This is a genomic window from Streptomyces prunicolor NBRC 13075, from assembly GCF_000367365.1.
GTDB classification, from domain to species: Bacteria; Actinomycetota; Actinomycetes; order Streptomycetales; family Streptomycetaceae; genus Streptomyces; species Streptomyces prunicolor.
Window position 1 is genome coordinate 54,683 of sequence record NZ_BARF01000099.1, and the last position, 93,328, is coordinate 148,010.

Consider the following 93,328-nt stretch of genomic DNA (forward strand, 5'->3'; position numbering starts at 1 on the left):
AGCACCGTCCTGACGCCGACCAGAGCGGACCAAGCGGCCCCACACCTACGGGAGTTCGTACGCCAGCTGCACACCATCACCGGCCGCGAGGCGCACCTCACGCTCGTGTGCCACTCGTACGGCACGGTCGTCTGCGGCCGGGCCGCCCCCGGTCTGGCCGTGTCCGGCATCACCCTGATCGGCAGCCCCGGTACGGGAGTTGACTCCGCCGCCGGCCTGCACACCCCGGCCCGCGTCTGGGCGGCACGCGGCGCCGACGACTGGGTCGGCGGTGTCCCGCACGTCAGCGCGGACCTGTTCGGCACGACCGTCGGCTTCGGCACCGACCCGGTGTCCCCGGCGTTCGGCGCCCAGGTCTTCGCGGCCGGCGACGTCGGCCACAGCGACTACTTCGCCCCGGGCACGGCCTCCCTGGCCAACCTCGCCCGGATCGTCCTGGGCGAGACCTCGGAGGTGACCCATGCGTGAGCAGACCCTGAGCCACACGACGGACGGGACACGGCGGATACAGCGGATGCGGCGGATACGGAGGATGCGGCAGACACGGCGGATACGGCTCGACACTGATCGCATACGGCGCGGCGCCGCCCGTGTCGACGCCGGCACCCCGCCCGGCCGGGACCGTGCCGTGGACGCCCTGCGCGCCTTCGCGATCCTCGGTGTCGTTCTGGGCCACTGGCTGGTGACGGCGCTGGTCGCGGACAGCGGCACGCTGCACACGGCGAGCCCGTTGCAGGACATGCCGTGGCTGGCGCCCATCTCCTGGGTGTTCCAGACGCTGGCGGTGTTCTTCCTGGTGGGCGGGCATGTGGCGACCCGTGGTTACGCCTCCGCGCGGGCCCGGGGCGCAACGTACCGTCAATGGCTGACCGGCCGACTGTCCCGGCTGTTCCGGCCTGCGGCAGCCGTCCTCACCCTGTGGACGGTGACGGCCGTCGCGCTGCTCCTGTCCGGCACGGACTTCGAAACGGTCCGCACCCTGGTCAAGCTGGCGCTGTCGCCGCTGTGGTTCCTGGTCGTGTTCGCGGGGCTGACGGCGGCCACTCCGTTCCTGACCCGGCTGAACCCGCTGTGGCCGCTGGCCGTCGTACTGCACGTGGACCTGATCCGTTTCGGGCTGGGCGGCCCGTCCTGGCTCGGCTGGGTGAACGTGGCGGCCGGCTGGCTGGTGCCGTACACCCTGGGCGCGGCATGGACCCGGGGGGAGTTGGACCGTGCCCGAGCGGGCTGGGTCCTGCTGGCGGGCGGTGCGGCGGCGACGGCGGCGCTCGTCCTCTGGGCGGGCTACCCGGCGTCGATGGTCGGCGTCCCCGGCGGCACGATCTCCAACCTGGACCCGCCGACCCTGGCCGCCGTCACCTTCGGCCTGGCCCAGTGCGGCCTGGCCCTGCTCCTCCGTGACCGCCTGCGCCGCACGATGCGCCGCCCGCTCGCCTGGTCGGCGGTGGCCCTGGTCAACCTCTCCGCGATGACGATCTTCCTCTGGCACCAGACAGCCCTGATGGCCACCACGGCCACGACCATCCCCGCGGGCCACCTGCTCGGCCTGCACACCCGCCCCGACGAGCTGACGTGGGTCGCGGCCCGAGTGGCCTGGCTCCCGGTGTTCGCACTCGCCCTGACGATCTGTTGGACGGCGTTCAGGACGTACGAACAGGATCCGCGCCCGCGCACGGTCCGTACCGGCATCCGTACTCGCGCCCGCGCCCGCACCCGCATCCGAGCGAAGACCCCTCACCGTGCCTAGGGTTGACCGGATGAACGCAGCCGCCGACGGTGCCGAGCCCTCGCGCACCGCACCCACTCTGTTCCCGGGACACCGCTGGCTGCGTCACGTCACGTACGTCCTCGTCTCCCTCGCCGCCCTCGGCCTCTCCCTGGCCGGCATGGACGAGACGATGAGCGCGTACGAACTGGGCGCGCTCCAGGGTCTGTTGGCGGGCTTCGGGCAGGGCGTCGCCCTGGTCCTCGCCCTGCGTCGGCCCGTTCCCGCCTGGGCGCTGTCCCTCACCGCGACGGCTGTCACCGCGCTGGCCGCACGTGCGGCCATGGATCCCCGCGCCGCCCTGCCCGACGGCTCGTCCCCGGGCCCGGACTGGCCCTGGAGCACCACCGAAATCATCGTCCAGGCCGTCGTACTCCTCCTCCTGGCGCTGCGCGTACCCACTCGCAGAGCCCTCGCCGCGCTGGCCGCGACCGCGCTGACGACGTTCGTCATCCAGGGGGTGCTCGGCGCCCAGAGCTACTCCTCGACGGGCACGGTCGCGGTCGCCGTCTGCGCGGTGGCCGTCCTCGTCGGCACCGCCCTGCGCGGTCGCAGTGAGGCCCGTACCCAACTCGTGGAGCAGGTGACGATCACGGCGGAGGAGCGCAACCGCCGCACCCTCCTGGAGGAGCGCAGCCGTATCGCGCGCGAACTGCACGACGTGGTCGCCCACCACATGTCGGTGATCTCCATCCAGGCCCAGGTCGCGCCCCTCCTGGTCGAGAACCCGTCGGAGGAACTCAAGGAGAACCTCGACGGCATCCGGCAGAACGCCCTCGAAGCCCTCGCCGAACTGCGCCGGGTCCTCGGCGTGCTCCGCTCGGCGAACCCGGAGTATCCCGACGACCCGTACGCCGTGGGCGGCGCCGGCACCGGTGCCGCCCCCGACGCCCCGCAGCCCACCCTGGACCGCCTGGACGCCCTCCTCGAGAACACCAGGGCCGCCGGTCTCGACGTACGCAGCGAGGTCAGGGGCGAGGCGCGGGCGCTGGCACCCGGCGTGGAGCTGTCGGCGTACCGGATCATCCAGGAGGCGCTCAGCAACGCGCTGCGGCACGCGCCCGGTTCCACGGTCGTCGTCGAGGTCACCCACGCCCCCGAGGGGCTGGAGCTGACGGTCACCAACTCCCGCCCGCAGCAGGCCGCCCCGCCCTCGCCGGGCGCCGGGCACGGCCTGCTCGGGATGCGGGAGCGCGCGATGATGCTCGGCGGACACCTGACCGCGGGGAGAACGTTCCAGGGCGGCTTCACGGTCGTCGCGTTCCTGCCGAGGGACGGCGTCGCGCTCCCCGACGAACCCGTTGACCCCGACGAACTCGCCGCCCCCGAAATCATCTTCCCGACAGGAGACGAGAAACCATGACGAGCGGCACCAGCGGCACCACCGGCGCCATCCGCGTACTCATCGCCGACGACCAGCAGATGGTCCGGCAGGGCTTCACCGTGCTGCTCAACGCCCAGCCCGGCATAGAAGTGGTCGGCCAGGCGGTCGACGGCCTGGACGCGGTGGCCAAGGTCGCCGAACTCGCCCCGGACGTCGTCCTCATGGACATCCGCATGCCCGAACTCGGCGGCATCGAGGCCACCCGCCGCATCACCGTCGCGACCCCGCAGATCAAGGTGCTGGTGCTCACCACCTTCGACCTCGACGAGTACGTCTACGAGGCGCTGCGGGCGGGCGCCTCCGGCTTCCTCCTCAAGGACGCGTCCGCCGATCAACTGGCCGAGGCGGTACGGGTGGTGGCGGCCGGCGACGCGCTGCTCGCGCCCGGTGTCACCCGGCGTCTGATCGCCGAGTTCTCTCGGCTGAACGGGACACCGCGCACCCCGCTCAAGTCACGCGTCGGCGACCTCACCGAGCGCGAGACGGAGGTCCTCGCGCTGATCGCGCAGGGCCTGTCGAACGCGGAGATCGCCGAGCATCTGATCGTCGCCGAGCAGACCGTGAAGACCCATGTGGGCCGCATCCTGGTGAAGTTGGGGCTGCGGGACCGCACGCAGGCGGCGGTGTTCGCCTACGAGTCGGGGCTGGTCCGGCCGGGCGGCGGCCGCTGAAGCCACGGCGACCACGGGAGCCACGGCGCCCACGGGAGCCACCCGTGCCCGTGAAACCAGGCCGTCAGGCATACCCGTAGTACTTGAGACGGACGGACCAGGACCCTTCTCACAGGTGACGACGGCTACCCGCCCCGCCGCCTACCGTTTTGAATGTGACCGAGACGACCCACACGCAGATGACGCCGCAGGACAGCGCGTTCGAGGCCTATCAGCCGCGCAGCCCGGAATTCCGGGCTGCCGTGGACGCCCTGCGCGGGATGCGGCAGGACCTGTTCCACGACGCCTTCGCCTACCGCCCGCTGCCCCGATCCACCGCCGACGGCCGGCTGACCCGGCGCCTGAAGGGGCGGGCGCGGGAGTACGCGGCCTGGAGCCCGCACGCCCTGATCACCGCGGCCGGCCTGCTCGCGATGTTCATCGCGACGAACGACGAGGCCCGCGGCGCGGGCAGCAACATGATCCTCGGCCTGCTCGCCCTGGCGCCGGTGCTGCTGACCATGGTGCGGCCGGTCGGCGCGTTCTGGCTGTCCATGGCCGCGACCCCGATCGCCACCGCCCTGGCGACCGAGTTCGACGACGAGTGGCCGTGGCGGAACGGCAGCTTCATCTGCCACCTGGCCGTGCTCACGATCGTGGCGATACGCACCCGACCGCGCACGGCCGCCTGGATGTGGGCGCTGACGGCGTTCTACGGCATCGGCGCCACCATCGTCGCCGGCGGCCACACCTTCGGCTCGGACACCGCGCAGATGCTGTTCCTCTCCGCCCTGGTCCTGTTCGGCGTCACGGTCCGCCACATACGCCACGACGCCGAGCAGGAGGTGACCGCCCAGCAGACGGTCACCGCGCACGAGCGGTCAAGGCGCACGCTGCTGGAGGAGCGCACGACGATCGCCCGCGAGCTGCACGACGTGGTCGCCCACCACATGTCGGTGGTCGCCATCCAGGCGGAGGCCGCGCCCTACCGCGTGGAGAACCCGCCGCCGGAGCTGGAGCGCGCGTTCGTCACGATCCGGGAGAACGCGGTGGCGGCCCTGACCGAGCTGCGCCGCGTCCTGGGCGTGGTGCGCGCGGAGGACTACGAGGCGCCCGACGCCCCGCAGCCCACCCTCGCCGACATGGACGCGCTGCTCGCCAATGTGCGCGACGCCGGCCTGAGCGTCGACAAGGCGGTGACGGGGGCGGTGCGTGAACTCCCGCAGGGCGTCGAGCTGTCGGCGTACCGGATAGTGCAGGAGGCGTTGAGCAACACCCTGCGGCACGCGCCCGGTGCGAGTGCCCGGGTGGAGATCGGTTACGTGCTGGGCGGGCTGGGCCTGCGGATAGTCAACGGCCCGATGCCCGAGCCGAGCCTGGTCAAGCCCTCGCCCGGCGCCGGGCACGGCATCACCGGGATGCGCGAGCGGGTGTCCATGCTGAACGGCGAGATGACGACGGCCCCGGCGGACGGTGGCGGCTACGAGGTGACGGTGTTCCTGCCGGTGCCGATGCCGAGTGCGAGCGAACCGGTCCCGAGCGCGAGCGAACCGGCGCCGGGTGCGAGGGAAGGTGACGTATGACGATCCGCGTGCTGATCGCGGACGACCAGATGATGGTGCGCGAGGGCTTCTCGGTCCTGTTGGGCGCGATGCCGGACATCGAGGTCGTCGGCGAGGCGGTGAACGGACGCGACGCGGTCGAGCGGGTGCGTGAACTGGCCCCGGACGTCGTCCTGATGGACATCCGCATGCCGGAGATGAACGGTATCGAGGCGACCCGGGAGATCGTCGCCGCGGACGGCGCGGCGAAGGTGCTGGTGCTCACCACGTTCGACCTCGACGAGTACGTGTACCAGGCGCTGCGGGCGGGCGCCTCCGGCTTCCTCCTCAAGGACGCCTCGGCACGTCAACTGGCCGACGGGGTAAGGGTGGTGGCGGCCGGCGAGGCGCTGCTGGCGCCCTCCGTCACCAAGCGGCTGATCACGGAGTTCTCGAAGCTGTCCGAGACACCCCGCCTGATGCCGGCCGCGCAGCAGGGGTCGTACGGGGATCTGACCGAGCGGGAGACGGAGGTGCTGGTCCTCATCGCGCAGGGCTTGTCGAACGGGGAGATCGCCGAGCGGCTGGTGGTCGCCGAGTCGACGATCAAGACCCATGTCAGCCGGGTCCTGGTGAAGTTGGGGCTGCGGGACCGTACGCAGGCGGCGGTGTTCGCGTACGAGGCGAGGCTGGTGAGACCGGGGTAGGGACAGGTTCCTCGCAGTCCGGGCGGGCTCTGAGGGGACGTTGATCAGCGGCGGAGGGTTCCGTTCGAGAGTGGTGGACAGCAACAGGGGTAACCGCTCCCCGCCGGCCGCCTGCGCGAGGGTGGCCGCCGAGTAGCACGCGCGGCCATGGTCCGGTACGACGGCCCGCCGCACGCGGCACGCAGTTCCCGCAGCTGATGCGCGAGCCGCTGCACGGCTCCGGCCTCGGGGTCCACAGGCTGCTCGGGACGTCCCATCGCACCACCAATCGCCCGTACCTGGCAGGGCCGCCATGATGCAAACATCAAGAAGTGAGGAGTGGGCCGGGACCGGGGCGCAGGCCCCGCGATATTCACCACAAGTCCACAGGCGGTACGGCCACGGGCCGGGGCACCCCTGGTCAGCAGCCCGTCCAGCGCTTGGCGTCCGTCGATGGCACCTGCTGACGACCTCGCCTTCGCCCCCTGGGACCCGGCGTTCGTGTCCGACCCGTACCCCGCCAACACCGCACTGCGCGACCACCGCCTCTGCCGCACGTATCAACACCGCTTCACCCACGAGGACTTCGGCCGTACGGCATCGCCGCCCGAGCACGAGCCCTTCCGCATCCTCAACGGCGTTCACCTCGCGCACGGTTGAGCAACGGAAGCCGAGGTGAAGACGGCCGCCCTTCCGCATGCCGACAACCTCCGCCGACAGCAGGGGCTTACGGCGTCGTGGCCCGGTACGCCGACCACAACTCCTCGGCGGTCACACACTGGCCGCTGTCCACGGCGCAGGTGGCACAGCCGCTCGCGTGGTCGATGTACGCCCGGTACGCGGTCTGTGTTCGGATGAACACGGCGTTGCCGGCGACACGTTGGAGGTGGCCGGCGCCGCCGGTGCCGTCTCTCCACTGCGACTCGGTCGTGCTCACGGCTGCCTCCGCCGGTGGGGGCCGGCGTGCCGGCGGAGTTCCACGTTGCAGTCCGAGACCTTCGAGTAGTCCCCGGCCGCCGCAGCCGCGGCCCGCTGCTCCGCGAGCGCACCGCACACCTTGCAGCGCGGGCTCGGGTCCGGCCACTCGGCGGGCAGGGGAAGGTCGACGGGCGGGCTCATCGTCGTCGTGCTCATCGTGGTGCCTCCGTGGGGGCTCGGTAGCCGCCGGGGCCGAACGCGGCGGCGAGGGCCGCGGGATCGGTGAGCAGGCCGGATCCGTCGGGGCGGTTCAGCCATAAGCGGCCCTCCACTCCCCATCCGGTGGGCGGGCAGTCCAGCGTGCATCCGGTGGGCTGGACGGTGATCTGCCGTACGTCGGCCAGTTCCTCGGCGGCGGCCGGTGCGACGAGCCACCAGGCCGTGTCCGTCTCGACGTCGGCGAGGACCGGGCCGCGGTGTTCGCCGCGGATCCGGTTGAGGGCGCGCATCGTGGGGAGGAGCCGCGTCTCGGCCGCAAGCCAGTGGGTGCCGGTGGCGATCGGGGCCAGGGCTTCCTTGTTCCACGTCATGCGGACGAGGGTCGGGTGCGCGGAGCAATCGGCGAGCCATGAGTCCCCGGCCTCGTACACCTCCGCGAACCGCATCGTCGGGTGGGCCATGTCGAGCACCGTAGGCAGCACGATTGCGTACTCGCGCGTCGATTGTGCGGGATTGCGCACGTGGTCACGCGGGGTGCGTCGGGTTGCTCACGTGAGGTCGGAGAAGCGCGCCCGGGCCCGGTCGATCAGCCGGTGCGCCTGGTGGTCGAAGATGGCCGACTCGTGCATCAGCTCCCACGTCCTGCGGCACAGCGCGACGTCCTCGGCGGAGTCGAGCGACAACTCGGCGCTCCATGTGTCGGCGACAACGAGCTGTTCGTCGATGATCCAGAACCCGTGCTTCGGGGAGAACGGCGTGCGCGCCCCCAGCGGGATGACGCCGAGGGTGACGGTGTCGAGACCGATGAACCCGCTCAGCCGGTGCAGTTGCACGGCCATGGCCTCGGGGGCGCACCGTGCGACGTGCAGGGCGGCTTCCCAGATCAGCGCGTGGAAGTGGTGGCCCGGCTCGTAGATGGTTTCCTGGCGCTTCATACGGGCCCGTACGCCTTCGTCGATGTCGCGGGGCGTACCGAGCCGGTTGGACACGTCGGTGAGGACGCCGCGGGCGTAGTCGGGGGTCTGGAAGATGCCGGGGATGATGCCGGACTCGAAGATGCGGATCGTCTGGGCCTGCGCCTCTTGGACGCGATGGCCTTCCTGCACGGCGCGGTGGCCGGCCGAGAGCTGTCGGCGCCAACTGCGGTACGAGGTCTGGAGGTTGCGCACGCTGCGCCGCAACTCGTCTGCGACGTGGGCCGTTCAGCGCCTTGGGCCCACGTCTCGGCGTCAGCCTCGGTCGCGGTCTGCTTGCCGTTCTCCAGGCGGGAGACCTTGGAGCGCTGCCAGCCGAGGCGTCCGGCGAAGTCCTTGCCGTTCAGCCCGGTCTCGGTGCGCAGCTCACGCAGCCGCGCGCCGAGCGCCTCACGGGCCTGCTGGTAGTCGGTGCTCACCCACTCGAAGTTACCTGCGCGAGGAAGTCCTCGCGCCTGATCGCGAAGTGCCAGGCGGCATCCCGGATCTGACAGAACTGCACGACGCGCGTGGGGTCTTCGACGAGTTCGGCACCGAGGTACTCGTCCGTCCCGTCGAAGTGGAGGACGAGCGCGCGGCGGGCGTCGAACAGCCAGAAGTCGACCGTCGGCAGGCCGGCCTTGTCGGCGTCCGTGCGCCACAGGTTGCGGATGTCCTCGCCAGCTTTGTTGCTGCCGGCCGCGGTGGCGAGCAGGAAGAGCTGTTCCCTGGTCGGCGGGTGGTCGACGATCCGGACGCGCTCGAACCTCTTGCCCTGCACGGTCTGCGCGCGAACGATGGCGTACCAGGGGCGATGCGAGTCGTCGGGTACCTCCTCGGTCTCGAGGTAGCGGCGGTACTTCTCGCCGGCACGGTCGGAGGCGTAGCCGCGGCGGGTCTCCAGCCGCCAGGCGGTGTGCTCGAACTTCTCGAAGTAGCTGCCGAACGTGCTGTCGTCGATGAACTCCGGCACGCGTTCTACTCCTTGGGGGCGAAGCGAGTGAGCAGTTCGCGCGGGATCCGTACGAACGACTCGCCGTCGAGGACGTTCTGCAACTGCGCCACGTCCTCCGCATCGGTCACGGTGTAGCCCTGCACGACGATGTCTCTCGAGACGGTCATTCATGAGATGGCCCTCCGTGTCCACGTGGCCGATCTCGGGACCTCGCGGGCTCAACTCCGCTTCATCCTGGACAGAATCGAAGAGGGCTGTGCCAGCGTGCGGGTCGTCCCCTTCGGCAGGGAAGGTTTCGCCGGTGCCGGAGCTTCGCTGATGTACCTGGGGGGTTCGGTGCCCCGGTTGGACACGGGGCTGCGTGACTCGCCGACCGGCGTTGAGTTCTGCGATGCGGAGGCGCAGTTGAGGCAGCTTCGGACGTTGTTCCATAAGGTTGAGGAAGTGTCGCTGGACACCTCGGCGTCTCGGGACTTCATCCACCAGCTGGCTAAGGAACTGTAATCAACTGGCGTAAGTCGACGTACTCCAGCGGCGGCGAGGGCGACACCTGCGTCGAGATAGCGGAACTCCCCACCCGCACAGCCGTCCGCGACTCCAAGTCGCCCACCCGTGCCACCCTCTCCTTCCCCACCCCCGCCTTCACCGCCCTCGTCGAGCACATCAAGGGCGGTCGGCACCGTGATCGTTTCTGCGGTGAATCGACCCCGCCGGTCGGGTGAACGACCGTCCCCGTGGCTGTCGTTGAGGCCTGTGGTCCCGCTACATCAGACGCATGATCAAGCACCTGGAGCGCGCCCTGACCGCGCTCGCGCTGACCGCTCTGCCCCTTCTGGCCGGCACTTCGCCCGTTGCGGCCGAGGGGGTCCCGCAGTACTTCCAGATCACCACGCACCTGAACGGCAAGTGCCTCGCCACCAACGGCGACAACGTCGAGGTCCAGCGGTGCAACGACGGCACCGGCAACCAGCTCTGGTACTGGAGGAACGGAAAGGTACTGGTCAACGGCGCCGAGCAGCACTGTCTCGACGTCAAGAACGGCGAGGTGAACGCGGCGGCCCAGGCGGTCGGCGACTGCCACGGCCTGGCCAACCAGCGCTGGTACAAGGACGGCGACCGGCTGCGCACCGAGGTCAACAACCAGTGTCTGAGCATCCAGAACAACGGTGACCAGAGCGAGCACGCGGGGATCAACGTCCGTAACTGCGGCTCGAACACCTGGCAGTGGTGGCGGGTGCCCAACCCGTCCTGAGCGGAGCCCGCACCACGACGAACGATCCACGGGGGCGCCGGTCCCCGTGGGTCCCGCAGCCTCCTGGGTCACCGGGATCACCGAGGTAGCCCCTGGTCAGACCGGGTGCTGCCGGGCTAGCGTCCGTGCATGGCAGCCTTTGACCCCTGGGACCCCGCGTTCGTCGACGACCCGTACCCCGCCTACGCCGAACTGCGCGACCGGGGCCGGGTCACCTACTACGAGCCGACGGACCAGTGGCTGGTCCCCCGCCACGCGGACGTCTCGGCGCTCCTGCGCGACCGCCGCCTCGGCCGCACCTACCAACACCGCTTCACCCACGAGGACTTCGGCCGTACGGCGCCGCCGCCCGAGCACGAGCCCTTCCACACCCTCAACGACCACGGCATGCTCGACCTGGAGCCCCCGGACCACACCCGCATCCGGCGCCTGGTCTCGAAGGCGTTCACCCCGCGCACGGTCGAGCAACTCAAGCCCTACGTCAGCCAGTTGGCGGCAGAACTGGTGGACGCTCTGGTGGCGAAGGGCGGCGGCGATCTACTGACGGACGTGGCCGAACCGCTCCCCGTCGCAGTCATCGCCGAGATGCTCGGCATCCCGGAGTCGGATCGCGCCCCGCTGCGCCCCTGGTCGGCGGACATCTGCGGGATGTACGAACTCAGCCCGTCCGAGGACACGGCGGCGAAGGCGGTCCGCGCGTCGAACGAATTCTCCTCGTATCTACGCGAGTTGATCGCGGCCCGCCGCAAGAACCCGGGCGACGACCTCATCTCCGGCATGATCGCGGCCCACGACGAGGACGACGACCGCCTCACCGAACAGGAGCTGATCTCCACCGCCGTACTCCTGCTGAACGCGGGCCACGAGGCGACGGTGAACTCCACGGTGAATGGTTGGTGGGCGCTGTTCCGCAACCCGGAGCAGTTGGCGGCCCTGCGCGCGGACCACTCCCTCATCCCCTCCGCCGTCGAGGAGTTGATGCGCTACGACACCCCGCTCCAGCTCTTCGAGCGGTGGGTGCTGGACGAGATCGAGATCGACGGTACGACGATCCCGCGCGGCGCGGAGATCGCGATGCTGTTCGGCGCGGCCAACCACGACCCGGCGGTCTTCACCGACCCCGAGCGCCTGGACCTCACCCGCGCGGACAACCCGCACATCAGCTTCAGCGCGGGCATCCACTACTGCATCGGCGCACCCCTGGCCCGTATCGAACTCGCCGCTTCCATGGGGGCGTTGCTGGAGCGCGCCCCGACGCTGCGCCTGGCGGCGGAGCCGGAACGCAAGCCGAACTTCGTGATCCGGGGGCTGGAGGGGCTGAGTGTCGAGGTGGGGTAACAGCCCTTCGTAGCCCACGAGTTGGATCTACGTGCTGTCTGAGTTGGGCCTACGTCGCCGACCCGCCCCGGGGTCCCCGGACCTGCCGGCCGCCCGTGCGGGTCGGGCCGGCGGCGGGTGCCTTCCGCAACCGCTCGACGTGCTGCTGCTGGATGTCGCGGGAGAAGGTCAGATAGTCGATGACCAGTTCCAGCTGCTCGGGGGTGTAGCGGTCGAAGACCTTCCGGCCGGCGTCTTCGAGGAACGGCCCGATCAGGCCGAAGGCGCACTGGGTCGCCTCCGGGGTGACCCGGATCAGGGTCTTGCGCCGGTCGTCGGGGTGCGGCGTGCGGGTGAGATAGGCGAGCTTCTCCAGCCGGTCGAGCATCGTGGTGACGCTCCCGGTGGTCAGGCCCAGCTGTCGGCTCAGTTCACGCGGGGTGATCTCCTCGACCGCGAAAAGGATCTCCAGGCAGCGCAGATCGGTCTCGTTGACCCCCATGAGCCGGGCCAGCTCGCGGTCGAAGTCGTCGACGGCGCTCTGGTAGGCCTGCACGGCCGCGCCCAGCCGCGCTTCGACCGCCCCTGAGGTCGCCCCCGAGACCGACTCCGCCCCCGAGACCGACCCCGAGGCGGCGTCCGAGCCCGCGTCCGACTCCGTTCCGCTTGACATTCGAGATATCTCCCTGCATCGTAACTATCGGTTATTAGCTTGAAAGCCAAGATGTATGAAAGTCAAGCAGAACTGACCGACCCGAGGAGTCCACGCCATGTCGTCCAGCACGACCAACCCCATGAACGTAGCCGCTGACGACGGCAGCGGGCCGGTGCCCTATCCCAAACGGTGGGCGGCGGCGTTCGTGATGATCCTCGCCGCGCTGCTGGACATGATCGACGGATCGATCGTGAACACCGCGCTGCCCTCCATCGGTAAGGGCCTCAAGGCGACCCCGGCCGATCTCCAGTGGACCGTGTCCGCGTACATGCTCGGCTTCGCCGCCACGCTGATCATCGCCGGGCACCTGGGCGACCGCTACGGCCGCAAGAAGCTGTTCCTGCTCGGCGTCACCGCGTTCGCGCTGACGAGCCTGGCCAGCGCGCTGGCGACCTCGGCCGGGGTGCTCGTCGCCTCGCGCGGACTCCAGGGCGTGGCCGCGGCCGTGATCATGCCGCAGATCCTCGCCTCGTTCCGCACGATGTTCGACGGCGAGGAACGCGGCAAGGCCTTCGCCCTGTACGGCGCGATCGCCGGCATCTCCACCGCCGTGGGCGTGCTGCTCGGCGGCGTACTGACCGACTGGGACCTTTTCGGCTGGGGCTGGCGCACGATCTTCGTCATCAACCTCCCGCTGGCCGCCCTGGTCCTCGTCCTCGGCGCCAAGTGGATCCCGGCCTCCAAGGACCACGCCTTCACGGGCCGCATAGACCTGCCCGGCAACCTGGTCCTGGCCGCGGGCCTGGTCGCGATCGTGCTCCCGCTGGTCCAGGGCCGTTCCAACGGTTGGCCGCTGTGGGGCTGGCTCTGCCTGGCGGCGGGCGTGGCGGCGATCGCCTTGCTGACGCTCTCGGAGAAGCGCCGGGGCATCGAACACCCGCTCCTCCCCACGGACTTGTTCAAGAAGCCCGCCTTCAGCGCCGGCCTGCTGGTCCAACTCCTCTTCTACGGCGGCATGTCCGGCTTCTTCCTGGTCTTCACCATCTGGCTGCAGTCCGGCCAGGGCTACACCCCCACGCAGGCCGGTCTGCTGATGGTCGCCTTCAGCGCGGGCTCGATCCTGTCCGCCCCCGCCGTCGACCCGCTGGTCGCCAAGTTCGGCCGCAGCGTGCTGATCCTGGGCGCCCTGGTGATGGCGGGCGGCCTGTTCTGGGTCCGGCACGTGGCGCAGGACTCCGCCCAACTGCACACCGGCGCCTGGCCGTTGGTGCCGGGACTGTTCCTGGCCGGCGTCGGCCTGATCTTCCTGATCATCCCGCTGGTCAACACGATCCTGAGCACCGTGCCGAGCGACCTCGCGGGCGGCGCCTCCGGAATCCTCTCCACCGCCCAGCAGTTCGGCGGAGCGCTCGGAGTCGCCGTCATCGGCAACGCCTTCTTCTCCCCCGCGGACAAGGGCCTCACCGACGCCATCACGCACGCGGGGCCCTGGGCGATCGGCGCGTACGTGCTGTGCGCGGTCCTGTGCCTGGCCCTGCCCCGCAAGGCAGTTGGCAACCAGGCCGAGGCCGCCGCCTGACCTCTACCTCAACAACCACCTCAACAACCACCTCGACGACCACTTCAACAGGCCACTGCCCTACGGCAGTTGTGCCCCATCCCGTCCCGTCCTGCACGAACGAACGAAAGAGACCCCCATGTCCGAGAAGACCACCCCCACCGAGATCCTCACCCCCACCGAGAAGCTCACCCTCCAGACCGCGGCCCACGGCGTCGTCTCCCTGATGGCGGCGGCCGACCCCGGCCTGATCTCCTCCACCCGCTCCGGAATGGCCGGCGGCAAGGCGCTGTCGTCGGCGACCGGCCTGGTCGGTCACGTCCTCGCCGAGAAGCTCAAGGGCCTTGATCTGGACGGCAGTTCCACCGCTGATCTGGCCGACCACACCTTCACCGCGCTGACCGCCTCGATGACCCTCCTCAAGACCAAGGCACCCGCCGAGGCCGAGAACTTCCACGCCACCATCACCACGATCATGGAGGCCGCCTCCCGCGCTCACAAGGGCGGCGCCGGGCCCGCCGAGACCGCCATGATCCGGAAGATCACTGCTGCTCTCGACAACGCCTGATCACCTGCGCTGTCATGCCATGCCCCGCCCCGCCCTGCCCCACACGTCAGTCGCGGGTCGCGCCCTCGGGCCAGAGGATCTGCACGGGTACGTCGTGCTCCCGCGCATAGGTGACGACGTCGGCGGTGCCGCCGTAGCCGCGGGCGGGGCTGCCGTCCCAGACGGCGAGGAGTACGTCGACCCGGTCCACGAGGAGTTCGCTGCCCGCCATGTGGGCGTCGGGGCCGGAGGCGTCGAGTCCCGTGCGGTGGGCCTCCGTGGCTCGGCGGAGGAGGTCGTCGTAGGTGGAGTGGTGCCAGGCGGGCAGGTCGGCGCGGTACCTCGCGGCAGGCAGGACGACTTCGAGCCGCCCGCCGTGGTCGAGGACGGCCCGGGCGAACCAGGTATCCGGACCGTCGGCGATACAACTGACGCCCACCAGACCCGCGTTGCCGGGTTCGGTGCCGGTGCCGGTGCCGGTGCCGTACGCCGTGACCGCCTCCTCGATGAGCGCGCGCACCGTCCGCTCCACCTCGCCGGACAAGCCGCGGTGTCCGGTGATCCCGACTCTCATGGGGCGGTGACTCCTGCTGTGTGAGGGGGAGTTCGGGAGCTTCGGACGATCGCGATCTCCGCCGTGTCGCGGACGCCGACCGCGCGCAACGCGTCGATGAAGACCTCCGCGAGCCAGGCCGCGGCGTCCGGGGTCCACTCGGGCAGCGCGCACGAGAAGGCCGTACGGTCACGCGCTCCGGCTCGGTGTTCGACATGTTCTACGTGTTCCGCGCGGAGCTGTCCGTGGCCGCGCTGGACGACCAGTTCGCGCAGGTCGAACCGAGTGTCCGGCGCGAGCCGCATCGGCACCCGCACCGTCAGCCCCGTGAAGTCCAACTCGCCCACACGGCCCAGGGATTCGACCATGACCCGGGTCAACGGCAGCACAGGCAGGTGTTGTTCGCGCAGGTCGGTCGCGGGATACACGGTCAGCCAGGCGAGTTGCCGTACCCGGCCGTCCTGCGACCAGTCCCCGCCGGCGTCCGCATGCCCCCAGCGCTGCCCGCCGAGTTCGGCACCGGCGCTGAAACGGGTGGAACTCCAGCCGTAGGCGGCGGCCCGTTTGACCGCCGGCCCGAACAGGTCCGCGTCCAGGTCGTGGTCCGCGCCGACCTGCCCGATCCAGGCGTGTTCGCGCGGCACGCCGTAGACCTCGGCGGTCATCGTGAGGTCGACGGGGTCCTCCGTGCTCGTGTCCAACGCCGTTTCCTCTCGGCTCAGTTGGGCGCCGCCCGAGAGTGCTATCCGGCGCGCTGCACCAGGGCCCAGATGCCGAGCGACACCAGGACCCCACCCAACACCGCCAGCGGCAACTCGGCGTACAGGACACTCCAGTCGGGGCTCGCCTCGAAGCGCTGGAAGCGGGCCCGGACGTCGTACGACCACACCGCCAGCCCAACTCCCGCGCCGAGTACGGCGGTCAGACATCCTCCGGCGGCCTGCGCGCGTTGTCCCATGCCCGGGACGGACGCGTGCGGTGCGCCGAAGGTTCCCGGTCGAAGTCCCCGTCGAATTCCCGGTCGGGTTCTCGATCGTGTTTCCGGTCGTGTTCTCGGTCAGGTGGTGAGGTCGCGGCGGCGTAGAGCCGTCAGGCCTACGGCGACCAGGGTGGCGGCGATCGCCGTGAGGACGATCACGGGGCCCCACGCCATGTCTCCGCCCGGGAGCTTCGGCAGGTGGCCGAAGGGGGAGACATTCAGGACCGCCTGCGGGAGGTTCAGCGCGGGGCCGATCCAGCCGAGTGCGAGGGCCAGTCCGGCCGTTGCCCAGGATGCCGGGGACAGGCGCGGGGAGATTCCGTGGAGCAGGACCGCGAGCGCGCCCAGGGACCAGATCGCCGGGAGTTGGACCAGGGTGGCGGCCAGGATCGGGCCCGGTTCGGCGCCGTAGCCCAGGGTCAGGCCGAGGCCGCTCAGCAGCATGATGACGACCGCGCCGACGAAGGCGATCGTCAGGTGGCCGGCGGCCCAGCGCAGCCGGCCGACCGCGTTCGCGAGGATCGGTTCGGCGCGCTGGCCGGTCTCCTCGCTGTGCAGCCGTAGGACCGACGAGACCGCGTACAGCGCGGCGAGCATGCCGAACATGCCGACCATCGTGGCCAGGAACGCGTCCTCGATGCCCGACTGGCCGCCCATCCGCTCGATGACCTCGCGGGTCTTGGCGTTGTCCCCGACCAGGTCCGCCGCGCCCTTCGTGATGCCGCCGAAGGCGACCCCGGCCGCGAAGAAGCCCAGGCCCCAGCCCAGTACGCTGCCCCGCTGGAGCCGCCAGGCCAGTGCGCCCGCCGTGCCGAGGCGGCCCTGGGCCGGGCCGGGGCGGGCTGCGAAGAAGCTCATTCCCACGTCTCGGCGGCCCGCCAACTCGTAGGCGACTACGCCCTGTACGAGGGTCGCGGCGGCGAACAGGGTCAGTACCCACCACCGTTCCGCCGCGAACGGGCGCAGGTTCTCCAGCCAGCCGATCGGGGAGATCCAAGTCGCGGGGGAGGAGCCATCGTTGGTGGTCGAGTCTCCTACGGCGCGGAGGACGAAGGCCGCGCCCAGCAGTCCACCGGTCAGGCCCTTCGCCAGCCGCCCGCTGTCCGTGAACTGCGCGACGATCGCCGCCAGCGTCGCGAACACCATGCCGACTCCGCCGATGCCGAGCCCGAGGGCCAGCGCTCCCGCCGATCCCTGGCCGGCCATACCTCCCGCGATCAGCAGCGCCAGCGCGGAGTTGGCGACCAGCGCCGTCAACAGCGCCGCCGTCAGTGGCGCCCGGCGGCCGACCATCGCCGAGGAGACGAGTTCCTGGCGGCCGCTCTCCTCCTCGTCACGGGTGTGCCGTACGACGACGACCAGGCTCATGATCCCGGCGAGGATCGCGGCGTAGCCGCCGATGCGCCAGGCGGTGAGGCCGCCGAGGGAGTCGTTGAACACCGGGCCGTAGGTCGCGCGCAGCGAGCTGTTGGTGAGCATCTGGCGGGCGATGTCGGCGCGTTCGGCCGGGGTGGAGTACACGCTCTTCAGGGAGCCGGGGAGGGAGAGGACCAGCAGGCCGGTCACCGCCACCCAGGCCGGGACCACCACGCGGTCGCGGCGCAGGTTGAACCGCAACAGGGCGCCGGTGCCCGCCAGTTGGCGCGAGCCGCTGACACCGGTGCGTGCGGGGAACGCGGCGGCCGTCATGCCGTCTCCTGGTAGTGGCGGAGGAACAGCTCCTCCAGCGTCGGCGGCTTCGAGGTCAGGGAGCGCACGCCGGACTCGCTCAACGACCGCAGCACGGCGTTCAGTTGGTCGGCCTCTACCTGGAGGCGGACGCGGTGGCCTTGGCTGTTCTGAATTTGCTGGATGGCGAGGTCGTGCACGCCGGGGATGGACGCCAACCCGTTGGGCGCGCCGGTGAGTTCGGCCGTCACGCTGGTGCGGGTGAGGTGGCGCAGGTCGGACAGCGAACCGCTCTCCACCGTGCGGCCCTTGCGGATGATGCTCACCCGGTCGCACAACTCCTCCACCTCGCTGAGGATGTGGGAGGAGAGCAGGATCGTACGACCCCGGTCGCGCTCCTCCTCCACGCAGCGCTGGAAGACCTCCTCCATCAGGGGGTCGAGGCCCGAGGTCGGTTCGTCGAGGATCAGGAGGTCCACGTCCGAGGCGAACGCGGCGACGAGGGCCACCTTCTGGCGGTTGCCCTTGGAGTACGTGCGGCCCTTTTTGGTGGGGTCGAGTTCGAAGCGGTCGATCAGTTCGGTGCGCCGGGACTTGTCCAGTCCGCCGCGCAACTTGCCGTAGAGATCGATGACTTCGCCCCCGGAGAGGTTGCGCCACAGCGTCACGTCGCCGGGGACGTAGGCGACCCGGCGGTGCAGTTCGACGGCGTCGGTCCAGGGGTCGCGGCCCAGGAGCTGGGCCGCGCCCGAGTCCGCGTGGAGGAGGCCGAGCAGGACGCGGATCGTCGTGGACTTGCCGGAGCCGTTGGGGCCGAGGAAGCCGTGCACTTCGCCGGCCTCGACGTCCAGGTCGAGACCCGCGAGGGCTTGCGTCTTGCCGAACGACTTGTGCAGTCCGGAGACGGTGATTGCCTTCGTCATGGAGCCGAACGTACGCTTCTTTCAGAAATTTGTGAAGTTAAGGAAGCGTGTGAAGCGCGGGTAGGGTGGGTCCATGACGGATACATCTGGTGCGACGGACACCTCTGGTGGGCGGGACGCGGAGTCCGTGTCGAAGTTCGTCGAGTCCTTCGCGGCGCAGCTCGTCGAGGCGGGGATGCAGCGGATGCCGGCGCGGATCTTCGCGGCGCTGCTCTCCTCCGACGAGGGGGCGATGACCTCCGTCGAGCTGGGGGAGCAGCTGCGGATCAGCCCGGCGGCGGTGTCCGGTGGGGTGCGGTATCTGGCGCAGCAGCACATGGTGTCTCGCGAGCGTGAACCCGGTTCACGGCGCGAGCGGTACCGGGTTCAGGGCAACCAGTGGTACGAGGCGCTCACCAACCGCGAGGCCGTTCTCAAGCGGTGGGAGTCGGCGTTGGGCGAGGGGGTCACGAGTCTCGGCGCGGATACGCCGGCGGGGCGCCGTATGGCCGAGACGCTGGCGTTCTTCGAGTTCGTCGACGGGGAGATCGCGGCGATGATGGAGCGGTGGCGGGTTCACCGGGAAACACGCTTCGGTGGAGCCCCCTAAGGGGCGCGGAGCCGCACATCGATACAGCCCCGCGCCCCTGAAAGCAGGGAACCTCAGCGCTCCTTGGTTTCTTCGAGGACCGTTCGCCCCAGCAAGGCGTAACGCTCAGGCGCCCGGCGCTTCAGGTACTGGGCGTAGCCGATGCCCGTTGCCGCGACCAGCAGTACCAGCCACGGGGTCGCCTTCAGGACCAGGGAGTTGGACTCGGAGCCCGCCGCCACGCTCATGTTTGAGACCAGCAGCACGACGACCGCCAGCATCGCGATGCCTCCGAGGAGCGGAGCGGTGAACGTGCGGAACCAGTGCCGGCTCTCGGGGTGGTGGCTGCGGAAGTAGGCCAGGACCGCGAACGAGCACACCGCCTGCACCACGAGGATCGCCATCGTGCCGAGGATGGCGAGCAGGACGTAGAGCGCGTTGGCCGGGTCCTTGCTCGTGGCCCAGAACGCGAGGATCAGGACGGCGCTCACCACGGTCTGCACGAAGCCCGCGATGTGCGGGGAGCCGTGTTTGGCGTGGGTGCGGCCGACGGTGTTCTTGAGGGAGGGGAGGACGCCCTCGCGGCCCAGCGCGTACATGTAACGGCTGGCGCAGTTGTGGAAGGCCATGCCGCAGGCGAGCGAGCCGCTGATCATCAGCCACTGCATGAGGTCGACCGCCCAGTGGCCGACGTAGTGCTCGGTGGGGTTGAAGAAGAGGGCGAGCGGGTTCGCCGACGAGGCGACCTTGACGGCCTCGCTCTCGCCGTTGCCGATGATGGCCATCCAGGAGACGAAGACGTAGAAGACGCCGACGCCGAGGACCGAGATCATCGTCGCCTTGGGGATGATCTTCTTGGGGTCGCGGGACTCCTCGCCGTACATGGCCGTGGACTCGAAGCCGACCCATGACCAGAAGGCGAAGAAGAGACCGAGACCGGCGCTCGTCCCCTTGAACGCGTTGACCGGGTTGACCGGGCCGAAGGTGAAGCCGTGCGGGCCGCCGCCGTGCAGGGCGACCGAGATCGCCATCGCGGCGAGGACGGTCACCTCGGTGCCGAGGAGTACGACGAGCAGCTTCTCGGCGACCGAGACGCCGAACCACGTACCCGTCGCGTTGACCGCGAGCATGACGATCGCGAAGACCCACCACGGAACGTCAAGTCCCGTCTGGTCCTTGAAGGTTCCGGTGGCGAAGGTCGAGAAGATGCCGATGAGGGCCGGCTCGAACACCATGTACGCGAACGTGGCGAGCATCCCGGACGCGAGTCCGACGGTGCGGCCGAGGCCGTAGGAGATGAAGCCGTAGAAGGCGCCCGTCGAGGTGATGTGCTTCGCCATCGAGGTGAAGCCGACGGAAAAGATTGCCAGGACGACCATTGCGACGAGGTAGCTCGCCGGGGCGCCTATGCCGTTGCCGGACGAGACCATGAAGGGCACGTTGCCGGTCATCGCGGTGATCGGGGCGGCGGTCGCGACGGCCATGAAGACCACGCCCAGCAGGCCGATGGCGTTGGGCTTGAGCCGGTGAACGGCGCCGTCCTCGCTTGCTTTCGCCGCCGGGGCGACTGACTCGTCCACTGCCATCGGGATGGTTCCTCTCACGCTGCTCGGGTGGTGCACTGGACCGGAACTCTGTATGTCCAATGAGTCGTGAAAGGGTTGCGGGACGTTAAATGTTTGTCAACCAGACCTTTAGAAATCTGAGGAAATCTGGGGGCAACACGCGCCTCGTACGGTCGCCGACATGAGTACGTACACCTCCACCCTCGGCGGCCACCGCTACCGCTTCGGCTCCCTCGCGCGCCTGCTCGCCGCCGCGAGTCCGGAGCGTTCCGGTGACCGGCTGGCGGGGCTGGCCGCGTCGTCCGCCCAGGAGCGGGTGGCGGCGCGCTGGGCGCTGGCGGACGTACCGCTGACCGCGTTCCTCGCCGAGCCGGTGATCCCGTACGAGACCGATGACGTGACCCGGCTGATTCTCGACACGCACGACGCGGGTGCGTTCGCGGCGGTGGCCGGTATGACGGTGGGCGGGTTCCGGGAGTGGCTGCTGGCGGCGGATGCCGGTGAACTGGCCGCCGTAGCGCCCGGGTTGACGCCGGAGATGGTCGCGGCGGTGTCGAAGCTCATGGGCAACGCCGACCTGGTCGCAGTCGCGCGGAAGGTGCGGGTGGTGACCGCCTTCCGCTCGACGATCGGTCTGCCGGGGCGCCTGGCCACCCGCCTCCAGCCGAACCACCCCACCGACGACCCGGCCGGAGTCGCCGCGGCCCTGCTCGACGGACTGCTTCTCGGCTCCGGCGACGCGGTGATCGGCATCAACCCGGCGACGGACAGCCCGAAGGCGGTACGCGACCTGCTGGAACTGCTGGACGGAGTGATCCAGCGGTACGCCATCCCCACCCAGTCCTGCGTCCTGTCCCACGTCACGACGAGCATGGACCTGATGGAACGTGGGGCGCCGGTGGACCTGGTCTTCCAGTCCATCGCGGGTACGCAGGCGGCGAACGCGTCCTTCGGCGTCACGCTGGGGCTGCTCGACGAGGCGTACGAGGCGGCGAAGGCGCTGGGCCGGGGCACGGTCGGCTCGAACGTCATGTACTTCGAGACGGGCCAGGGCAGCGCACTGTCGGCGGACGCGCACCACGGCGTCGACCAGCAGACGGTGGAGGCACGGGCGTACGCGGTGGCCCGCCGCTACGACCCGCTCCTCGTGAACACGGTGGTGGGCTTCATCGGCCCGGAGTACCTCTACGACGGCCGCCAGATCCTCCGCGCGGCCCTGGAGGACCACTTCTGCGGCAAGGTGCTGGGCCTCCCGATGGGCCTGGACATCTGCTACACCAACCACGCCGACGCGGACGACGACGACATCGCCACGATGCTCACCATGCTCGGCGTGGCCGGCGCGTCCTTCGTGATCTGCACCCCGGGCGGCGACGACATCATGCTCAACTACCAATCCGCCTCGTACCACGACGCGTTGTACCTCCGCGAGGTCCTCGGGCTGCGCCCGGCACCGGAGTTCGAGGCCTGGCTCGGCTCGATCGGCCTGCTGGGCGAGGGCGGCGAGATCAGGGACGTGTCCGGTACGACCCACCCGTTGACGGCGATCGGAAGGGAACTGGCGGCATGACGACCAGTCAAGTGGCTTCGGTGGACCGGGACTTGTGGCCGTCCCTGCGCCGACACACCCAGGCGAGGATCGGCCTGGGCAGGGCGGGCACCGGCCTCCCCACCCACCACCGCCTGGAGTTGCAGGCGGCGCACGCGGCGGCGAAGGACGCGGTCCACTCCCCGTTCGAACCGGACGTGGTCGCGGAGGCGCTGCGCGGAGAACCGACCGTACGGGTCCGCAGCGCGGCCCCCGACCGCCTCACCTACCTCCAACGCCCTGACCTGGGCCGCCGGTTGGACCCGGCCGACCGTGCACACCTCCCGGTGGGGGAGTGGGACGTGGTCTTCGTCGTGGCCGACGGCCTCTCCAGCCGCGCGGTCCACGAGCACGGCGCGGCGATGGTCCGAGCGACGACGGCACTCCTGCCGACAGCGTGGCGGGTGGCCCCGGTGGTGTTGGCGGAGCAGGCGCGGGTTGCCCTGGGTGACGACGTCGCCTCGGCGATGGGCGCGACGATGGTCGTGGTCTTCGTCGGGGAGCGGCCCGGTATGTCGGCGGCGGATTCGTTGGGGGCGTATCTGACGTACCGGCCGATGCCGGGAGTGACCACGGACGCAGACCGGAACTGCCTCAGCAACATACGGCCGCCATTGGGCCTGACCTACGAGACGGCGGCGGCGAAGCTGGCCGGGTTGATGGGCAGGGCCAGTGAGTTGGAGATCACGGGGGTGGGGTTGAAGGATGAATCCGATCACATGGAAGTAAGTGAGCGACTACTCTAAGTCGCTGCTGTGGTGAGGGAGGTTCTTCATGTCCGGAGGCTTCCAGGGCTTGTTGGACGACGGTGATGAACTGCAGGTGCCTCCGGGCTACCGGGTCGAGATCATCAGGGGGAATATCGTTCTGTCACCCTGGCCGCCCGGCTACTACGCCGGGGTGATGGACCGGGTGTGCGAGCAGTTGGGTCCTCGCCTGCCCGAAGGGCACATCGCCTGTTCGGGACCACTGTTGTACGTCTTCCCGAGCGCGGAGCGCGCTTATGAACCGGACATTTACGTCGTGCACCGTCGAACGCTTCGGACGACGAGCAACCGTCTGGACGGCGCGGCGCTCGCCTTCGTCGCAGAGCTGACTCTCCCCTCCACCAGGGACATTGACCTCATTGACAAGGTCGAGACCTACGGCAAGGCGGGTGTCCCGGTCTACCTCCTCCTCGACATGCAGGAGGAGCAGGCCACCGTCTACTCGACTCCCTCCGCCAAAGGCTACGAGTCACGCTGCACGAGGGCGTTCGGCGAAGACCTCCCGGTCCCCGCCCCCTTCAACTGCACCCTCGACACGACAGGCTTCCAAGCCCCTACTTCACCGGCAACGTAAGCCCCCAAGCCCCCTCCCGCACAACCCACGTCCGCGTCCGCACCGGTCCGCTCACCACCGCATCCGCCCGGTACCGAAAATCCGCCCCGGACACGGTGACCGTCCGCCCCCGCGCGTACAGGGGCGAAGCCTCCGCCCCCACCGACACCGGCCGCACCTCCACCTCGGCGAACCCCGAGGCCCCGGGCGTCACGGAGATCCCCTCCACGGGCTGATCCAGATCCACCAGCGTCACCCCGTCCACCTCGACCCGCAGCCGCGCCGGAGCGAGCCGGGTCACACCGGCAAGCGGCTCCCGCGAAGGCCGCACCGGCACCAGCGTCCGTACCAGCGACTGACACGTCCGCAGCCACGACGCGGGCACGGAACCAGAACCGGAACCGAAGCCGGACCCGGACCCGGACCCGGACGAGGACGACGCCGTCACCGCATCCTCCTGATCCACCGGCGGAGCTCCCCGCATCGGAGGCAGCGACGGAATCCGCAAGGCCCCCAACACCACCCCGTCGCTGTCGTCCACCAGAAGATCCATCCGCCGTACGACCCCGTCGAGCACCGCCCGCGCAGCCGCCACCGCCCCCGTAGGCACCCCCAGCGCCCCCGCCAGGGACAGCCCACCCCCCACCGGCACCATCGACAGCGCACATCCGGCCAGCTCGCGCTGCCGGTGCAACAGGGACACCGCACGCATCAGCGCCCGGTCGTCGCCGACCAGCACCGGCCGGCGGGAGCCCCGCCGGGCCAGTACCCGGGCGAATTCCTCGGGCCCCTCCGGCAGGCACACCTTTGTCGCCGCACCCGCGCTGAGCACGTCTTTCGCGATGCGGACGGACTCCGCGTCGGTGCGTCGGGCGGCCGGATCGATGACGATCAGCAGCTGATCTGAAGTCGCGAAAGTCGCCACCTCGGCCATGCCTCGCTTCCTCGGGTAGCATCTTTGTGCAAGAGCCCCTTGCGCTATTGCGCCAGGGGCTTCGTCTATTCCGGGGCATCCGGTCCGACGGGTTGCGGCCGACGAGGGTCGCTGGCGTACGAGGCACACGCTGTGTCGCGTACGTCTCTGACCTTGGACATGCCCCGCCCGGAAGGGGTGTACGCGCGTGCCCGCACTTGTGCTGCTCGGTGCTCAGTGGGGTGACGAAGGCAAGGGAAAGGCGACGGACCTGCTAGGTGGGTCCGTCGACTATGTGGTGCGCTACCAGGGCGGCAACAACGCCGGCCACACGGTAGTCGTGGGCGATCAGAAGTACGCCCTTCACCTGCTCCCTTCCGGGATCCTCACACCGGAGTGCACTCCGGTCATCGGTAACGGTGTCGTCATCGACCCGTCGGTCCTGTTCTCCGAGCTGAACGGGCTGAACGAGCGCGGCGTCGACACGTCCAAGCTCCTGATCAGCGGCAACGCTCACATCATCACGCCTTACAACGTGACGGTGGACAAGGTGACCGAGCGCTTCCTCGGAACGCGGAAGATCGGCACCACCGGCCGCGGTATCGGCCCGACCTACGCGGACAAGATCAACCGCGTCGGCATCCGGGTCCAGGACCTCTACGACGAGTCGATCCTGACCCAGAAGGTCGAGGCGGCCCTCGACGTCAAGAACCAGATGCTCACCAAGCTCTACAACCGCCGCGCGATCGCGATCGAGCAGGTGGTGGAGGAGCTGCTGTCCTACGCGGACCGCCTCAAGCCGTACGTCGCCGACACCGTCCTCCTCCTCAACAAGGCGCTGGACGACGACAAGGTGGTCCTCTTCGAGGGCGGGCAGGGCACCCTCCTGGACATCGACCACGGCACGTATCCCTTCGTGACGTCGTCGAACCCGACCGCGGGCGGCGCCTGCACCGGCTCCGGTGTCGGTCCGACGAAGATCAGCCGGGTCATCGGCATCCTGAAGGCGTACACGACCCGTGTCGGCTCGGGCCCGTTCCCCACGGAACTCTTCGACGCGGACGGCGACGCGCTGCGCCGCATCGGCGGCGAGCGGGGCGTCACCACCGGCCGTGACCGGCGCTGCGGCTGGTTCGACGCGGTCATCGCCCGCTACGCGACCCGCGTGAACGGCCTGACCGACTTCTTCCTCACCAAGCTCGACGTCCTCACCGGCTGGGAAGAGATCCCGGTCTGCGTGGCGTACGAGATCGACGGCAAGCGCGTCGAGGAACTCCCGTACTCGCAGAGCGACTTCCACCACGCGAAGCCGATCTACGAGACCCTGCCCGGCTGGAGCGAGGACATCACGAAGGCCAAGACCTTCGCGGACCTCCCGAAGAACGCGCAGGCGTACGTGAAGGCGCTGGAGGAAATGTCCGGCGCACCGATCTCCGCGATCGGTGTCGGTCCGGGCCGCACGGAGACGATCGAGATCAACTCGTTCATCTAGGGCGGCGGTTGGAGCTGCGGTTGAAGCGGCTGTCGTAGCCGCGGTCGATCGAGGTACTTGGGCCGGTCTTGGGAAACCTTGACCGGCCCTTGGGCTGTCCGTGGTTACGCCGGTAACAGGTGGAGGCCAGCATCTACGCGGGTAGCCCGCCGCGCCCCGCTTGCCACACCCGCTCTCTCCGCCCTTCCAGGAGTCCTGAATGCCCGTCAATCCCATGAATCGCCGTGAGTTCGTGCAGAAGACCGCCGTCACCGGCGCTGTCGCGGCCGTAGCGGGAACGGCGGCGGTGCCCCCGGCCGAGGCCGCCGACCGGCACCCCAAGCCTCACCCGCACCCGAAGCCGAACAAGACCTGGTCGTTCTCCATCCTGGGCACGACCGACCTGCACAGCCACGTCTTCGACTGGGACTACTACCTCGACAAGGCCTACTCCGACGCCAAGGGCAACTCCGTCGGCGTCGCCCGCGTCGCCACCCTCATCAAGCAGCAGCGCAAGGCGAAGGGCGAGGGGCACGTCCTCCTCGTCGACGCCGGTGACATCATCCAGGGCACCTCGCTGGGCTACTACTTCGCGCGCGTGGACCCCATCACCAGCGGCTCCAAGCACCCGATGGCCACGGCCATGAACCACATGCGCTACGACGCCGCCGCCCTCGGCAACCACGAGTTCAACTACGGCATCGACACCCTGCGCAAGTTTGAGCAGCAGTGTCATTTCCCGCTGCTCGGCGCCAACGCGCTGGACGCGAAGACCCTGCGCCCCGCGTTCGCCCCGTACACCGTGAAGAAGATCCGCGTCCCCGGCGCCCCCGACATCAAGGTCGGCATCCTCGGCCTCACCAACCCGGGCATCGCCCTGTGGGACAAGGACAACGTCAGCGGCAAGATGGTCTTCCCGGGCCTCGTCGAGCAGGCCAAGAAGTACGTCCCGCGCCTGCGCGCGCTCGGCTGCGACGTCGTCTTCCTCACCGACCACTCGGGCCTGGACGGCAGTTCGTCCTACGGCGACGAGCTCCCGTACGTCGAGAACGCCTCCAACCTCGTCGCCGAACAGGTCCCCGGCATCGACGCGATCCTCGTGGGCCACACCCACGTCGAGGTCCCGTCGTACACGGTGAAGAACGAGGAGACCGGCGAGGACGTCCTCCTCTCCGAGCCGTACTGCTGGGGCTACCGCCTGAGCGTCTTCGACTTCGAGCTCGAACTCGTCCGCGGCCAGTGGAAGATCACCAGCAAGACGGCCCAGACGCTCAACCCCAACACGGTGGACGAGGACCCGGAGATCAAGAAACTCCTGGAAGCCGACCACGAGTTGGTCGTGAAGTACGTCAACACGTCCGTCGGCACCTGCACCGAGGACCTCTCGGCGGCGGAGTCCTGCTGGAAGGACGTCCCGATCATGGACTTCATCCAGCAGGTACAGATGGACTCGGTGAAGGCGGGCCTGTCGACGGCCGACGCCGCCCTCCCGCTGATCTCGGTCGCGGCCCCCTTCAGCCGCACGGCCGACATCCCCAAGGGCTCCGTCACCATCAAGGACATCGCCGGCCTCTACATCTACGACAACACCCTCTACGGCAAGAAGCTCACGGGCGCCCAGCTCAAGGACTACCTGGAGTACGCGGCGAAGTACTACCACCAGGTGCCGGCGGGTACGAAGGTCGACACCACGACCCTCACCAACGCCAACAGCTTCTGGGACTACATGTACGACGTCGCCGCGGGCGTCTCCTACGACATCGACATCGCCCAGGCCGAGGGTTCGCGCATCAAGAACCTCACGTACAACGGCACTTCGGTCACGGACGACCAGGTCTTCGTCGTCGCGGTCAACAACTACCGCGCGAACGGCGGCAGCGGCTACCCGCACATCGCCGCCGCGGAGACCGTCTACAGCGCCACTGACCAGGTCCGCGACCTGATGATCGCCTACGTCACGGTGAAGGGCAGCCTGGACCCGGCGGACTTCGCCTCGGTCAACTGGAAGCTGACGCAGGCCGGTACGGCGGTCTTCTAGGAGTTCCGGCAGTTCGCTTCCTGACAACCGCCCGCTGATTCCTGTGAGTTGCTGTGAATGATCAACTTCACGGCCTCCTCGCACCGGACATTCACTAAGTTCCGTCCATGTCATACCGAAGACAGTTTTCCCCGGCGGCCGTACGAGGCACGGCCGCCGGGCTGACCTGGCGGGTACCGGTCCTGTTCCTGGAGGGCGCGCTCGCCGCGTTCATCGCCGTGGGCCTCTACGGCGACGGATCGAACGGCATGTGCGACTTCTCCACCCAGGACCTCCACCGGCACGTCGCCTACGCGCTGTGGGCTTCGCTGCCCGTGACCTGGGCGCTGCTGTACCAGGGCAACATCTGGCTGCGGTGCGTCAGTTGGACGGCCGTGGTCCTACGGCTGTTCTTCGGCGCCGCGGCCGGGACGCTGATGCTGATCGCCGGGGGGACGAGCCTGTGCTGAAGCCACTGCGCGAGGAACTGGTCGGACTCTGGGCCGAGTCACTCCTCACCGCGACGTCCGCCGCGTGGTGGACCTACCTGGTGTGGGCCCACCGCAACGCTTTGTACGCCGACCCCGCCGCCCTGACCCTGATCCTCACGGTCACGCTGTCACTGCTGCTGACCTGGGCCCTGTGGCTGCGGACCGAAAAACACCGGGGCGCGATCCTGACGTCGGTCGCGCTGCGCGGGGTCGCGGTGCTGACGCTGTCCCTGTGGTTCTTCCAGGACCTGTAACCCAGGTAGGTCAGGCGGTACTTGAGACGAAGGCGGCCCAGGCTTCGCCGGAGACGGTGAGGGTTGGGCCGCCCGGGTTCTTGGAATCGCGGATGTGGACGGTGTGGGGGCAGGCGGCTATCTCGACGCAGTTCCCGCCGCCGCCGTCGCTGTACGAGGACTTGCGCCAGTCGTAGGCGACTTCGAGGCACTGGCCGCCGCTGTCGTTGCTGTAACTCGACTTGAACCACCGCAGGTTGCTGGTCATGCGCGCTCTTCTCCCGCCAACTTCCGGATGAGGCTCAGGGAGTCGTCCGGGCTCAGAGCCTGCGTACGGATCTTCGCATATCGGTGCGAGAGTTGGGCCACCTTGGCGGGATCGCTGATCAGGATGCTCTCGTCCTCGGTCTCCAGGTAGACGACACGGCGGTGCTCCTTCGTCTCCACCATGACCATGTCGCCGCGCGTTCCCGCGTGCCCGCCGCGCAACGCCCTTTCCAGTGGGACCACTTGGACACTGACGTTGTCCCGCTCCGCATCCTCCGCGAGCGAGCGCAGTTGCCCGCGGTGGATGTCCCAACTGGCGAACGGCCGCCTCAACGCCGACTCGTCGAGGATCAGCTCGATCATGGCGGTCGGATCCCGGTCGAAGAGCTTCCGACGGGCAACGCGAGCCTCGACCAGCTCCTCCACTTTGGCGTCGGGGAGTTTGGGGAAGCCGCCGCCGATCAGGGCCCGGGCATAGTCCTTGGTCTGGAAGAGGCCGTCGATCACATACGTCTGATACGACGACAGCGTCACGGCCTCCGCCTCCATCAGCGCGAAGTTCTTGAACTGGGGAGGGTACTTGTCGAGCAGGACATACGTGCGGGCCTCCTCGAAGACCTGCATCCCGCCCCCGATCGTCTCCTCCAGCTTGACGAGCATCTCGTCGCTCGCGGGCTGCGCGCAGGTCTCCATCGCGCTGATCGCTGACCCGGTGTAGCCGGTCATCTTGCCCAACTCCACTTGCGTGAGCCCCTGTTGCTCACGCAGTGCCTTCGCGAGGAGGGCGACGAGACGCGCCACGCCACTCGCCTCCGCCTTGTTCTCCGCCCGCGCCATCGCGGTCACCCCCGAACTCAACCGAACTCAACCGGTCAACAGCACCCCGCACCCGTATCCAACCGTTGCGGACGGTCGACGCAGAGTTATGGAAGACGGTAGCTGTGACTGCCGAGACTGTCCCCATGGATACGCAAAGTGACCTGAAATGGATCCCTGCGACCGGCATCCAACTCCGCAAGGCGGGGGTCCAGTTCGACGCGGTGCGGGTGGATGGCGACGAGGGCAGAGACCTCGCGGACAGGCTCGCGCGCATGACGGGAGGGGCGCCGGGTCCAGTCGTAGAAGAGGCGACGGGCAACAGGGCCGTCTACTTCCTGGTCCCGGTCGGCAGTTCGTCCCACCGCTCCTGGCCACCCGGAGTAACCCGCCTCACCGCCGGCCCGAACCACATGTCGTACATCCCGGTACCGGCTCTCAATGGCCAGACCTGGCCCCTGAGTTGGCGCTACCGCCCGACGACACCGGACCACTTCGTCCACACGTTGCTGCTGCGGACGGCGCTGCAGCCCCAGGAGTGACGAGCTCCCCTCCCCGGACTCCCGGCCGCACGCCCGTGCAGCGCCCGGGCCCTTCACAAGAAACGGAGTGTCGATGACCGTCACACTCGTACGCCCGGAGAAGGTATACCGCCGGTATACTTTGCTCATGGCTGACACCACCATCAAGGTCGACCCCGCTGTCCGGGACCGCCTCCAAGAGCTTGCCCGGGAGCGCGGGATCACCATGCGGGACCTCGTCGCGGAGCTGGCCGGGGCCACGCCCACCAAGGAAGAGCTGCGCAAGCGGTACGAGGAGACCAGGGCGTACGTCGAGGAGCACTTCCTCGGGCGGCCTTACATGGATGAGGACGAGAAGGCCGGCGAGAAGTTGTGGGCCGACCTCGAAGCCGGACGTATCGGGGAGGTCCAGTGACGGGGGAGGAGCGGTACCCGCTGCCTCGCGCGGTCATCTTCGACGACACCGCCGCGCTGGCCCTCGGCGCGGGCAACATCATGGCCTCTCGACTCGTCGTCGAGGCCGAGAAGGATCCCGCCCTGCGCGTCTACATCCCGGCGCTCAGTCTCGCCGTCGCCGAGCGTGAGCGGGCCGGGGTCGCCGAACACGTCGGAGCGTTGCCGTCCGTGGCCATCGAGGGGCTTGACTTCGCGGCGGCTGCCGCTGTGGGCAAGCGGCTGCGGGTCGCCGGTGACGCCGACGGCAACGGTGGGGGCGAAGGCGACAAGAGTGAGGCCGACTGGAGCGGCGCCCATGTGCTGCACCTCGCCCTGCCCACCGTCGAGTGGCCGCGAGGGCGACCCGTCCTGACCAGGACGCCCACCCGGTATCGCGGTACCGGCATCCGCACGATCCGGATCGTCGAGCAGGGCTGACCACAAAGGGGGTGCCCTCATCGGGACGCCCCCTTTGTCCAGGCATATCCTGAATGTGTCCACCCCGCGCACGCCGACCAGGAGAAGGTGACTGCGATGCGCATGATGCTGAAAGCGTCCATGGACACGGAGAAGGGGAACGAGGCCATCCGGAACGGGACTCTCGGGAAGCTGATGCAGGAGACCCTGGAGCAGATCAAGCCCGAGGCCGCCTACTTCACCGCCGAGGGCGGCAAGCGCACCGCGTTCCTGTTCTTCGACCTCGCGGACCCCTCCGACATCCCGTCGATCAGTGAGCCGCTCTTCCTCAACCTGGGTGCCGAGCTGACCTACACCCCGGTGATGAACGCGGAGGACGTCACGAGTGGTCTCACCAAGGTCCGTTAGGTCCTGACACAGGTCCTCATTCCTGCGGCGTTCCCTGGATCTTGGCGAGGGTCAGGACGCCGCCGCCGATGCCCCAGCCCGCGTCGGCGACTTCCTCCACCAGGACGAGCGTGGTGGCGCGGGCGCCGTCGCCGAAGATCTCGGCGTACAGGTCCGTGGTGCGCGTGATGATCTGCTCCTTCTGCTCGGCGGTGAGGGCGCCGACGGGGACCTTGAAGTTCGCGAAAGGCATGGTGTTCTCATTCCTCGTGCTGGTGGGGCCTGCGGGTATGAGGCAACCCTGCGTCCCCGGCGCCCGCCTCGCCAGGGCTGAGCCCACCCAGGGGTTGTCATCCCCTGGCTCGGACGCCGTGGAGAGGCGACGATGAGACGGTGAACCTTCCCGAGCTTGCCGCGTTCCTCAAGTCCCGGCGTGACCGGGTCCGGCCGGCCGACGCCGGGCTGCCCGTCGGGCCCCGGCGCCGGGTGCCCGGACTGCGGCGCGAGGAGGTCGCGCAGCTGGCGGGGCTGTCCGCCGACTACTACACCGAGCTGGAGCGGGGGCGTGGCGCCCAGCCCTCGGCCCAGACCCTGGCTGCCCTCGCCCGCGCGCTGCGGCTCGGTGGCGACCAGCGCGATCACCTGTTCCACCTTGCCGACCGGCCGCTGCCCGAGTCGGCGCGGGGTACGGGCGCGCGGCACGTACAGCCCGCCCTGCTGGGGCTGCTGGACCGGCTGGCCACCACCCCGGCCCAGGTCATCACCGACCTGCACGAGACCCTCGTACAGAATGAGCTGGCCGCTGCGCTCCTCGGGCGGGCGCCGGAACCGCGCGGGCCCGTCACCGGGTTCGCGTACCGGTGGTTCACCGATCCGGACTCCCGCGCGGTCTACCCGGCCGAGGATCATCCGCATCACTCACGGGTCTTCGTCGCCGATCTCCAGGCCGTCGCCGCCCGCCGGAGCCGTGACAGCGAGGTCGCCGGGATGACGGCCGCGCTGCGGCAGCGCAGCGCGGAGTTCGCAGCCCTCTGGGACACCCATGACGTCGGTCTGCGCCGCACCGATCACAAGCGCATCGTGCACCCCGCGCTGGGCGTCATCGAGCTGGACTGCCACAGCCTCTTCAGCGAGGACGGCCGTCAGCGCCTCCTGTGGTTCACGGCCCCGCCCGGCACCGAGGGCGCCGCCCAGCTCGAACTGCTCGGCGTCATCGGTACACAGGACATGGCGGCGGCGGCCGAGGACAGCTCCCGCACCGCCGACCGGAACCGCTAGCTGAACACGATCATCGAGCCCTGCGCGAGGCTGCGGGTCGCCGCCGCGTGCAGGCCCAGCCAGACGTGGCGCTCACGCGCGAACGGGCTGGGGTCGTACGGCGCTGCTACGGCCGGTTCCTCCAACTCCGTGGGAGCTGGGGGAGCTTGGGGTGCCGCCGGTGGGTTCGCCGGGTCGATGCCGATCGTCGGGGCCACGAACTCCAGCTCGCGCAGGAGGGTTTGGGACGAGCCCAACGGGCCGCCGCCGGCGAGGAGTTCGTCGTTCGCGAGGGGGTGCGGGAAGTCGACCGGGACGTAGGCGCCCGCGTGGTCGTAGTGCCAGACCAGGTGGGACTGCTGGGCCGTCGTCTCGAACATCTCCAGGAGTTGTTCGTAGTCACCGCCCAGTTCGTCCACCGGCGTCACCGGGAGACCGCAGACCTGGAGGAGGTAGGCCCGGCGCAGGAAGTGCAGCGCGTCGTAGTCGAAGCCCGCGACCGGGGCGACCTCGCCGGACAGGCCCGGCATGTACTGGTACACCGGCACCGGAGGCAGTCCTGCCTCGGCCAACAGGGAGTTGTAGAGCGCGAGTTCCTCGGCGAACGGATTGTCGGGGGTGTGGCACAACACGTCGACGAGCGGGACCAGCCACAGGTCACAGGCCAAAAGGGGCTCCTCGGTTACTCGCTGCGCAGCGTGGTGTTCGCATGGTGGTCAGGCAAGAGTAGGGGGAAGAGTAGTCGGTGCGGCCCGGGTCAGCTCCCCTCGTGCAGGTCCCATACCCACACGCCGTCCACCCACTTACCGGGTCGGCCCACCAGCTTTTCCACAGCGGTGCGGAGCTTGTCGTCGTTGGGCTGCGGAGCGACCACCAGGGCGCCCGCGTGCCAGAACGCGAAGTCGGTCCTGGCCTGCGCCTGCCAGTTCTTGCCGATGGTGGGGATGACGCCGGTGTAGCGCACGTCACGCAGCATGTTGGAGGTGAAGCGGGGCGAGGCGCCGTAGATGCCGATGCGGTCGTCGCCGTAGGGGCCGTTGAAGTAGCCGCCCGGCATCTTGAAGCCGAGGCCGGAGGCTGTTTGCCAGTGCAGGGGTTCCGCGGCGCCGGGGTCGGCGAGCGGGACCGGGACGATCGATTCGCCGGCGCGGACGTACGACTTGTAGGTGCCGTCCGTGAAGAAGGCCGGTACCGCCGCTCGGTCGACTGCCTTCAGGGGCGCGGGGATGATCGGGATCAGGGCCATGCACACGGCCAGCAGGCCCACGTACTGCGTGCCGAGCTGGCGCGTCGCCGCCAGCTTCTCCACCGCGATCGCCAGCAGCATGCCCAGCGCCGGTGCGCAGATCATCGCCACCCGGCCCTCGATCACCGACTCGAAGAGCGGCTTGTGGGCGAGCAGGGCCCACGGGCCCGGGTAGATCGTGTCCGTGAGCGGGATGCGGATCTTGGGGCCCATCGACAGGATCGCCGCCGCGATCGCCGTGAACGCCAGCGCCTTGACGAGGGCGTGCTCCCACAGGCGTACGACGATGGCGAGGGCGAGGAGGACGAGCGGCCAGCCGTAGAAGGCGTTCTGCTCGGTGGGGTTGAGGGAGAGGGAGTTGGCGCGGACCTCGTTGCCCGCGATCAGGGAGCGTTCGGCGAAGGAGAGCAGGGCGAGTGGGCTGTTGCCCGCGTTGTCGCCGTGCAGGACGCTCTTGTAGCTCTGTGGCCCTACGAACTGATACCAGAGGGGGATCAGGATGATCGGTGCGCAGACCGCCGCCGCGATGCCCAGGCCCTTGATGAGCGGGCGCCAGGATGCCCGGACGACCTCCCTGTTGAGGACTCCGTAGGACGCGGCGAAGAGGACCATGCCGATCGACGCCAGGAGCAGGGGCTCCTCGCCGAGGAAGATCTGGTAGGCCGCCATCACGCCGAGGACGATGCCGTCGCGGAGCACTCGCGTGCCCGCGCACAGGCGCAGGGCGCGGTCGATGATCAGCGGGATCATGAAGAGGATGACGAAGTTCGGGTGCGCGTTGGCGTGGCTGACCATCGGCGGGGCGAAGGCCGCGAGTGAGGCGCCGACGAAGGCCGCGGCCCGTTGCCGTACGACGCGCTTCACGATCAGCCAGTACCAGGCGGCGGCCGTGGCCGCGAGGCCGAGCGCCATGCAGACGCTGAGCGAGACCGCGGGGCCGGCCAGCAGGGTCAGGGGCGCGAAGGGGACCGACAGGCCCAGCATGACCGTGTTGGCCATGAGGTTCACGCCGTCGGGGAAGCCCTGGAGGTTGGAGAAGAACGGGTTGTGGAAGTGGGCCACGTTGTCGGCCGTGACCGCGAAGAACCACTCCCACTGGTTCTGGTCCTGGAGGGAGTCCTCCAGGTAGCGGTGGTTCGGGTCGAAGAGGCGGCCCGAGTAGAGGGCGACCGACATGAGGAGGAAGAGGACGGTGACCAGGATGTCGACCGGGCGCAGGGAGCGGGCGCGGAGGCGGCCGAGTTCGGTGAGGACCTTGGCGTAGTCGAGGGGTCGTACCTTCGAGCCGGACTGGTGGGCCCAGCGCACCGGGACCTCGGCGACCTCCCAGTCCGCGCGGCGGAAGTGCTGGAGGACCTCTACGTCGATGCCCCAACCGTTGATACGGGAGGCGGCGAAGGCCTCGCGGGCGCGGTCGCCCTCGAAGAGCTTGAAGCCGCACTGGGTGTCGCGTATGCCGGGCACCGCGGCCTGGCGTATGAGCAGGTTGCCCGCGCGGCCCAGGAGTTCACGTATCGGATGCTGATGGCTCTCTATCGTCGCGCCCGGCGCGGCACGGGAGCCGATCGCCGCCGCACGGCCCTCGCTCAGCTCCTTGTCGAGCTTCTCCAACTCCTCGATGGGCGCGGCCAGATCGGCGTCGGTGACCAGCACCCGGCGCCCGCGCGAGGCGGCGACGCCGAGGCGCAGGGCGTGGCCCTTGCCGCGGTTGCGGGGGCTGGTGACCAACTGCACGCGCGGATCGGCGCGGGAGGTGACGACCTCGCGGGTCCCGTCGTCGGAGCCGTCGTCGGCGACGATGATCTCCCAGTCGCCGAAGCGGCCCTCGTCGTCGCCCAGGTATGTGGTGATCGCGTCGAGCGTCGGCCCGAGCCGCCGCTCCTCGTTGTAGGCGGGCACGACGACACTGAGGTCCACGACGACGGCACTGGGGTCCACGGAGGAACTGGTGGGGTCCACGGAGGCACTGTCCACGGCCGGAGCGGCCCTTTCCGGTCCGGTCACCGGGCGGCCAGCCGCTCGATGAGGTCGAGGGAGTGCGTGTTGTACGCGGTGACGATCGAGCGCGCGCCCGGGGTGTCGCGGCGTGCCAGGGCGTCGACCAGCTCGGTGTGCTCGGACCACAGCCGGCCGCGCAGATCGGTCACCCGGCGCAGATGCTGCACCGTGCACACCCAGGACTGGACGCGCAGCCGGTGCAGGAAGTCGCCGAGGTAGGGGTTGCCGAACATGGTGCTCAACTCGCGCCAGTAGCGCAGGTCGTAGCCGATCAGCACGCTGAGGTCACCGGCGTCGGCGGCGCGCTGCGCCTCCTCGCCGCGGCGGCGGACACCGGCGAGCGCGGCGACCGTACGGGGGTCGTCGGTGCGGTCGAAGACGGGGTGGCCCTCGATCAGGGCCAGGAACATGCCCTCGGTGACCAGGGCACGGGCCTCGATCATCCCGCGGTGGTCGGCCACCGAGTACTCGTGGACGCGGAAGCCGCGGTGCTGGTCGGCTTCCAGGAGGCCCTGCGCGGAGAGATCGACGAGTGCTTCCCTGACCGGGGTGGCGGAGACGCCGTACTGCTCGGCGATCTCCTTCACCGTGAACTCCTGGCCGGGTTGGAGCCGGCCGGCCAGGACCTCGTCGCGAAGCGCGTCGGCGATCTGCTGCCGCAGGGTGCTGCGGGTCACGGCGCCGCTGCCGCTGCTTCCTCCGGGCATCGTCGGAGCGTCTCCCTCATCGCGTTCGATGGCGTACTCGTATATGTCTACGAGCACGCCACCTTACGCGTTCGGGTTCCCGCCCTGCCCGAATACGGGCACCAGTTGAACGGACCCGCCCATTCCGGGCGTTAAGAGGTGTATTCGGTGGCGTTTTCGGTGGCGTATTACGCGGTGAATTCGTCCGCCACCGAGAGCGCCGCGTCCAGGGCGGCGAGCCCCTCCTTCAGTTCGGCCTCGGTCACGTTGAGCGGCGGCACGACATGCGTGCGGTTCATGTTGATGAACGGCCACAGCCCCTGCTGCTTGGCGGCGCCCCCGAAGGCGGCCATCGCCGCGTTCGCCTCACCGGCCGCGTTGTACGGCACCAGCGGCTCGCGCGTCTCCCGGTCCTTCACCAGCTCCAGCGCCCAGAACATCCCGACGCCCCGCACCTCGCCGACGCTCGGGTGCCGCTCGGCCAGCGCCCGCAGCGCGGGCTCGACGACCGTCGTCCCAAGGGTCTTCGCGTTCTCTACGACCCCCTCCTCGGCCATCACATTGATCGTCGCGACGGCCGCGGCACAGGCCAGCGGGTGCCCGGAGTACGTCAGTCCGCCCGGGTAGGGCCGCTTGCCGAAGGTGTCCGCGATCGCGCCGGAGATGGCGACCCCGCCGAGCGGCACATAGCCGGAGTTGACGCCCTTCGCGAAGGTCATCAGGTCCGGTACGACGTCGAACAGATCGGCCGCGAACCACTCACCGGTCCGCCCGAACCCGGCCATCACCTCGTCCAGGATGAAGACGATCCCGTACTTGTCGCAGATCTCCCGGACCCCGGCGAGATAACCGGGCGGCGGCACCATGATCCCGGCGGTCCCCGGAACGGTCTCCAGGACGATCGCGGCGATGGTCGCCGGCCCCTCGAAGGAGATCGTCGTCTCCAGGTGCTCCAGCGCGCGCTCGCACTCCTGCGCCTCGGTCTCGGCGTAGAAACGGGACCGGTAGAGGAAGGGCGCCCAGAAGTGCACGACCCCGGCGGCGGCACCGTCACTGGCCCAACGCCTCGGGTCACCGGTGAGGTTGATCGCCTGCTGCGTACCGCCGTGGTACGAGCGGTACGCCGACATCACCTTCGGCCGCCCGGTGTGCAGCCGGGCCATGCGCGTCGCGTGCTCGATCGCGTCCGCGCCGCCGTTGGTGAAGAAGATCTTGTCCAGGTCGCCGGGGGTGCGCTCGGCGATAAGCCGGGCCGCCTCCGAGCGGGCCTCGATCGCGAAGGCGGGCGCGAAGGTCGTCATCGTCGCGGCCTGCTCCTGGATCGCGGCGACGACCTTCGGGTGCTGGTAGCCGATGTTCGTGTAGACGAGCCCGCTGGTGAAGTCCAGGTAGCGCTTGCCGTCGTAGTCCCAGAAGTACGACCCCTCCGCGCCGGCCACGGCGAGCGGGTCGATGAGCTCCTGCGCGGACCAGGAGTGGAACACATGCGCGCGGTCCGCGGCCTTCACGGCGGCGCCGGCCTGGGGGTTGGGCTGAGGGGTCATGCGGGTGAGCGTAAATGTCCGCGATGCGGAAACGGAATCGGCGTCCTGTCTGTGGTCGGGGGGTTTCCGCGACAGGTTGTCGGGGGCGGGGGCGGGATCCGGTGTGGGGCGGGGCCGGGATCCGGTGCGGGGCGGGGCCGGGCTTCCGTCGGCCGGGCCGCTCTCCCGTTACGGAACCGTAGACACCGCCCCGGCCAATCCCGCCCTGTCCCCGCACTATTCTCGGTCTGTCGTGGAGCACGGGGGTGCGACCGGGGCGTGACCGGGGAATTCAGGGGAGGCGGCGCGGTCGTGGAGAAACTGGGGGCGGGCGATCCGCAGCGGATCGGGGCGTACCGGCTGTTGGCCCGGCTGGGCGCCGGTGGCATGGGGCACGTGTATCTGGCCCGCTCCGACCGGGGGCGCACGGTCGCCGTGAAGCTGGTGCGGGAGGACCTCGCCGCGCAGGAGGAGTTCCGGGCGCGGTTCCGGCAGGAGGTGCGGGCCGCGCGCCGGGTCGGGGGCCACTGGACGGCGCCCGTGCTGGACGCGGACACCGAGGCCGAGGTGCCGTGGGTGGCCACCGGGTACGTCGCCGGGCCGAGTCTGCAACAGGTCGTCGGGCGCGATCACGGGGCGCTGCCCGAGCGCTCGGTACGGATCCTCGCGGCCGGTCTCGCGCACGCGCTGCAGGACATCCACGCCGCCGGCATCGTCCACCGCGACCTCAAGCCGTCCAACGTGCTGGTGACCATCGACGGTCCCCGTGTCATCGACTTCGGCATAGCGCGGGCCCTGGAGACCCAGGCCGGGGACGGGCTCACCCGGACCGGTTCGCTGGTCGGCTCGCCCGGTTTCATGGCGCCGGAACAGGTGCGGGGCGACCACGTCACCCCGGCGAGCGACGTCTTCTGCCTCGGCTCCGTCCTCGCCTACGCCGCGACCGGCACCCTTCCCTTCGGCAACTCCAGTAGCGGCGTCCACGCCCTGATGTTCCGCATCGCCCAGGAGGAACCCGATCTGTCGGGCGTCCCCGAGGGCATCGCCGACCTCGTCCGCGACTGCCTCCGCAAGGACCCGGCCACCCGCCCCACCCTCCACCGCATCCTCGACCGTACGGGCGCGGAGGACACCGTCTCCGGCGGCCGCTCCCGCGACCCGTGGCTGCCGGGCACGCTGGTCGCCCAACTCGGCCGCCACGCCGTGCAGTTGCTGGACACGGAGGACCCGGAGACGGCGGAGCTGCCGAGGATCGACCCGGGGAGCGCGGAGCCCGAGCGGGCGGATGTGGAGCGCGTGGAGCTTGAGCGGGCGGAAGCGGAACGGGCTGAGCTTGAGCGGGCGGAAGCGGAACGGGCTGAGCTTGAGCGGGCGGAAGCGGAACGGGCTGAGCTTGAGCGGGCGGAAGCGGAACGGGTGGAGTTGGAGAAGGCCGCGCCTGGTTCGGCTACCGCTGCTGCTCCCGCCGCCGCTGCTGCCTCCGCCCCTGTTCCCCCTCTCCCTCCCACTCCGCCTCCCGCCCCTGTTTCCGCCCCCACTCCCACCGCCGTGGAGGAGAAGCCGGACCTCCTCCACATCCCGCCCGCCACCGTCTCCGAGGCCTCCCCGGAGCACGCCCCGGCCTCCGACGACTCCTCCCCGGTGCCGCCCGCGCCGACGCCCGACGACCGCTTCCCGGCGGAGGTCGAGGTGCCGGCCGGAGCGCCCCGTACCCCGACCCCGCAGCCCCCGCACCCGGCCTACGGCTACCCGCAACAACACCCCCAGCCCTCCACCGCCTACGGCCCCCCGCCACCACCGCCCGACACCTATCCCCAGCCCCCGGCCCGCCAACTCGTCGGCTGGGGCGGGCAGGTGCCGTACAACCCCTACCCCCACAACGGCGGCCTCGGCGCCACCCCGCCCTACGGCCCGGGGCCGGTCGGGGCGGCCCCGCTGTACGGGGAACCCCAACCGCCGCGCCGGAACGGCAGGTCGACCGCGCTGCTCGTCGTGGTCGCGCTCGTCGTCGCGCTGGGGGCGGGCGGTTCGGTGTACGCGCTGATGAAGAGCGGCGGCGACGGCAGCCGTACGGCGGCCGGTCCGGGCGGTCACGCCAGCAGCGCCGCGCCCACGACCCCGGGGCCGACCGCGACGAGTGGGAAACCGTCGGCGTCCGCCTCGCCCTCGGCCACACCGACCGGCAAGGGTGCCGTGCCCAGCGGATACCTCGGCACCTGGAGCGCGTCCATCGACAACGACACGGGCCACAACACCCGCCAACTCACCATCCGGCAGGGGAAGGTGGGGGATCCCGTGCTCACCCTGGTGGCGGACGGCCCGAACTACCACTGCGAGTTCAGCGCCGACCTGACCCAAGAGCCGGGGGGCGAGAGCCCGTTGGCGATCGGCGCCTCCACCGTCACCGCCGGGAAGCCGCTGTCGTCCTGCAACCCGGGCTCCGCCACCGAGATCACCCTGCTGTCGGACACCACGCTGGAGCGCGTGAGCACCAGCAACGGGGAGAAGCTGACGTACACGAAGGCGGGCTGAACACCGGGCTGAATGTCGAGCTGAGCGTCGGGCTGGAGTTCACCTCACCGGGGCTCGGGTGGCCGCTGCCTCGGCATGTTCGGTCGGCTGCCGCCCCCCGGCCCACCCGGCCCTGGCGGCTGCGGGAACCTGCCCTGCACGACGGTCCCCTCCTGCCGGCTGCCGGGGACCGCCGCCGACTGGATGCCCAGTGGCCCCGACCCGGTCCGGAACTCCACCATCCAGTCGGCCGTCTCCACCCGGACCAGTTCCGTCACGTCCTCCGAGAAGCGCCGCAGCACCCCCAGACACCGGTCCGCGGCCTCGCTCGCCGTGCCCTCCGCGGGGCCCAGGAACTCCCGGACGCCCTCCGACGCCCAGTCGAACTGGAGTGCCTGAAGACGCCGCTGCACGGCCTGCGCCGTAGCGACATCCCGCATCCAGCCGGACGTCATCCCGAAGAACCGGTCCCCGGCCACGCACGCCACCCCCAGCAGCAGCGCCAGATAGCCCCAGGAGGCCAGCCCGCCCGCCACCCCCGCCAGGTCCAGCAGAGGCAGCGCGACCCCCGTCACCGCGCCCAGCGCCGCGCCCGCGCGCAGCACCCGCGCCCCGCGCCGCTTCCACACCCGCTCGGTGAGATACCGGGCCGCCGTCTCCAGCGCCCCGCGCTCGACCCACCGGTAGAGCTCGTCCAGCCGGGCCGTCGGCTCGCCCCAGTCCCCGAGCGGAAACGTCCGCCCGGCCAGATCGCCACCTTCGGGCTGAATCTCCGGCTGACCCACCCGGCACTCCCTTACGTCGTGTGACACCTGATGCTGATGTGCCGGACCCTTCCTACCGCGCCCCTTCCTACCGCCCAATGGGTGGCGAAGGATCTGGTTTCACCTCTTTTCCGCCCGGAAGTGGGTCTTGATCAGGTATAGGACACGATGAAGACTCACTCGAAAGAGTGCCGAAGCGATGACTGCCCGGACCACGTAGGCTCGTGCCGAGCGGGCGGAACCGCGCCTGTACAGCCGTACGAAACCAGGAGCTGATCGTGATTCCCGGTGGTGGCCAGCCCAATATGCAGCAGTTGCTGCAGCAGGCCCAGAAGATGCAGCAGGACCTGGCGGCCGCGCAGGAGGAGCTGGCGCGGACCGAGGTCGACGGACAGGCGGGCGGTGGGCTGGTCAAGGCCACCGTCACCGGCTCCGGCGAGCTGCGCGCGCTGAAGATCGACCCGAAGGCGGTCGACCCCGACGACACCGAAACCCTCGCGGACCTCATCGTCGCGGCCGTCCAGGCGGCCAACGAGAACGCGCAGACCCTCCAGCAGCAGAAGCTCGGCCCGCTCGCGCAGGGACTGGGCGGCGGCAGCGGTATCCCGGGTCTGCCTTTCTAAGACAGGCCGCAGCCAACTACGGTACGTACGTGTCACGCGTACCGCATGACTCCACGGAAGGGCAGGCAGTCCGTTGTACGAAGGCGTGGTCCAGGACCTCATCGACGAGTTGGGGCGACTCCCCGGCGTCGGTCCCAAGAGCGCGCAGCGGATCGCCTTCCACATCCTGCAGGCGGAGCCGACGGACGTACGACGGCTCGCGCAGTGCCTGATGGAGGTCAAGGCGAAGGTCCGCTTCTGCGCGACCTGCGGAAACGTCGCGCAGGAAGAGCTGTGCGGCATCTGCCGCGACCCGCGCCGCGACCTCACGGTGATCTGCGTGGTCGAGGAGCCGAAGGACGTCGTAGCGGTTGAGCGCACCCGCGAGTTCCGGGGCAAGTACCACGTCCTGGGCGGCGCGATCAGCCCGATCGAAGGCGTCGGACCCGACGACCTGCGTATACGAGAACTTCTCGCGCGGTTGGCCGACGGTACGGTCACGGAACTGATCCTTGCCACGGACCCCAATCTGGAAGGCGAGGCCACGGCCACGTACCTCGCCCGCATGATCAAGCCCATGGGCCTCAAGGTCACCCGCCTGGCCAGCGGCCTCCCGGTGGGCGGCGACCTGGAATACGCGGACGAGGTGACCCTCGGCCGCGCCTTCGAGGGGAGACGACTCCTAGATGTCTGACGCCACGCTGCATGCCACCGATCCGGACCCGGACGACTTCGCGGTCCAGATCGCGGACCAGGTCGAGAGCTTCCTGGTGGCCGTGTTCGAGGTCGCGAAGGGCGAGGACCCCGACTCGGCGGTCCCCTTCCTCCTCCTTGAGGTGTCCCAACTCCTCCTGGCGGGCGGCCGGTTGGGCGCGCACGAGGACATCCTCCCGGACGAGCGCTACGAGCCCGACCTGGGCCCGGAGCCGGACGTGGACGAGATCCGCGAGCGCTTCGCGGTGATGCTGGAGCCGATCGACGTGTACTCGGAGGTCTTCGACCCCTACGAGCCGCGCAAGGCCCCGGTACCGGCCCGTATCTCCGACGACCTCGCGGACGTCATCACCGACCTCCGCCACGGCCTGGCCCACTACCGCGCCGGCCGCACCACGGAGGCCATGTGGTGGTGGCAGTTCTCCTACTTCTCCAACTGGGGCTCCACCGCCTCGGCCACCCTCCGCGCCCTCCAGTCCCTGGTAGCCCACGTCCGCCTCAACCAGCCCCTCCCGGAACTGGACGGCCTGGACACGGACCAGAGCGTCATGGGCGACGAGACGCTGGAGTTCGAGGCGGGGGCGGTGATGGCGGAGGAGATCGGGGAGCCGCTGGGGATCAGGCCGGTGAAGTAGTCAATCAGCGGTCTTTTCACGCAGGTTGTGGGGTGCGGCGGGTACGCTGCGCCCCACATTGCGTGTACGGGGACGAGGGGGACGCCGCGTACTGGGCGAGGACCACCCGACGACACTGACCGTCCACGCGAATCTCTCCTCCGCGCGCGCCCAACACCCCTGACCTACGCCCCCACCAACGCCAGCACCGCCCCCAACCGCCCCGCCTCCACAAACGGCGCCGTAACCGTAGGCTCGCTGTACCACCGCAACGGCCACGTGTTCCCGTAGAGCGCCGGAATCCCGATGTACGTGACGGTACGAGCGCCCCGGCCGCCGAACTGCTGCACACCCAAAGGCCAGTTGTGCCGGCGCACTTCCCCGGGCGCCAGCAGGAAGTACATCCACCGGAACCCGGCGGCCTCGCAGACGACGGGCCCCGCATCCCCGTCGGCGGCCTCGATGAGACGCGTGGCGACCTGTTCTCCCCGTACCCCTTCGATGCGTACGGCGTCGAAGTGGACGCCGGTGAGCCGGAGTTGGTGGCCGGACGCGGGGATCCAGTCCGGTAGGTGAATTGAGTCCGTCATGGTCACACGGTGCCCCTCGCGAAGCTACGCTCGGTAGTGACTGAGGTGATACACGCTGGGGTGTATCGGTCGGAGGTGGGTTCTGTGTCGGGTCAGTCCAACGCCAACTCCCTGCCGCCGCCTGCGGCCTGGCGGTACAGCGGCAACCAGCTGAAGCGGTGGCGCACCAAGGCCAACGTGAGCCGCGAGGAGCTGGCCGCCGCCTCCAACTACTCGCCGGACACCATCAAGTCGATGGAGCAGGGCGTACGGATGCCGACGCCGCGTGTGCTCGACGTGGCCGATGGGATGTGCCGGGCCGATGGGCTGTTGAGCGCGGCCAAGGACTACTTGCAGAGGGAGAAGTTCCCGGCGCGGGCACAGGACTTCATGGAGCGGGAGAAGGAGGCGATCAGCCACTGGTCCTACGAAGCGATCCTGATCCCGGGGCTGTTGCAGACGGAGGGATATGCACGGGCCTTGATCGGCGGACGCTATCCACCTGTGGCTCAGGAGTTGGTGGAGGAGCGGGTGGCGGCTCGCCTGGAGCGTCAGTTCCTGCTCACGCGCACGCCTCCGGCGGTCTTCGTGTTCCTGATCTATGAGGCGGCGCTGCGAGCCTCGCTGGTGGACGGGGAACAACTGGGGCACATCCTGGACATGGCGCGGCTCGGCAACGTTTTGGTCCAGGTGCTGCCCTTCGAGCGGTTCGTCTCCACCGCGCTCGTTGGTTCGATGGTGCTGCTGGAGACCCACGACCATGAGCGGCACGCCTATTCGACGGGCCAGGCGATGAGCCAACTCACCACAGACCCCGCGGTGGTGAGTTTGCACCTGGAGCGCCTTAGCCTGATTCGAACGATGGCTCTCAGCCCCGCTGAGACGACCCAGTTCATTGAACGGATGGCGGCACAGAGGTGACAGAGCAACCCGTGTGGTTCAAGTCCAGCTACAGCGACGACGAGGGCGACAACTGCGTCGAGGTCGCCCTCCCCGCACCGCAGTTGACCGTCCACATACGCGACTCCAAGAACTCGGCGGGACCCGAACTCGCCCTCCCCGCCCCCGCCTGGACGGCGTTCCTCTCCGGAGTTTCCGCAGCTCACCCCGGAGCTTGAGCCCCGGGCTTCGAGCTCTTTTCTTGGGTTCTGGGCTGGTTGAAAAACAACCCAACCAACCAAGCCAGTACGTGAGTTGAGGGGGGTTTAACCCGAACGGGTGACATCCCGTGATCAGCTTGCGCTGCAACGTAAAGTCACTCTAGGTTCACGGCAAACAGCAAATAGTTCGGCCCCGGTCGGTGTTGGTAGCACCGGCTCCGGGGCCTGGACCTACGAATCGAAGAGGACTCGATCGTGGCTTACGCCCACCCTAGCCCTGCCCTGCCGTCCCCGTCGCACCCCATGGCCAAAACGGGCTACGGAAAACGCGCCACGGGTGACGAAGAACCGTACGCCGACCCGGACTTCGCACACCTGCTCCCGCGAGACGCCGAGATCGCCGTCTTCATCGACCACCTCGACGACGGTCACGCCATGGGCCACAAGGTGATCGCGGCCGAGCACCCCCGCTACGGCCAGCAGGCCTGCCGTACGTCTCTCAAGAGCCTCACCGAGGCCGGCCACCTGCGCTGGATCAAGGAACACATCACCGTCGAGGACAACTCGATGCGGTGGGTGACGCGGACGTACTGGTCGCGTACGCCCAGGTCGGCGCAGTGGTGGGCCGAGTTCGCGCGTGAGCGCCACGGCAGGGACGTAACGCATGACTACCAGCCGGGCCTGGCAAGGACGGAAGACCCGACCCCGACCCCGACCCCTGCGCCGGAGAGCGCGAGCGCGAGCGGGAGTGACGGGACGCCGGAGACGGACCCGACCCCCGAGCCCAGCGCCGCGTACCGCGCACTCGCCCAACTCCGCGCCACAGACCCCCGCATGTCGCTCTCCGAAGCCGAGTGCCGAGCCCTCGAACCCCTCGCCGCCGAGTGGCTGGCACGAGGCGCCACCCCGGCCGGCATGGCCCGCGCGCTGACCGACGGACTGCCACCCATCCTCACTAACCCGGGCGGACTCGCCCGCAGGCGACTGGAGACCAAGATGCCCCCGAAGAAGAACGACGCCGCCGAGACCCGCCCCCTCCGCGCCCGTGTGACCCGCGTGCTCATGGCCTGCGCCACCTGCGACGCCGACGAGCGGACGGCGAAGATCATCAACGGCGTGTGCGAGGAATGCCGCGCGGAGCCGGAGATGAGCGAGGAGGAGATCAAGAAGGGCTTCGAGGAGATCGCCTACCTGGGAACCACGACGGCCCGCTTCCTGAAGCAGAAGCTGGAACGCCGTACGGGCGGGCCCGTGCCCGACACGTTCCGCCCCGTGCCGATCGAGGACCGCGTCCACTACCACTACCGCGACAACCGCGACCGCATCGCGAACGGCCTCCCGCCGAGGCGGTGGAAGCCGTGACGGTCGAGAAGCGGCACGGAGGAGAGGGCGGCGCCATGACCCCCAGGACCGAGCAGCAGCCCCAGATGTCCGTCGTGGAATTCGAGCAGCTGGAACGCCATGCCCCCGAGACCGTGCGGCTGGAGTTCATCAAGGGGAAGGTCCAGGTCAAGCCCGTGCCGGACGGCAACCACACGGAGATCTACATGTGGCTACTGGAGCGGTGCATGCAACTGCGTCCCGACCTCCGGCTCTATCCGGAGCGGGGCCTCAAGACCGAGGCCTACCGCAAGGGACGCGCTCGCGCGGGCGCGATCCTGATGCCAAAGGGCGGCCTCAAGGGGCATGGGGAGTGGTCCGAGGCCGGGGGAGTACTGATGGCGGTGGAGGTCACGTCGTACGACTCCGGCACGAATCAGCGCGACCGGGTTGAGAAGCCCGACGGGTACGCGGCCGCGGGCATCCCCGTCTACCTCCTCATCGACCGTGACGACTGCTCGGTCGTCGTGTTCAACCAGCCGGAGGACGGCCGTTACCGACACGAGGAGAAGCTCCCCTTCGGCGCGACCATCAAGATCCCGGACCCCGTGAACATCACCCTGGACACCGAGCCCCTGAAAGAGCTCGTGGACTGAACGCCCATGGAGTGGGGGAGCCGAGGGTCACAGCCTCCAAGCCCCCAGACCCCCTTCCCCAAAGCGCTCTGCCCATCCGCCGCCCGTCACGGCTCGGCATCCTCTCCCGCTATGGGGGGCGCGATCCACTCGCGGGACGTCATCATGGGAGACATGAGTCCAAAGGCGTTGCTGTGGACCGGAGTCGGTCTGTGCGTGGCGGGCGCTGTCACGCTGGTCGTGGTGGCTGTCGTGGATGTCGGCAAGGCCGATCAGACGGCGAGCGTGATCGGCGGGATCGTGGGGCTCGCCGGCCTCGCGCTCGCGCTATACGCGCAGTTCGGGACCGCGCCCGCCGCCGCGGCGCAGGGAGTGGCCGCGGCCGGGGAGCGGTCGATTGCGGCGGGCGGCAACATCGGCTCCGCGTCGACGGGAGACGCGGCGACGCCCGCACCGGCCCCGTCGCCCGCCCCGCCTGCATCGCCCGCCCCGGGCACGCCGCGCCCCGGTGGCGTGCAGGCTTCCGGCGACCGCTCCATCGCCGCGGGCGGCGACATCGGCTCGGCCTCCACGGGCGATGCCTGAGCGCCCCCCGTACGGGTCCGCGGAGGCCTCGGGGGACCGTTCCATCGCCGCGGTGCAGTCCATCCGGCAGGCGCTCAGCGGGGACGGCGCGGTGGCGATGTACGCCGAGACGTCGCTCACGCTGCCCGCGGAGGCGTACCAATTCCCCGCGGTTGTACCGAAGTTGGTCAACCTGCCAGAGAAAACAGGGTCGTTCGTTGGCCGGGAACGCGAACTCGCGCTTCTGGAGGCGGCATTCGGTGACCCGGGCGGCGTGGTCGTCCATGCCGTGCACGGCCTCGGCGGCATCGGCAAGTCGACGCTGGCGGCTCACTGGGCGGCGGGCCGGGTGGGCGACTTCAACCCGGTCTGGTGGATCAGCGCGGAATCCCCGGCCGACGTGGACGCCGGGATCGCGGCACTCGGGCGCGCCCTTCTGCCCGCCTTGGTCGGCGTCCTCCCGGCGGAGGCGCTGCGTGAGCGCACTGTCCAGTGGCTGGCCTCGCACGACGGGTGGCTGCTCGTCCTGGACAACGTGTCCGACCCCGCCGACATCAAGCCGTTGCTCGCGCGGGCGCCGGGCGGCCGCTTCCTGATCACCACGCGTCGGGGTGCGACGAGTTGGCGGGGGCTCGCCGAGCCGCTGGACCTGGACGTACTCGGACCGGCCGAAGCCGTAGAACTGTTCACGAAGATCTACCAGGGCCACGACAGTCACGACCCCGGTGTGCCGGAGCTGTGCGCCGAACTGGGCCGCCTGCCGCTGGCGATCGACCAGGCAGCCGCGTACTGCCGGGAGGCGGGCATCACCCCGCGGGAGTACCTGGCACTGCTCGCCGACTACCCGGCGGACATGTACGCGGCCGGCGCCGAGGGCGGTGACGCGCAGCGCACGACGGCCCGCGTCTGGAACGTGACGCTGAAGCGGCTCGCCGACCACCGCCAGGCCCGGAACATCCTGGCGGTCACAGCATGGTGGGCGCCGGACGCGATTCCACGCTCGTACTTGGCACCGCTCGGAACTCCACCGCAGATCACCGAGGCGATCCGGCGGCTGGCGGCGCACAGCATGATCACGCTGCACGGCGACACGATCTCCGTGCACCGGCTGGTGCAGGCGGTGGCCCGTACGCCTGCGGCGGACGCCCTGCCCCAGAGCCGCCAACTCATCTGGCAGGAGCGAGAGATGGCCGCGCTGCTGCTGGAGACGGTTTCGCTGAAGCTTGCGTCGGACAGGGGGACGGAGGGCCCCGGCCGGGTCTGGGCCACCCATGTCGAGGCGCTCGCGACGAGATCCGTACCGGAGTGGGACACGGAACGGGACGTGGAGCTCTACGGCCTGGCGGCATCCGGGTACCTCGTGGACGGGCACCCCGTACGCGCGGTGGCGCTCGCTGAGCGTGCGTTGAGCGCCGCCGTGCGCGTCCTGGCCGCGGACGACCCCATGACGAGCGTGTCCCGGGGCGTGCTGGCCGGGTGCCTTCAGATGGCTGGGGAGCAGGAGCGCGCGCTCGCTCTGTACACGCAGGTACTGGTGGATGCTGAGCGTGCGCTGGGGCCGGAGCACCCGGACACGTTCGAGGTGCGCGGTCAGCTGGCCCAGGCGCTGGCCTGGGCGGGCGAGAGCGAGCGCGCCCTCACGCTCGCCCACGAGAACGCCCAGGTCGCCGCGCGGGTCCTGGGCGGCTCCCACCCCACGACCCAGGACGCCCGCAGCGTGCTGGAAGAACTCCGGCGAGACGCGGACACGCGCACGGACACGGAACCGGAACCGGACGCGGAGGCGCGCGTCCGTGAGGTCGAGGATCAGCTCGCGCGTGCGGTCGCCGAGTCGGGGGAGAGCGACGCGGCCGTCGCGGACCTCAGAATGGAGCTGCTCTTCGCGCACCACGACGCCGGGCACCGTGCCGAGACCGTCCGGGCGGCCGAGGAGGCAGTGGCCGCGTTCCGGAGGCGGTACGGCGACACCTCCATACTCACCCTGTATGCCCGAGCCATGCATGTCGCGTTCCTTTACTGGGCGGGAGACAAGGCGCGAGCCCGCGCGCTCGCACCGGACGTCGAGGCGGACATCGAGCGGGCACTCGGCAGCACTCCGCAGGCACAGCACCTGCTCTCGCTGCTCTCGCGGCTCTTCACCGGGGAGTCCGGCTGACCCGGTTCTCCCTCGCCGCCGGACCCGCACCTCCGTGTGACACGGCGCACGTTCCGGAGTGCCGAGCCCGCACCTGCCGGAGTGATCAGGTCGTGAGCGGGACATCTCACGATGCGATATCTGGGAAGGGAATTCCGGCCGCTCGTTCGACTGAGCGGACTGCAGTTGTGCGGTGCAGAGACGGATTGAGCAAGGAGCGCACGTGGGCCTTGTCGTGCAGAAGTACGGAGGCTCCTCCGTAGCCGATGCCGAGGGCATCAAGCGCGTCGCCAAGCGAATCGTGGAAGCGAAGAAGAACGGCCACCAGGTGGTCGTCGTCGTTCATCACCGAGTCGGTCCACAATAAAACCCGGATCATCGACGTCACGCCGGGGCGCATCCGGACCGCGCTGGACGAGGGCAACATCGCGATTCGATAGGGCGGACGGCCATTCCCGCCACGGTCCAGCGACCGCAGTGACAGCACGGCGCACGATGAGCGGGCGGAGGCCCGTCGGTCAGGCCGTCGGCGGTCACGCGGCCACCACCCCGGCAGCCTCGAAGGCGGACGCGGGGAATGGAGCGCCCTCGTACGTGTAGGGGTAGTCCACGCCCATCGTGGCGAGCCCGGCGCTCGCGGCACAGGTGGAGTTCGAGGGCGGTTTCAGCCTGCTGTCGGAACAGTTCTCGGGCTTCCTCTTTGGTTGGTCCCGTCCACGGGCGGGACCACGGGCTGACCGGAGCGGCGGAGTCGGGGCCCGGTCCGCTGCCCGGCGCCAGGACCCCGACCAGGTCATCGTCTACGGGCGGGAAGCGGTGCAACTGGCCCGAGCAACCTCCTCCGGCTACGTCGCCCGTAAACTCCAGAGGCTAAGAATCGACCTCGGTCCGCTCGCCCGCGATGCCCGGGTGGTCGAACTGGGCGCCGAGATCGACGCGTTGCGCACACTATGACGAGAGGGGAAGGCATGTCGCAGATCGAGGGCGCACGAGTGTTCCGCGAGGCTTGGATCGCCGGTGTGCACAAGCGCTTCCCGGGCGAGCCCAAGCCCGGCTACGTCACCCCCTGGGAAGAGACCCCCGAGTGGGAGCGGCGGGCCGCCGGAGCCGTCCACGACCAGGTGCGCCAGTTCCTCGACCTCAGCGATCGCCACGCCTCACGCCTCACCCGCGAGCAGAAGAGCCGTTTCGTCGCTACCTGCTGGACCGCCCAGATGTACCGCCACTTCGAGGACCCCAAGCCCGGCTATGTCGCCGACTGGCCGGACCTGCCCGACTGGCAGAAGGAGACTGACGCCGACATCTTCGAGGCCATCGAAGACACCTCGAAGTAGTCACGCATCCGCAGGGACCAAACAGCTCGCGCCCGGAATCCTGAGCCAGGCCGCGGAAGTCTCACGGTCTACCCGGAGTCTGCCCGTTGCGAGTGGAGTCGGGGTCACAACCCCCAAACCCCCTTCCCCACCGCCGTAACCCCACCCGCCAACGCCAGCGACAACACCAGCACCCGCGCCCGGGGTTCAGGTATCCGCCCCGCGAGCCCCCGCCCGATCACCCCGCCCACGATCATCGCGGCGACGACGGCCACCCACTGCGGTGTCCGCAGGCTGGGAACCCCGTTCGCGGCGACCGAGAACGCGTTGACGACGACGCCGTAGAACTGCGCGTTCGGCACGAACTCCCGTACCGTCCACCCCGCGTTGACCGCGTACAGGGAGATCGGCGGCCCGCCCACCCCCGCCGCCGCGTTCATGAAACCGCCCGCCGCGCCCGCCGCCACCGCACCCTTCGTGCCGCGCAGGGCAGGCACCCGGGCGCCGCGCATCACCAGCAGGACGGCGACTGTCACCAACCCTCCCATCACCAACAGGAGGACCGGCGGCGGCAGTTGACGGGTCATCCAGGCGCCCGCCGGTACCGTGCACACCGCCGCCGCGCACAGCGGCACCATCGCGCGCGCCCGTACCTGCCGCCAACCGCCCGCCAGGCCCACGACGCTGATCGCGCCGGCGGCACAGTTGGCGAGGACGACTCCCTGGGACGGGCCGAGGAGCAGGACCAGGGCCGGTACGGCGACCAGGGCGAAGCCCATGCCCGTGAGCCACTGGACGGAAGCGCCGAGGAGGACGATTCCGCCCAGGAGTATGTCGGTGGTCATGGACCAACATCATTCAGGGGAGCGGGTACGGCCCGCTACACCCCGTTAATTGGTCGAGCCCTGGCCGCCCCCTGTACGTCCGCTGCACGGGCCCTAACCAGCGGAAAGCGAGTCTGGAGTCATCCCAAAGAGCACCAGTACAGCTGGAGTTGAGATGACCCGCAGATCCATCAGCAAGCGTGCCGCCGTCGTCACCGTCACCACCGTCCTGGCCCTCGGCACCCTCGGTACCGTCGCCGCGACCGCCGGACCCCAGCACGAGACCAAGTCCACCAAGTCCACCAAGCCCAGCAAGAAGCAGATAGCCGCCCTCTTCGACGGCTGGAACGCCGCGCTGCAGACCGGTGACCCGAAGAAGGTCGCGAACCGGTACGCGCCGGACGCCGTGCTCCTGCCGACCGTCTCCAACGAGATCCGCACCGACCGTGCCGAGATCGTCGACTACTTCGAGCACTTCCTGCCGAACAAGCCGGTCGCGAAGAAGGTCGAGACGCACATCAACGTCCTCGACAGCGACTCGGCCATCGACGCGGGCGCCTACGACATCACGCTCACCGACCCGAAGACCGGCAAGAAGCGTGTGGTGGAGGCCCGTTACACCTACGAGTACGAGAAGCGTGGCGGCAAGTGGCTGATCGTCAACCACCACTCCTCGGTGATGCCCGAAGGGTGATGGCGACCAGTAGTCCTCCTCCGGGCGCGTCCCTGAGAGCCACTGTTCCGCCGTCGTCCGTCACCAACTGGCGTACGACGGACAGGCCCAGGCCCGAACCGGAGCGTCCGGTGAGGCCCTGGCCGCGCCAAAAGCGGTCGAAGGCGCGGGACTTGTCCGGGTCGGACATGCCGGGGCCCTCGTCCGACACCGTCAACTCGACCTCGTCGCCCCGGAGTTCGGACCGTACGGTGATCGTCGCGCCGTCCGGTGATACCTCCAGGGCGTTCGACAGCACGTTGTCCAGGACCTGTTCGAGATGACCGGGACTGGCCAGCACCAGCGGCCGGCCGTCGACGACACTCCCCCCGAGCGCGATGTGCACTCCGCGCTCGTCGGCGGCCGGTCTCCACACCGAGAGGCGTTCGGCGACGATCTCCCGCAGCGGGAGAGGTTCCGCCGCTGTCACCTTCGCCTCCGCTCGCGCCAGTACCAGCAGGCCGTTGACGAGGCGGCTCATCCGGACCACCTCCGCCGTCGCCTGTTCCACGTCCTCGCGCACGAACTCGTCGTCCACGCCGTCCGCGATGTTGTCCAGCGAGAGTCTCAACGCCGTGAGCGGGGTGCGCAGTTGGTGGGAGGCGTCGGCCACGAAGATGCGTTGCGAGGCGATGAGGGTGTCTAGGCGTTCGCCCGCCTGGTTCAACGTCCTGGCCAGCGTCTGGGTCTCGTGCGGGCCCGTCACCGGCGTACGCGCCGTCAGGTCGCCGTCGCTGAACTTGCTTGCCATGTCGTTGAGTTGGCGCAGGGGGCGGGTGAGGCGGCGGGCGACGAGTGCGCCCAGGCCGGCCGCCACCGCCAGGACCCCTACCGCGAGGATCGCGCGGAAACCCCAGATCTGCACCAGGCGCCGGGTCAGGTCGGAGGTCGGGTACGTGATGCGGACGGCGCCGACCGTGCGGCCGTCGCGCCGCGCCGGTGCCGTCACCTCCAACTCCCCGTCGCCCCAGTGCGTCGCGGTCTTCGCCCGGGAGGCGGGCAGCACCTCGGCCGTACCGGGGGTCTCCTGCGCGTACGCCACGACCATGCGGTCCAGGGCGGCGCGCGAGGCGGCGTCGCCGCTCAGCAGGAGGGCCATCGTCTTCGCCTCGCGCTCCACCGACTGCTCGGTGTCACCGCGGAGTTGGGCGGTCAGCGTGAAGGCGACGGGCACGGTGAAGGCCGTCAGCGCCACGGCCACGAGCAGGACGTAGCTGACGATGAGCTGCCGGATCATGACGGCGACGATCCATCGCCGGAGGAGACGATCTCCAGGCGGAAGCCCACGCCCCGTACCGCCTCGATCGTGATCGCGCCCGCCAACTTCCGCCGTAGCGCCGCCACATGGACGTCGAGTGTCTTCGTCGGGCCGAACCAGTTCGCGTCCCAGACCGCTTCCATGATCTGTTCGCGCGACATCAGCGCGCCGGGCTCCTCGGTGAGGAACGACAGCAGGTCGTACTCCTTGGGGGCCAGGGGTACCTCCTCGCCGTCGAGGCGGACTCGGACCGCCTTGCGGTCGATGGTGAGGCGGGTGCCGTAGGCGTCGGGGCCCGCGGCCTCCGCAGCCGCCCGCGGCTGGGCGCGGCGCATCACCGCCCTTATACGTGCGATGACCTCCCGGACCCCGAACGGTTTCGAGACGTAGTCGTCCGCGCCCAGCTCCAGGCCCACCACCCGGTCCGTCTCGTCGCTGCGCGCGCTGATCACGATGATCGGGACGTCGCCGCGGGCGCGCAGCGCCTTGCACACGTCCAGGCCGTCGGTGTCGGGCAGGCCGAGGTCGAGCAGGACGACGTCGTAGGGGGCGGAGTGGGCCAGGGCGGCGGCGCCCGTGGTGACCCAGTCGACCTCGAAGCCGTAGCGGATCAGTCCGCGTCGCAGGGACTCGGCGACCGGCTCATCGTCTTCCACCAGAAGTACGCGCACACGGCGCACCCTAATGCTTGAAACTTAATTCACAGCTCTCACTTGTGACGCTCGGCACTTTTCCGGCACCCCTTAAGTGGGCATGCGCTGACCTGGGCGTCCGAAGCTTCCGAATCTCACGATGCGATATCTCACGATGCGATACCACGGAAGCTAATTTCGGGTGCTCGTTAAACTGAGCCGACACACCAGGACTGAGCGAGGAGCGCACGTGGGCCTTGTCGTGCAGAAGTACGGAGGCTCCTCCGTAGCCGATGCCGAGGGCATCAAGCGCGTCGCCAAGCGAATCGTCGAAGCGAAGAAGAACGGCCACCAAGTGGTCGTCGTCGTTTCCGCGATGGGCGACACGACGGACGAGCTGATCGATCTCGCCGAGCAGGTATCTCCGATGCCCGCCGGGCGTGAGTTCGACATGCTGCTGACCGCCGGAGAGCGGATCTCCATGGCGCTGCTGGCCATGGCGATCAAAAACCTGGGGCACGAAGCCCAGTCGTTCACCGGTAGCCAGGCAGGCGTCATCACCGACTCGGTCCACAACAAAGCGCGGATCATCGACGTCACGCCCGGTCGGATCCGTACGGCGTTGGACGAGGGCAACATCGCCATCGTCGCCGGGTTCCAGGGCGTCAGCCAGGACAAGAAGGACATCACCACGCTGGGCCGGGGTGGCAGTGACACCACCGCCGTCGCGCTCGCCGCGGCGCTCGACGCCGAGGTGTGCGAGATCTACACGGACGTCGACGGTGTGTTCACCGCCGACCCGCGGGTGGTGCCGAAGGCGCGGAAGATCGACTGGATCGTCTTCGAGGACATGCTGGAGCTCGCCGCCTCCGGCTCCAAGGTGCTGCTCCACCGCTGTGTGGAGTACGCCCGCCGATACAACATCCCGATCCATGTGCGGTCCAGCTTCAGCGGACTTCAGGGCACCTGGGTCAGCAGTGAGCCGATTGGGGACCAGAAGGTGGAGCAGGCCATCATCTCGGGTGTCGCGCACGACACCTCCGAGGCCAAGATCACGGTCGTCGGCGTGCCGGACAAGCCGGGCGAGGCCGCGGTGATCTTCCGGACGATCTCCGACGCCCAGGTCAACATCGACATGATCGTGCAGAACGTGTCGGCGGCCTCGACGGGCCTCACGGACATCTCCTTCACCCTCCCCAAGGCGGAGGGCCGCAAGGCCATCGACGCCCTGGAGAAGAACAAGCACGGCATCGGCTTCGAGTCGCTGCGCTACGACGACCAGATCGGGAAGATCTCGCTGGTGGGCGCCGGGATGAAGACCAACCCGGGCGTCACCGCCGACTTCTTCACCGCCCTGTCCGACGCGGGCGTCAACATCGAGCTGATCTCGACCTCCGAGATCCGTATCTCGGTGGTCACCCGCGCGGACGACGTCAACGAGGCCGTCCGCGCCGTGCACACGGCGTTCGGCCTCGACTCCGACAGCGACGAAGCCGTCGTCTACGGAGGCACCGGCCGCTGATGGCCACAACCGGAGCGACCGTGCGTCCGACGCTCGCCGTGGTGGGAGCGACCGGAGCCGTCGGCACGGTCATGCTCGGGATCCTGTCCCAGCATGCGGACATCTGGGGCGAGATCCGCCTGATCGCCTCTCCGCGCTCGGCCGGCCGCAAGCTGGTCCTGCGCGGGGAGCAGGTCGAGGTGGTGGCCCTGACGGAGGAGGCCTTCGACGGCGTCGACGTCGCGATGTTCGACGTCCCCGACGAGGTCTCCGCCCAGTGGGCGCCGATCGCCGCCGCCAAGGGTGTGGTCGTCGTCGACAACTCGGGCGCCTTCCGGATGGACCCGGAGGTGCCCCTGGTGGTCCCCGAGGTCAACCCGCACAAGGTGCGGCACCGCCCGCGCGGGATCATCGCCAACCCGAACTGCACGACCCTGTCGATGATCGTCGCCGTGGGCGCGCTGCACGCCGAGTTCGGGCTGCGCGAGCTGGTGGTGTCGTCGTACCAGGCGGTGAGCGGGGCCGGCCGGGCCGGGGTGGAGACCCTGCGCCAGCAACTGTCCCTCGTGGCCGGTACGGACCTGGGCACCAAGCCCGGTGACGTACGGCGGGCCGTCGGGGACAACACCGGGCCGTTCCCGGAGCCGGTCGCGCTGAACGTCGTACCGTGGGCCGGGTCCCTGCGCGAGGACGGCTGGTCCTCGGAGGAGATGAAGGTGCGGGACGAGTCCCGCAAGATCCTCGGGCTGCCCGCGCTGCCGGTCGCGGTGACCTGTGTGCGCGTCCCGGTGGTCACCACGCACTCCCTCACCGTCCATGCCCGGTTCCAGGGCGAGGTCACCGTGGACGGGGCGCGCGAGATTCTTGCTACGGCGCCCGGTGTCGTCCTCTTCGACAATCCGGCCGCCGGGGAGTTCCCGACGCCCGCCGACGTGGTGGGCACCGACCCGACCTGGGTGGGGCGGCTGCGGCGGGCGCTGGACGACCCGACCGCGCTCGAACTCTTCGTCTGCGGGGACAATTTGCGCAAGGGAGCGGCCCTCAATACCGCGCAGATCGCCGAGCTGGTGGCGCGCGAACTGGCCTGAGCACGGGCCCAACTCGCCCTGCCCCGCCGTAAATCCGCTGGCCAGTGGCGCCCGGGTTTGTAGGATCAGTGTGCGCGATGTGGCCGGATTAATGGTTGGGACCACTTGAATCCAGCCACCTCCGCATCCGAAGATTTCACTCCCCGCTTTCCGCAACCGCGCGGTGAGCGGGGAGCGTCTTTGCGAACGCCCTTCAGGTGGGCGCGTGGTGATGCGGTAAGGGACGTGGGGACGTCCCGGACATTTCGTGACACAGGGGAAGAGCGGGTAGGCATGAGGGTGTTCGACGCACTGCCGGTTGTGCTGCCTGACACCAGACGGGTGGGTGACGACGCCGGGCAGGTGGGCGGTGGCGGGAGACAGGTGTGTGGACTGTCTGTTTCGTCTGACGTAAATGTGACGGCCGACGCGTACAACCCCCAAGGGGGGAAGTGTGTCCAACTGGCGTGGCTCAGGTACTCGACTTCACTGCGGCACGCGGAACGGCCCTCCGGCCTCCGCGTGGATCCCGTGCGCCCGGCGGCATGCCGGTGATCGCGCCGATGCCCGCAGCGCGGCCCGCCCGCATCCCGAACCAGCGTGACGGTGTCGACGACGCCGTCGCGGCCGGAACGACGGTCGACCATCTCACCGAGACCTATCGGGCGCACTACCGCTCGCTGCTCGGCCTGGCCGCACTCCTCCTCGACGACACCGCCTCCTGCGAGGACGTCGTCCAGGAGGCGTTCATCCGGGTCCACTCGGCGCGCAAACGCGTTCGTGACCCCGAGAAGACCCTGGCGTATTTGCGCCAGACCGTCGTCAACCTCTCCCGCTCGGCCTTGCGTCGCCGCATCCTCGGCCTCAAGCTCCTCTCGAAGCCGATGCCGGACATGGCCAGCGCGGAGGAGGGCGCCTACGACCTGCTGGAGCGCGACTCCCTCATCAAGGCCATGAAGGGACTGCAGCGCCGCCAGCGCGAGGTCCTGGTGCTGCGCTACTTCGCGGACATGACCGAGGCGCAGGTCGCCGAGTCGCTCGGCATATCGCTGGGCTCGGTGAAGGCGTACGGCTCGCGCGGGATCGCCGCCCTCCGGATCGCCATGGAGGCCACCGCATGAGCGACAAGGCCGACGGAAACGGCACGGCCGAGGGAAATGGCACGGCCGACGGTAACGGCACGGCCGAGGGAAGTGGCGCGCGTGAACGGCGCGCGCCGGACGTCCGGCGCGGCCCGACCTGGGCGCGCCAGGAACAGCCGAACGAAACACATGCTGGGAACGGAACTGTGAACCACGGCCCCGACGAACAGAGCCCCAACGGGCCGAGCCTCGACGGGAACCCTGAGAACCCTGAGAACTCCGGGGGTTCCGGGGACATCGAGGGACGGCACCCCGTAGGACCCGTAGGACCTCCGGGCTCCGGCGGACGGGGCCCCGGCGAGCACGGCAACGACCCGCACGGCAATGACGTATTCGGCGCCGCCGTATTCGGCGCCGAAGGGTTCGACCCCGACGAGCTGGCGCTGCGCCGACTGCTCCACCAGGCGGTCCAGGAGGTCGAGCCGCGCGACGGCACGCTGGACCACCTGCGCAAGGCGGTACCGGCCCGCCGGGCCCGCAAGCGCCAGGCCCTCGTCGGCATGGCGGCCACCGTGCTCTTCTTCGGCACCGCCATCCCGGCCCTCGTGCACGTCTCGAACTCCACCGGCTCCGACGCCGATCCGTCCATCATGGGCAACAGCTCACAGGCGCAGGGCGGCACCAGCCAGGGCAAGAACCCGGACGGCGGTTCCAGCACCTCGGGCGGTACCTCGGGGCGGGCCACGCAGAACCCCGGCGGCCACAAGAACGACGGCACGGGCAAGTCACCCGGCCGCGGCACCGTGACCGCCAACCCCTCGGCCACCATCGGGACGGCCGCGCCCCTCTGCACGGCCGAGCAGTTCGGCGCGAGCAACTCGACGGTGGACGCCCCCGACACGTCCGGCATCGTCTACGGCACGTTCACCGTCACCAACACCTCCGGCACGAGCTGTACGGTCGGCGGCGCCGGAAAAGTGGGCTTCTCGACGCTGGGTGCCGCGGACTCCACCAAGATCGGCGTGCAGCTGCACAGCTCCGGGGATGTGGCGGCCGGGCTGCCCGACCCGTCGACGGAGCCTTCCCAGCTGGTGCTCCTGCCGGGCTCCTCCTATCTGGTCAAGTTCGCGTGGGTGCCCTCCGAGACCTGCCCCACCAGCAGCGGCAGCACCGGCGGCACCACCACCGGCGGTTCGACGGCCAGCCCGTCGCCCAGCGATGACACCAGCACCAGCAGCGGGTCCACGGCCGGTGACACGGGCACGTCGGCCCAGCTCCTCGAGGACGGCACGCTCGACGGCAGCGTCGTGGTCTCCCACACGGCGGAGACGGGCTCGCCGACGGTCTCGGCGACGGTGTCCAACGCGTGCGCGGGGACGATCTACCGGACGGGTGTGCTGGCGGGGTCGTAGGCCGGACTACGGGTCTACAGGTGGTCAGCCGGGTCGGGGGACCCGGCTGTTTCTGTGTCGGGCCACGTCAGACGGTCGCGTGGGCCGCTTCTTCGTTCTCGTCGTTCTCGTCCTCCGGCACCAGGCCCAGCTCCGCGTCCCGCGCGAACTCCACCTCGCGGCGCAGCAGCCGGAACCACATGAAGACGACGAAGCCCGAGAAGACGAACCACTCGCCGGTGTAGCCGAGGTTCTGGAACGCCTTCAGGTCGAGCCCGGTGTTGGCGGGCGCGCTCGCCGGTACGGCCGTCATCCCCGAGTCGCCCTTGTCGAGCGTGATCCACGCGTCGTACAGGTGGTACGGGACCAGGTTCACCAGCGAGGCCGCGCTGATCGCGGCGGTCTGGCCGGACGGCAGTCCGCCCTGGGCGCTGACGCCGTTGTCGCCCGGGGTCTCGGAGGCCTGGAGCGAGCCGGTGACGGTGACTTCGCCGGTGGGCGCGGCCGGCGCTTTGGCGGCGTCGGGCTTGCCGGGGAGCCAGCCGCGGACGACGGGGAGGGCCTTGCCGTCGTCGGTGCGCAGCAGGGTGAGGACGTAGTAGCCGTTCTTCCCGTCCAACTGGCGGTCGGGGACGAGGAGTTGCTTGCCGTAGCGGCCGGTCGCGGTGGTCTGCCGACCCGAGGTGTTCTGGTCGACGGGCAGGAGTTCGGCGAGGGGGCGCGCGGCTTCCGTGCGGTCGGTCTCGACCTGCTTGGTGGCCTGGTGACTGCTGTCCACGCGCGCCTGGAACCGGCTCAGCTGCCACGACCCCATGAAGATGCAGAAGGGGATGGCGAGCAGTACGAAGACGTTGATGCCCCACCAGCGCGATGTCAGCAGAAACCGGTACACGCCTTCCACGGTACGGGGCTGTCATGGGGGCCTTGGCCCGGGGGTCGGCCCGAAGGTCCGCCCGATGGTTCACCCGGTGTCGGCAATGCTCCGGCCGGGTCTTGGTCGAAGTTATCCACAGGCTGAGGATCCGACCAGTGCAATGTCTGTGTGGGCGGGCAGTATGGGGCCATGACTGAGAGCAACGGGTCCGAGAACACACCGGACTGGGAGAAGCGCTTCCGGGCGCCCCGAGTGTCCCTGCCCGACTGGGCGGAGGACGCACCCGACCGTTCCCTGTTCGTGTCGAACGCGACGGGGACGTATGAGCTGTACGCCTGGGACCGGGCGACGGGCGAGCAACGCCAGGTCACCGACCGGCCGAACGGCACGACGGACGGTGTGCTCTCCCCGGACGGGGAGTGGATCTGGTGGTTCGACGACAAGGACGGCGACGAGTTCGGCGTCTGGCGCCGCCAGCCCTTCAAGGGAGGACCGGACGAACCCGCCGTCCCCGGCCTCGAACCGTCCTACCCGGCCGGGCTCGCCCTCGCGCGGGACGGCAGGACCGCCGTGGTCGGCCGCTCCACGGACGAGGACGGTACGACGATCCACCTCGCCCGCACCGGTGACGAGACCACGCTGCTCTACCGGCACCGCGAGTCGGCGGGCGTCGGCGATCTCTCGCACGACGGTTCGCTGATCGCCATCGAGCACACCGAGCACGGCGACGCGATGCACTCCGCGCTGCGCGTCCTGCGCCCGGACGGCACGGCGGTCGCCGACCTGGACGACACCAAGGGCGGCACGGAGGAGTTGGGCCTGGAGGTCCTCGGCTTCGCACCGGTCGACGGTGACACCCGCCTCCTCATCGGCCATCAGCGGCGCGGGCGTTGGGAACCCCTGGTGTGGGACGTGGTCAAGGGCGGCGAGAGCGACCTGTCCCTGGACCTGCCCGGCGACGTGAGCGCCGAGTGGTACCCGGACGGCTCGGCCCTCCTCATCGCGCACAGCTTCGAGGCCCGCAGCGAGATGTTCCGCTACGACCTGGCCTCGGGCGAGCTGGAGAAGGTGCCGACGCCGCCCGGTTCGGTCTCGGGCGCGACGGCCCGCCCCGACGGCAGCGTCGAATACCTCTGGTCGTCGGCCGCCGAACCGTCCGCCGTGCGCTCGACGACGGGCGAGGTGGTCCTGGACCCGCCCGGCCTGAAGTCCCCCGGCTCGGTCCCGGTGGAGGACGTGTGGGTGGAAGGCCCCGGCGGCCGCATCCACGCCCTGGTCCACAAGCCGGCGGGCGCGACGGGCCCGCTCCCCACGGTCTTCGACATCCACGGCGGCCCGACCTGGCACGACAGCGACTCGTTCTCGGCGGGCCCGGCGGCCTGGGTCGACCACGGGTACGCGGTCGTCCGGGTCAACTACCGAGGCTCCACCGGCTACGGCCGCGCGTGGACCGACGCCCTGAAGTACCGGGTCGGTCTGATCGAGCTGGAGGACATCGCGGCGGTGCGGGAGTGGGCGATCACGTCCGGTCTCGCCGACCCCGCCCGCCTGATCCTCACCGGCGGCTCCTGGGGCGGCTACCTCACCCTCCTCGGCATCGGCACCCAGCCCGACGCGTGGACCCTCGGCATCGCGGCGGTCCCGGTCGCCGACTACGTCACGGCGTACCACGACGAGATGGAAGCCCTGAAGGCCATGGACCGCACGTTGCTGGGCGGCACCCCGGAAGAGGTCCCGGCCCGCTTCGAGGCGTCCTCCCCGCTGACCTACGTCGACGAGGTCACGGCCCCGGTCTACATCTCGGCCGGCGTCAACGATCCGCGCTGCCCGATCCGGCAGATCGACAACTACGTGAAGCGGCTTGAGTCGCGGGGTGCGGTGCACGAGGTGTACCGGTACGACGCGGGGCACGGGTCGTTGGTGGTGGACGAGCGGATCAAGCAGGTGAAGCTCGAACTGGACTTCGCGGAGCGGCATTTGGGGCACTGATCCGCGGGGCGACCTCTTGACGCAGGTCGGCAATTTCAGCCTGTCCGGCGTTTGAGGACGAGGCCGTTCAGGCCGAAGCGGGGGTCTGGGGGCGCAGCCCCCAGCAACGCCCGCTTCGGCACCGGGCACTTGTTCAAGCCCCGGTCCAGCTCAGGGCGCCGTCACGCCCCCGCCCGGTCCCGGGGGCGCCGTCCCAGCAACTCCGCCAACCCTCGTCGAGTCGCGGCCAGCACAACCCGGTCCGAGCTCCGCAGGACATACGTGTCGGGGAGGTCCCACACCAACCCCGACCGCCGTACGTCCTCGGAGGCGTCCCGCGTCGCCGTGTCCAAGGCAAGCACCCGCCACGACCCGGCCCGGAACGCCTCGGCGATGGTCTTCCCGTCCAGCTGGGGATGCCCGCCCACAGTCATCGCCGCGAACAGCAGCACCCGCCGCTCGACAGGGATCGCCCCCAGGATCTGCCGCCCCATCATCGCCCCGGCGAACGCGGGCGCGGCCAGATGGGACACGCTCCGGCTCCGGGTGAGGGCACCGGGGTGCGCGGCCCGCAGGGTGCGGTACACGGCGGTGGCGAAGTCGTCGTCGTACAGCCGGAGTACGACGCGTAGATCCGGCCGCACGGAGCGGGCGTACAGCACCGCTTCGAGGTTGGTCGTGTCGGAGCTGGTGACCGCGAGGAGGGCGTGGGCGCGGTGGATCTTGGCGGATTCCAGGACGCCCTCCTGGGTGACGTCACCGAGGATCACCGGCACCCGAAGCCGGCGCGCGACCGCGAGCCCGCGTGCCTCGGGGTCGGCCTCGACGCACACCACGGGGATGTTGAGTTCGCGCAGCCGGGTCAGCACCCGGGTGCCGATCTTGCCGAGCCCGAGCAGCACGACATGCCCGCCGAGCCCCCGCGGCGGCTTGCGCAACGCGGACGCCGTACGGAAGGTGCCCAGCGCTTCCAGCACGGCGGCCAGCAGCACCGGCAGCATCAGCAACCCGACGAGACCGGAGAGGAGTTGAAGGATCTGCCGGCCCAGAGACGCCCCGATCGCGGGGTCGTCGATCGCGAAGAGATCGAGCAGGGTCAGATAGAAGGCGGTCAGCGGATGGATCTTGGTCACCAGCCACAGCGAGACGGCGAGCGCGACCACGCACGCCACCATGCCTGCCAGCGACCACCGCAGCCGCCGCGAGAAGAGCGAGGAGAACGCCGGTACGACACCGCCCCCGCGCCCGCCCGGCAACTGCGGCCCGGCGTACGAGACTTGCTCCAGGACGACGGTTCCGCGCCCGGTGGCGGAGGCGACGGCCGCCGCGTCGGGCAGCAGGCGCGGGCCGTGTTCGCCCATGCCCTCGGAGCCGTCCGCGCCGGCCGGGTCGCTGCTGGTCGCCGACAGGAGGGCGAGCGTGGCGAGCCCCGGGTCGGCGACCTGCCCGGGTCCCGGCGGCGGCCGTTCCACCGCGCGCAGCAGCAGCCCGTCGGTCTGGACGACCTTGCTGGTACCGGCGAGCGCGGTGGCGGCCAGCGCGGGTGCGGCGGTGTCGGCGTCGGACAGGACGGTGGTCGAGGCGTCGAACCCGGTACCGGGCCCGCCACTCGTCCCGTCGCCGGTCGCCAACGCGGCGGCCTGGTCGAGGAGTTCCTCGATGTGCTGGCCGAGCCGCCGGTTGTAGAGGCGGATCACCAGCCGGATACGGGGGTTGAGGCGGCGGGCGGTGAGGGCGGCGCGGATGTTCGTCTCGTCGTCGTCGTAGACCAGGGCCAGCGCGGTCGCCCGCTCCACACCCGCCTCCGCGAACACCGCCTCGGTCAGCTCGGCGACCTCCAACACCCGCTCCCCGCGCGGAGGTTCGGGGGTGAGGGGTGCGGTGGTGCCGTTGCCACCATTGCCGTTGGCCCGGCCCACCGCCGCGTTGACCCGGTCGAGCAGCGCGGCGGAGGCGGCACGCGCGCGGCCGACGACGGGTTGGCGGGCGGTGGCCTCGGAGAGCGGGACGACGAGGGTGATCTGCTCGCCGTAGACACTCCGCAGTTCGACGGCGAGCCGGTGCGCGAGCGCGTCGTCGCCGCACACCACCATGTGTGCCCGGGCACTGCCCGGAGGGGTCTGATTCGGAACGCTGCTCGCCACGAGGGGAAAGACTGCCCCAAGGAGGCGGGTGGTTCCAGTATTCCGCTGAACACCCGTGCCCCGACTGCCGTATGCAGAGACAGGGAGCAAAACTCGCGAAAACAGGCGTCTGCCGGAGGTATCTCACCCGTGGCCATCACCACCGAACCAGCCGCGCCGACCACGGACCCGCCTCAGCAGCCACCCGCGCCCGCGACGCCGGCCGCGCCCGCCAAGGAGTCACCGGCCGCGCCCGCCAAGGAGTCACCGGACGCGCCCGCAAACGCGGCGGCGAAGGACGGCTGGCAGCTCAACTCCCCGCTCGTGCTGACCATGGTGCTGCTCCTGGTCGTACTGGCGCAGGGCCCGATCCGGCAGGCCCTGTCCGCGCCGGTGATGCAGAGCTGGATGACGGTGTTCGTGGCCGTGGTCGTCCAGGCACTGCCCTTCCTGGTGCTGGGCGTGCTGCTGTCGGCGGCCATCGCGGTGTTCGTACCGCCGACGTTCTTCGCCCGCGCGCTCCCCAACAACCCTGTACTGGCGGTGCCGGTGGCCGGGATGGCGGGCGCGATCCTGCCGGGCTGCGAGTGCGCGTCGGTGCCGGTGGCCGGGGCGCTGGTGCGCCGGGGGGTCACCCCGGCGGCGGCGATCGCGTTCCTGCTCTCTGCCCCGGCGATCAACCCGATCGTCCTGACGGCGACGGCGGTGGCGTTCCCGCGCAACCCCGAGATGGTGCTCGCCCGGTTCGCGGGCAGCCTGCTCGTGGCCTGCGCGATGGGCTGGCTGTGGCAGCGGATCGGCCGTACCGACTGGCTGCGCCTGCCCGCCCACGAACCGCACGAGGGGGAGACCAAGGGCGCCGCGTTCTGGGGCTCGGTGCGGCACGACGTGATGCAGGCCGGCGGCTTCCTCGTCCTCGGCGCGATGTCGGCGGCCACGCTCAAGGCGGTGGCCCCCGCGAGCTGGCTGCGCACGGCCGCCGACAACCCGGTGGTGGCGATCCTCGCCCTCTCGATCCTCGCCGTCCTGCTGTCGATCTGCTCGGAGGCGGACGCGTTCGTGGCCGCGTCGCTCACCCAGTTCTCGCTCACGGCCAAGCTCGCGTTCCTGGTGGTGGGCCCGATGATCGACCTGAAACTGTTCGCCATGCAGGCGGGCACCTTCGGCCGCGGCTTCGCGCTGCGCTTCGCACCGGCCACCTTCGTCCTCGCCATCGCGGGCGCGGTCGTCACCGGGGCGGTGCTTCTGTGAACCGGCAGGCACAGGCGGCGGTCCTGTTCCTGGTCGGCGCGGCCCTGCTGCACGCGGGCTTCACCAACCTCTACCTGCGCTACGTCAAGGCCGGACTCCAGCCCCTCCTGCTGCTCTCCGGCGCGGTACTGATCGTGGCCGCGCTGGCGACGGCCTGGTACGAGTGGCGCCGGGCACGGATGGAGAAGGCCCACGCGGAGGCGCACGCGGAAGCCCACGCGGAGGCCCACACCGAGACCGAGACCCACGAAGACGCCGCTCACGAGGGCCACGTCCACCGCGAACCCCGTATCGCCTGGCTCCTGGTCCTCCCCCTCTTCGCCCTGATCCTGGTCGCCCCGCCGGCCCTCGGTTCCTACAGCGCGGTCCGCACGGGCACAGCCATCCAGCAGCCCTACGGCCTCTCCAAGCTCCCCGCAAGCAACCCGCTCACCATCGGCCTGGTCGACTACGCGACCCGCGCGGTCTACGACCACGGGCGCTCCCTCGGCACCCGTCAGCTCAAGGTCACCGGCTTCATAGCCCTGGACAAGTCCGGCTCCCCGTACCTCGTCCGCATGGCCCTCAACTGCTGTGCGGCGGACGCCCAGCCGGTCAAGATCGCGCTAACAGGCAAGATCCCACCGGTACTTCAGCCCGACACCTGGCTGGAGGTCACCGGCACCTACAGCGCCAAGCAGACCAAGGACCCCATCAACAACCGCCCGATCCCCTATTTCCAGGTCACCCTGGCCAAACCGGTCCCGACGCCGAAGGACCCGTACGACGAGAGCTGGAACCAGTAACTCCCCTGGTTTCAACCGAGGTTGGCCACCGCGGTCGCCATCATCGACTCGGCGGCCTCCTCGGTCAGCTCCGGCGGTACGACCAGCAGGTCCCAGCGGCCCCGGCCCGGGGTGAGCAGCGTGACGGTGTTCGGCGCGTGCACGGCGGTGGTCCTGTGCAGTCGTACGACCTGGTTGTGCACGAGCATCCGGCCGGGGGCGGCGGACCAGATCGTTCCGTTCACCATGACGCTGACGATGTGCCCCCAGGTCCGGGGCAGCCCGGCGAGTAGCCGCGGTACCTCGGTGAGCACATCGTAGGAGTGCGGCCACCAGGCTCCGTCGAGGCGGCGCGGTACGGCGGTGTGCGGTGCGAGGCGCAGCCGGAGGAGGGGCGGGGCGGCCTGCTCCACGTCCGGCGAAGAAGCGGGAGTGTCCGTGGCGGGCGAACTATGGGTGTCCGTGGGCGCGTTCATGTCGCGGTCCCTGTCCTCGGCCGTCCGTCGTGCGGCGGTCCGGTGCCGTGGTGCACTGGGAACGACGACGGCGCCAGAGCCGAGGTGCGGAGAACTCCCGGTACTGCTCACCGTACTCCCGCCCCGCGCGGGCCGGTCTGCGCCGGAGGCACTCCGAGGCCCTCCGTGGCCCGCGGGCGTACCGTGAAAGGACCGAGGATTTCTCGTGTGCCGGATCGCACCGGTGCCGTTCTCGGCGAACCACGACGCCGGGGCGGATGTGTTCCGCGCCCGGGGCAGGGCTCAGCCCATGACCGTGAATGTGCCCGGTCGGCCGGTGACCGCGGCCCTCGTCGGACACGGCGGCGCCGACGGGACGCGCGGGGAGCAGACGTGGTCGTCCCGTCGCGAGCGCGGCCCCTCGCCCTGGGAAGGGGACCGCGTCCGCCCGCTCAGCCGCCGCCAGATCGAGGACCGTTTCCAGGACCTGGGCGTCCTGTACGAGGAGACCTGCGGCGGCGCCCGCACCGGCAACCGTTCCCGTACCGCCTTCCTGCGGCGCCTGGCCGGTGATGTCCGACGGCCAGGTTTCGCCCTGCTGATCGCCGAGAACACGACCCTGACGGCCTGTGCCTACGGCTTCCCCGTGCGCGTCGGCGATCCCTGGTGGCAGGGCCACGACACCCGGCTGCCCCGGCTGCTGCACGGCCTCGCGGTGACCGGCGGACTCTTCGCCGTCTCCGGGATCGTCGTCCCGCCCCGCGTGCGCACCCACTACCAGGAACGGGACTGGAACCTCGCCCGGCGCCTCCAGGGCCGGCTGCTCGCCGATCACGCGCCGGCCCTCGGCGTCACCCTGATACCCCGCACCGACACCGAGACCCTGGCGGCCTACCGGGCCTGGGGCTGGCAGGACGTCGCGACGGGCCCCGCGTCCGAGCCCGTACGAGCGGCATCCGGCCCCGTTCGGGGGCCTTCCGACCCCGCGCGAGCCCCCGAACGGGGCCCCTTGGCGGGCCCGGATGCTCTTGATCCACGGCTTCCCGGCCCGTGCCGGGTGCTGGTTCTGCGCCACTGAGCGCGTCAACCGGTGGCAGTACATCTGTGTTCGCCGTGACAGAGATTCCCCGGGTGCGACTAGAGTTCCCGTACGGGGGAACCAGCTCCCGCGGCAGGCCGACCCCGCCCGGGTGGCCCGCAGGAAAGGTGTACATGCCCGCAGAAAGCCAGCAGCCCGCGGCCGACCGGCTCGACGACGACGACTACCCCGCCTACACCATGGGCCGGGCCGCCGAGCTGATCGCCTCCACCCCCGGTTTCCTCCGGTCATTGGGTGAAGCCGGGCTGATCACTCCGAAGCGTTCGGACGGCGGTCACCGACGCTATTCGCGCCATCAACTCCGTACGGCCTCGCGCGCCCGCGAGCTGGTCGATCAAGGGACGCCCATCGAGGCCGCGTGCCGGATCATCAGCCTGGAGGACCGCCTCGACGAGGCGTTGCGTCTCAATGAGGCCCTGCGTGGCAACGACGAGCCGCAGGGAAACGACGAGCCGCGCGGCTCGTCCCACGGTGAGAAAATCTGATGTCGGCGAAACAGAAATTCACCGTTTCGGACGGCGCTTTCGGAACCCAATTCCCCCGCCCGGTAAATGGGTTCCGTGCTAGGCTGACTTCAGTTGCAGTTGTGGTTGCCAATTTTGAACCGGACCTCCGGTGCAGGTGATCATCACGGCGATGGAGGAGATTCGTAAAGTGCGGATCTCGTGCACTGCCTAGGAGTTAAGACATGGCCACCGGTACCGTGAAGTGGTTCAACGCGGAAAAGGGCTTCGGCTTCATCGAGCAGGACGGCGGCGGCGCTGACGTCTTCGCCCACTACTCGAACATCGCCACCCAGGGTTTCCGCGAGCTGCAGGAGGGTCAGAAGGTGACCTTCGACATCACGCAGGGCCAGAAGGGCCCGCAGGCGGAGAACATCGTTCCCGCCTAAGCACGCGAAGCTGCGAAACAGGGGCCCGCACCTTGGGTGCGGGTCCCTTTTCGTATCTCCTCATTTACCCGCCGTTCCACAGCCGTTGTTCTGGGCCGTTCCACGGCCGTTGTTCCGGCTTCCCCGGCTTCCCGGTTTTCCCCGCGGAGAAATCCTCCCCTCTCCTCCCGCTCGAACCCTTGGTGAGGCACCATGCGCTGCGTGATCGCCCGTTACCCCTTCGATCTGACGAAGAGCGAGGTGGAGGACATGCTCAAGGGCATCCGCCCGGAGCAGCCCGTCACCGGCCAGTGCGCCGTCATCAGTCGCAAGCTGTACCCGGTCAAGCAGGTCGGCGAGGTCATCACCAAGCAGGACCGCCGTGACTTCACCGCCTTCGAGGTGACCAGGGCCCTCACCCGGCTCGGCTTCACCTGCCACGAGACGCCGCCCGCGCCCGCGACTCCCGCCGCGCCCGCGCCTTCGCCGGCCCCCGCCGAGGACAGCACCACTGGCACCTCCGCGGACTCCGGCCCGGAATCGACCTCGTACATCGGTACAACCCTGGGCTGACGCCTCCGCCCGCACGTCCCCGCACACCCCGAGCGACCACGCCGCCATCGATCCATCCGGGCGCGAGGTCGCTCTTTGCGTCGCGGCCGGATGGATCTGTCGCGGCCGGATGGATCCACGGCCGTCACAGCTCCTTGTCGGGCCAGTCCAGTAGCCGTGCCCCGATGACCGCCGTCTGCAGCGTGTACCGCTGGCCGGGGTCCGTCGGATCCGCGCCGGTGAGCTGGTGGATGCGCTCCAGCCGGTAGGTCAGCGCGCGCACGCTCAGCGAGAGCCGGCGCGCGGACTCCGCCGCCACACAACCGGAGTCGAAGTACGTCGACAGGGTGTCCAGCAACGGGCGCGCACCGCCGCGCGCCTTCGTGAGCGGGCCCAGCGCGTCGAGGACCAGATCGGTCATCGCCTGCCGGTCGCGCGTGAGCACCGGATAGACCAGCAGGTCGGCGGCGCGCAGGAGGGGGCCCTCCAGGTTGAGCCGCTCGGCCAGTTCGAGGGTGTTCAGGGCCTCCTCGTACGACTGGACGATCCCGCCCGCGCCCGGCTGCGGCCGGCCGATCGCCGCGCGGGTGCCCTCCGCGGCGGCGTACGACTGCTTGGCGAAGTGGGCGAGGATGTCGTCCTGGTCGCCGGGCGCGACGCACAGCATCCGGCCGGCCTTCGTGGTGAGCAGGATGTTGCGGTCACCGAAACGGCTGATCATCGCGCGCTCCACCTGACGCGGCACCGGCGCGCTCTCGTCGTACGGCGTCGGGCCCTGGACCACGGCGACGGCGTGCGAGTGGGAGAGGCGCAGGCCGAAGCGCTCGGCGCGTTCCGCGAGCCGGCCCAGATCGCTGCGGCCGTAGAGCAGGTCGTCGATGAACTCCCGCCGCGCCGCCTCTTCCTGTCGTACGGCGAGACGCTGCGCGCGTTCGTAGCCCTCGGTGAAGGCGTCGACCACCTGCTGCATGGCGGCGAGGGTGCAGTCGGCGGCACCGGGGGTCTGCGGCCAGGCGGTGCGGGTGGCGGTGAGATGGGCGCTGACCAGGGCGCGCAGCCCGTGGCCGGCCTCGGCGGCCTGTTCGCCCAGGGCGCGGCGGGTCTCCAACTCGGCCCGGGTCAGGCGCCGTCCGGTGCCGGCGACGTCGGCCAGGAGCCGCGCATACCCCGCCAGATAGTGCTCAGGCATTTCGCGCTCCGGCAACTCCGCCCCCCGTTTCCTTGACGCCCCGGTGACGCTTTCTTAGCGCGTCACCGGCATCAAGACCCTAATGAACACTGCCGGGTTCCGGCAATGCGCGGGCGCGCACCCCGCGTGCACCATGGCGCCAGGGGAGCACCGCGGAAGGTTCCGGTGCCGGACACCGGCAGGTGTCCCGCACCGGTTCCGCGAGCCGCGGATCCCCGTGGACTGTCGGGGCGAGTCAGGGAACGGGGGGCCGGGATCATGGGGGCGTTTCTCGCTGCCGCGATCGGGTTTCCCACCGTCGTCTTCACCGCCGCGCTCACCGTGGTCGTCCTGTTCTGGCTGCTGGTCGCGCTGGGCGCGGCGGACGCCCACGGACATGCCCATGCTCACCTCAACTCCCGTGCGCACAGCGATGGTTGGGGGCTCGGCGGGGCGCCCGTGACTCTCGCCTTCTCGCTGTTCGTCGCCGTCGGCTGGCTGGTCAGCTACTGCGCGAGCGTGCTGCTGGTCCCTTCGGGCCTGGTCGGAATCCTGGTCGGGGCGGTCGTGCTGATCGGCACGGTGTACGTCTCCTGGCAGGCGACCAAGCTGTTCGTACGACCCCTGCACCGCCTGTTCCCCGACGAACACGGGCCGTCCCGGCTGGACTTCGTCGGGCTGACCTGCACCATCCGCACCGGGCGGGTGGACGCCGGGTTCGGCCAGGCCGAGGTCAGGTCGGCGGACGGCTCGGCGGCGGTGGTCCAGGTCCGGCAGCCGGACGGCGACCTGGCGCAGGGCGCGCTCGGCAGCGGCAGCACCGGACTGCTCTACGCCTACGACGAGACCGGCGAGTTCTTCTGGATCGCGCCCTACGACAGCGCGCTGGACCCGAGGACCGGCCCGGGCACGACGGGATAGGCCGCCAACGCCTGTTGGCCTACGGCCGTTGCCCACGCCTGTTGCCTACGCCTGTTGGTCAACCCCTGTTGGTCAACCTGTGTTGGCCCACGCCCGTTTCATCACCCTTCTCATTCCTTGGGGACCCATGTCATGAACGCCATCACCGTCGGCATCGGTGTGTTCGTCGCCGTTGTCCTGCTCATCGCGCTCACCCTGCTCCTGGTGGTCGGCCGGCTCTTCCGGAAGGTGGAGCAGGGGCGGGCGCTGATCGTCTCCAAGACGAAGAAGGTCGACGTCACCTTCACCGGGGCCGTCGTGCTGCCGGTGCTGCACAAGGCCGAGTTCATGGACATCTCGGTGAAGACCATCGAGATCCGCCGCACCGGGCGCGAGGGCCTGATCTGCCAGGACAACATCCGCGCCGACATCCACATCAGCTTCTTCGTGCGGGTCAACAAGACCGTCGAGGACGTCATCAAGGTCGCGCAGGCCATCGGCACCCAGACCGCGAGCGACCCGGTGGCGATCCAGGACTTCTTCGCCGCGAAGTTCTCCGAGGCGCTCAAGACCGTAGGCAAGCAGCTGGACTTCGTCGATCTCTACACCAAGCGCGAGGAGTTCCGGGACCGGATCATCCAGGTCATCGGCACCGACCTCAACGGCTACCACCTCGACGACGCGGCCATCGACTTCCTAGAGCAGACGCCGATGACCCAGCTCGACAACCAGAACATCCTGGACGCGCAGGGCATCCGCAAGATCACCGAGCTGACGACGATCGAGCACGTGCGCACCAATGAGTTCCAGCGCACCGAGCAGAAGGAGATCACCCGGCAGAACGTCGACGCCCGGGAGACCATCCTGGAGCTGGAGCGCCGACAGGCCGAGGCGGAGATCAAGCAGCGCCGTGAGGTGGAGGTCCTGCGGGCACGCGAGGAGGCCACCACCGCGAAAGTGCAGGAGGAGGAACGGCTGGGCGCGCAGGCCGCGTTCCTCCGCACCGAGGAGCAACTCGGCGTCCAGCGCGAGAACCAGGCCCGCGAGATCGCCGTCGCGCAGAAGAACCGCGAGCGGGTCATCGCCGTGGAGAACGAGCGCATCGAGAAGGACCGCCTCCTCGAAGTCATCGCGAGGGAACGGGAGACCTCGCTGTCCGGGATCGCCAAGGACAAGGAGGTCGAGGCGGAGCGGCGCGAGGTCGCCGACGTGGTCCGGGAGCGGATCGCCGTGGACCGTACGGTGGCCGAGCAGGAGGAGGCCATCAAGAAGCTGCGGGTCGTCGAGGAGGCCGAGCGCACCCGCCAGGCCGTGATCATCGCAGCCGAGGCGGAGGCGCAGGAGAAACTGGTCAAGGACATCAAGGGGGCCGAGGCCGCGGAGGCCGCCGCCAAGCACCGCGCCGGTGAGCAACTCACCCTCGCCGAGGCTCGGTTGAAGTCCGCAGACCTCGACGCCCGCGCCAAGCTGCGGCTCGCCGAGGGCATCCAGGCGGAGGCGGCGGCTGCCGGACTCGCCGAGGTCCAGGTCCGCGACAAGGAGGCCGAGGTCACCGTGAAGGCCGGTCGCGCCGAGGCCGAGGCCACGGGGGCGCGGCTGCGCGCGGAGGCGGAAGGCACCGAGGCCCGGCTGCGGGCGGAGGCCGAGGGCACCCGGGCCAAGGCGCTCGCCGAGGCCGAGGGCGCGCAGGCGAAGGTGCTCGCGCAGGCCGAGGGCGTACGGGCGAACGCGCTCGCGGAAGCCACCGGCATCGGCGAGAAGCTCAAGGCCGAGGCGGAAGGCCTCACCGAGAAGGCCGCCGCGATGGCCGCCCTCGACGACGCCTCGCGCGGCCACGAGGAGTACCGGCTGCGGTTGCAGGCCGAGAAGGAGATCCGGCTGGCGGGTCTCGACGTTCAGCGGCAGGTCGCGGAGGCGCAGGCCACGGTCCTCGCGACCGGCCTGGAGCACGCCGACATCGACATCGTCGGCGGCGACTCGGTCTTCTTCGACCGGCTGATCTCGTCGATCTCGTTCGGCAAGGGCGTCGACGGTTTCGTCTCCAACTCCCAGACGGCACAGGCGTTGGCGCGTCCCTGGCTGGACGGCACGTCGAACATCGCCGACGACCTCGGCCGGGTCCTCGGGTCGGTCTCCACGGCCGATGTGCAGAACCTCACCGTGTCCGCGCTGCTGATGAAGCTGATGACCTCGGACACGGCCAACGCCGGTCAGGTACGGCAACTGCTGGACAGGGCAGGTGAGTTGGGCCTGGCGGACACTCCGCTGGCCGCGCTCAACGGGCACCCGGCGAAGGCCTGACGGGCCCGACCCCACAGACGGTCCGGAACTGCCGCACAGGGGACGGCAGTTCCGGACTCACCCCCGACCTTCCTGGCTCCGACTTCCTTACTGATCGCGCTTTCTTGAGAGGGACCCCATGACCACCGGCCTGGACACCGGCACCTACGAGGTCCTGCGCGACCGCCTCGCCGCACAGGCCGCCGAACTCGCCCGCCGCGCGGAGACGCTCAACGTCCGCCGCACCGAGGAGTTCGGCTCCACCCGCCTGGAACTCACCGGCACCGAACGCCTCGACACCGAGCACCCGGCAACGCCGCGCGACCTCGTCGCCGTAGGAGACACCCTCCTCTTCGGCCGCCAGGTCTCCCTCGGTGTCACCCGGGAGACGACGGTCGCCGACGTCCTCGCCCTGCACGACCGCCACGACCTGCGCCGACTGCCCGAGGACGCCGTACCCGGACTCCTCGACGACCCGGACTTCGTGCGGGAGTTCACCGCCCTGCACCGGTACTACCGCCAAGCTCGACTGCTCCAACTCCGGCGCCTGGATGGCAAGTTGCTGGCCGTCTTCCGCACCGGTGAGAAGGCCGACGACATCCGCGTCCTGCGCTGGGCACTCGCGGAGGACAGTCGGTCGGCGAACTTCCTGGACGCGCACGGCGAACGCGACCACGTCCTCCCGCCGCCGTACGACTTCGACTGGGCGGAGACGACCCGCGAGGACCTTGTCCCCGGCCGGCACCCGCACATCCGGATCCAGGACGGGCTGTACGTCGACACGGTGGGCGGCGCTCTCACCGTCAAGGTGGAGGACAACACCGAGACGGGGGAGGGGATTTACTCCGAACCGGTGGACGAGCCGTTGCAGTCGCCGGCCGACGCGGAGATCGCGTACGCGCGGGTGGGGGCGCTGGTACTGCTGTGCGTGCGGCCCTACAAGGAGGAGAGCCACCGCTACCTGGTCTTCAACACGCTCACGAAGTCCGTCGTACGGCTCGACGGGATCGGGCTGTCGTGTCAGCGGCTTCCCGAGGAGCAGGGGATCGTGTTCCCGGGCGGGTACTGCCTGGTCACGGGGGTGTGGAAGACCTTCGAAGTGGACACCGCAGGGCTGGAGTTGGAGCGGGTGGTGCGCTCGCCCAACGGGGAGGACGTGCTGTTCGCGTACCGGGCGCGGGTGCCGGGGCGGAGCCTCCTGCTGCCGTACAACATGATCCGCAAGGAGGTCGCCAACCCGCTGTCCTGCCAGGGGTGGGCGCTCTTCGACGACGGTGTGTTGATGGTGCTGCGCGGGGGTGGTGAGGGGGAGGCGGCGCGCGTTCATCCGTTGCGGGTGTGGCGTACTCCGTATGTCTCGGACACCTACGCCGCCGCTCAACTCGTCGGGTCCGGGCCGCTGTTCCGCATCGGGAACGCCGATCTCGTGCGCGGGATATCCGACTGTCTGTCCCTCGCGGGTGCGGTGGCCGGGATGGAGCCCACGGCGGAGGTGTACGAGGCGCTGGCCGGTGCGTGTGTCCGGGCGGCGGACTCGTACCACTGGCTCGGGGACGCCGAACTCGGGGATCTGGGCGGCCCGTTGGAGGAGGTCCGGGTCACGGCGGAACAGGTCCTGGCCGAGTTCGAGACCGTCCGGACGCTCACGGCCCGCGCGGCCGACGCCCTCGCCGAGGCCACGGAGCGGCTCACCGGGCTTGTCCGGCGGTTGCGGGGCGAGGTACCTCGGGACGCGGCGGGGTGGGTCGCCGGGCTGACCGAACTCCGGCGTGTGCAGGGGCACTTGCTGACGTTGAAGGAGATGCGGTACGCGGACCTCGCGCGGATCGACGAGTCGGCGGCCGGGGCGGAGGCGGAGCTCGGGGCGTTCGGGCAGCGGGCGGTCGTATTTCTGGCGGGCGAGGACGCGTTCGCCGGGCACCATGAGGTGATCGGTGAGTTGATCGCGGAGGCGGGGGCCCTCCGTACCGTTGCCGAGTCGGCGCCCGTGGCCGCCCGGCTCGACGAACTCACCGACGGGCTGCGGACGGTGACCGAGGTGATCGCCGGGCTCGACATCGGGGACGCCACGGTCCGTACGTCGATCCTGGAGCGGATCGCCGAGGTGCTGGGCGGGGTCAACCGGGCCCGTGCCACGCTGGACGCCCGGCGCAGGGAACTTCAGGACCGGGAGGGCCGGGCGGAGTTCGCGGCCGAGTTCGCGCTGCTGGGCCAGTCGGTGTCGGGCGCGCTCGCGGACGCGGCGACACCGGAGACGTGCGACGCCCAACTCGCACGGTTGTTGGTGCAGTTGGAGAACCTGGAAGCCCGCTTCACGGACTTCGACGACTTCCTCGCCGAACTGACCGGCAGACGCGCCGAGATCTACGAGACCTTCTCCGCCCGCAAACAGACGCTGGCCGACGAACGCGCCCGCAGGGCCGAGCAGTTGGCGGACTCGGCGGTCCGGGTCCTGGAGACGGTCGGGCGTCGGGCCGCCATGCTCGCCGACGCCGACGCGGTCAGTACGTACTTCGCCTCCGACCTGATGGTGACGAAGGTCCGCCGCACCGTCGGCCAACTCCGGGACCTGGGCGACCGGATGAGGGCGGAGGAGCTGACCGGTCGGCTCGCGGCGGCCCGTGAGGAGGCGGTCCGTGCCCTGCGCGACCGCGCCGACCTCTACGCGGACGGCGGCCGGGCCCTGCGCCTGGGCCGCCACCGTTTCGCCGTGAACACCGAGCCCCTCGACCTCACCCTGGTCGCCGCCGGCGACGGCCTCGCCTTCGCTCTCACCGGCACGGACTACCGAACCCCGGTCACCGACCCGGAGTTCACGGCCACCCGCGAGTTCTGGGACCGCCCGCTGCCCTCCGAGTCGCCGCGCGTCTACCGCGCGGAACACCTCGCCGCCCGCCTCCTCGACGAACACGGCGCCCAGGCCCTCGCCCAGGAGCCCGACCTCGCCGCCCTGGTCCGCCGGGCCGCGCAGGAGTCGTACGACGAAGGCTACGAACGCGGCGTGCACGACCACGACGCGACCGCGATCCTGGCCGTGCTGCTCCGCCGGTACGAGGGCGCGGGCCTGCTGCGGTACGAACCGGCCGCCCGGGCAAGGGCGTTGCTGTTCTGGACGCACGGCACGAGTGCGGAGCCGCGTGCGGGCTGGACGCGTCGGGCGCGGTCGCTCGCGCGGGCCCGCGACACCTTCGGACCCACCCCGGCCGTCGCCGAATTCCTCGCGGAACTGGCCGAGCGGACCGGCGAGCCCGCCGCCGCGTACCTCTTCGACGAACTGACCACCGGCCCCGAGGGCTTCGTGATCAGCGCCACCGCACGCACCCTCCTCGACAAGTTCCGCCGCACGGTAGGGAGTTCGGCCTACGACGACGATGTGCTCGCTGTCGACGAACTGCCCGCGCGCCGTCAGCTGGTGGAGGCGTGGCTGACGGCGTACACGACGGCGTCCGGCACGGAGACCGACCCCGGTGACCTCGCGGAGGCGGTCGCGGCCGAACTCTGCCCGGACGCCGTGCGGTACGAGTCGGACGCGCGGCTGACGGAGACGGTCGGGGGACTGCTGGGCACGCACCCGCGCATCGAGGCGGGCGCGCTGTCGCTCCGGGTCGATGAACTCCTCGCCCGGACACGGGAGTTCAGGGCGACGGACGTTCCCGGCCATCGCGCGTACCAGCGGCGCCGTACGGCACTGGTCGCGGCGGAACGTGCCCGGCTGCGCCTCGACGAGTACCGGCCGCGTGTGCTGTCGTCCTTCGTGCGGGGGCGCCTGGTCGACGAGGTGTATCTCCCGCTGGTCGGCGACAACTTGGCGCGGCAGATCGGTACGACGGGGGAGGGGCCGCGCACCGGCGCCGGCGGTGGTCTGTTGCTGCTGATCTCGCCGCCGGGGTACGGCAAGACGACCCTCATGGAGTACGTCGCCGACCGGCTCGGGCTTGTGCTGGTCAAGGTCAGCGGGCCCGCCCTCGGGCACGGAGTCACCTCCCTCGACCCGGCCGAGGCGCCGAACGCGACCGCCCGGCAGGAGGTGGAGAAGGTCAACTTCGCGCTCGCGGCCGGCAACAACGTGCTGCTCCACCTCGACGACATCCAGCACACGTCCCCCGAACTCCTGCAGAAATTCATCCCGTTGTGCGATGCGACGCGGCGGGTCGAGGGCGTGTGGGAGGGGGTGCCGCGCACATATGACCTACGGGGGAAACGGTTCGCCGTCTGCATGACCGGCAACCCCTACACCGAGTCGGGCGGGCGTTTCCGGGTGCCGGACATGCTGGCCAACCGTGCCGACGTCTGGAACCTCGGGGACGTACTGACCGGCAAGGAGGCGGTGTTCGCGCTGAGTTTCCTGGAGAACGCGCTGACCTCCAACCCGGTCCTCGCCCCGCTGGCCGGCCGCGACCGCGCCGACCTGGACCTGCTGATCCGGCTGGCGGAGGGCGACGCGACGGCCCGCGCCGACCGGCTGTCCTACGCCTGCGACCCCGCCGAACTCGCCCGGATGGTGGGGGTGTTGAGGCATCTCATCACCGCCCGGGACGCCGTGCTCGCGGTCAACTCCGCGTACATGGCGTCGGCGGCGACGACGGACACGGCGCGCACGGAACCGCCGTTCCGGCTCCAGGGGTCGTACCGCACCATGAACCGCATCGCCCAGCGCATCGAGCCGGTGATGAACTCCCTTGAACTGTCAGCGGTGTTGGACGACCACTACACCGCCGAGGCGCAGACCCTGGGGACCGGCGCCGAGGCGAACCTGCTGAAGCTGGGGGAGTTGCGCGGCACGCTGAGCGCCGAACAGGCCGTGCGCTGGGGGGAGTTGAAGGCGGCGTACGTGCGGTCGCGGGGCATGGCGGAGGGCGACCCCTTGAGTCACGCGGTGGCGGCCCTCGGGGTGCTGGCCGAGCGGGTCGCAGCGGTGGAGTCGGCGATCATCCGGGCGAGCGGCGGCCCGGGATGACGGTCACCGACCTCCGCGTGAGGCCTCCCCGTACGACCAACTGCTAGAGCTGGAGCAGCCGTTGGGTGATCTCGCGGTACTGCCGCAGCGCGTTGCGGAATTCCTCGGACTCGGCCTCCGACGGGGACTGCGCCTGGGACTCGGGGTCCTGGTCCGCCCAGGCGGCGCGGAGGAGGTCGCGGCGGGCGGCGAGGGCGGTCACGAGCTGGGCGGTGGCCTCGTCGTAGGCGCTCTCCGCCTCCGCGAGGGCGTCGCGCGGGGTGTCGGCGAAGGTGTTGAGGGCGTGGCGCAGGCGCTGGAGGACCTTGTCCCGTTCGCTCGACGGGAGCAGCGGCTCCGGGCCCGGGGTGCGGCGTTCGGAGGGAGTGCGGTTCTGGCCCGCGGGTTGTTGGGCGCGTGTCTGGTCGTACATCATCGGGAGTCGCTTCCGTCCCGCCCGAAGGCGTTTTTGGGATCGTCCGTGCACCGGCCACTGCCCTGCGCCGTGCTGCCAGTCAACGTGCGGCGACGGTTCGTGTCAACGCGGCGGTCACGCGCTCCCGGCCGACCCGTTCCGGCGCGTGCCGGAGTACGGTGGAGGGTCCGAGGCCTTCGCGCGCCGATGTCCCGCTCCGGCGCCGTGCCCTCGCGTTTCCCTTCACAGGGGCAGCCCGTGACCCCGGCCGCGCCATCCGCAGCGAGGCCGAGGAGTCCCAGCATGTCGATCATCTCCACCCCGTCCACGAAGGGGATCCCGGCGGGCACCGACCCGCCGCCTCCACCCCCGCCCTACGACGGCACCTCCCCCTTCCCGCCGGACGAGGGCTCGACGCCCGTGCGGGACAGCGGGGACCGGATATACGTCGGGGTCACGGCCGCGATCGTCGTCCTGCCGTTCGTAGGTCTCGGCCTGGCCGGCTGGCTGCTGTGGGGACGGCTGATCCACCCCGTCGACATCGTGCTCGCGGCCGTCCTCTACACGGTCACCGGCCTCGGCGTCACGGTCGGCTTCCACCGCGGGCTCACCCACGGCTCGTACCGTGCGATCCGGCCCGTGCGCATCGCGCTCGCGCTGGCCGGGTCGATGAGCTTCCAGGGCGATGTCATCAGCTGGGTCGCCACCCACCGCCGCCATCACGCCTTCACCGACCGGCCCGGAGACCCGCACTCGCCGTACCGCTACGGCACCCATCTGCGGGGCCAGTTGCACGGACTGCTGGACGCCCATGTCGGCTGGCTGTTCCGCAACGAGCAGTCGCCGCCCGAGCGTTACGCCCCCGACCTCGTCGCCGACCCCGACATCCGGGCCGTCTCCCGCGCCTTCCCGTGGCTGTGCCTGCTCACCCTCGCGCTGCCGTTCGGGCTCGGCTGGGCGATCGGCGGCAGCTGGCTGTACGGCGTAACAGGCTTGCTGTGGGCGGGACTTGTGCGCATCGCGCTGCTCCACCACGTCACCTGGAGCGTCAACTCGCTCTGCCACATGATCGGTGAGCGCCCCTTCCGCACCCGGCGCCACGACCGCGCCACCAACCTGTGGCCGCTGGCCCTGCTCTCCTTCGGCGAGAGCTGGCACAACCTCCACCACGCCGACCCCACCAGCGCCCGGCACGGCGTCGACCGCGGCCAGATCGACCCGTCCGCCGCCGTCATCCGCCTTATGGAGCGCGCCGGTTGGGCCTACGACGTGCACTGGCCGACCGCGGACCGGGTCGCCGCCCGCCGCGCCTGACCTCGGCCACGACGCTGCTACGACGCGCGCGGTGGTGCCGGGATGGTCCTGGTGTCGAGGTCTCCCTCGATGATCTGCGCCGCGAGATCCGAGAGGCGCAGATGGCGGGCACGGGCGTAGGAGCGGAAGGCGGTGAAGGCGTCGTCGACGGACGTGTTCCAGCGCTCCGCCAGCACGCCCTTGACCTGCTCGATGAGGATGCGGCTGGTGAGCGCGTTCTGCAGCTGGCTGTTCTCGACGTGCGACTGCTCCAGCGTGCGCTGCTGGAGCACCGCGATGGTGGCCACGTCGGCGAGCGCCTGGGCGAGCGCGATGTCGTCGTCGCCGAGGCGGTGCGGGGTGCTCTGGAAGAGGTTGAGCGCGCCGACGACCCGGTTGCGCAGCCGTAGCGGAATGGCGTGCGTGCTGACGTACCCGGTCTCGCGGGCCTGCGTCGCGAAGCGCGGCCAGGCCGCGGTCACCTCGGTCCGCGTCAGGTCGATGTTGGTGCGGGCGGCGCCGGTGCGGTAGCACTCGACGCACGGGCCCTGGTCGTGCTGGAGCGCGAGGAGCTCCAGCAGGCGGGTGTGCTCGTCCGAGGCGGCGATGATCTGCAGTTCGCCGTGCGCGTCGACGAGCAGGATGCCGGCCGCCGACACGTCGAGGAGCTCGACGCAGCGCGCGGACAGCCGGTGCAGCAGGTCGATGACGTCGAAGTCCTCGACCAGGGAGTCCGCGACCTCCACGAAGATCTCGGCCAGACGTCGTTCGCGGGCCATGGCGATCATCCCTTTCCAGTGTCGGGCGAATACGGCCCGCCTATATCGTCGTCCAGATCGTCCCCGAAGCGGAGTCTGCGGGCGACCACATCCGCCGCGACCTCACCCAGGGGGCGTTCACTGCCGTAGGCGTGGGCCCGCAGGCGCAACAGGGCTTCCTGTATGGGCACGCCCAGTTGGACACTGATCATGCCGGTGGCCTGGTGCACTACGGGGCGGTTCAGCCCCGTCGGCCAGTCCGGCATCGCGTCCGGCCGGGGTGCGGTGCCGTTGGCGTGCCCGTTTCCCTCCCCGTTTCCGTGCCCCGTTCCGTTCAGGAACGCGCCGGTCAGGGCGGCCGCCAGGGCGGTGGCGTCGGCGTACTGCTGCTCGCTGATCCGCCGGTCCCCGTCGCACAGCACGGTCAGGACGCCGACCCGGATCGCCCCGATGCCCAGCGGGAACCCGCACACACCCTGGACGCCCATGTCGCGCGCGGCCGGCAGCAGCACCGGCCACCGCTCGGGGCGCACCCGTTCAAGGTCCGGCTCCAGCACGGGCGCACCGGTGCGGACCGCCTCCGGGCCCGGGCCCTCGCCCAGGGTGAACTGGAGTTCCTCGAAACGGGCGCTCAGCTCGGGATGGCACCACAGCGGCTCGGCCGTACGGTCGGCGCCGACCAGCAGCGACAGGGCGACGCCCGCGGCATCCAGCGCCCGGGCGCAGGCCCGCGCGGGATCGCCGCCCTCACCGAGGCGCAGTGACCGCAGGACTTCGGCCATGCCGTCGCTGATCACCGTGCTCCGTTCCGCGGCCGCCGGGGCACGTCGAGACGAGGTGCCGACCGGCTTCCGCCGTACCCTACGTGGCCCGGCGCTCCAGCGCGCGGTCGGCGAGCACGCCCGTCCACGCGTCCCGCACACTCGCGTACCGCGGGAACCGCCCCACCAGACCGGCGGCCCGGAACACCAGCAACGGACCGGGCCGGGAGTGCACGACACGCAGCCACCCGAGCCGCCCACGACACTCCTCCCAGGCCGCGCACAACGGGTCCAGAACACTGCCGTCCATGAAGGTCACGTCGAGCAGATCGACGACGACGAAGAGCCGCCCCGTACCGTGCCGGGCTTCCTTCAGCTCCTGCGCGAAGGCGGGCCCGGTCGTCAGATCGAGCTCACCGCCGGCCCGGACCACGCGCAGTTCGTCTGGTTCGTCGAACGGTTCGTCGAACAGATCAGAATGCGGGTCCATGTGCCCCATCTCCCCTGTAAGAGAGTGGCTTTCGCCTTCTTGCGCAGGGCCTCTGTTGCGCGGAAAGAGACTGCACGGAGAGGGCCGGGGTCCGGGGCTGCCGTACGACGAGCGTACTGCCGGGAAGGGATATGCCGGGAGCCGTTTCCGGCTATTGGATACCGGTTTCGGTGTTGTGGTCGTTTCAGTCGGCCTGATGCGGTATCCACTCGCTGTCGTCCAGCGAATATCCGAACTGCGGACGCCCGCTCATCCCGCTGGTGTGGAACGGCTTCCCCTGGTCGTCGATGCGCAGCACGCCGTGCCGGGTGCCGCTGGTCCAGTTCAGCTCCAGGTACCAGCGCACATCGTGGGAGGCCGCGGCGGCCGTGATGTACAGGACCTCGGGATCGCTCTCGCTCACCTTGTACGGCAGCCCGGTCTGCCCGGCCTTCGGCGTGGCCACCGGCCGGGTCGCGTCCAGCCCGACGTCGAAGGAGTGCGTGGGCACCCCGCCACCGCAGCCGACCCCCACATACCCCATGGTGTACGCGTTCCAGGCGAGCGGCGCTCCGCTCTGCACCACCCGCACGTTCAGCGACTCGAGTACGACGGTGTCCTGCCCGGTGCCCTGAACCGTGAGCTCAAGGTACTGACTGTCGGCGGACACGGCCCCCAGCGCGCTCACCCAGCTCGGGGCGTCCTGCTCGGTGGGCGGCGGCGGCACCTTGGCCGCGTCCTCGTCGACCAGGTAGGTCTGACTGCACGGACTCTCCCAAGCGTACGGCCGTGAGGTCACCGTCAGCGGAACGGCGGCGGTTACGGCCGCGCCCCCGCCGGCCTTCGCGCTCGCGGACGCCCCGCTCTTCGCCGTGGCGGACCCGGAGGGGCTCGCGCTGCCGGAGGGCGAGGTGGAGGAGGAGGGGGAGGAGGTCGCCTTCGCCTTCGACTTCGACGGGTCGGAGGGGGAGGCGCCGCGTTCGGTGGAGGTCACGGCCCCGGCATCCTGCTTCCGGTCGCCGCTGCCGTCGCCGCCGCCGGACACGAGACGGGGGACGAGCGCGGTGGCGGCGACGACCACGGCTACGGCGGCGGCTGTGAGGAGGGTGGTGCGGCGGCGGTTGCGGGGGCTGGGGCTGGGGCTGGGGGTGGTGAGGTGGCTTGTCTCCGGGGGGTTCGCGCCGGGTGGGGTTGCGTCGGAGGGGCTTGCCTCGGGGGTGGCCGTGGGCGTGGGGATGGGCGTGGTGGGCGGCTCGGTGCCGGTGCCGGTGCCGGTGGGAGGGAGAGCGGGAGTGGTGGGACTAGGGGGAGTGGGAGTGGGAGTGGAGGGGGTGGTGGAAGCGGGGGTGCCGGTGCTCGCGCTCGGCCCCGAAGTCGCCGCTGCCCCTGCCCCTGCCCCTGTCCCTGTACCCGTCCCTGCCCCTGTACCCGTCCCGGCGGCAGCCCTCCGCTCCCGCTGGCGTGCCCCGTCGGCCAGGATCCACCGGCGGTGGGCCTCGACGAGCTCGTCCGGGGTCGCCTTGCAGAGCCGGGCGAACCGCTCGACGGGGGCGTACTCGGTGGGTACGGCATCGCCGTTGCAGTACCGGTGCAGCGTCGACGTGCTCATGTGCAGCCGTTTCGCGAGCACGCCGTAGCTCAGCCCCGACCGGTCCTTGAGCTCCCGTATCAGTGCCGCGAAATCGGCGGTCTCCTCAGGCCCTGCCACCCTGCCCCCATTCCAGTCGAGCGTTCCAGGGGGTTGTTGTTCCCCCAGGTAAGAGCCGGTGCGAACGTTCCAGGTTCCCGTACCTGCTCGCTGTCGTAGCGGGTGGGACGGAAGGCGGCACAAGCTGCGGTCATCAAAGCACGCCGCCCGCCGACCGGTTGGGCGGCGGCCACTTCCCACCTTCCGAAAGGCACAACAGCCATGTCCGCGTTCACCGCCCGTCCCCGCACCCGCCTCTTCGCCGCCGCCACCGTCGCACTGGCCGCGCTCTCGCTCACCGCCTGCAACGACAAGCTGGGAGTACAGGACGAGGGCGCGGGCAACCCGACCTCTTCCACGGTGGCGACGCCGGCACCGTCCGGGACGAGGACGGGCGGGACGGGCGGGACGACTCAGACCGGCGGGTCGACGGGTTCCACCGGCTCCACCGGGTCCACCGGTTCCACGTCGGGTGGCAACACGGGGTCGAGCGGCGGCACGGGTTCGAGCTCCGGGTCGGGTTCCGCCTCGGGCACGGGCTCCGGCTCGGACTCCGGCTCGGGGACCTCCACGAGCGGCAGGATCCCGTGCAGCGGCGCCAACACCAAGGTGACGGCACAGACGGTCTCGCGCCCCATCAACCACATGCTGCTCACCGTCACCAACACGGGTTCCAAGACCTGCGACCTCTACTACTACCCGGCCGTCAACTTCGACGACGCCCAGTCCGTACCGCCGGTCATGAAGGACTCCCAGCCCCAGGCGGTGACCACCCTCACCCCGGGCCAGGCGGGCTACGCCGGCGTCGCCCTCTCCAATGGAGACAACGGCACCGGCACCAACGGCCGCACCGCCAAGTCCCTCTCCGTCTACTTCTTCGACCGCGCCAACAACAGCATCAGCCCGGCGGCGACACCGGCCCTGCCGGCGAAGGGCGTGTACGTGGACGACTCGCTGAAGGTGACGTACTGGGTGTCGGATGCGCAGGATGCGTTGACTTACTGAGCCTTACTGAGCGCTGGTCACGTCTCGCAGAGCGGCGGGGGGGCCGGTACTGATCCCAGTACCGGCCCCCCACCGCTCTGCTGATGAACGTCGAGGTACGGGCGGCGGCCCGGCTGGCCGACGGACAGTCGAACGCCCAACTCCATTGCCACGGCAGCGAATTACTGACTGGTGTACTGGCAGCCGCGAGCCGAGTGAAAGATCACTGGACGGGCGGGACGACGCTCACGGCAGGCGGATCCGAGAGCGTCGGCCGCACGTAATTCCCTCAACCAGAGACGAACTCAAACCGGCGTGCTTCCGCCAGGACCAACAGGTGTTGTTACGGCGACCCGCACAGCGCCGGTGTTCGATGGGGCGACCTGGGCCACGCTCTCGTCCTCGGCGTTGCGGGCGACGATCGCGGGAACACCAGTGCCTGTCGGGACATGGCGCACGGTCCATCCAGCGCTCTCGAAGTAGGTCTGGGTACGTGCCATCGCCCGGACGGTCTCCTCTTCCGTAAGAGACTGGGTCGACCAGGCATGGTGGACGTAGCGGCCTTCGGAGTCCTGGTACGCGCTGGTCCCCTCTCCCGCTTGTGCTGGGGAGGGCGGGGCTTGGAGAGCTTCGTAGATCCGGCTGGAGTGGTCGAGGGCCCGATGCTCGGCGAGCTCGTCCACCTGTGTGTGCCGGAAAGCTGCGGAGCTGGCCGTGGACCCACCGGTGGGAGCGAAGCAGGGAGAGGTCACGGAGATGGCTGCGAGACCCTCACCCTTGGCACGGTCCACGACGCCGGTGACCGCGGTCATCCAGAAGTCATCCGGTTCAGTGCGCATGCTGACCGAGGGAAAGGAGTTGGACCAGTCAGCATCTGATGACTGGAACTTGTAGCCCAGTTTCACCCAGGCGTCACGTGCCTGCCGTACGAGTGTCTTGGCCCTGCTGCCCGGAACCCCGGTCAGCTGATAAGTAAGTCGATACTGCACCCGGTCGTCTGAGCCACCGTCATCACTGGCAACGCACGCCCCCAAGGGGCGAAGGCCGGTTCGTTTGAGGGTCGGCTTGGGTGACACACCTTCCACCGCTTGGTGAACGACTTCCTCAGCACGTTTGCTTGCTTGCTGCTCGTTCACCTTGAATTGCTTCGACGTTGAGGCGCGGCCTCTCCCGCCATCCTGTTTCTGTCCCACACGCCGAAAGCGCAACCAACGCCGTCAAGAGTCCACCAATCAACATCGGTTTGCGTAGCTTCAAGAGATCCTTCCAGTTGAGAATGAGCGGCCTAAGGCCATCTGTGCCGGCAACTTCCCGCCGGGTATGCTGTCATGGGCTCGGCTATTCCTTCGGCGTTTCTATTGAGGACGCGATGGGAGCGTTGGACGACCAGAAGGCGTCGTTCGCGTTGGGCCGCGGGATCGCTTTTCCGTAGTAGCTTGGACCATTCGCTTTTGTTGCTGGTGCGGTAACGTTCGATTTCTTTACGCAAGCAGTTTGGACGTCGAGGAAGAACTGCCCCTCTCCGCCGACGATCAAGCTCATCTGTAGCAGGTCATCGCCGGTTTTGGCGTACACCTCAGGGAATTCCTTGTCCGAGTTGACGTCTGTAATTTTATGCCCATTCTTTTTCCAATAGCGCTCAATTATGCCGATAAGAGCCCCCCTTCTCGCCTCCGAAACCTTCGTCATCACGACTGCGCGGCGCGTGACATCTCCATAGCCACTGGATCCACCATCGCAACTGCCGTCATCCGAAGTGTCGTGGGTCCACTCGATGGGGGGCTTCACCATCGAGAGGGTCTGATAGATCAATTTGTCGGCCTCGTCCGCCGCTCCCTGCATATCCACTTTCGAGCTCCCCTTCACATTTCCCGAATCTCCATTACTCGCACCACAGCTCGCAACGGATAGGATTGTGAGTGCAACGCTGATCGCTCGGACCGAAAGCTGCTTCTTCATCGAGGTTCTTCCGCCTTGATGTGATCTGATCTTCCAGCGACAATCTTGGCGATATTGTTGGCCGCCGAAGGGTTTCTGTCAGGATCGAAATATCCAGAGTGGGCCGGGGTTGGCCCATCGCCCGAGAGCCAAAGCGGCAGTGGCCCGTCTCCCGACTCTATACGTGTGGCGCCGAATTCCTTACTGGTGGGATCTCTGCCGAACCAACGCTCATCATCCAAAGAGTTGACGATGGCAGGTGCAGGACCAAGCAGGCTGCTTTTGGCTGGAAGCCAAGAAACTGGATCGTTATCGGCCGACGCGGCAAAAACATGGTCCTTGCCGACGTTGAGTTCGCTGGCGGTCTGCGCACCCGTTCCAGGGCTTCCCAGAAGGACGATGTCGTTGACGCCAGGGATTCCACCGTGCTCCCGGGCTGCCGTTCCCACCAGGAGAGAGCCATACGAGTGTCCGATGGCCGTGATGTGCGGATTCTTGTTCTCGTTAGTGGCTCCTATGCCCTCAATGAAGCTGCGATAGGCGGGGGCGCCTTTATCCGCATCGGCAGTGGATGCCACCTCGGTGAAACCGGGAGCGTCATATCCCAGCCAGACGATCGAAGCTGTTGAGTGATCGTATTTATAGGCGCCCTTCTGCGTTTGAAGTGCCCGGCGGACCGTGTCGTCCGCGAAGTCGCCATTAAGTGTGGTACCAAGCCCGGGGACATAAGCGGAGACATTTGTTGAGGTGTCAGGTTTCCGTAACTGACGATGGCCCGGCCGTTCCCCTCATCTCCCACGCCCAGCAGGAACATTGGCGGACTGCTGCCTTCGTCGAGTTTTTCCTGAATCCCTTTCAATCCTTCGAGCTGGGTCTTTGACAGGTCGTCATGTTGGCCCTCGAGCTTCGCGATGAGGACTTTCAGGTTCTCCCGGTTTGCCTCATCCCGGACTTCCGTCGGAACACCGTCAAGGTTTCCGATCAGGCCGGGGAACGCGGAAAGATACTCTTCACGCTGGTCCGCGGTAAGGTGATCCCACCATGCCTTACGCTCTGCAGGGGACTTGTCGAGCGGAATTTTATCCTTGAGGTAAGGCGTCGCGGATGCGTCAACAGCATCGATATCGGACGCCACGTCCGCCCACGTTTTGGTGTCCACACCCAATCCGGGCGGGGCCTTCAGTTTCTCCAGCGCTCCGCAATAGCGAACGTCGATCTCCTGAGCGCGGAGGACGGCGTAAGTGAGGCGATCGGCCACGTCCTTGGCCTTTGCGTAATGTGGATTCGGGCTCTTGAACTGAGCTCCGCCGTCCCCCATCCCCTGCTGATACAGCCCCTCCTTGCCGGAAGACGGACTCGGGCTACTCGAATCGAACCGCCCGTTCCCACCGTAGGCTGTTCCGCCGGGGACTTCCTCACCAGTCAGCCCACTCTCTCCACCGGCGGGATAACCGATGCTGCCGTTTTCGTTGACGGTGTAGCCGAGCGACGCGGCATCGTCCAGGGCCTCGATCAGATGCCTGCGCTGCGTGGCCAATTCCGTTGCCAACCCATCGACGCTACCGCGAATGAGCCCGGACTCGGCCTGGATGTAGTAGTAGTTGTTGCTCAGCCGCTTGAGCCGCCGCACCGCAGCCTTCGCCGACTCGCTTTCCTGGGTCTTGGCGAGTGGGCCACTCATACGGCTGTCGACCTGCTCACGTGCGGAGTCGGCATGCCGGGACGCCGCGCCCCAGCCATCGGCTGCGTCAGAGAGTTCGGACAGTTTCAGATCCCTGAGTTGCTGCCAGGTCAGTGTCGACGCCACGGTTACTCGCCCTTCCCCGTGCCGGTCACCTTCACCGAGTCGGCCTTGGCGGCCACCTCGACGTCCACTTCACCCATGTCCTGGGCCACCTGACGCAACGTGGGGCCCAGCGCATCGCACTCATCCCGAACCGCGCCCAGGCGCTTCTCCCACGAAGCGAGTACGGACCTCAAGGCGCCCAGGCTCGTGAGTCCCGTTGCCCCGCTCCCACACCGTCATGGGCCGAACTCAAATCCGTCCTCGCGTTGCCAGTACTTGTCCGTAGATCGGCGGCAGCACCCGCGGCCCGCGTCCACGGCCCGTGCGAGTGCTTGAGGGTTCCTGCGCCGCCTGCGGTGTTGCCGCTTGTGGAGCCGCCAGGGTCGGCAGGAAGCTGATTGAGTTGCATGTGCGTTGGGTGCCGCTCAACCGCTGCCGACTTGAGCTGCTCCCACTCCTCCCACGCCATGCGTGGCCCCTCCCCGCGTTTTAGCCACTGCCGCCGGGTGCTTGTGACAGTGAGACCGCAACTCTGCGGTGATCGAGAAGCACAGTAGCGTTACCGCATCTTGGGCCTCATCCGTATCGGCCACCAGTGCGGTTGAGTACGTGTACTCAGACGGCACCAGGTCCGGGCCGTCGCCTGCGGGCGACAGCAGCAACCCGGATCGCGGCTCCGAGGAGTACCGCGCTGCCGATGCCCAGCGCGCCCCAATGACCCGGTGGAGGTCCACGACTACCTGGCCTCCTTCGAGCCGCCGGTAATCGACTTCGGCCTGCCGCACGGCACCCATGACGATCCATCGCACCGCCACGACCCGAGCGTGCCCGAGCACGGGCTGTGGACGAGCCGGGTGTACGCCGCCTGGCTCGGCGGCCCGAGTGCCAGCACAACGTCCGGACGCTGGTCAACCAGTCCTCCGACGAGGCTCTTCGGCATCCGAAGCTCATACACCGGCAGAACGGCAGGGCCGCGCTTGCCGAGCAGTGCCAGAGGTGTCTGCTGGAGCACCTCATCCGGCATGTCCAGGGCTCCCTGCGACAGTACGGACGGGCCGAGACCTGCGCGACGAGCACCCCGCCGCCGTAGCCATGCCGTATGCCACGACGGGACCGCGCGTAGGAGCGAGTGAGTGAAGCGATTGACGAAGAACGGGAGATGTCGATGAGCGTGACGATCCGGCCCGCCGAGAAGCGGGATATCACGGCTGTCGCCGAGCTGATCGAGGAGATCGAGCGGTTCTACGAGACGACCGGGATCCAGCTGTTCGAGGAGCGCCGGACTCAGGTCGAGGAGGCCCTCTTCGGCTCCCCGCCGTTGGCGTCCGCGCTCCTGGTCGAGGACGAAGCCGGCGACATCGTCGGCCTCGCCGCCTACTCGTTCCTCTGGCCCAGTGCCGGTTCCACGCACTCCCTCTTCCTCAAGGAGCTCTACGTCCGCGACACCCTCCGTCGGCAGGGTGTCGGCGCCCGTCTCATGGACGAACTCCGCGCCGTAGCCACCGCACGTCCCGGGTGTAGCCGTATCGAGTGGATGACCGACCGCGACAATCCGAACGCCCGCGCGTTCTACAAGTCACTCGGGTTCGCAGAGTCGGCCGGGAAGATCGTCTACCGGGTCGGCACCGGCGCGGTGTGAGTCTTCGAAGCGGGGTATGGGGCCCTGCCGGGGAAACGGAAAGAGTGGGGCTATGAAGGAAGAGCGCTGCGAACGGTGTGAGTGCATCATCGGGCTGGGCTGTGGCTGCCCACCTGACGGGGCTGTGCCGAAGGCGCGTTCCGCCTCGCAGCCGCGGCAGGAATGGCGACGCTTCCCCGCGGACACGATCCTGATCTCGTCCACGCACTACGCGCACCTACCCGGAGCATGCGCCCACCTCACCGAAGAGTTGGTGACGGCACCGCGCTGGGGCTGGATCCCGGACCCGGCGCCTGGGCTCTGGGACCGCCTCGGCAGCAGCTGTCCCGCGGTCGCGGTCGCGGGCAACACCGCGCGGACGGCTACGCGGCGGTGCGAGGAGTGCCAGACGGCGACAGGGCTGTAGGCGCCGCCCAGTTGGGTTCCGTGACAGGCGCGCCGTCGCCGGGCCGTGGGCCGGCACAGCCATCGTGGGCCTGGTCGCCGGCGAAACCCAGGGCTGCACCCGCACCGGCTCCGCTCCTCACCCACGCAATTGGGCCGGTGCCCTCTGGGCAGGCAGCTCCGGCTCGTCCAGATCGTTCACCGGCGTGCCCGACGGGTAGCGGGCGCAGTCGGCGTACGCACTGACCTGGAGGCGATCACGCGGGTACGTCTGAGAGGGCGGTACGTGACCTGATGTCCGGTTCGGTCTCGCCTGATCGTGTGACTGTGGGAACTCCCAGCCGGTCGATGGGCTTGGCCGTGCTGGAGTGACGGGGTGAGCGACCGCAAGCCCTACAAGAGCGATTTATCCGACGAACGCTGGGCGCTGATCGAGCCGGTGACCACTGCATGGAAGGCGAAGCACCCGTCCGTCAGTGGCCACCAGGGCAATTACGAGATGCGAGAGATCGTCAACGCGCTCCTGTACCAGTCCCGGACCGGCTGCCAATGGGACTACCTGCCCCACGACCTGCCACCGCCCGGCGCAGTGAAGTACTACTTCTACAAATGGCGCGACGACGGCACCGACGAGGTCGTCCATGACCTGCTGCGCTGGCAGGTGCGTGAGAGCCGGGGACGATTAGCCGACCCGAGCCTGGTGGTGCTCGACACCCAGAGTCTGCATGCCGCCGCGGGGGTGCCCGCGGCCACGACCGGGCGGGACGCGGCCAAGAAGGTGGCGGGTCGCAAGCGGGGGCTGGCCGTTGACGTGTTGGGCTTGGTGATCGCCGTGGTGGTGCTGGCCGCTTCCGTGCACGACAACGCTTTCGGTACCGCGTTGCTGGACAAGGTCGCCGCGGGGACCTCCACGGTGACGAAGGCGCTGGTGGACCAGGGGTTCAAGAAGACCGTGGTCGACCACGGCGCCGGCCTGGGCATCGTGGTGGATGTCGTCGAGCGCAACCCGGCCGACCACGGCTTCGTCCCGCAGCCGATCCGCTGGAGAGTCGAGTAGACCAACGGGATCTTGATGCTGCACCGCAGGCTGGTCCGCGACTACGAACACCGCCCGGCCAGCTCCGAGTCCCGGGTGTACTGGGCGATAAGCGATGTGATGACACGTCGGCTGACCGGCACCTCCACCCCGTCCTGGCGCGGCGCATGAGCGGCGACCCACAGCAGACTCTCGGTGCCCTGCTGGCACGTCTGGAGGTCCGCGAGCGGCAGATCGCTGTGGAAGCGGAGGCCGCTCACGAGCAGATCGCGCAGCTGACGGCGCTGCTGGACGGACTCGCCGAGGCCGCCGAGCACATCACGATCACCCGCAAGACACTCCTGGAACTGCCCGACGAAACGCCCTCGGCACCGGCCACACCGACTCCGGCCCTGCCCGGCGGCCCCGCCTACCAGCAGATCATGGCCGTGTTCGCCGAAGCCGACGCTCCGCTACGGGCGAGGAACGTGTGCGAGGCGATGGACCTGGACCTCGTGCCGAACAACATCAACAACGTCCGCATCAAACTGAAGCGCCTGACCGGGCGAGGGATCCTCGATGAGACCGAGCAGGGACTGTTCACCAGGCCGCGACCGTAACCGCCCGGCAATCCCACCACCGGCCCCCTCACGTCGTTCTGCCGGCCCGCCGAGGAAACCCGTTGCGAGTGACCGGCATCGGATGTCTGATTGACCGGCCGCCGATCACGGGATGGAACATGAGTATGTCGCTGCCCACCCCCTCGTTGCAGACCTCTCGTCTTCGACTGCGTGCCTTCGAAGACGCGGACGCGAACGACCTGTTCGCGCTGCAGAGCAACGCCTACGTGTTGCGCTACTGGGACGATCCACCGTGGACCGAACGCGCGTGCGCCGAGAAGTTCATCACCCGTTGCCGAGAGATGGAAAAGGAAGGCACCGGGGCGCGGCTGGCCGTGGATCGTATCTCCGACGGGGCGTTCATCGGCTGGTGCACCCTGAACAGGTGGAATCCGGACTTCCGCAGCGCGTCGCTGGGCTACTGCTTCGACGATGCAGCGTGGGGCCACGGTTATGCGACCGAAGCCGCGCGCGCTTTGCTGCGGTGGGCATTCGACACGCTGGACCTGAATCGCGTCCAGGCTGAGGCCGATACGCGCAACGTGGCTTCTGCCCGCGTGCTGGAGAAGGTCGGCTTCGTGCGTGAGGGGACGTTGCGGGAAGACTGCGTCGTCAACGGCCAGGTCTCTGACTCATGGGTCTACGGGCTGCTCAGGCGGGAGTGGCGGCCGTCGTCCGAGCCGGCTCCCGCCCACTGAGCCCCATCGCCCGGCACCTGGTATCGACCACGCCCTGAACCACTGATCACTGCGCCTCATCCAAACTCAACCACGAACCGGGTAAAGGCTC

General features: G+C 69.6%; 96 protein-coding genes and 5 pseudogenes (1 of these 101 only partly in view). 61 read left to right on the plus strand and 40 right to left on the minus strand.

Annotated features, from left to right (window positions below; genetic code table 11):
• The 7 genes and pseudogenes from SPR02S_RS42035 to SPR02S_RS42065 form a co-directional block, all read left to right on the plus strand.
• A protein-coding gene (locus SPR02S_RS42035) for an alpha/beta hydrolase (protein WP_019063045.1) crosses the window boundary here: on the plus strand, positions 1-468 show its end. 510 nt of this gene lie to the left of the window's left edge; 468 of the gene's 978 nt are visible here — the last part of the coding sequence; the start codon falls outside the window, past its left edge; it ends in the stop codon at positions 466-468.
• A 64-nt stretch (positions 469-532) separates the two neighbouring features.
• Positions 533-1,747, plus strand: a complete 1,215-nt coding sequence (locus SPR02S_RS57500) for an acyltransferase family protein (RefSeq protein WP_019063046.1) — start codon at positions 533-535, stop codon at positions 1,745-1,747.
• A 10-nt stretch (positions 1,748-1,757) separates the two neighbouring features.
• Entirely contained in the window at positions 1,758-3,128 is a 1,371-nt protein-coding gene (locus tag SPR02S_RS57505) for a sensor histidine kinase (protein WP_019063047.1), read from the plus strand.
• Entirely contained in the window at positions 3,125-3,820 is a 696-nt protein-coding gene (locus SPR02S_RS42050) for a response regulator (protein ID WP_019063048.1), read from the plus strand. Before SPR02S_RS57505 ends, SPR02S_RS42050 begins: the two co-directional genes overlap by 4 nt.
• 155 nt (positions 3,821-3,975) lie before the next feature.
• On the plus strand, positions 3,976-5,382 hold the full coding sequence (locus tag SPR02S_RS57510; RefSeq protein WP_019063049.1) for a sensor histidine kinase: 1,407 nt from the start codon (positions 3,976-3,978) through the stop codon (positions 5,380-5,382).
• Positions 5,379-6,047 carry a response regulator gene (locus SPR02S_RS42060; protein ID WP_019063050.1) on the plus strand — a complete coding sequence of 223 codons (669 nt, stop codon included), beginning with the start codon at positions 5,379-5,381 and terminating at the stop codon, positions 6,045-6,047. The genes SPR02S_RS57510 and SPR02S_RS42060 overlap by 4 nt, the downstream gene beginning before the upstream one ends.
• Before the next feature lie 432 nt (positions 6,048-6,479).
• A pseudogene (locus tag SPR02S_RS42065) lies at positions 6,480-6,662 on the plus strand (cytochrome P450); the annotation flags it as partial.
• A 91-nt stretch (positions 6,663-6,753) separates the two neighbouring features.
• Here the strand turns inward: SPR02S_RS42065 and SPR02S_RS42070 are convergent.
• The 6 genes and pseudogenes from SPR02S_RS42070 to SPR02S_RS64160 form a co-directional block, all read right to left on the minus strand.
• A complete protein-coding gene (locus SPR02S_RS42070; protein WP_019063052.1) occupies positions 6,754-6,963 on the minus strand; it encodes a hypothetical protein in 210 nt (69 codons plus the stop codon).
• Positions 6,960-7,160: a hypothetical protein gene (locus tag SPR02S_RS42075; protein WP_019063053.1), complete on the minus strand. Its 201-nt coding sequence runs from the start codon at positions 7,158-7,160 to the stop codon at positions 6,960-6,962. The genes SPR02S_RS42070 and SPR02S_RS42075 overlap by 4 nt, the downstream gene beginning before the upstream one ends.
• Entirely contained in the window at positions 7,157-7,624 is a 468-nt protein-coding gene (locus SPR02S_RS42080) for a hypothetical protein (protein ID WP_019063054.1), read from the minus strand. Before SPR02S_RS42080 ends, SPR02S_RS42075 begins: the two co-directional genes overlap by 4 nt.
• 87 nt (positions 7,625-7,711) lie before the next feature.
• A pseudogene (locus tag SPR02S_RS57515) lies at positions 7,712-8,556 on the minus strand (helix-turn-helix domain-containing protein).
• A complete protein-coding gene (locus SPR02S_RS42090; RefSeq protein ID WP_019063056.1) occupies positions 8,553-9,089 on the minus strand; it encodes a DUF6879 family protein in 537 nt (178 codons plus the stop codon). The pseudogene SPR02S_RS57515 and the gene SPR02S_RS42090 overlap by 4 nt, the downstream one beginning before the upstream one ends.
• A 5-nt stretch (positions 9,090-9,094) precedes the next feature.
• A complete protein-coding gene (locus SPR02S_RS64160; protein WP_019063057.1) occupies positions 9,095-9,238 on the minus strand; it encodes a hypothetical protein in 144 nt (47 codons plus the stop codon).
• A 7-nt stretch (positions 9,239-9,245) separates the two neighbouring features.
• Here SPR02S_RS64160 and SPR02S_RS57520 point away from each other — a divergent pair, with 7 nt between their 5' ends.
• The 4 genes from SPR02S_RS57520 (at position 9,246) to SPR02S_RS42110 (ending at position 11,661) form a co-directional block, all read left to right on the plus strand.
• A complete protein-coding gene (locus SPR02S_RS57520; protein WP_019063058.1) occupies positions 9,246-9,575 on the plus strand; it encodes a Scr1 family TA system antitoxin-like transcriptional regulator in 330 nt (109 codons plus the stop codon).
• A complete protein-coding gene (locus SPR02S_RS61015) occupies positions 9,575-9,793 on the plus strand; it encodes a DUF397 domain-containing protein (protein WP_078623164.1) in 219 nt (72 codons plus the stop codon). Before SPR02S_RS57520 ends, SPR02S_RS61015 begins: the two co-directional genes overlap by 1 nt.
• Positions 9,794-9,846: 53 nt before the next feature.
• Positions 9,847-10,323 (plus strand): RICIN domain-containing protein, encoded by a 477-nt coding sequence (locus SPR02S_RS42105; RefSeq protein ID WP_019063059.1) that lies wholly within the window; start codon positions 9,847-9,849, stop codon positions 10,321-10,323.
• A 129-nt stretch (positions 10,324-10,452) separates the two neighbouring features.
• Positions 10,453-11,661: a cytochrome P450 gene (locus SPR02S_RS42110; RefSeq protein ID WP_019063060.1), complete on the plus strand. Its 1,209-nt coding sequence runs from the start codon at positions 10,453-10,455 to the stop codon at positions 11,659-11,661.
• Between the two features lie 49 nt (positions 11,662-11,710).
• Here the strand turns inward: SPR02S_RS42110 and SPR02S_RS57525 are convergent, their stop codons facing one another.
• Entirely contained in the window at positions 11,711-12,313 is a 603-nt protein-coding gene (locus tag SPR02S_RS57525; RefSeq protein ID WP_019063061.1) for a MarR family winged helix-turn-helix transcriptional regulator, read from the minus strand.
• A gap of 97 nt (positions 12,314-12,410) precedes the next feature.
• On the opposite strand from SPR02S_RS57525, the gene SPR02S_RS42120 reads away from it, so the two are divergent.
• Together SPR02S_RS42120 and SPR02S_RS42125 are read left to right on the plus strand one after the other, a co-directional pair.
• Positions 12,411-13,874 carry an MFS transporter gene (locus SPR02S_RS42120; protein ID WP_019063062.1) on the plus strand — a complete coding sequence of 488 codons (1,464 nt, stop codon included), beginning with the start codon at positions 12,411-12,413 and terminating at the stop codon, positions 13,872-13,874.
• 118 nt (positions 13,875-13,992) lie between these two features.
• Positions 13,993-14,421, plus strand: a complete 429-nt coding sequence (locus SPR02S_RS42125) for a hypothetical protein (protein ID WP_019063063.1) — start codon at positions 13,993-13,995, stop codon at positions 14,419-14,421.
• Positions 14,422-14,467: 46 nt separating this feature from the next.
• Here SPR02S_RS42125 and SPR02S_RS42130 read toward each other — a convergent pair whose 3' ends face one another.
• The 5 genes from SPR02S_RS42130 to SPR02S_RS42150 form a co-directional block, all read right to left on the minus strand.
• A complete protein-coding gene (locus SPR02S_RS42130) occupies positions 14,468-14,974 on the minus strand; it encodes a hypothetical protein (protein WP_019063064.1) in 507 nt (168 codons plus the stop codon).
• Positions 14,971-15,654: a hypothetical protein gene (locus tag SPR02S_RS57530; RefSeq protein ID WP_019063065.1), complete on the minus strand. Its 684-nt coding sequence runs from the start codon at positions 15,652-15,654 to the stop codon at positions 14,971-14,973. Before SPR02S_RS57530 ends, SPR02S_RS42130 begins: the two co-directional genes overlap by 4 nt.
• A 41-nt stretch (positions 15,655-15,695) precedes the next feature.
• On the minus strand, positions 15,696-15,911 hold the full coding sequence (locus SPR02S_RS42140) for a hypothetical protein (RefSeq protein WP_019063066.1): 216 nt from the start codon (positions 15,909-15,911) through the stop codon (positions 15,696-15,698).
• Between the two features lie 99 nt (positions 15,912-16,010).
• The gene (locus tag SPR02S_RS42145; protein ID WP_019063067.1) at positions 16,011-17,621 is read right to left on the minus strand and encodes an ABC transporter permease; all 1,611 of its coding nucleotides are present in this window, start codon (positions 17,619-17,621) and stop codon (positions 16,011-16,013) included.
• Complete coding sequence (locus SPR02S_RS42150; RefSeq protein ID WP_019063068.1) at positions 17,618-18,523, minus strand: ABC transporter ATP-binding protein; 906 nt, start codon at positions 18,521-18,523, stop codon at positions 17,618-17,620. Before SPR02S_RS42150 ends, SPR02S_RS42145 begins: the two co-directional genes overlap by 4 nt.
• Positions 18,524-18,596: 73 nt before the next feature.
• Here SPR02S_RS42150 and SPR02S_RS42155 point away from each other — a divergent pair, with 73 nt between their 5' ends.
• Positions 18,597-19,112: a GbsR/MarR family transcriptional regulator gene (locus SPR02S_RS42155; RefSeq protein WP_019063069.1), complete on the plus strand. Its 516-nt coding sequence runs from the start codon at positions 18,597-18,599 to the stop codon at positions 19,110-19,112.
• Between the two features lie 53 nt (positions 19,113-19,165).
• On the opposite strand, the gene SPR02S_RS42160 is transcribed toward SPR02S_RS42155, so the two are convergent.
• A complete protein-coding gene (locus tag SPR02S_RS42160) occupies positions 19,166-20,677 on the minus strand; it encodes an APC family permease (protein WP_019063070.1) in 1,512 nt (503 codons plus the stop codon).
• A gap of 160 nt (positions 20,678-20,837) precedes the next feature.
• On the opposite strand from SPR02S_RS42160, the gene SPR02S_RS42165 reads away from it, so the two are divergent.
• The 3 genes from SPR02S_RS42165 to SPR02S_RS42175 are packed head-to-tail and all read left to right on the plus strand — an operon-like array spanning position 20,838 to position 23,585.
• Positions 20,838-22,226 carry an ethanolamine ammonia-lyase subunit EutB gene (locus SPR02S_RS42165; RefSeq protein WP_019063071.1) on the plus strand — a complete coding sequence of 463 codons (1,389 nt, stop codon included), beginning with the start codon at positions 20,838-20,840 and terminating at the stop codon, positions 22,224-22,226.
• Positions 22,223-22,990, plus strand: a complete 768-nt coding sequence (eutC, locus tag SPR02S_RS42170) for an ethanolamine ammonia-lyase subunit EutC (protein ID WP_019063072.1) — start codon at positions 22,223-22,225, stop codon at positions 22,988-22,990. The genes SPR02S_RS42165 and eutC overlap by 4 nt, the downstream gene beginning before the upstream one ends.
• 28 nt (positions 22,991-23,018) lie before the next feature.
• A complete protein-coding gene (locus SPR02S_RS42175) occupies positions 23,019-23,585 on the plus strand; it encodes a Uma2 family endonuclease (RefSeq protein WP_019063073.1) in 567 nt (188 codons plus the stop codon).
• Here the strand turns inward: SPR02S_RS42175 and SPR02S_RS42180 are convergent.
• The gene (locus SPR02S_RS42180) at positions 23,566-24,498 is read right to left on the minus strand and encodes a diacylglycerol kinase family protein (RefSeq protein WP_019063074.1); all 933 of its coding nucleotides are present in this window, start codon (positions 24,496-24,498) and stop codon (positions 23,566-23,568) included. The two genes, SPR02S_RS42175 and SPR02S_RS42180, sit on opposite strands and share 20 nt — an antisense overlap.
• Before the next feature lie 187 nt (positions 24,499-24,685).
• On the opposite strand from SPR02S_RS42180, the gene SPR02S_RS42185 reads away from it, so the two are divergent.
• The 4 genes from SPR02S_RS42185 (at position 24,686) to SPR02S_RS42200 (ending at position 28,710) form a co-directional block, all read left to right on the plus strand.
• Positions 24,686-25,969, plus strand: a complete 1,284-nt coding sequence (locus SPR02S_RS42185) for an adenylosuccinate synthase (protein ID WP_026151359.1) — start codon at positions 24,686-24,688, stop codon at positions 25,967-25,969.
• A gap of 199 nt (positions 25,970-26,168) precedes the next feature.
• Positions 26,169-27,986: a bifunctional metallophosphatase/5'-nucleotidase gene (locus tag SPR02S_RS42190; RefSeq protein ID WP_019063076.1), complete on the plus strand. Its 1,818-nt coding sequence runs from the start codon at positions 26,169-26,171 to the stop codon at positions 27,984-27,986.
• A 107-nt stretch (positions 27,987-28,093) separates the two neighbouring features.
• The gene (locus tag SPR02S_RS42195) at positions 28,094-28,435 is read left to right on the plus strand and encodes a hypothetical protein (protein ID WP_019063077.1); all 342 of its coding nucleotides are present in this window, start codon (positions 28,094-28,096) and stop codon (positions 28,433-28,435) included.
• Entirely contained in the window at positions 28,429-28,710 is a 282-nt protein-coding gene (locus SPR02S_RS42200) for a hypothetical protein (protein ID WP_019063078.1), read from the plus strand. The genes SPR02S_RS42195 and SPR02S_RS42200 overlap by 7 nt, the downstream gene beginning before the upstream one ends.
• Before the next feature lie 10 nt (positions 28,711-28,720).
• Here SPR02S_RS42200 and SPR02S_RS42205 read toward each other — a convergent pair whose 3' ends face one another.
• Complete coding sequence (locus tag SPR02S_RS42205) at positions 28,721-28,957, minus strand: DUF397 domain-containing protein (RefSeq protein WP_019063079.1); 237 nt, start codon at positions 28,955-28,957, stop codon at positions 28,721-28,723.
• Positions 28,954-29,802 carry a helix-turn-helix domain-containing protein gene (locus SPR02S_RS42210; protein WP_019063080.1) on the minus strand — a complete coding sequence of 283 codons (849 nt, stop codon included), beginning with the start codon at positions 29,800-29,802 and terminating at the stop codon, positions 28,954-28,956. The genes SPR02S_RS42205 and SPR02S_RS42210 overlap by 4 nt, the downstream gene beginning before the upstream one ends.
• A gap of 116 nt (positions 29,803-29,918) precedes the next feature.
• On the opposite strand from SPR02S_RS42210, the gene SPR02S_RS42215 reads away from it, so the two are divergent.
• The 4 genes from SPR02S_RS42215 (at position 29,919) to SPR02S_RS42230 (ending at position 31,553) form a co-directional block, all read left to right on the plus strand.
• Positions 29,919-30,314, plus strand: a complete 396-nt coding sequence (locus SPR02S_RS42215; RefSeq protein ID WP_043258857.1) for a hypothetical protein — start codon at positions 29,919-29,921, stop codon at positions 30,312-30,314.
• Positions 30,315-30,441: 127 nt separating this feature from the next.
• Positions 30,442-30,708 carry a cupin domain-containing protein gene (locus SPR02S_RS42220; protein ID WP_245607703.1) on the plus strand — a complete coding sequence of 89 codons (267 nt, stop codon included), beginning with the start codon at positions 30,442-30,444 and terminating at the stop codon, positions 30,706-30,708.
• The gene (locus SPR02S_RS59280; protein ID WP_019063083.1) at positions 30,705-31,166 is read left to right on the plus strand and encodes a PIN domain-containing protein; all 462 of its coding nucleotides are present in this window, start codon (positions 30,705-30,707) and stop codon (positions 31,164-31,166) included. The genes SPR02S_RS42220 and SPR02S_RS59280 overlap by 4 nt, the downstream gene beginning before the upstream one ends.
• A 96-nt stretch (positions 31,167-31,262) precedes the next feature.
• Complete coding sequence (locus SPR02S_RS42230) at positions 31,263-31,553, plus strand: hypothetical protein (RefSeq protein WP_019063084.1); 291 nt, start codon at positions 31,263-31,265, stop codon at positions 31,551-31,553.
• A 16-nt stretch (positions 31,554-31,569) separates the two neighbouring features.
• Here the strand turns inward: SPR02S_RS42230 and SPR02S_RS42235 are convergent, their stop codons facing one another.
• The gene (locus SPR02S_RS42235; RefSeq protein WP_019063085.1) at positions 31,570-31,785 is read right to left on the minus strand and encodes a tautomerase family protein; all 216 of its coding nucleotides are present in this window, start codon (positions 31,783-31,785) and stop codon (positions 31,570-31,572) included.
• 140 nt (positions 31,786-31,925) lie between these two features.
• Here SPR02S_RS42235 and SPR02S_RS42240 point away from each other — a divergent pair, with 140 nt between their 5' ends.
• Complete coding sequence (locus SPR02S_RS42240; protein ID WP_019063086.1) at positions 31,926-32,810, plus strand: helix-turn-helix transcriptional regulator; 885 nt, start codon at positions 31,926-31,928, stop codon at positions 32,808-32,810.
• Here the strand turns inward: SPR02S_RS42240 and SPR02S_RS42245 are convergent.
• The 4 genes from SPR02S_RS42245 to SPR02S_RS42260 all read right to left on the minus strand — a co-directional run bounded on the left by SPR02S_RS42245 (position 32,807) and on the right by SPR02S_RS42260 (position 38,263).
• On the minus strand, positions 32,807-33,457 hold the full coding sequence (locus SPR02S_RS42245; protein WP_019063087.1) for a putative DNA-mimic protein: 651 nt from the start codon (positions 33,455-33,457) through the stop codon (positions 32,807-32,809). The two genes, SPR02S_RS42240 and SPR02S_RS42245, sit on opposite strands and share 4 nt — an antisense overlap.
• Before the next feature lie 89 nt (positions 33,458-33,546).
• The gene (locus SPR02S_RS42250; protein WP_245607704.1) at positions 33,547-35,994 is read right to left on the minus strand and encodes a dolichyl-phosphate beta-glucosyltransferase; all 2,448 of its coding nucleotides are present in this window, start codon (positions 35,992-35,994) and stop codon (positions 33,547-33,549) included.
• A 41-nt stretch (positions 35,995-36,035) separates the two neighbouring features.
• Complete coding sequence (locus SPR02S_RS42255) at positions 36,036-36,740, minus strand: GntR family transcriptional regulator (protein ID WP_026151361.1); 705 nt, start codon at positions 36,738-36,740, stop codon at positions 36,036-36,038.
• 167 nt (positions 36,741-36,907) lie between these two features.
• Complete coding sequence (locus SPR02S_RS42260; RefSeq protein WP_019063090.1) at positions 36,908-38,263, minus strand: aspartate aminotransferase family protein; 1,356 nt, start codon at positions 38,261-38,263, stop codon at positions 36,908-36,910.
• 291 nt (positions 38,264-38,554) lie between these two features.
• Here SPR02S_RS42260 and SPR02S_RS42265 point away from each other — a divergent pair, with 291 nt between their 5' ends.
• Positions 38,555-40,774 (plus strand): serine/threonine-protein kinase, encoded by a 2,220-nt coding sequence (locus SPR02S_RS42265; RefSeq protein ID WP_019063091.1) that lies wholly within the window; start codon positions 38,555-38,557, stop codon positions 40,772-40,774.
• Positions 40,775-40,818: 44 nt separating this feature from the next.
• Here the strand turns inward: SPR02S_RS42265 and SPR02S_RS42270 are convergent, their stop codons facing one another.
• The gene (locus tag SPR02S_RS42270; protein ID WP_019063092.1) at positions 40,819-41,538 is read right to left on the minus strand and encodes an SLATT domain-containing protein; all 720 of its coding nucleotides are present in this window, start codon (positions 41,536-41,538) and stop codon (positions 40,819-40,821) included.
• A 257-nt stretch (positions 41,539-41,795) separates the two neighbouring features.
• On the opposite strand from SPR02S_RS42270, the gene SPR02S_RS42275 reads away from it, so the two are divergent.
• The 3 genes from SPR02S_RS42275 (at position 41,796) to SPR02S_RS42285 (ending at position 43,468) form a co-directional block, all read left to right on the plus strand.
• Complete coding sequence (locus tag SPR02S_RS42275; protein ID WP_026151362.1) at positions 41,796-42,140, plus strand: YbaB/EbfC family nucleoid-associated protein; 345 nt, start codon at positions 41,796-41,798, stop codon at positions 42,138-42,140.
• Positions 42,141-42,213: 73 nt separating this feature from the next.
• Positions 42,214-42,813, plus strand: coding sequence for a recombination mediator RecR (recR, locus tag SPR02S_RS42280; protein ID WP_019063094.1), 600 nt, complete (start codon positions 42,214-42,216; stop codon positions 42,811-42,813).
• Positions 42,806-43,468: a DUF5063 domain-containing protein gene (locus SPR02S_RS42285; protein WP_019063095.1), complete on the plus strand. Its 663-nt coding sequence runs from the start codon at positions 42,806-42,808 to the stop codon at positions 43,466-43,468. Before recR ends, SPR02S_RS42285 begins: the two co-directional genes overlap by 8 nt.
• Before the next feature lie 164 nt (positions 43,469-43,632).
• On the opposite strand, the gene SPR02S_RS42290 is transcribed toward SPR02S_RS42285, so the two are convergent.
• On the minus strand, positions 43,633-44,043 hold the full coding sequence (locus SPR02S_RS42290) for a hypothetical protein (RefSeq protein WP_019063096.1): 411 nt from the start codon (positions 44,041-44,043) through the stop codon (positions 43,633-43,635).
• Positions 44,044-44,121: 78 nt separating this feature from the next.
• Here SPR02S_RS42290 and SPR02S_RS42295 point away from each other — a divergent pair, with 78 nt between their 5' ends.
• From SPR02S_RS42295 to SPR02S_RS42340, 9 genes and pseudogenes are all read left to right on the plus strand, one after another.
• Positions 44,122-44,937, plus strand: a complete 816-nt coding sequence (locus SPR02S_RS42295) for a helix-turn-helix domain-containing protein (RefSeq protein WP_078623159.1) — start codon at positions 44,122-44,124, stop codon at positions 44,935-44,937.
• Entirely contained in the window at positions 44,934-45,134 is a 201-nt protein-coding gene (locus tag SPR02S_RS42300; protein ID WP_026151364.1) for a DUF397 domain-containing protein, read from the plus strand. The genes SPR02S_RS42295 and SPR02S_RS42300 overlap by 4 nt, the downstream gene beginning before the upstream one ends.
• Positions 45,135-45,419: 285 nt before the next feature.
• Entirely contained in the window at positions 45,420-46,478 is a 1,059-nt protein-coding gene (locus SPR02S_RS57540) for a hypothetical protein (RefSeq protein WP_019063100.1), read from the plus strand.
• Positions 46,479-46,513: 35 nt separating this feature from the next.
• Positions 46,514-47,092 (plus strand): Uma2 family endonuclease, encoded by a 579-nt coding sequence (locus SPR02S_RS42310; RefSeq protein ID WP_026151365.1) that lies wholly within the window; start codon positions 46,514-46,516, stop codon positions 47,090-47,092.
• A gap of 153 nt (positions 47,093-47,245) precedes the next feature.
• A complete protein-coding gene (locus SPR02S_RS42315; protein ID WP_052347135.1) occupies positions 47,246-47,656 on the plus strand; it encodes a hypothetical protein in 411 nt (136 codons plus the stop codon).
• Entirely contained in the window at positions 47,649-49,790 is a 2,142-nt protein-coding gene (locus SPR02S_RS57545) for a tetratricopeptide repeat protein (protein ID WP_052347131.1), read from the plus strand. The genes SPR02S_RS42315 and SPR02S_RS57545 overlap by 8 nt, the downstream gene beginning before the upstream one ends.
• A 202-nt stretch (positions 49,791-49,992) precedes the next feature.
• Positions 49,993-50,203 (plus strand): annotated as a pseudogene (locus tag SPR02S_RS61020) (amino acid kinase family protein); the annotation flags it as partial.
• Between the two features lie 184 nt (positions 50,204-50,387).
• Complete coding sequence (locus SPR02S_RS64405; RefSeq protein WP_019063105.1) at positions 50,388-50,723, plus strand: hypothetical protein; 336 nt, start codon at positions 50,388-50,390, stop codon at positions 50,721-50,723.
• Between the two features lie 14 nt (positions 50,724-50,737).
• The gene (locus SPR02S_RS42340; protein ID WP_019063106.1) at positions 50,738-51,103 is read left to right on the plus strand and encodes a hypothetical protein; all 366 of its coding nucleotides are present in this window, start codon (positions 50,738-50,740) and stop codon (positions 51,101-51,103) included.
• Positions 51,104-51,207: 104 nt separating this feature from the next.
• Here SPR02S_RS42340 and SPR02S_RS42345 read toward each other — a convergent pair whose 3' ends face one another.
• A complete protein-coding gene (locus tag SPR02S_RS42345) occupies positions 51,208-51,927 on the minus strand; it encodes a sulfite exporter TauE/SafE family protein (RefSeq protein WP_019063107.1) in 720 nt (239 codons plus the stop codon).
• 154 nt (positions 51,928-52,081) lie between these two features.
• Here SPR02S_RS42345 and SPR02S_RS42350 point away from each other — a divergent pair, with 154 nt between their 5' ends.
• The gene (locus tag SPR02S_RS42350; protein ID WP_019063108.1) at positions 52,082-52,600 is read left to right on the plus strand and encodes an SgcJ/EcaC family oxidoreductase; all 519 of its coding nucleotides are present in this window, start codon (positions 52,082-52,084) and stop codon (positions 52,598-52,600) included.
• Here the strand turns inward: SPR02S_RS42350 and SPR02S_RS42355 are convergent.
• Positions 52,566-53,855, minus strand: a complete 1,290-nt coding sequence (locus SPR02S_RS42355; RefSeq protein ID WP_019063109.1) for a HAMP domain-containing sensor histidine kinase — start codon at positions 53,853-53,855, stop codon at positions 52,566-52,568. The two genes, SPR02S_RS42350 and SPR02S_RS42355, sit on opposite strands and share 35 nt — an antisense overlap.
• On the minus strand, positions 53,852-54,547 hold the full coding sequence (locus SPR02S_RS42360; RefSeq protein WP_019063110.1) for a response regulator transcription factor: 696 nt from the start codon (positions 54,545-54,547) through the stop codon (positions 53,852-53,854). The genes SPR02S_RS42355 and SPR02S_RS42360 overlap by 4 nt, the downstream gene beginning before the upstream one ends.
• Positions 54,548-54,758: 211 nt before the next feature.
• Between SPR02S_RS42360 and SPR02S_RS42365 the strand changes: the two genes are divergently transcribed.
• The 4 genes from SPR02S_RS42365 to SPR02S_RS57555 all read left to right on the plus strand — a co-directional run bounded on the left by SPR02S_RS42365 (position 54,759) and on the right by SPR02S_RS57555 (position 59,570).
• The gene (locus SPR02S_RS42365) at positions 54,759-56,030 is read left to right on the plus strand and encodes an aspartate kinase (RefSeq protein WP_019063111.1); all 1,272 of its coding nucleotides are present in this window, start codon (positions 54,759-54,761) and stop codon (positions 56,028-56,030) included.
• Entirely contained in the window at positions 56,030-57,097 is a 1,068-nt protein-coding gene (locus tag SPR02S_RS42370) for an aspartate-semialdehyde dehydrogenase (RefSeq protein WP_019063112.1), read from the plus strand. Before SPR02S_RS42365 ends, SPR02S_RS42370 begins: the two co-directional genes overlap by 1 nt.
• Before the next feature lie 524 nt (positions 57,098-57,621).
• Positions 57,622-58,197, plus strand: coding sequence for a SigE family RNA polymerase sigma factor (locus tag SPR02S_RS42375; protein ID WP_019063113.1), 576 nt, complete (start codon positions 57,622-57,624; stop codon positions 58,195-58,197).
• Entirely contained in the window at positions 58,194-59,570 is a 1,377-nt protein-coding gene (locus SPR02S_RS57555) for a hypothetical protein (protein WP_019063114.1), read from the plus strand. Before SPR02S_RS42375 ends, SPR02S_RS57555 begins: the two co-directional genes overlap by 4 nt.
• 67 nt (positions 59,571-59,637) lie before the next feature.
• Here SPR02S_RS57555 and SPR02S_RS42385 read toward each other — a convergent pair whose 3' ends face one another.
• Positions 59,638-60,441, minus strand: a complete 804-nt coding sequence (locus tag SPR02S_RS42385; RefSeq protein ID WP_026151366.1) for an SURF1 family protein — start codon at positions 60,439-60,441, stop codon at positions 59,638-59,640.
• A gap of 171 nt (positions 60,442-60,612) precedes the next feature.
• Here SPR02S_RS42385 and SPR02S_RS42390 point away from each other — a divergent pair, with 171 nt between their 5' ends.
• Positions 60,613-62,412: a S9 family peptidase gene (locus tag SPR02S_RS42390; RefSeq protein ID WP_019063116.1), complete on the plus strand. Its 1,800-nt coding sequence runs from the start codon at positions 60,613-60,615 to the stop codon at positions 62,410-62,412.
• Positions 62,413-62,573: 161 nt separating this feature from the next.
• Here SPR02S_RS42390 and SPR02S_RS42395 read toward each other — a convergent pair whose 3' ends face one another.
• The gene (locus SPR02S_RS42395; RefSeq protein WP_019063117.1) at positions 62,574-64,484 is read right to left on the minus strand and encodes an NAD-binding protein; all 1,911 of its coding nucleotides are present in this window, start codon (positions 64,482-64,484) and stop codon (positions 62,574-62,576) included.
• 180 nt (positions 64,485-64,664) lie between these two features.
• Between SPR02S_RS42395 and SPR02S_RS42400 the strand changes: the two genes are divergently transcribed.
• Together SPR02S_RS42400 and SPR02S_RS42405 are read left to right on the plus strand one after the other, a co-directional pair.
• Positions 64,665-65,765 carry a permease gene (locus SPR02S_RS42400; RefSeq protein WP_019063118.1) on the plus strand — a complete coding sequence of 367 codons (1,101 nt, stop codon included), beginning with the start codon at positions 64,665-64,667 and terminating at the stop codon, positions 65,763-65,765.
• Complete coding sequence (locus SPR02S_RS42405) at positions 65,762-66,550, plus strand: TIGR03943 family putative permease subunit (protein ID WP_019063119.1); 789 nt, start codon at positions 65,762-65,764, stop codon at positions 66,548-66,550. The genes SPR02S_RS42400 and SPR02S_RS42405 overlap by 4 nt, the downstream gene beginning before the upstream one ends.
• 11 nt (positions 66,551-66,561) lie before the next feature.
• Here SPR02S_RS42405 and SPR02S_RS42410 read toward each other — a convergent pair whose 3' ends face one another.
• Positions 66,562-67,005 carry a DUF5994 family protein gene (locus SPR02S_RS42410; RefSeq protein ID WP_306305754.1) on the minus strand — a complete coding sequence of 148 codons (444 nt, stop codon included), beginning with the start codon at positions 67,003-67,005 and terminating at the stop codon, positions 66,562-66,564.
• 205 nt (positions 67,006-67,210) lie between these two features.
• On the opposite strand from SPR02S_RS42410, the gene SPR02S_RS57560 reads away from it, so the two are divergent.
• The 4 genes from SPR02S_RS57560 to SPR02S_RS42430 all read left to right on the plus strand — a co-directional run bounded on the left by SPR02S_RS57560 (position 67,211) and on the right by SPR02S_RS42430 (position 69,527).
• Positions 67,211-68,062: a hypothetical protein gene (locus SPR02S_RS57560; protein WP_019063121.1), complete on the plus strand. Its 852-nt coding sequence runs from the start codon at positions 67,211-67,213 to the stop codon at positions 68,060-68,062.
• A 134-nt stretch (positions 68,063-68,196) separates the two neighbouring features.
• Positions 68,197-68,568, plus strand: a complete 372-nt coding sequence (locus SPR02S_RS57565) for a MerR family transcriptional regulator (protein WP_019063122.1) — start codon at positions 68,197-68,199, stop codon at positions 68,566-68,568.
• Positions 68,569-68,771: 203 nt separating this feature from the next.
• Positions 68,772-68,975: a cold-shock protein gene (locus SPR02S_RS42425; RefSeq protein ID WP_019063123.1), complete on the plus strand. Its 204-nt coding sequence runs from the start codon at positions 68,772-68,774 to the stop codon at positions 68,973-68,975.
• 192 nt (positions 68,976-69,167) lie between these two features.
• Positions 69,168-69,527 carry an SCO5918 family protein gene (locus tag SPR02S_RS42430; RefSeq protein WP_019063124.1) on the plus strand — a complete coding sequence of 120 codons (360 nt, stop codon included), beginning with the start codon at positions 69,168-69,170 and terminating at the stop codon, positions 69,525-69,527.
• Positions 69,528-69,651: 124 nt separating this feature from the next.
• On the opposite strand, the gene SPR02S_RS42435 is transcribed toward SPR02S_RS42430, so the two are convergent.
• Positions 69,652-70,710 (minus strand): PucR family transcriptional regulator, encoded by a 1,059-nt coding sequence (locus tag SPR02S_RS42435; protein WP_026151367.1) that lies wholly within the window; start codon positions 70,708-70,710, stop codon positions 69,652-69,654.
• Positions 70,711-70,953: 243 nt separating this feature from the next.
• Between SPR02S_RS42435 and SPR02S_RS42440 the strand changes: the two genes are divergently transcribed.
• The 3 genes from SPR02S_RS42440 (at position 70,954) to SPR02S_RS42450 (ending at position 78,811) form a co-directional block, all read left to right on the plus strand.
• A complete protein-coding gene (locus SPR02S_RS42440; RefSeq protein WP_019063126.1) occupies positions 70,954-71,595 on the plus strand; it encodes a hypothetical protein in 642 nt (213 codons plus the stop codon).
• Positions 71,596-71,727: 132 nt separating this feature from the next.
• A complete protein-coding gene (locus SPR02S_RS42445) occupies positions 71,728-73,875 on the plus strand; it encodes a flotillin family protein (RefSeq protein WP_019063127.1) in 2,148 nt (715 codons plus the stop codon).
• Between the two features lie 118 nt (positions 73,876-73,993).
• Entirely contained in the window at positions 73,994-78,811 is a 4,818-nt protein-coding gene (locus tag SPR02S_RS42450) for a DNA repair ATPase (RefSeq protein ID WP_019063128.1), read from the plus strand.
• 43 nt (positions 78,812-78,854) lie between these two features.
• Here the strand turns inward: SPR02S_RS42450 and SPR02S_RS42455 are convergent, their stop codons facing one another.
• Positions 78,855-79,226, minus strand: coding sequence for a hypothetical protein (locus SPR02S_RS42455; protein ID WP_019063129.1), 372 nt, complete (start codon positions 79,224-79,226; stop codon positions 78,855-78,857).
• Between the two features lie 282 nt (positions 79,227-79,508).
• On the opposite strand from SPR02S_RS42455, the gene SPR02S_RS42460 reads away from it, so the two are divergent.
• Complete coding sequence (locus tag SPR02S_RS42460; protein WP_019063130.1) at positions 79,509-80,519, plus strand: acyl-CoA desaturase; 1,011 nt, start codon at positions 79,509-79,511, stop codon at positions 80,517-80,519.
• A gap of 17 nt (positions 80,520-80,536) precedes the next feature.
• On the opposite strand, the gene SPR02S_RS42465 is transcribed toward SPR02S_RS42460, so the two are convergent.
• From SPR02S_RS42465 to SPR02S_RS42480, 4 genes are all read right to left on the minus strand, one after another.
• The gene (locus SPR02S_RS42465; RefSeq protein WP_019063131.1) at positions 80,537-81,286 is read right to left on the minus strand and encodes a GAF and ANTAR domain-containing protein; all 750 of its coding nucleotides are present in this window, start codon (positions 81,284-81,286) and stop codon (positions 80,537-80,539) included.
• Positions 81,283-82,053, minus strand: a complete 771-nt coding sequence (locus tag SPR02S_RS42470) for an ANTAR domain-containing protein (RefSeq protein ID WP_019063132.1) — start codon at positions 82,051-82,053, stop codon at positions 81,283-81,285. Before SPR02S_RS42470 ends, SPR02S_RS42465 begins: the two co-directional genes overlap by 4 nt.
• A 64-nt stretch (positions 82,054-82,117) precedes the next feature.
• A complete protein-coding gene (locus tag SPR02S_RS42475) occupies positions 82,118-82,507 on the minus strand; it encodes an STAS domain-containing protein (RefSeq protein WP_019063133.1) in 390 nt (129 codons plus the stop codon).
• A 184-nt stretch (positions 82,508-82,691) separates the two neighbouring features.
• Entirely contained in the window at positions 82,692-84,194 is a 1,503-nt protein-coding gene (locus SPR02S_RS42480; RefSeq protein WP_026151368.1) for a helix-turn-helix domain-containing protein, read from the minus strand.
• Between the two features lie 201 nt (positions 84,195-84,395).
• On the opposite strand from SPR02S_RS42480, the gene SPR02S_RS42485 reads away from it, so the two are divergent.
• Positions 84,396-85,178: a DUF4232 domain-containing protein gene (locus SPR02S_RS42485; protein ID WP_019063135.1), complete on the plus strand. Its 783-nt coding sequence runs from the start codon at positions 84,396-84,398 to the stop codon at positions 85,176-85,178.
• Positions 85,179-85,462: 284 nt separating this feature from the next.
• On the opposite strand, the gene SPR02S_RS57570 is transcribed toward SPR02S_RS42485, so the two are convergent.
• The 5 genes and pseudogenes from SPR02S_RS57570 to SPR02S_RS63600 form a co-directional block, all read right to left on the minus strand.
• Positions 85,463-86,293 carry a hypothetical protein gene (locus tag SPR02S_RS57570; protein WP_245607705.1) on the minus strand — a complete coding sequence of 277 codons (831 nt, stop codon included), beginning with the start codon at positions 86,291-86,293 and terminating at the stop codon, positions 85,463-85,465.
• 202 nt (positions 86,294-86,495) lie between these two features.
• On the minus strand, positions 86,496-87,116 hold the full coding sequence (locus tag SPR02S_RS61940; protein ID WP_245607706.1) for a hypothetical protein: 621 nt from the start codon (positions 87,114-87,116) through the stop codon (positions 86,496-86,498).
• A pseudogene (locus SPR02S_RS66000) lies at positions 87,113-87,790 on the minus strand (alpha/beta hydrolase); the annotation flags it as partial. The pseudogene SPR02S_RS66000 and the gene SPR02S_RS61940, both read right to left, overlap by 4 nt.
• 1,114 nt (positions 87,791-88,904) lie before the next feature.
• Positions 88,905-89,075 (minus strand): hypothetical protein, encoded by a 171-nt coding sequence (locus SPR02S_RS65295; RefSeq protein ID WP_245607707.1) that lies wholly within the window; start codon positions 89,073-89,075, stop codon positions 88,905-88,907.
• 542 nt (positions 89,076-89,617) lie between these two features.
• Positions 89,618-89,905 carry a hypothetical protein gene (locus tag SPR02S_RS63600; RefSeq protein ID WP_158697969.1) on the minus strand — a complete coding sequence of 96 codons (288 nt, stop codon included), beginning with the start codon at positions 89,903-89,905 and terminating at the stop codon, positions 89,618-89,620.
• A gap of 141 nt (positions 89,906-90,046) precedes the next feature.
• On the opposite strand from SPR02S_RS63600, the gene haaN reads away from it, so the two are divergent.
• From haaN to SPR02S_RS42520, 5 genes and pseudogenes are all read left to right on the plus strand, one after another.
• Complete coding sequence (haaN, locus tag SPR02S_RS42505; protein WP_026151369.1) at positions 90,047-90,520, plus strand: cyclophane-containing RiPP N-acetyltransferase HaaN; 474 nt, start codon at positions 90,047-90,049, stop codon at positions 90,518-90,520.
• 124 nt (positions 90,521-90,644) lie between these two features.
• On the plus strand, positions 90,645-90,926 hold the full coding sequence (locus SPR02S_RS61045) for a hypothetical protein (RefSeq protein ID WP_218006599.1): 282 nt from the start codon (positions 90,645-90,647) through the stop codon (positions 90,924-90,926).
• Between the two features lie 354 nt (positions 90,927-91,280).
• Positions 91,281-92,111 (plus strand): annotated as a pseudogene (locus SPR02S_RS57575) (IS5 family transposase).
• Positions 92,108-92,539: a hypothetical protein gene (locus SPR02S_RS42515; RefSeq protein WP_019063141.1), complete on the plus strand. Its 432-nt coding sequence runs from the start codon at positions 92,108-92,110 to the stop codon at positions 92,537-92,539. The pseudogene SPR02S_RS57575 and the gene SPR02S_RS42515 overlap by 4 nt, the downstream one beginning before the upstream one ends.
• A 125-nt stretch (positions 92,540-92,664) precedes the next feature.
• Positions 92,665-93,237 (plus strand): GNAT family N-acetyltransferase, encoded by a 573-nt coding sequence (locus tag SPR02S_RS42520; protein WP_026151370.1) that lies wholly within the window; start codon positions 92,665-92,667, stop codon positions 93,235-93,237.
• Positions 93,238-93,328: the final 91 nt, after the last annotated feature.

What these genes read in the sequence shown, in the direction of transcription:
- SPR02S_RS57500 (WP_019063046.1), top strand. Translation starts at nt 533, where the DNA reads ATGCGGCAGACACGGCGGATACGGCTCGACACTGATCGCATACGGCGC.
- SPR02S_RS57505 (WP_019063047.1), top strand. Translation starts at nt 1,758, where the DNA reads ATGAACGCAGCCGCCGACGGTGCCGAGCCCTCGCGCACCGCACCCACT.
- SPR02S_RS42050 (WP_019063048.1), top strand. Translation starts at nt 3,125, where the DNA reads ATGACGAGCGGCACCAGCGGCACCACCGGCGCCATCCGCGTACTCATC.
- SPR02S_RS42060 (WP_019063050.1), top strand. Translation starts at nt 5,379, where the DNA reads ATGACGATCCGCGTGCTGATCGCGGACGACCAGATGATGGTGCGCGAG.
- SPR02S_RS42075 (WP_019063053.1), bottom strand. Translation starts at nt 7,160, where the DNA reads ATGAGCACGACGACGATGAGCCCGCCCGTCGACCTTCCCCTGCCCGCC.
- SPR02S_RS42080 (WP_019063054.1), bottom strand. Translation starts at nt 7,624, where the DNA reads ATGGCCCACCCGACGATGCGGTTCGCGGAGGTGTACGAGGCCGGGGAC.
- SPR02S_RS64160 (WP_019063057.1), bottom strand. Translation starts at nt 9,238, where the DNA reads ATGACCGTCTCGAGAGACATCGTCGTGCAGGGCTACACCGTGACCGAT.
- SPR02S_RS57520 (WP_019063058.1), top strand. Translation starts at nt 9,246, where the DNA reads ATGGCCCTCCGTGTCCACGTGGCCGATCTCGGGACCTCGCGGGCTCAA.
- SPR02S_RS42105 (WP_019063059.1), top strand. Translation starts at nt 9,847, where the DNA reads ATGATCAAGCACCTGGAGCGCGCCCTGACCGCGCTCGCGCTGACCGCT.
- SPR02S_RS42110 (WP_019063060.1), top strand. Translation starts at nt 10,453, where the DNA reads ATGGCAGCCTTTGACCCCTGGGACCCCGCGTTCGTCGACGACCCGTAC.
- SPR02S_RS57525 (WP_019063061.1), bottom strand. Translation starts at nt 12,313, where the DNA reads ATGTCAAGCGGAACGGAGTCGGACGCGGGCTCGGACGCCGCCTCGGGG.
- SPR02S_RS42120 (WP_019063062.1), top strand. Translation starts at nt 12,411, where the DNA reads ATGTCGTCCAGCACGACCAACCCCATGAACGTAGCCGCTGACGACGGC.
- SPR02S_RS42125 (WP_019063063.1), top strand. Translation starts at nt 13,993, where the DNA reads ATGTCCGAGAAGACCACCCCCACCGAGATCCTCACCCCCACCGAGAAG.
- SPR02S_RS42130 (WP_019063064.1), bottom strand. Translation starts at nt 14,974, where the DNA reads ATGAGAGTCGGGATCACCGGACACCGCGGCTTGTCCGGCGAGGTGGAG.
- SPR02S_RS42140 (WP_019063066.1), bottom strand. Translation starts at nt 15,911, where the DNA reads ATGGGACAACGCGCGCAGGCCGCCGGAGGATGTCTGACCGCCGTACTC.
- SPR02S_RS42145 (WP_019063067.1), bottom strand. Translation starts at nt 17,621, where the DNA reads ATGACGGCCGCCGCGTTCCCCGCACGCACCGGTGTCAGCGGCTCGCGC.
- SPR02S_RS42150 (WP_019063068.1), bottom strand. Translation starts at nt 18,523, where the DNA reads ATGACGAAGGCAATCACCGTCTCCGGACTGCACAAGTCGTTCGGCAAG.
- SPR02S_RS42155 (WP_019063069.1), top strand. Translation starts at nt 18,597, where the DNA reads ATGACGGATACATCTGGTGCGACGGACACCTCTGGTGGGCGGGACGCG.
- SPR02S_RS42160 (WP_019063070.1), bottom strand. Translation starts at nt 20,677, where the DNA reads ATGGCAGTGGACGAGTCAGTCGCCCCGGCGGCGAAAGCAAGCGAGGAC.
- SPR02S_RS42165 (WP_019063071.1), top strand. Translation starts at nt 20,838, where the DNA reads ATGAGTACGTACACCTCCACCCTCGGCGGCCACCGCTACCGCTTCGGC.
- eutC (WP_019063072.1), top strand. Translation starts at nt 22,223, where the DNA reads ATGACGACCAGTCAAGTGGCTTCGGTGGACCGGGACTTGTGGCCGTCC.
- SPR02S_RS42175 (WP_019063073.1), top strand. Translation starts at nt 23,019, where the DNA reads ATGTCCGGAGGCTTCCAGGGCTTGTTGGACGACGGTGATGAACTGCAG.
- SPR02S_RS42180 (WP_019063074.1), bottom strand. Translation starts at nt 24,498, where the DNA reads ATGGCCGAGGTGGCGACTTTCGCGACTTCAGATCAGCTGCTGATCGTC.
- SPR02S_RS42190 (WP_019063076.1), top strand. Translation starts at nt 26,169, where the DNA reads ATGCCCGTCAATCCCATGAATCGCCGTGAGTTCGTGCAGAAGACCGCC.
- SPR02S_RS42195 (WP_019063077.1), top strand. Translation starts at nt 28,094, where the DNA reads ATGTCATACCGAAGACAGTTTTCCCCGGCGGCCGTACGAGGCACGGCC.
- SPR02S_RS42205 (WP_019063079.1), bottom strand. Translation starts at nt 28,957, where the DNA reads ATGACCAGCAACCTGCGGTGGTTCAAGTCGAGTTACAGCAACGACAGC.
- SPR02S_RS42215 (WP_043258857.1), top strand. Translation starts at nt 29,919, where the DNA reads ATGGATACGCAAAGTGACCTGAAATGGATCCCTGCGACCGGCATCCAA.
- SPR02S_RS42220 (WP_245607703.1), top strand. Translation starts at nt 30,442, where the DNA reads ATGGCTGACACCACCATCAAGGTCGACCCCGCTGTCCGGGACCGCCTC.
- SPR02S_RS42230 (WP_019063084.1), top strand. Translation starts at nt 31,263, where the DNA reads ATGCGCATGATGCTGAAAGCGTCCATGGACACGGAGAAGGGGAACGAG.
- SPR02S_RS42235 (WP_019063085.1), bottom strand. Translation starts at nt 31,785, where the DNA reads ATGCCTTTCGCGAACTTCAAGGTCCCCGTCGGCGCCCTCACCGCCGAG.
- SPR02S_RS42255 (WP_026151361.1), bottom strand. Translation starts at nt 36,740, where the DNA reads ATGCCCGGAGGAAGCAGCGGCAGCGGCGCCGTGACCCGCAGCACCCTG.
- SPR02S_RS42260 (WP_019063090.1), bottom strand. Translation starts at nt 38,263, where the DNA reads ATGACCCCTCAGCCCAACCCCCAGGCCGGCGCCGCCGTGAAGGCCGCG.
- SPR02S_RS42285 (WP_019063095.1), top strand. Translation starts at nt 42,806, where the DNA reads ATGTCTGACGCCACGCTGCATGCCACCGATCCGGACCCGGACGACTTC.
- SPR02S_RS57540 (WP_019063100.1), top strand. Translation starts at nt 45,420, where the DNA reads ATGGCCAAAACGGGCTACGGAAAACGCGCCACGGGTGACGAAGAACCG.
- SPR02S_RS42310 (WP_026151365.1), top strand. Translation starts at nt 46,514, where the DNA reads ATGACCCCCAGGACCGAGCAGCAGCCCCAGATGTCCGTCGTGGAATTC.
- SPR02S_RS42315 (WP_052347135.1), top strand. Translation starts at nt 47,246, where the DNA reads ATGAGTCCAAAGGCGTTGCTGTGGACCGGAGTCGGTCTGTGCGTGGCG.
- SPR02S_RS57545 (WP_052347131.1), top strand. Translation starts at nt 47,649, where the DNA reads ATGCCTGAGCGCCCCCCGTACGGGTCCGCGGAGGCCTCGGGGGACCGT.
- SPR02S_RS42340 (WP_019063106.1), top strand. Translation starts at nt 50,738, where the DNA reads ATGTCGCAGATCGAGGGCGCACGAGTGTTCCGCGAGGCTTGGATCGCC.
- SPR02S_RS42345 (WP_019063107.1), bottom strand. Translation starts at nt 51,927, where the DNA reads ATGACCACCGACATACTCCTGGGCGGAATCGTCCTCCTCGGCGCTTCC.
- SPR02S_RS42350 (WP_019063108.1), top strand. Translation starts at nt 52,082, where the DNA reads ATGACCCGCAGATCCATCAGCAAGCGTGCCGCCGTCGTCACCGTCACC.
- SPR02S_RS42355 (WP_019063109.1), bottom strand. Translation starts at nt 53,855, where the DNA reads ATGATCCGGCAGCTCATCGTCAGCTACGTCCTGCTCGTGGCCGTGGCG.
- SPR02S_RS42370 (WP_019063112.1), top strand. Translation starts at nt 56,030, where the DNA reads ATGGCCACAACCGGAGCGACCGTGCGTCCGACGCTCGCCGTGGTGGGA.
- SPR02S_RS42375 (WP_019063113.1), top strand. Translation starts at nt 57,622, where the DNA reads ATGCCGGTGATCGCGCCGATGCCCGCAGCGCGGCCCGCCCGCATCCCG.
- SPR02S_RS57555 (WP_019063114.1), top strand. Translation starts at nt 58,194, where the DNA reads ATGAGCGACAAGGCCGACGGAAACGGCACGGCCGAGGGAAATGGCACG.
- SPR02S_RS42390 (WP_019063116.1), top strand. Translation starts at nt 60,613, where the DNA reads ATGACTGAGAGCAACGGGTCCGAGAACACACCGGACTGGGAGAAGCGC.
- SPR02S_RS42395 (WP_019063117.1), bottom strand. Translation starts at nt 64,484, where the DNA reads ATGGTGGTGTGCGGCGACGACGCGCTCGCGCACCGGCTCGCCGTCGAA.
- SPR02S_RS42410 (WP_306305754.1), bottom strand. Translation starts at nt 67,005, where the DNA reads ATGAACGCGCCCACGGACACCCATAGTTCGCCCGCCACGGACACTCCC.
- SPR02S_RS57565 (WP_019063122.1), top strand. Translation starts at nt 68,197, where the DNA reads ATGCCCGCAGAAAGCCAGCAGCCCGCGGCCGACCGGCTCGACGACGAC.
- SPR02S_RS42425 (WP_019063123.1), top strand. Translation starts at nt 68,772, where the DNA reads ATGGCCACCGGTACCGTGAAGTGGTTCAACGCGGAAAAGGGCTTCGGC.
- SPR02S_RS42430 (WP_019063124.1), top strand. Translation starts at nt 69,168, where the DNA reads ATGCGCTGCGTGATCGCCCGTTACCCCTTCGATCTGACGAAGAGCGAG.
- SPR02S_RS42440 (WP_019063126.1), top strand. Translation starts at nt 70,954, where the DNA reads ATGGGGGCGTTTCTCGCTGCCGCGATCGGGTTTCCCACCGTCGTCTTC.
- SPR02S_RS42445 (WP_019063127.1), top strand. Translation starts at nt 71,728, where the DNA reads ATGAACGCCATCACCGTCGGCATCGGTGTGTTCGTCGCCGTTGTCCTG.
- SPR02S_RS42450 (WP_019063128.1), top strand. Translation starts at nt 73,994, where the DNA reads ATGACCACCGGCCTGGACACCGGCACCTACGAGGTCCTGCGCGACCGC.
- SPR02S_RS42455 (WP_019063129.1), bottom strand. Translation starts at nt 79,226, where the DNA reads ATGATGTACGACCAGACACGCGCCCAACAACCCGCGGGCCAGAACCGC.
- SPR02S_RS42460 (WP_019063130.1), top strand. Translation starts at nt 79,509, where the DNA reads ATGTCGATCATCTCCACCCCGTCCACGAAGGGGATCCCGGCGGGCACC.
- SPR02S_RS42465 (WP_019063131.1), bottom strand. Translation starts at nt 81,286, where the DNA reads ATGATCGCCATGGCCCGCGAACGACGTCTGGCCGAGATCTTCGTGGAG.
- SPR02S_RS42475 (WP_019063133.1), bottom strand. Translation starts at nt 82,507, where the DNA reads ATGGACCCGCATTCTGATCTGTTCGACGAACCGTTCGACGAACCAGAC.
- SPR02S_RS42485 (WP_019063135.1), top strand. Translation starts at nt 84,396, where the DNA reads ATGTCCGCGTTCACCGCCCGTCCCCGCACCCGCCTCTTCGCCGCCGCC.
- SPR02S_RS61940 (WP_245607706.1), bottom strand. Translation starts at nt 87,116, where the DNA reads ATGAAGAAGCAGCTTTCGGTCCGAGCGATCAGCGTTGCACTCACAATC.
- SPR02S_RS63600 (WP_158697969.1), bottom strand. Translation starts at nt 89,905, where the DNA reads ATGCCGGATGAGGTGCTCCAGCAGACACCTCTGGCACTGCTCGGCAAG.
- haaN (WP_026151369.1), top strand. Translation starts at nt 90,047, where the DNA reads ATGAGCGTGACGATCCGGCCCGCCGAGAAGCGGGATATCACGGCTGTC.
- SPR02S_RS42515 (WP_019063141.1), top strand. Translation starts at nt 92,108, where the DNA reads ATGAGCGGCGACCCACAGCAGACTCTCGGTGCCCTGCTGGCACGTCTG.
- SPR02S_RS42520 (WP_026151370.1), top strand. Translation starts at nt 92,665, where the DNA reads ATGTCGCTGCCCACCCCCTCGTTGCAGACCTCTCGTCTTCGACTGCGT.